88 protein-coding genes and 2 pseudogenes (2 of these 90 cut by a window edge) are annotated in these 115,343 nt (G+C 39.6%); 56 read left to right on the forward strand and 34 right to left on the reverse strand.

Features of this window, described 5'->3' with window-relative positions; genetic code table 11:
- Together merTP and P162_RS11065 are read left to right on the forward strand one after the other, a co-directional pair.
- Positions 1 to 300: the final stretch of a mercuric transport protein MerTP gene (gene merTP / locus P162_RS11060; protein ID WP_031427465.1), read on the forward strand. 303 nt of this gene lie to the left of the window's left edge; only the last 300 of its 603 coding nucleotides appear in the window; the start codon falls outside the window, past its left edge; its stop codon occupies positions 298 to 300.
- Positions 300 to 506: a GDCCVxC domain-containing (seleno)protein gene (locus P162_RS11065; protein ID WP_008610941.1), complete on the forward strand. Its 207-nt coding sequence runs from the start codon at positions 300 to 302 to the stop codon at positions 504 to 506. Before merTP ends, P162_RS11065 begins: the two co-directional genes overlap by 1 nt.
- 17 nt (positions 507 to 523) lie before the next feature.
- On the opposite strand, the gene P162_RS11070 is transcribed toward P162_RS11065, so the two are convergent.
- The 13 genes and pseudogenes from P162_RS11070 to P162_RS11125 form a co-directional block, all read right to left on the reverse strand.
- The gene (locus P162_RS11070; protein WP_031427466.1) at positions 524 to 1,186 is read right to left on the reverse strand and encodes an ATP-binding protein; all 663 of its coding nucleotides are present in this window, start codon (positions 1,184 to 1,186) and stop codon (positions 524 to 526) included.
- Entirely contained in the window at positions 1,170 to 1,922 is a 753-nt protein-coding gene (locus tag P162_RS11075) for a hypothetical protein (protein ID WP_031427467.1), read from the reverse strand. Before P162_RS11075 ends, P162_RS11070 begins: the two co-directional genes overlap by 17 nt.
- A 3-nt stretch (positions 1,923 to 1,925) precedes the next feature.
- Entirely contained in the window at positions 1,926 to 2,210 is a 285-nt protein-coding gene (locus tag P162_RS11080; protein WP_031427468.1) for a helix-turn-helix domain-containing protein, read from the reverse strand.
- A gap of 293 nt (positions 2,211 to 2,503) precedes the next feature.
- On the reverse strand, positions 2,504 to 3,355 hold the full coding sequence (locus P162_RS11085) for an RteC domain-containing protein (protein WP_031427469.1): 852 nt from the start codon (positions 3,353 to 3,355) through the stop codon (positions 2,504 to 2,506).
- Between the two features lie 56 nt (positions 3,356 to 3,411).
- The gene (locus P162_RS11090; protein WP_316931617.1) at positions 3,412 to 4,425 is read right to left on the reverse strand and encodes an MFS transporter; all 1,014 of its coding nucleotides are present in this window, start codon (positions 4,423 to 4,425) and stop codon (positions 3,412 to 3,414) included.
- Entirely contained in the window at positions 4,362 to 4,628 is a 267-nt protein-coding gene (locus tag P162_RS17880; RefSeq protein WP_241077816.1) for a hypothetical protein, read from the reverse strand. Before P162_RS17880 ends, P162_RS11090 begins: the two co-directional genes overlap by 64 nt.
- A complete protein-coding gene (locus P162_RS11095) occupies positions 4,629 to 6,746 on the reverse strand; it encodes a copper-translocating P-type ATPase (RefSeq protein WP_031427470.1) in 2,118 nt (705 codons plus the stop codon).
- Between the two features lie 18 nt (positions 6,747 to 6,764).
- On the reverse strand, positions 6,765 to 7,058 hold the full coding sequence (locus tag P162_RS11100) for a hypothetical protein (protein ID WP_031427471.1): 294 nt from the start codon (positions 7,056 to 7,058) through the stop codon (positions 6,765 to 6,767).
- A gap of 515 nt (positions 7,059 to 7,573) precedes the next feature.
- Positions 7,574 to 7,995 (reverse strand): annotated as a pseudogene (locus P162_RS11105) (HYC_CC_PP family protein).
- A gap of 165 nt (positions 7,996 to 8,160) precedes the next feature.
- On the reverse strand, positions 8,161 to 10,608 hold the full coding sequence (locus P162_RS11110) for a TonB-dependent receptor (protein WP_031427473.1): 2,448 nt from the start codon (positions 10,606 to 10,608) through the stop codon (positions 8,161 to 8,163).
- 8 nt (positions 10,609 to 10,616) lie between these two features.
- The gene (locus P162_RS11115; RefSeq protein WP_031427474.1) at positions 10,617 to 11,981 is read right to left on the reverse strand and encodes an HTTM domain-containing protein; all 1,365 of its coding nucleotides are present in this window, start codon (positions 11,979 to 11,981) and stop codon (positions 10,617 to 10,619) included.
- 3 nt (positions 11,982 to 11,984) lie between these two features.
- Positions 11,985 to 13,109: an imelysin family protein gene (locus P162_RS11120; RefSeq protein WP_031427475.1), complete on the reverse strand. Its 1,125-nt coding sequence runs from the start codon at positions 13,107 to 13,109 to the stop codon at positions 11,985 to 11,987.
- A 72-nt stretch (positions 13,110 to 13,181) separates the two neighbouring features.
- A complete protein-coding gene (locus P162_RS11125; RefSeq protein WP_031427476.1) occupies positions 13,182 to 14,402 on the reverse strand; it encodes a DUF4856 domain-containing protein in 1,221 nt (406 codons plus the stop codon).
- 248 nt (positions 14,403 to 14,650) lie between these two features.
- On the opposite strand from P162_RS11125, the gene P162_RS11130 reads away from it, so the two are divergent.
- From P162_RS11130 to P162_RS11270, 31 genes are all read left to right on the forward strand, one after another.
- Positions 14,651 to 15,067, forward strand: a complete 417-nt coding sequence (locus P162_RS11130; RefSeq protein WP_013073638.1) for an HYC_CC_PP family protein — start codon at positions 14,651 to 14,653, stop codon at positions 15,065 to 15,067.
- A gap of 103 nt (positions 15,068 to 15,170) precedes the next feature.
- The gene (locus P162_RS11135) at positions 15,171 to 18,923 is read left to right on the forward strand and encodes an efflux RND transporter permease subunit (RefSeq protein WP_031427477.1); all 3,753 of its coding nucleotides are present in this window, start codon (positions 15,171 to 15,173) and stop codon (positions 18,921 to 18,923) included.
- Positions 18,920 to 20,137 carry a TolC family protein gene (locus tag P162_RS11140; RefSeq protein WP_013073636.1) on the forward strand — a complete coding sequence of 406 codons (1,218 nt, stop codon included), beginning with the start codon at positions 18,920 to 18,922 and terminating at the stop codon, positions 20,135 to 20,137. Before P162_RS11135 ends, P162_RS11140 begins: the two co-directional genes overlap by 4 nt.
- Before the next feature lie 4 nt (positions 20,138 to 20,141).
- Entirely contained in the window at positions 20,142 to 20,708 is a 567-nt protein-coding gene (locus P162_RS11145; protein WP_008610774.1) for a helix-turn-helix domain-containing protein, read from the forward strand.
- A gap of 64 nt (positions 20,709 to 20,772) precedes the next feature.
- A complete protein-coding gene (locus P162_RS11150) occupies positions 20,773 to 23,160 on the forward strand; it encodes a multicopper oxidase domain-containing protein (protein ID WP_031427478.1) in 2,388 nt (795 codons plus the stop codon).
- A gap of 18 nt (positions 23,161 to 23,178) precedes the next feature.
- Positions 23,179 to 23,373, forward strand: coding sequence for an SHOCT domain-containing protein (locus P162_RS11155; RefSeq protein ID WP_013073634.1), 195 nt, complete (start codon positions 23,179 to 23,181; stop codon positions 23,371 to 23,373).
- Positions 23,374 to 23,492: 119 nt separating this feature from the next.
- Positions 23,493 to 24,080 (forward strand): DUF3347 domain-containing protein, encoded by a 588-nt coding sequence (locus P162_RS11160; RefSeq protein ID WP_013073633.1) that lies wholly within the window; start codon positions 23,493 to 23,495, stop codon positions 24,078 to 24,080.
- Entirely contained in the window at positions 24,081 to 24,533 is a 453-nt protein-coding gene (locus tag P162_RS11165) for a heme-binding domain-containing protein (protein ID WP_013073632.1), read from the forward strand. It abuts the gene before it with no gap.
- Between the two features lie 23 nt (positions 24,534 to 24,556).
- Positions 24,557 to 25,117: a DUF3347 domain-containing protein gene (locus P162_RS11170; protein ID WP_008610779.1), complete on the forward strand. Its 561-nt coding sequence runs from the start codon at positions 24,557 to 24,559 to the stop codon at positions 25,115 to 25,117.
- 56 nt (positions 25,118 to 25,173) lie between these two features.
- Complete coding sequence (locus tag P162_RS11175) at positions 25,174 to 25,605, forward strand: hypothetical protein (protein WP_008610780.1); 432 nt, start codon at positions 25,174 to 25,176, stop codon at positions 25,603 to 25,605.
- Between the two features lie 410 nt (positions 25,606 to 26,015).
- Positions 26,016 to 26,153, forward strand: a complete 138-nt coding sequence (locus tag P162_RS17715; RefSeq protein ID WP_008610782.1) for a hypothetical protein — start codon at positions 26,016 to 26,018, stop codon at positions 26,151 to 26,153.
- A gap of 16 nt (positions 26,154 to 26,169) precedes the next feature.
- Positions 26,170 to 26,844 carry a DUF2231 domain-containing protein gene (locus P162_RS11180; protein WP_013073630.1) on the forward strand — a complete coding sequence of 225 codons (675 nt, stop codon included), beginning with the start codon at positions 26,170 to 26,172 and terminating at the stop codon, positions 26,842 to 26,844.
- Between the two features lie 9 nt (positions 26,845 to 26,853).
- The gene (locus P162_RS11185) at positions 26,854 to 28,380 is read left to right on the forward strand and encodes an FMN-binding glutamate synthase family protein (RefSeq protein WP_028376592.1); all 1,527 of its coding nucleotides are present in this window, start codon (positions 26,854 to 26,856) and stop codon (positions 28,378 to 28,380) included.
- A gap of 13 nt (positions 28,381 to 28,393) precedes the next feature.
- Complete coding sequence (locus P162_RS11190; RefSeq protein WP_241077759.1) at positions 28,394 to 28,921, forward strand: YceI family protein; 528 nt, start codon at positions 28,394 to 28,396, stop codon at positions 28,919 to 28,921.
- Between the two features lie 29 nt (positions 28,922 to 28,950).
- Complete coding sequence (locus tag P162_RS11195; protein WP_013073627.1) at positions 28,951 to 29,547, forward strand: DUF4136 domain-containing protein; 597 nt, start codon at positions 28,951 to 28,953, stop codon at positions 29,545 to 29,547.
- Positions 29,548 to 29,804: 257 nt separating this feature from the next.
- Entirely contained in the window at positions 29,805 to 30,362 is a 558-nt protein-coding gene (locus P162_RS11200; protein WP_013073626.1) for a potassium channel family protein, read from the forward strand.
- 18 nt (positions 30,363 to 30,380) lie between these two features.
- Positions 30,381 to 30,863 carry a YybH family protein gene (locus P162_RS11205; RefSeq protein WP_013073625.1) on the forward strand — a complete coding sequence of 161 codons (483 nt, stop codon included), beginning with the start codon at positions 30,381 to 30,383 and terminating at the stop codon, positions 30,861 to 30,863.
- 8 nt (positions 30,864 to 30,871) lie between these two features.
- A complete protein-coding gene (locus tag P162_RS11210) occupies positions 30,872 to 32,116 on the forward strand; it encodes a hypothetical protein (protein ID WP_013073624.1) in 1,245 nt (414 codons plus the stop codon).
- Between the two features lie 71 nt (positions 32,117 to 32,187).
- A complete protein-coding gene (locus P162_RS11215; protein ID WP_013073623.1) occupies positions 32,188 to 32,730 on the forward strand; it encodes a hypothetical protein in 543 nt (180 codons plus the stop codon).
- 157 nt (positions 32,731 to 32,887) lie between these two features.
- A complete protein-coding gene (locus tag P162_RS11220) occupies positions 32,888 to 33,181 on the forward strand; it encodes a hypothetical protein (RefSeq protein WP_013073622.1) in 294 nt (97 codons plus the stop codon).
- A 74-nt stretch (positions 33,182 to 33,255) separates the two neighbouring features.
- Positions 33,256 to 34,611, forward strand: a complete 1,356-nt coding sequence (locus tag P162_RS11225) for an APC family permease (protein ID WP_013073621.1) — start codon at positions 33,256 to 33,258, stop codon at positions 34,609 to 34,611.
- Positions 34,612 to 34,625: 14 nt separating this feature from the next.
- Entirely contained in the window at positions 34,626 to 37,163 is a 2,538-nt protein-coding gene (locus tag P162_RS11230) for a heavy metal translocating P-type ATPase (protein WP_028376591.1), read from the forward strand.
- A 2-nt stretch (positions 37,164 to 37,165) separates the two neighbouring features.
- Positions 37,166 to 37,879 carry a PepSY domain-containing protein gene (locus P162_RS11235; protein ID WP_031427479.1) on the forward strand — a complete coding sequence of 238 codons (714 nt, stop codon included), beginning with the start codon at positions 37,166 to 37,168 and terminating at the stop codon, positions 37,877 to 37,879.
- Between the two features lie 17 nt (positions 37,880 to 37,896).
- On the forward strand, positions 37,897 to 38,376 hold the full coding sequence (locus P162_RS11240) for a DUF305 domain-containing protein (protein WP_013073618.1): 480 nt from the start codon (positions 37,897 to 37,899) through the stop codon (positions 38,374 to 38,376).
- Between the two features lie 68 nt (positions 38,377 to 38,444).
- Positions 38,445 to 40,229 carry an efflux RND transporter periplasmic adaptor subunit gene (locus tag P162_RS11245; RefSeq protein ID WP_013073617.1) on the forward strand — a complete coding sequence of 595 codons (1,785 nt, stop codon included), beginning with the start codon at positions 38,445 to 38,447 and terminating at the stop codon, positions 40,227 to 40,229.
- Between the two features lie 64 nt (positions 40,230 to 40,293).
- Positions 40,294 to 40,470, forward strand: a complete 177-nt coding sequence (locus tag P162_RS17720; protein ID WP_013073616.1) for a hypothetical protein — start codon at positions 40,294 to 40,296, stop codon at positions 40,468 to 40,470.
- 12 nt (positions 40,471 to 40,482) lie between these two features.
- Positions 40,483 to 41,049, forward strand: a complete 567-nt coding sequence (locus tag P162_RS11250; RefSeq protein WP_013073615.1) for a helix-turn-helix domain-containing protein — start codon at positions 40,483 to 40,485, stop codon at positions 41,047 to 41,049.
- A gap of 143 nt (positions 41,050 to 41,192) precedes the next feature.
- On the forward strand, positions 41,193 to 41,513 hold the full coding sequence (locus tag P162_RS11255) for a four-helix bundle copper-binding protein (RefSeq protein WP_028376588.1): 321 nt from the start codon (positions 41,193 to 41,195) through the stop codon (positions 41,511 to 41,513).
- Positions 41,514 to 41,759: 246 nt separating this feature from the next.
- Entirely contained in the window at positions 41,760 to 44,018 is a 2,259-nt protein-coding gene (locus P162_RS11260; RefSeq protein ID WP_031427480.1) for a heavy metal translocating P-type ATPase, read from the forward strand.
- 23 nt (positions 44,019 to 44,041) lie between these two features.
- Complete coding sequence (locus tag P162_RS11265; protein WP_028376586.1) at positions 44,042 to 44,254, forward strand: heavy-metal-associated domain-containing protein; 213 nt, start codon at positions 44,042 to 44,044, stop codon at positions 44,252 to 44,254.
- 14 nt (positions 44,255 to 44,268) lie between these two features.
- Entirely contained in the window at positions 44,269 to 45,054 is a 786-nt protein-coding gene (locus P162_RS11270; RefSeq protein ID WP_031427481.1) for a zinc-dependent peptidase, read from the forward strand.
- A 112-nt stretch (positions 45,055 to 45,166) separates the two neighbouring features.
- On the opposite strand, the gene P162_RS11275 is transcribed toward P162_RS11270, so the two are convergent.
- Together P162_RS11275 and P162_RS17725 are read right to left on the reverse strand one after the other, a co-directional pair.
- The gene (locus tag P162_RS11275; RefSeq protein ID WP_031427482.1) at positions 45,167 to 46,381 is read right to left on the reverse strand and encodes a site-specific integrase; all 1,215 of its coding nucleotides are present in this window, start codon (positions 46,379 to 46,381) and stop codon (positions 45,167 to 45,169) included.
- A gap of 252 nt (positions 46,382 to 46,633) precedes the next feature.
- Positions 46,634 to 46,996: a hypothetical protein gene (locus P162_RS17725; RefSeq protein ID WP_164076251.1), complete on the reverse strand. Its 363-nt coding sequence runs from the start codon at positions 46,994 to 46,996 to the stop codon at positions 46,634 to 46,636.
- A 661-nt stretch (positions 46,997 to 47,657) separates the two neighbouring features.
- On the opposite strand from P162_RS17725, the gene P162_RS11285 reads away from it, so the two are divergent.
- Positions 47,658 to 49,676: an LTA synthase family protein gene (locus P162_RS11285; protein WP_117434200.1), complete on the forward strand. Its 2,019-nt coding sequence runs from the start codon at positions 47,658 to 47,660 to the stop codon at positions 49,674 to 49,676.
- Between the two features lie 2 nt (positions 49,677 to 49,678).
- Here P162_RS11285 and P162_RS11290 read toward each other — a convergent pair whose 3' ends face one another.
- From P162_RS11290 to P162_RS11320, 7 genes are all read right to left on the reverse strand, one after another.
- Positions 49,679 to 50,836, reverse strand: coding sequence for a hypothetical protein (locus P162_RS11290; RefSeq protein WP_031427484.1), 1,158 nt, complete (start codon positions 50,834 to 50,836; stop codon positions 49,679 to 49,681).
- Positions 50,837 to 50,838: 2 nt separating this feature from the next.
- Positions 50,839 to 52,098: a YaiO family outer membrane beta-barrel protein gene (locus P162_RS11295; RefSeq protein WP_031427485.1), complete on the reverse strand. Its 1,260-nt coding sequence runs from the start codon at positions 52,096 to 52,098 to the stop codon at positions 50,839 to 50,841.
- Positions 52,099 to 52,131: 33 nt separating this feature from the next.
- Positions 52,132 to 53,556 carry a glycosyltransferase family 2 protein gene (locus tag P162_RS11300; protein WP_241077809.1) on the reverse strand — a complete coding sequence of 475 codons (1,425 nt, stop codon included), beginning with the start codon at positions 53,554 to 53,556 and terminating at the stop codon, positions 52,132 to 52,134.
- An 88-nt stretch (positions 53,557 to 53,644) separates the two neighbouring features.
- The gene (locus tag P162_RS11305) at positions 53,645 to 54,691 is read right to left on the reverse strand and encodes a HEAT repeat domain-containing protein (protein WP_031427487.1); all 1,047 of its coding nucleotides are present in this window, start codon (positions 54,689 to 54,691) and stop codon (positions 53,645 to 53,647) included.
- 43 nt (positions 54,692 to 54,734) lie between these two features.
- A complete protein-coding gene (locus tag P162_RS11310; protein WP_031427488.1) occupies positions 54,735 to 55,112 on the reverse strand; it encodes a response regulator transcription factor in 378 nt (125 codons plus the stop codon).
- Between the two features lie 19 nt (positions 55,113 to 55,131).
- Positions 55,132 to 55,842: an Hpt domain-containing protein gene (locus P162_RS11315; protein ID WP_031427489.1), complete on the reverse strand. Its 711-nt coding sequence runs from the start codon at positions 55,840 to 55,842 to the stop codon at positions 55,132 to 55,134.
- 39 nt (positions 55,843 to 55,881) lie between these two features.
- Entirely contained in the window at positions 55,882 to 59,517 is a 3,636-nt protein-coding gene (locus tag P162_RS11320) for a PAS domain S-box protein (protein WP_051907866.1), read from the reverse strand.
- A 346-nt stretch (positions 59,518 to 59,863) separates the two neighbouring features.
- On the opposite strand from P162_RS11320, the gene P162_RS11325 reads away from it, so the two are divergent.
- From P162_RS11325 to P162_RS11340, 4 genes are all read left to right on the forward strand, one after another.
- On the forward strand, positions 59,864 to 61,201 hold the full coding sequence (locus tag P162_RS11325) for a DEAD/DEAH box helicase (protein WP_031427491.1): 1,338 nt from the start codon (positions 59,864 to 59,866) through the stop codon (positions 61,199 to 61,201).
- 58 nt (positions 61,202 to 61,259) lie between these two features.
- Entirely contained in the window at positions 61,260 to 62,573 is a 1,314-nt protein-coding gene (locus P162_RS11330; RefSeq protein WP_031427492.1) for a DEAD/DEAH box helicase, read from the forward strand.
- Between the two features lie 446 nt (positions 62,574 to 63,019).
- The gene (locus P162_RS11335) at positions 63,020 to 63,469 is read left to right on the forward strand and encodes a KTSC domain-containing protein (RefSeq protein ID WP_031427493.1); all 450 of its coding nucleotides are present in this window, start codon (positions 63,020 to 63,022) and stop codon (positions 63,467 to 63,469) included.
- Between the two features lie 426 nt (positions 63,470 to 63,895).
- Positions 63,896 to 64,879, forward strand: a complete 984-nt coding sequence (locus tag P162_RS11340) for an aldo/keto reductase (RefSeq protein WP_031427494.1) — start codon at positions 63,896 to 63,898, stop codon at positions 64,877 to 64,879.
- A 21-nt stretch (positions 64,880 to 64,900) separates the two neighbouring features.
- On the opposite strand, the pseudogene P162_RS18065 reads toward P162_RS11340, so the two are convergent.
- A pseudogene (locus P162_RS18065) lies at positions 64,901 to 65,257 on the reverse strand (DUF3124 domain-containing protein).
- A gap of 359 nt (positions 65,258 to 65,616) precedes the next feature.
- Between P162_RS18065 and P162_RS11355 the strand changes: the two are divergent.
- From P162_RS11355 to P162_RS11365, 3 genes are all read left to right on the forward strand, one after another.
- The gene (locus P162_RS11355) at positions 65,617 to 66,495 is read left to right on the forward strand and encodes a phosphatidylserine decarboxylase (RefSeq protein ID WP_031427496.1); all 879 of its coding nucleotides are present in this window, start codon (positions 65,617 to 65,619) and stop codon (positions 66,493 to 66,495) included.
- A 284-nt stretch (positions 66,496 to 66,779) separates the two neighbouring features.
- Positions 66,780 to 67,625 (forward strand): ROK family protein, encoded by an 846-nt coding sequence (locus tag P162_RS11360; protein ID WP_031427497.1) that lies wholly within the window; start codon positions 66,780 to 66,782, stop codon positions 67,623 to 67,625.
- A gap of 33 nt (positions 67,626 to 67,658) precedes the next feature.
- Entirely contained in the window at positions 67,659 to 68,939 is a 1,281-nt protein-coding gene (locus P162_RS11365) for a sugar MFS transporter (RefSeq protein WP_031427498.1), read from the forward strand.
- A gap of 66 nt (positions 68,940 to 69,005) precedes the next feature.
- Here P162_RS11365 and P162_RS11370 read toward each other — a convergent pair whose 3' ends face one another.
- Both P162_RS11370 and P162_RS11375 read right to left on the reverse strand, forming a co-directional pair.
- A complete protein-coding gene (locus P162_RS11370) occupies positions 69,006 to 69,707 on the reverse strand; it encodes a LytR/AlgR family response regulator transcription factor (protein WP_031427499.1) in 702 nt (233 codons plus the stop codon).
- Positions 69,704 to 70,768 carry a sensor histidine kinase gene (locus P162_RS11375; protein ID WP_031427500.1) on the reverse strand — a complete coding sequence of 355 codons (1,065 nt, stop codon included), beginning with the start codon at positions 70,766 to 70,768 and terminating at the stop codon, positions 69,704 to 69,706. The genes P162_RS11370 and P162_RS11375 overlap by 4 nt, the downstream gene beginning before the upstream one ends.
- Before the next feature lie 205 nt (positions 70,769 to 70,973).
- Here P162_RS11375 and P162_RS11380 point away from each other — a divergent pair, with 205 nt between their 5' ends.
- The 12 genes from P162_RS11380 to P162_RS11435 all read left to right on the forward strand — a co-directional run bounded on the left by P162_RS11380 (position 70,974) and on the right by P162_RS11435 (position 94,312).
- Positions 70,974 to 73,220, forward strand: coding sequence for a GH92 family glycosyl hydrolase (locus P162_RS11380; RefSeq protein WP_031427501.1), 2,247 nt, complete (start codon positions 70,974 to 70,976; stop codon positions 73,218 to 73,220).
- Between the two features lie 253 nt (positions 73,221 to 73,473).
- A complete protein-coding gene (locus P162_RS11385; RefSeq protein ID WP_031427502.1) occupies positions 73,474 to 74,535 on the forward strand; it encodes a carbohydrate-binding family 9-like protein in 1,062 nt (353 codons plus the stop codon).
- Between the two features lie 5 nt (positions 74,536 to 74,540).
- Positions 74,541 to 75,659 carry a family 10 glycosylhydrolase gene (locus P162_RS11390; RefSeq protein WP_031427503.1) on the forward strand — a complete coding sequence of 373 codons (1,119 nt, stop codon included), beginning with the start codon at positions 74,541 to 74,543 and terminating at the stop codon, positions 75,657 to 75,659.
- Between the two features lie 137 nt (positions 75,660 to 75,796).
- A complete protein-coding gene (locus P162_RS11395) occupies positions 75,797 to 78,103 on the forward strand; it encodes a glycoside hydrolase family 20 protein (RefSeq protein WP_316931600.1) in 2,307 nt (768 codons plus the stop codon).
- Positions 78,104 to 78,714: 611 nt separating this feature from the next.
- Positions 78,715 to 80,973 (forward strand): GH92 family glycosyl hydrolase, encoded by a 2,259-nt coding sequence (locus P162_RS11400; protein ID WP_031427505.1) that lies wholly within the window; start codon positions 78,715 to 78,717, stop codon positions 80,971 to 80,973.
- Between the two features lie 194 nt (positions 80,974 to 81,167).
- On the forward strand, positions 81,168 to 84,281 hold the full coding sequence (locus tag P162_RS11405) for a SusC/RagA family TonB-linked outer membrane protein (protein WP_031427506.1): 3,114 nt from the start codon (positions 81,168 to 81,170) through the stop codon (positions 84,279 to 84,281).
- Between the two features lie 11 nt (positions 84,282 to 84,292).
- Entirely contained in the window at positions 84,293 to 85,837 is a 1,545-nt protein-coding gene (locus P162_RS11410) for a SusD/RagB family nutrient-binding outer membrane lipoprotein (protein WP_031427507.1), read from the forward strand.
- Positions 85,838 to 86,002: 165 nt separating this feature from the next.
- Positions 86,003 to 88,408, forward strand: coding sequence for a glycoside hydrolase family 3 N-terminal domain-containing protein (locus P162_RS11415; RefSeq protein ID WP_035917021.1), 2,406 nt, complete (start codon positions 86,003 to 86,005; stop codon positions 88,406 to 88,408).
- Entirely contained in the window at positions 88,398 to 89,861 is a 1,464-nt protein-coding gene (locus P162_RS11420) for an alpha-L-fucosidase (RefSeq protein WP_206340684.1), read from the forward strand. The genes P162_RS11415 and P162_RS11420 overlap by 11 nt, the downstream gene beginning before the upstream one ends.
- Positions 89,862 to 89,882: 21 nt before the next feature.
- On the forward strand, positions 89,883 to 91,340 hold the full coding sequence (locus P162_RS11425) for an alpha-L-fucosidase (RefSeq protein ID WP_031427510.1): 1,458 nt from the start codon (positions 89,883 to 89,885) through the stop codon (positions 91,338 to 91,340).
- 111 nt (positions 91,341 to 91,451) lie between these two features.
- A complete protein-coding gene (locus P162_RS11430; protein WP_031427511.1) occupies positions 91,452 to 92,426 on the forward strand; it encodes a N(4)-(beta-N-acetylglucosaminyl)-L-asparaginase in 975 nt (324 codons plus the stop codon).
- A gap of 461 nt (positions 92,427 to 92,887) precedes the next feature.
- Positions 92,888 to 94,312, forward strand: a complete 1,425-nt coding sequence (locus P162_RS11435) for a pyridoxal phosphate-dependent decarboxylase family protein (protein ID WP_031427512.1) — start codon at positions 92,888 to 92,890, stop codon at positions 94,310 to 94,312.
- Between the two features lie 359 nt (positions 94,313 to 94,671).
- On the opposite strand, the gene P162_RS11440 is transcribed toward P162_RS11435, so the two are convergent.
- From P162_RS11440 to P162_RS11450, 3 genes are read right to left on the reverse strand one after another with little or no spacing between them, the layout of a single operon-like run.
- Entirely contained in the window at positions 94,672 to 95,571 is a 900-nt protein-coding gene (locus P162_RS11440; protein WP_031427513.1) for a carbohydrate kinase family protein, read from the reverse strand.
- Positions 95,572 to 95,626: 55 nt separating this feature from the next.
- Positions 95,627 to 96,964 (reverse strand): sugar porter family MFS transporter, encoded by a 1,338-nt coding sequence (locus P162_RS11445; protein WP_031427514.1) that lies wholly within the window; start codon positions 96,962 to 96,964, stop codon positions 95,627 to 95,629.
- Positions 96,965 to 96,982: 18 nt separating this feature from the next.
- Positions 96,983 to 98,554, reverse strand: coding sequence for a glycoside hydrolase family 32 protein (locus tag P162_RS11450; RefSeq protein WP_035917023.1), 1,572 nt, complete (start codon positions 98,552 to 98,554; stop codon positions 96,983 to 96,985).
- A 140-nt stretch (positions 98,555 to 98,694) separates the two neighbouring features.
- Between P162_RS11450 and P162_RS11455 the strand changes: the two genes are divergently transcribed.
- The 3 genes from P162_RS11455 to P162_RS11465 are packed head-to-tail and all read left to right on the forward strand — an operon-like array spanning position 98,695 to position 102,714.
- A complete protein-coding gene (locus P162_RS11455; protein WP_031427516.1) occupies positions 98,695 to 99,738 on the forward strand; it encodes a LacI family DNA-binding transcriptional regulator in 1,044 nt (347 codons plus the stop codon).
- 9 nt (positions 99,739 to 99,747) lie between these two features.
- Positions 99,748 to 100,404, forward strand: coding sequence for a beta-phosphoglucomutase (gene pgmB / locus P162_RS11460; protein ID WP_031427517.1), 657 nt, complete (start codon positions 99,748 to 99,750; stop codon positions 100,402 to 100,404).
- 3 nt (positions 100,405 to 100,407) lie between these two features.
- A complete protein-coding gene (locus P162_RS11465; RefSeq protein WP_031427518.1) occupies positions 100,408 to 102,714 on the forward strand; it encodes a glycoside hydrolase family 65 protein in 2,307 nt (768 codons plus the stop codon).
- A 67-nt stretch (positions 102,715 to 102,781) separates the two neighbouring features.
- On the opposite strand, the gene P162_RS11470 is transcribed toward P162_RS11465, so the two are convergent.
- The 6 genes from P162_RS11470 to P162_RS11495 all read right to left on the reverse strand — a co-directional run.
- Entirely contained in the window at positions 102,782 to 103,702 is a 921-nt protein-coding gene (locus P162_RS11470) for a GyrI-like domain-containing protein (RefSeq protein WP_031427519.1), read from the reverse strand.
- Positions 103,703 to 103,706: 4 nt separating this feature from the next.
- Positions 103,707 to 105,053, reverse strand: coding sequence for a vanadium-dependent haloperoxidase (locus P162_RS11475; protein ID WP_410471167.1), 1,347 nt, complete (start codon positions 105,051 to 105,053; stop codon positions 103,707 to 103,709).
- A complete protein-coding gene (locus P162_RS11480; protein WP_031427521.1) occupies positions 105,050 to 108,325 on the reverse strand; it encodes a VCBS repeat-containing protein in 3,276 nt (1,091 codons plus the stop codon). The genes P162_RS11475 and P162_RS11480 overlap by 4 nt, the downstream gene beginning before the upstream one ends.
- Complete coding sequence (locus tag P162_RS11485) at positions 108,318 to 111,662, reverse strand: VCBS repeat-containing protein (protein WP_031427522.1); 3,345 nt, start codon at positions 111,660 to 111,662, stop codon at positions 108,318 to 108,320. The genes P162_RS11480 and P162_RS11485 overlap by 8 nt, the downstream gene beginning before the upstream one ends.
- The gene (locus P162_RS11490; protein ID WP_031427523.1) at positions 111,662 to 114,916 is read right to left on the reverse strand and encodes a VCBS repeat-containing protein; all 3,255 of its coding nucleotides are present in this window, start codon (positions 114,914 to 114,916) and stop codon (positions 111,662 to 111,664) included. Before P162_RS11490 ends, P162_RS11485 begins: the two co-directional genes overlap by 1 nt.
- Before the next feature lie 124 nt (positions 114,917 to 115,040).
- On the reverse strand, positions 115,041 to 115,343 hold the 3' end of the coding sequence (locus P162_RS11495; RefSeq protein ID WP_031427524.1) for a RagB/SusD family nutrient uptake outer membrane protein. Its footprint extends 1,323 nt past the window's final position; only the last 303 of its 1,626 coding nucleotides appear in the window; the start codon falls outside the window, past its right edge; it ends in the stop codon at positions 115,041 to 115,043.

Here is a 115,343-nt window from a genome sequence, read left to right on the forward strand (position 1 = left end):
TTCGCCGCATTGATGCTGGCCTTCCCGTACTATTCCAATCTATTTTATGCACAGCCCGCCAAGGATATCGTCTATGTCTCTCAATCCAATATCAAAAAACAGACTTTTGAAGTCGCTGGAATGACCTGTGCAGGTTGTGAGGCACACGTAGAAAGCGAAGTCAATAAATTGGACGGAATTATTTCTATCAAAGCCAGCTACGAAAATGCTAATACCATAGTGGAATTTGACAAGACCAAAACCGATTTGCCCACAATCCGAAAAGCTATAGAAAGCACGGGGTACAAAATAATAGAATAATGAAGATTCAATTAAAATCTACGATTACCTGTCCAGAATGCGGCCACAAAAAGGCTGAAGAAATGCCAACCACCGCCTGTCAATTCTTTTATGAATGTGAGAATTGCAAAACTGTTCTGAAACCAAAAGAAGGGGATTGTTGTGTATTCTGTTCTTATGGTACTGTGGCTTGTCCGCCGATTCAAGAAAATAAAAATTGTTGTTAAAAAGCCATACCTTAAATTCACTTCCGTTTATCCCCAGCTTTAGTATCAAAAGCAATCAAATTAAAAAGTTCTCGCATTCGGCTACGCACACGATTACCATAGCGTTCTTCCAGTTCTTCAGCATTGAGATTGGTGGTGGCGTGGGTCTTGATTTTGTGTTTGGTTTGTAAGTACAGCTCGTATCGAGATAAAAGCACTTCGCCCATCACATTAAGATCCTTTCCGTAGAATCTGCCAGACGGTTCCACGCCTAAATCATCAAAACAGTAAAATTTGGTGTTACCATATTCTTCAACGGTTTTAAAGCCTAAATGATTAAAACTGAAGGTTACGTTTCGGCAGGGAATCATTTCATATGGTCGTTGCATTGGCACAATGTATCGCAGTAGTTTCATCAAAGTGGTCTTTCCACACCCTACAGGCCCTGAAAGAAGTATGCCCTTGTCAGGATCGATATCATCTTTCAGACAATTTTCTTCATCATTGATGAAATAATGGCATAGTTTGCGGATGATAACCGTGTCCTCATCATAGATTCTAAATTGTTTGCCAAAGAGCAACTTTCCCTTTGCATCCAAGTAAATCAAGATTTTGTCAAAATCGTAGAGAACGCTTTTACCATCAAACTTTCCGAGCGAGTATTCCACGCCACCTTCGGTAATTTTAGAGGGGTTGTCCATAATCTTTGTTTTTAGTGGTTCGCAAGTTGTCCTTGATTTGGGACGGTTGTTTTTTGTTTGGTTTGTTTTCCTCGGTATATAGCTCTGTTCTGTCCATCCAGTTCGTGGCCAAAGCACGCCAATCTCTAATTTCATTTCCATCACTCGTTTTCCAGTTCCGAGTTTCGTAATGCTCGAAGAATTTTTTTCCTTCATCGGCAATAAAACCTTTTTCAATAAAAAAATCAATAACGACCTGCCAGCCCTTTGGTTGTTTTATATTGTTTATTTGTTTGGTATTGTTTATAGTAGATACCAATGCTTGTCCACTGGTGGGATGGTGCAAGTCCACAACTTGTCCATTTTTGGGATGGTGGTGTCCCTCAAGCGGTACAACTCTGGGATGGTACTGTTCCGCAAGTTGTTCTAATATGGGATTGTACTGTCCCGAAACAGGTTCATCACTAGTCCCAATTATGGACATCTTGATTTTACTGCCCTTGTATGGATTGTTGGATGGGAAATAGCATAGGTAAAGCCACGAGTCTAAATTTGTAACGCATCGATGATACGTAGATTTTGAGCCTATTTTGGCAGCTCGCATCAAATCCCTTCGATTCACATAAAATTCATCTGCAAACCGACTACTATTCCATTCCTGAAATAGCGCCATATAAAGGGTTATGTGCGTGGGATTTAGGCGGTCATCGAAATAGAATTTTTCAAATGCCGCATTAAGTAGCTTTATGTAGTTCATCGCTTAAGAATTTAAACCGTGCTGTACACGATTTGATGTCATCACGCCTTGAATTTCCTCGGCATCGTAGTAGATAATACCCCCAACTTTTGTGTATGGCAATGTTCCGTTTATGCGAAGATTCTGTAATGTCCCTGGACTGACTTGAAGCAAATCCATTACTTCGGAAGATTTTAGATATTTCTTAAGTTTTCCAGTTGCTTGTTTAGATAGAAGATTCTTAATGTCATCAAGCAATTCCATTTTGAATTCTCGAAGGTCGTCGGTGGTAATAATATTTGCTGGCATAATAGAACGATTTTAAAGAAAGGGACTATCGTTTCGATTTCAACTAATTTGATAGCCCCTGATCTGATTTGACTTTCGTTCTACAAATTTGGGATGGTTTATTGGATTTTAATCCCAAGTTGCACCCAAGTAGGGTGTTTTTATTTGTTCATTTTCAATGGTTTAGATTAGTTCTATTTGGGGTTTGTTCTTTAAATCATCTATACCAAATGACGATAAATAAAATTAATTTTACTTTTTCCCAAGTTCAACCCAACTTGGGAAAAATTTTAACGTTTTGAATTTTAAAAAAATTATCCGTCCGTTTCTTCCATTCGCCTTAAAAGTGTTGATTTTAGTCTATCGATAAACTTGGTTTGGTCAATTTTTCGTTCTCTAATTTCTAGAAAAGTTCTATATACATTTCCGAGTTTGAGTTCAAATATATCCTCACAAGCTGAAGCCATTTCTTTAATGCCAGCGGTACCACTTTTTATTGCCCCAGATGCCTGTAAGGCATAAATCAATTCAATGAGGTCTGTTTTTGAGGCTGTCCAACCAAGTCGCTCACCATTTGATAAAGTGTTCAATTTATTGGGTTTACTGTAGGAGAGGTCTCTTAAATAACTTAATTCCCCAACGTAGTGGCTAATTAGAAGGTCATATGCCATAATTTTTGCAATAGCGCTATCGTGGCTTGTAGAAAATTCTGCATCAGTATAAAAGTGTGATGTGTCAGAAACCAAGCTAATTTTGTCGTGTCCGCGTAAAAAATAAAATTCATCTAAAAGTTCAGAATCCTCTCTGTAATATTTGATAAAGTCTATATTTCGTCTATTGCTTTCTTGAAGCCTATTTATTTCTGAATCTATAAATTCTTCTTGGGATTTTATTGTTCCCGCAGGCCTATTTATTAAAAAATTATAGAGTTGGGCATAAAATTTTAATCTGCTGTAGATGTAAGGCTTATGTTTTTTAAAGAATATTATTTCGTTCTGTTGATCCACGAATTCATTTTCCCTAACACATATTCGTAACTTTTGTAAATATCGTCTTGAAATGGAAATACCTTTTTCAACATTATTGAAATCGCCAAGGTTAGATTCCTCAACTATTTTTATTTCCTCTTTATAATTGTCTAGTATTATATGAATTAGCTTGTGCATAGTATTATTGGGGCTTTGGATTTGGGTTAAACATCTATAAGTAATACGTATGTATTTTATGGCGGATTTTTAAGAAAAAATAGAGTGCTAATAGCAACCAAAACAATGATTCCGGAAATAATGAAAGGATAGTAAAAACCACCTGTAATCAGCCACGTTCCTAAAACGGGGCCTAGAATCTGACCAATGCTATTGGTCGAGCTCTGGATAGATATGTTCCTGCCAGTATCTTTGTTTGATATCAGTGATACGGCCGATAGCAAATTTGGTGTTACCATAGCACCTCCAGCAGCAAATACAATGATTAATGCATATACCAAAATTTCATTATTAAAAAATGGAAAGGCTATTAAGGATAATCCAGATATAAATAGCCCTAGAGCAATTTGTTTCTTTGTGGATAAAAACCTCTCTCCGTAAGTAGCGAACACGGGTTGTAAAACAGCCATTATTGAACCACATAGCATAAAACCAATACCGACTTGATTACTGTTAAACCCTAATTCATCTTTACCATAGATTGAAAAAGCAGTTTCAAACAAAGTCACTACAAATTGAATGACAAAGGATAATACCAGTAATACGATAAAATATTTAGTAAATGTGAAACGCAAGCTTACTTTTTTTGTAGTGAACTTATCTACACGAGCGGTGTTCTTTAGCCATTTCATCACAACGAAAAGGACAATTAATCCTAGTATGGCAACGAATAAAAAGGGGACTGAAAATCGGTCTAAATGCAGCAGACCTATAGAATATCTTATATGAATGTCAGTTTGGGATAAAAAGCCACCAATGACAGGGCCGAAAATAACCCCAGAGCTAATGGCAACGCCAGACCAAGCCATTATTTTTGTTCTCCGTTTTTCAGAAGTAATATCGCTTAAATATGCGTTGTTAACTGGAATAACTGAAGACGTGAAAATACCACCAAAGATTCGAGCGATATAGAGCATTGTCAAGGATGTGGCCAGACCAGTAAGTAATTGCATAATTACAAAACCGATTAGTCCACAAATAATAATGGGTTTACGACCGTATTTGTCTGAAAGCTTTCCCCAAACCACCACAAATAATAACTGAAAAAATGGATAAATGCTCGTAAGCAATCCAATATGGAAATTGATAAGGTCACAGTATCAAGATTGTCCTTTAACGCTAATCGTTCGGTATAATAGGGAAGGGTAGGTAATAAAATGCCATAGCCCAACATCACTACAAACAAACTCAATAGAATTAAAAATATCCTGTTGAGTTTTTCTTTTCTATCCATTTATTTTTTACCGATTTTTCGCTTCAATAATTGCGCATTAATAGCCACTATAATTGTACTCAAACTCATAAATACCGCTCCTACAGCTGGTCCCAAAACAAAGCCGGAAGAGTATAGAACACCTGCAGCTAATGGAATGGCCACCACATTATACCCAGTTGCCCATATTAGGTTCTGAATCATTTTATTGTATGTAGCCTTTCCGAACAAAATTAGGTTTGCAATATCTTGTGGATTGCTATTTACCAATATAATATCGGCTGTTTCGGCGGCTACATCAGTACCAGAACCAACAGCGATTCCTACATCAGCTTTGGCAAGTGCGGGCGCATCGTTTACGCCATCTCCAGTCATAGCCACAAACTCTCCTTTGTTTTGCAACTCTTCTACAATTTCTACTTTTTGGTGTGGTAGCACTTCGGCATAATAGCCATCCAACCCTAATTTTTCACTCACAGCTTTGGCTGTTTTTTCGTTATCCCCAGTTGCCATCAAAACTTTGATATTATTCTTTTTAAATATTTTTATAGCTTCCGCAGATTCAGGTCTTATTTCATCAGCAAGCGCAATGTATCCTGCTAGTTGTCCTTCAATTAATACAAATACAACAGTTTCAGCAGCGTCACTATAAGCATCTTCAGGAATAGTTATTTTTTCATCCCTTAAATAACCAGGACTAACCACTTTTACTTGCTTTCCTTCTACATTTGCCTCTACACCTTTACCAGTGATCGCATTAAAGTTTTCAGGCTTTGGGATTGTAATATTGTCTTCTTTAACTTTTTTAATAATCCCAACAGCAATTGGATGTTCTGAACTTTGTTCCAACGCACTTGACAGTCTTAAGATTTCATCGTTTGAATAGGACGCATTTACAGATTTGATTCGAGTAACGCCAAAGTCCCCTTTGGTCAAAGTCCCTGTTTTGTCAAATAGTAAGGCGGATATCTTACGTGATTCTTCAAAGGCAGTTCTATTACGGATTAATAATCCATTTTGTGCAGATACAGCAGTAGAAATGGCAACTACAAGAGGAATTGCAAGACCCAATGCGTGTGGACAAGCGATGACCATAACGGTAACCATTCTTTCTAATGCATACACAAACGGAAAGCCTAAAATCAGCCAAACTGCCAACGTACCAAAACCAATAGCCAAAGCTATATAAGTCAACCATTTTGCTGCCCTATCGGAAAGGTTTTGCATTTTAGATTTGGTCTTTTGTGCTTCCTCAACCATCGTAATAACCTTATTGAGATAGCTGTCTTTTCCTGTATGTTCCACCTTTACCTTCAAAGTGCTATTGCCATTTACTGAACCACCTATTACCTTATCCTTTTCTTCTTTTTTCACAGGCTTGGACTCCCCTGTAAGCATTGATTCGTTTAAATAACTTGAACCTTCTACTATGATACCATCAGCTGGAACTTTCTCTCCAGGCTTTACCAAAATCACGTCATTTTTTAACAAATCTTCAAGTGGTATATCTTCAATAGTGTCGCCTTTTACCCTGTGAGCTTCGGCAGGCATCATACTAACTAAAAGTTGTAATGCTTTTGAAGCGCCTAATACACTTTTCATTTCTATCCAATGACCAACAAGCATAATAGCAATTAGGGTTGACAGCTCCCAGAAAAAGTCAACTCCTCGTAAACCAAAGACAGTTGCAGAACTGTAGAAATAGGCGACACTTATTGCCATAGATATAAGTGTCATCATCCCAGGTGCACCATTCTTTATTTCGGAAACAAATCCTTTAAGAAAAGGCCATCCGCCATAGAAATATACAATGGTAGAAAGCGCAAAAAGAATATAAGAATTTCCGGGAAGTAAAAATTCATACCCAAAAAAATCTTGAATCATTGGCGAGAAGAACAATATTGGAATAGTAAGTACTAGCGTTACCCAAAACCGTTTTCTAAAGTCTGCAATCATCATTTTATGATGGTCGTGACCCATTTGTCCGTGACCCGGATTATGACCCGAATGGTCTCCATCTCCATTTTTCATTTTGGAATGATCCATTTTGGAATGATCTTCTTTTTCGTGGTTCATTTTAGAATGATCCATTTTCGAATGGTCCATTTCGTTGTTTTTGTGCTGCTCGTGATTTTCCATTATAGTATTGTTTAAGTGTTATCGTAATTTTTTTCTCATTGCTTCCGATATGTTTTCGGCATAGACGCCATAAGCATCAACTAAAAGACCTTTAAGCCCTTTTTTGGAAGATATTGCATATAAAATGCTGTTATCATCGGTACTGCTCATTCCTTCAAAGCGATATATTTTATCCACATTAAAATCTTCTGGTCGAATCTCAATTTTCAGGGAAGCACATTCCAGACATTCAGGTTTTAAGTTGAAATCATAAGGGTATTCGTTTGCCTGTAAATCGTTAATAGCTTCTGAAAGGGTGTCATAATTTTTCATTTATTTTTATTTATAAGTCATTGTAAAATAACTGTTGTCTTCTTCGGTAAATTTTTGAAAGGTCAATAGACCTTGTGCATTTAATTTCTCGTTAACAGTATAATTGAGTTGCTTAATGCGAATTCCCAAGGCATAGGCCTTAATGTTGATTTTTGCTACCGTAGGTCAGGTACTTTTTTCAAGATACCTACAATTTTATTCACGGGTTTTATAAGTGCTCAACCAATGATCTTCCTAATATTAAGGAAGAACAGTCACTTTGATGCTCCTGTGACTTCTGCTTAATTACTTTTAGGCAGCGATTACGTACCATACTCATAATCCAAAATGCTTTTTAATTGCTTATAGTAAATAAAATTATCATTGAGTTTTAAGTTAATGGTTTGAAAAGTCTATATCTTACAGGGTTAATAATATTTTGTGATGCTGAAAATAGAGTACAACAAATGTTAGCCAGAAGTGAAACTTTGGCTATAGAGGGAATGCAGATTAAAGTCAATCTGCGATGTAGAAAATCAAATTAAGAAGGTCTCGTTGAGAATTATAATATCTGTAGATAATAAAGGCGGCCTGTAGGTTTTAAAAGAAATGACGTTTTCTTCTAGCCCCTCGAACAGATTAATATAAGTATTAAAAAAAGTATTTATGAAAACTAAAGTATCAATCTCTAAAATTGTATTGGACTTCTTAAAGGTGTCATCTCCTTCTTTTACAATGGTTTGATTATCGCAACAACTTTTCTCTTGTATGGAAGTACATTGCTTGGAATTATTATCTTTTTTTTGTACAATCTCCATACAGGATTCTGCCTTACTAAAAAAAGCCATATCCACCAATTTATTACAGCAAAAGTGCATATCCACCGTGAAAGAAGAAGTAGAAAACAGTATAAAAACTGCTAAAAAAAAGATAGTATTTTGGTAAAAAAAGATTTCACAGTATTAATAAATTTTGTCTAACATTAAATGTTTTCGTAAATTAAATGCTGCTGTTTAACAAGCTTGTTATCAAATTTTTATGAATTAACAGCAAAATTAATTAATGCGAAGATAATTTTAAAGGTTCAACAGAAATATGATTTTTGTCATTAATGCAGATTAACTCAAAATTTAAGTTGTAAGAGCACATATATGGTTCGTGGTAAACTTGGTATGATCCCTGGGCCCGGATAGCCCGTCGCACGGCGTGTAAAATAACTTTCGTTCAAAACATTGTTGACCCCCGCTTCCAGTTTAAACCGATTATAGGTATAGGAAAAAGAAAGATCCATAATATTATAGGCAGGTATTTCACCTACAATACCACTCTGGCTTTGAAAATCCCTGGGCGAATTGGTGGCATCGGTAAACTGTTGGCCCAAATAAGTATATTGCAAACTACCCAAAAAGTCTTTATACCCAAAATTTAATCCTGTTTTTAGGTTAATACCGGGAATGAACTCCACTTTTTTGCCCTTCACATTGTTTTCTTGGGAAGAGGTGTATTTTGAATCTGTAAGGGCCAGGTTGACAAAAGTACCGAGTTTGATATCGTTTTTTTCTGTGGACAGGGTTTCCCATATATTCCAGTCCACAAAACTTTCAATGCCATAGGTAATGGCATCCCCTATGTTCCCTCTAAACCGCTCCTGTTGGATATCACTTACTTCCCGTAATATCACACCCAAACGATCTTTGTAATTTAAAAAAAATGCTCCCACATCATAGGAAAGGTATTTCTTTATTCGCCCGCGAGCCCCTATATCAAAAGTATATCCTTGCTCATCTTTGATGTTGGGATCTACGGTCAATGACGGATTGGTAATTCTAATATCATTAAAAGTAACCGAGCGGTAATTCTGGCTTATATTCCCATATAGTTCAACCGTTTTATGGGGTTTATAACTTAGCCCAACACCCAATAAAATAAAAGAACGTTCAAGATCACGGTTATCCGCCACATCTTCGTTTAAGATGGGGTTACCTGCAATATCAAAGTTGATCCGTTTAAATTCGCCCCTACTTCTAGTCTTTATATATTCAAACCGTAGCCCAGGAGTTACCGAAATTTTTTCGGAGAACTTAAAGACATTTTCGGAAAACAGGGCAAGGTTCAAGTTCGGAAACCTAAAATCGCTTTGCCTTGGGTAGTTGGGGTAGGTCTGTTCTTCAAAATTAAAATTGGCGTTGCTGCCGTTGCTGCCGGGCCCCTGCCGCTCTGTATTATTGGATTGATAGTACTTTCCACCAAAAAGCACCGTATTCTCTTTTCCGAAGAAATTATACCGCGTCAACAAACGGGCCTCTGCCCCCCAATTGTTAAAATTACCTACTATCAATTCCCTTGGAGCCTCCACATCATCCTCCTGTGAAACCCTGTTTTCGCGAAAACCAACCGATTTCCTATAGGCGTCCAAGGCAAAGAGGTTGAGGCTAAAATCGGTTTTATTGCTCAAAGCGTGTTCCAATCGCATAGCATATAATTTCCAATCCACATTAAACCAGTTTCGGGTTCGGTTGCTAAACGTGGGGTCTTCCTCAAACTGTTCATCGGTAAGACCGCCCGGTTGCTGTGCCAAATAGTTTAAATAGCTTACCTCAAAGGAAATTTTGGTCCTTTCTGTAGGCGAATAATCCAAATGTACGTAGCCATTGAAGGATTCAAACTGGGAGTTGGGACGAAAACTATTTCCTTTTTTATAGTTGAAAAAAGTATAATAACCTACCTTGCCCAAGGTCCCGCCTAAACTGTTAAAACTGGTGAACAAGTTGTAAGAACCCAAGGATTGCCGGGATATCCACTCTATTTTCTTGTTGGGATCGGGTTGTTTCAGTTTAAAATTGATAAGGCCTCCAAATTGTGTCCCATACTGCAAAGATGCCGCACCGCGTACCACTTCGATCTCTGAAATGGATTCAGCCGGCGGTGTATAGTAACTTTCGGGATATCCCAGTACATCTGCAGAGATGTCATAACCATTTTGTCTTGTATTGAAGTTTGCACTGCGGTTGGGATTGAGGCCACGCCCACCAATATTCAATTGCAGTCCCGCATCGTTGTTTTCGTAGATATTGAGCCCGACCACTTGGGAGTATATCTGCCTGGCATTACCGCCGGCAAGGTTAGCGGTAAGGTTGCTTACCAATACCACTTCGCTCTTCTTGCCCGCATAAATGGCAGTTCCCTCAACGTCCCTTAATCGTTTTAGGGCGAAAAGGCGTTCTTTTCTTTGGGTGACCACTACTTCAGAAAGTTCTATGCCCAAAGATTCAAGTTCTAAGTTCAGTGACGTATCATCGGAAATGCTAACCTCGTGATCCAGTATAGCATACTCGTAGGCAAATACGGTAAAATTATAGGTCCCTTTTGGAATGTCCTGAAATTTGAAATCCCCAAAATCATTCGTGATGGTTGATTTTCTTAGAGTAGTGAGAAACACTTCGGCATTTGGGACAGGTTCGTTGGAAGCTGCAGAAACTACTTTTCCCTGAACCACATATTGTGCAAACATTGCAGAACTTGTGAAGGCAAAAAATAGGGTTGCGATTATATGTTCTTTTTTTAAATACATTTTTTTGTTTAAAAACCTTTGATTTCATCCTTAAATTCCAATATCCAGTCCTTAGGCCCAAACGACTCTTCTTGCTCCAGTAAATTTACTTTTGGGTCAATATAAGGTTGGCTAAGCCTGCCATTCAGTGCTACATAGCTCTCTACATAGACCGCTACATTTTTATGGCCTTGTGCTGTAAAATGTTTTCCGAGGAACTGGGCGTACTGAAGGATAAAGTCGGGTTGGGTGCTCATCTGTTTTTCCTGAAATGTTGACAGAAAATCGGTATTGTCAACAAGGAAAGCTGTTCCCTTTTTTTTATCCACAATCTTAAATTGTGCATATCCAGCTTTTTCCATTAGCATTACCCGCCAAGAAAAACGGTATCCCTCCTCGGTCCAAAAAAGCTCGTTTTTGTAGAGCAGATAACGCCAAGGAAAAAGTAACTGAAAGGCAATAAACAAACCCACGATAAGCATTGGGGCCATGGTTTTATTGCGATAGGTTTTATTGCGTATCCCTGCATCTGCCTTTTCCTTTTTAATCCTAAAAATAGTCGAAAGCGTTTTCAATATTTTATGGTGGACTCCCGCATCGAAAAAAACGAGTGCGCTCACTATCATCACATAAGGGAACATACCTATGGGAAAGAGGATGCGGGTCATCAAATGAAAAATTACCACCAGACCGAAAGCTGCCCAACGGGTGGGTCTATAAAACAACAAAAACGGTATCGCCAGATCATAGGCGGCACCGCCCCAGCTAAAGGCATAGTGAAGCCATTGTTGCTGCATTAAATTTCCCAACAATGGCAGGTCATATTGGGCCGGCAACCATATCTTAAGCGGCATTGCCCCAACGAGCCAGTCGCTGTTCAGTTTTGCCAGACCGGCGTAGAAATAGACTAGTGCAATCAATAATTTTATGGCATCAACGGTCCATTTGGGAATCTGTTTATAGGCCTTATCCTTATTCCTTTGTGCATCCATTGAATAATAGGCATTTGCGGGAAGGAAGATCATTAAAAAACTAAGACAACTAATAAAATAGTAATGGTTAAGATAGGTCGTCTTATCCATCAACTCGATGTAGGTAAAGCTTAAAAAGAAAAGGATGATCGCCATTCTGTATCGATACCCCAACGCAATGCAGATTGCGGAGATACCGCAGATAAAGAACAATAAATAGGTGTAAACACCCAAAGGCCGTACCCATTCAAACCCATAATATGAAAAAAAGAATTTGGGTTGAATATAAAGTTTATCGATCCAGCCATAGCTCCAAAAACGGACGATGCCAAAAAACATCATCAGTCCAAAAAAAATACGAAAGACCGCCAACGGGGCAGCCTCTGTAGTTATATTTCGGTATGCATTTAAACGTGAGGCCATTGACTAATCGCCATCGGCATCTACATAATCCACATTTATGCTCAGTGCCTGCAACATATCCACTTTTAAGAGGATAACGTTGCGTTGTAGCTCATCATAAGTACTTAGCATTTTGGTATTGTCAGTTTCAATCTGTAGAGCAAAATTATTGTTCAGTTCATTTGCCTGGGTTTCTGCAGCATTGAACTGCGCATTGATAAGGCCACCTAGATCCTCCCCATTTTTAATACTGTTCAAAAAATCAAGATAGGTCTTGAAGCTTTCCCCGGTAGTATTGTTGTTAAAGTATTTTCCGTTGAAAAAATCCTGGCTTGCCTTAACTGCTGTTAGCATCAATTGTTTGGAAAAATCTTTTTTATAGCGCGCCTCTACATTTTCGGGTAATGGTTGTTGGGAGAAAACACCTGCGGGTATCCCTACTTTACCCGCCCGCAACGATTTTTCAAAATAGAATATATAGTCGTTCGTTAGTTTGTCAACAGATCCAGTAGCCGAAGAACTAGTATTTGCAACAAAAACATCCCTAAAGTTGGCATTCCAATCATCGAGTACTGTTGTGGTCAATTGCAGGATAGTTTCCGTAAGGGTGCCGAGATAATTTTTATATCCCAGGGCATTGCCGTTGGTAGTATAGAAACTTACAATTTCGGTATCTGTTGCTCCAAGACCGTTGATCAGATAATCTATAGCAGGGAAACCCTGTACATCCATTGTAGATGGCAAGGCCAGATCGTAAGAACCGGTGGCTACAAAATCTTCAATTTTTTGGGTGTTTGATGGATAAATATTCAGTCGGTTTCTGTACCGTAACTCTTCGGCCTTGCCTATTTCGAACATAGAGACCTTTTGAAAGGAAATGTAGGCCGCTGTCCACGAGGCGCGCAAACTCTGTAGGCTTGCCTCTGTAGGCTCATTTGAATAGACCGTTGCGGCATTGTTCAGGTTTTCGGCCTCTGTTTTAAAAGAAGTATATGCAGGGACAATGATATTATCTGCCCAATTTAAAAGCATTGCGCCACGATCAAAATTATTGTTAGCCGGTGGCAAGTTTTCGTTCCCATTATCTTTTGAACACGCTACAATCAGCAGTCCGATACTAATAAAACTCCAAAGTTTCCAGTGTTTCATAACTATTTTTTTTAAATCAACCGATTTTTCCATCGGCGGTAAATCGGTTGATGTGGCTAATTCAATTTTTATTTAATTTGCGCTGGCAGCTTGCTCGACCGTGAAGTCAAATTTAGCGGCAATAGCTTCAGTAATACTGTCCAGTGTTGAAGGTTCAAGGTCCCAAAAACCATTGAGTCCATCCGCCAAGAGAGCAGATGTAAAACCATCAACTTCGCTTGTGCTAAAGAAGGAAGTATCTGTACTCTGGTTTCTAGTAAAACGCAAGCTAAAAACAAACCCATAACCCTCAGAAAGGTTTTGGAATGCGGCGCCAAAATCACCGTTTGCAAGCAAATTTTTTCCTTGTTGTAAATAGTATACCGCACGTATGGCAATTACCTCGGATATTTTTTGACGTATAATGGCAGCCTGGGTATCCCGTACTGTATAATCTTTTGCCACTATCGCGGCACGACCCAATTTGAATGCATCAAAAATATCGGCAGCAATGGTAGAAAAATCCGGGTCTGCGTTTACTGTGCCCAAATAATCATTCAAAAAACTATCATCGCCCCCAATGGTTACATTCGGGTTGGCTGCATCAACGGATGTTCCGTAGAGGTATCCATAGGCCTCGTCCCAATTATGTTCCATCGTGGTAAAGGTCTCTCCATCCTCTGTAATCCCATTGTCGTTGTCCGCAACTTTATTATCAGCATCAAGAACAGCTATGCTGAGATAGTTGTTAAGCATCTGATCTGCCATCAGCGCCCCAATAAGGCTTTTTGCAAACATTTGGTTGTACACAAGTCCTTTAGCGTTAACATACCGGGTTTTTGTCCCATCGGCAAGTTGACCGGCACTGCCAGCGACTGCTAGGACATCCTTGTTAGGGAATACCTCATTGACCTGACCGGAAATATAGCTATCGAATAGGTTTCTTATAGCTGCCGCTTCTGTGGTGTTTGCGCTAAAATAATCTTGGGACGCAGCCGTTTTACTGCGTACGTTTTTATCTGACGCATTTAAGGCAGCGTCTGAAAAATCTAGGTCCCCTTCCTGATGTGCATACATTGCCTGCAAGGATATCACAGTCGTGTTTTCGAAATCTGTAAAGGAATTAAGGATTTCTTCAGCCATTAAAATTCGGGTGGTCTGGCCACTAAAATCCACTGTGGATTGTCCATCTCTTTCGAAGGTGTAGTTTGAAGGCACCTCAATGTTTGAGGTTTCAGTAATCGGCTCATCATCAGAAGAACACGAAGCAAAAATAAGGCTTCCTATAATTGCGGTAAAAAACATTTTTTTCATCATTAAATTTATTTAGACTTAATATAAGTAAGTGATTATTTCAGCGACAAAAATAGAAATGAAATTTAAAAAAACAAACTTATTTAGAACAATTCTTAATAATAAATTTAAAACAGGTTTGTATTCGGCATTTTTCTAGAAATTAGATAATCTTTCATATAGATTTAGGAGAATATGTTGCATATGAAATCAAAATTATTTGTTAAATAAAGAAAATTTACTTGAAATTTTGTATTTTTGTAAAATTAATGAAGAAAATCTTTTTTAAAATATCAACATTCTCTATGGCACTGTTAGTGTTGTTGTCAACCGTATCATTTACGGTAGATAGTCATTATTGTGGAGATATTTTTGTGGACTCTTCATTATTTGGTCACGCTCAAACTTGCGGTATGGATGTTCAACAGCAATCGCAGTCATCAGAGTGTGATATTTCTAAAAAAGATTGCTGTAGTGATGAACAAGTGATTGTTGAAGGGCAAGATACTTTAAAAACATCGTTCGACAAATTAGATAAAGACCAACAACTATTTGTTGCTGCTTTTATCCATACCTATATACACTTATTTTTCGAATCTCAAGAAGATTTAAATTCATACAGAGATTATACGCCTCCTCCCTTGGTCAGGGATATTCAAGTTTTAGACCAGACTTTCCTTATTTGATTTTTAAGTAATTAGAACTGTAGTCCTGCATTAATTTGTTTTGGACATTTCTGCTTGTTTGTCACTTTTAAACAAGATTTATAATTACTTAATAATCATTTCTATGCTGAATAAAAGCATCAAATTTCTAATAGAAAATAAATTAGTAGCTGTTTTACTATTAGCTTTGTTCGTCGGTTGGGGCGTTGTAAACGCACCTTTTAATTGGGAGACCGGTATTTTGCCTACTGACCCTGTAGCTGTGGATGCCATTCCCGATATTGGTGAAAACCAACAAATTGTTTTTACCAAATGGCAAGGGCGCTCGCCACAGGATATTGAAGACCAAATTACGTATCCACTTACAACTTCGCTTCTAGGTATTCCAGGCGTGAAAACTATTCGTAGTTCCTCTATGTTTGGGTTTTCCAGTATCTATATCATTTTTGAAGAAGATGTGGAGTTTTACTGGTCACGTAGTCGCATTCTCGAAAAACTCAATTCGCTTCCTTCCAACTTGCTGCCAGATGGCGTTAACCCAGCTTTGGGCCCTGATGCCACAGGTTTAGGACAAATATTCTGGTACACCCTAGAAGGTCGTGACAAGGATGGTAATGTAACCGGTGGTTGGGATTTACAGGAACTGCGTAGTATACAGGATTATTATGTGAAATACGGATTGTCATCGGCAAGTGGTGTTTCCGAAGTAGCGTCTATCGGCGGTTATGTTCAGGAATATCAAGTAGATGTGGACCCGGAGAAAATGCGCCAATACAATATTGGATTAAGTGCCATTGTCAAAGCCGTTAAGCAGAGCAACCAAGATATTGGTGCACAAACATTGGAAATCAATCAGGCCGAATATCTGGTTCGTGGTTTGGGCTATGTAAAATCCGTTGCAGATATTGAAAATGCCGTGGTCACTTCAGAGAATTTTACGTCTATCCGAATAAAAGACATCGCAACTGTTCATTTGGGACCGCAAACTCGTCGTGGTATTTTAGATAAAGAAGGTGCCGAAGTTGTTGGTGGTGTTGTGGTAGCGCGATATGGCGCCAACCCTATGGAAGTTATCAATAATGTAAAAGAGCAAATCGCTGAACTGTCATCTGGGCTTCCAACAAAAGTTCTGGCAGATGGCCGCACCTCACAAGTGACCATTGTCCCCTTTTACGACCGTACCCAGCTTATTCAAGAGACCCTACACACGCTTAATGAAGCACTCACGCTTGAAATCTTAATAACCATTCTGGTCATTATCGTAATGGTGTTCAACCTACGCGCATCCATCTTAATTTCAGGTTTGTTACCCGTTGCAGTATTAATGGTTTTCATTGCAATGAAACTTTTTGATGTAGATGCAAATATTGTAGCATTGTCAGGGATTGCCATTGCTATAGGTACAATGGTGGATGTGGGCGTTATACTGGCCGAAAATATGATTCGGCATTTGGAAGATGAAAAATTACGCTTTCGCGAAAGCGGAATCGAGTACACCACAAATGAAATCATCTACAATGCAACTGCTGAAGTTTCTGGTGCAATTTTAACGGCAGTATTAACAACCATTATCAGTTTTATTCCTGTATTCACTATGATAGGTGCTGAAGGAAAGTTGTTTCGTCCACTCGCATTTACAAAGACAATGGCGCTCACGGCGTCTTTGGTTATCGCCCTTTTCTTGATACCACCATTTGCCGCATTCCTTTTCAAAAAGAGTACTATTAGGGAGCACGCTAAATATATTATTAATGCTGTTCTCATCGTCCTTGGTATCACAGCCATCTTCTATGGTTATTGGTTGGGTATTATATTAATTGCCTATGGAATCGTTGCAATTTTGAGTGTACGCGATATTATCACGGCAAAAAGAGCCAATCTAATACATATCGTTATTTCTTGTATTGCTATTGTTTTCCTTCTAGCCGAATACTGGCGACCACTAGGTTTTGACCGCGGTATTATAATGAACTTGATTTTTGTTGCGATTATCTGTTTCGGATTACTGGGGGCGTTTTCAATTTTCCAAAAATATTACGACACTATATTACGTTGGGCACTTCAAAACCGATTACTGTTTTTAATAATTCCGACCACAGTGTTGATTTTAGGGGCCATAATAATGCGCAACACGGGTAAAGAATTTATGCCATCGCTCAACGAAGGCTCATTCCTGTTAATGCCAACATCCTTGCCACACGCAGGTGTTGAAGAAAACAAGCGTGTGTTACAGCAGCTTGATATGGCCGTAGCCAGTATTCCTGAAATCGAAACGGTAGTAGGTAAATCGGGTAGAACAGAATCTGCTCTTGACCCTGCGCCGCTCTCGATGTATGAAAATGTGATTCAGTATAAGTCTGAATATATGCGAAACAAGAATGGCGAGAGACAACGCTACCGCGTAAACGATGATGGTTTATTTGTTCTGAAAAATGATAAATTCATTATTAATCCAAATAATGAAATCGATGATGACGCTAATTATGAGGCCTCGCAACTAAAAACAAATGCAACCCATAACGATTTAATTGAAGACGGCAGCGGTGAATATTACCGAAACTGGCGGCCAGAAATCGACAGCCCAGACGATATCTGGAATGAGATTGTGAAAGTGACCAAATTTCCAGGGGTGACTTCTGCACCAAAACTACAACCTATCGAGACAAGGCTCGTAATGCTTCAAACAGGTATGCGTGCGCCTATGGGTATAAAAGTTAAAGGGCCAGACTTGAAAACAATAGAAGCTTTTGGTCTACAGCTCGAAGACATTTTAAAACAAGCTGAAGGTGTAAAAGAACAAGCTGTCTTTGCAGACCGTATTGTGGGCAAGCCCTATTTACTAATTGATATAAAACGAGACCAATTGGCACGCTATGGAATTTCCATAATGGATGTTCAGGAAGTACTTCAGGTAGCTGTGGGCGGTATGCCGCTTACTCAAACGGTAGAAGGTCGTGAGCGGTATGGAGTAAGAGTGCGCTATCCGCGTGAGTTGCGTGCAAACCCAGAAGATTTAAAAGATATTTATGTTCCGGTTGAGAAAGGAAGTCCGGTTCCACTGAGCGAATTGGTAGACATACGTTATGAACAAGGTCCACAGGTCATAAAAAGTGAGGACACCTTCTTGATAGGGTATGTACTGTTTGATAAACTCGATGGTTTTGCCGAAGTTGATGTGGTCGAAAATGCCCAAGCGCTCATTCAACAAAAAATAGACAATGGTGATTTGATTGTGCCACAAGGTATTAATTACCGTTTTACGGGTACGTATGAAAATCAGCTGCGCGCAGAAAAAACACTTTCCGTAGTTGTGCCTTTGGCATTGCTTATTATTTTCTTGATTCTGTATTTCCAGTTCCGTTCTGTTTCCACCTCGTTGATGGTATTTACAGGAATCGCAGTTGCCTTTGCAGGTGGCTTTATAATGATTTGGCTTTACGGTCAGGATTGGTTCTTCAATTTCAGCTTTTTTGGTGAGAATATGCGGGATTTGTTCAATATGAAAACCATCAATCTAAGTGTTGCTGTCTGGGTTGGCTTTATTGCGCTTTTTGGTATCGCAACAGATGATGGTGTAGTTATGGCTACCTACCTCACACAAACTTTTGACAGAGAGAATCCCAATGATAAAAAAGGAATCCGACTTGCCACATTAGAAGCTGCTGGAAAGCGAATTCGTCCGTGTTTGATGACTACTGTTACCACCGTGCTTGCACTCTTACCTGTACTTACTTCTACGGGAAAAGGAAGCGATATTATGATACCTATGGCAATCCCCATTTTCGGTGGGATGATTATAGATATTACATCCTACTTTTTAGTACCAGTATTATATAGCTGGAAAAAAGAGTACCAACTTAACCGAGCAAACAAATGAAAAATATAAAAATTATTACCTGTCTTTTGTTTGTTTCCGCTTTCGCGAAAGCGCAACAACTACAATCATACATTGAAGAGGCACAATCTAACAACCCCGAGATTCAAGCCTTTGAACTGCGCTATAACATCGCCGAAGAAAAAGTGAACGAAGCAAACTGGCTGCCTAATACTGAAGTGAGTGCTGGGTACTTTGTCAGTGAGCCCGAGACCCGTGTTGGGGCGCAGAGAGCACGTATTGGCTTTAAGCAAATGTTGCCTTGGTTCGGGACCATAACGGCAAGAGAAAATTATGCAGCCTCAATGGCTGAAGCTGAATATGTGGAAATCATAATTGCCAAAAGAAAACTGGCACTTTCTGTAGCTCAATCCTATTATCGTTTGTATGAAATACAAGCAAAGCAAAGGGTGCTCGATAAGAACATTAAATTATTAGAAACCTATGAGCGTCTTGCCCTTACATCGGTTGAAGTAGGCAAGGCATCTTCTGTTGACGTTTTGAGATTACAGATTCGTCAAAATGAATTGCAACAGCAAAAAGAGGTGCTCGAAGAGGAATTTGGGTCAGAACAAATCACCTTCAATAAGCTACTCAATCGTGATGGAACTATGATGGTTGATGTGGTCACATTAATGGAAATTCCAAGTGAAAACGCCGTATCTGGTAGAGATGCACTATCACTTAATCCTGAACTGCTTAAATATGATAAACTCTACGAATCTATAGCACAATCTGAATTGCTCAACCAGCGTGAGGCATTACCTATGTTTGGTTTTGGGGTTGATTATCTACCAGTGAGCGAGCGAGCGGATATGAATCCAATAGACAATGGAAAGGATATACTAATGCCTATGGTTTCAGTTTCCATTCCCATTTTTAATAATCGGTATAAATCTATTTCAAGGCAAAATGACTTGCGCCAACAAGAAATCGAGACTCAAAAAGCACAACGATTGAATGTTTTGGAATCCGCTTTCGCAAAAGCAATATCGCAACGCAACCAAGCACGAATAGCATATAATACACAAGAGAACAATCTGAAACAAGCAGAAGATGCTGAAGAAATTCTCATTAAAAACTATGAAACGGGCACCATTGATTTTAATGATGTGCTGGATATCCAAGAGTTACAGCTCAAATTTCAGTTAAATCAAGTGGAATCGATACAGAAGTATTACACACAATCTGCAATTGTTAATTACCTAATCAACTAACCGGATGGAAAAGAAATTATTTATAAAAAATATGGTGTGTAATCGCTGTATTAAAACAATCCAGAGTGATGTTGAAACATTAGGGATTCACTTAAAGCATATTGAATTGGGTTCTATTATTTACGAAGAGAAATCTATAGATGATTTTGAAAATATAAAAAATGTTTTAGAAAACAATGGTTTCGAAATTTTACTGGCGCAAGACCAGCAATTAGTAGAGCAAGTTAAAATTGAACTTATTAAATTATTACAAAAATTACCACTTCAATTAAATAAAACGCTGTCCAAGCATTTGGAAAGTAAATTAAACCTTGAGTACTCAAAAATCAGTAAAATATTTTCTGTTACGGAGCATATTACCATAGAAAAATACTTTATAAAACTCAAGATAGAAAGAGTGAAAGAGCTGATTCAATTACAAGAGGGTAATTTTACGGAGATAAGTCAGCTGCTTGATTACAGTAATGTAAATCATTTAAGTAGGCTGTTTAAAAGTGAAACTGGTATGAGTCTGACTAATTATAAGAATAATCAAAAAAGTATTAGAAACCCTTTAGATCAAATAAGGTAGATAACAACCATAATTATGACACAAACTTCTCATAATCAATATTAATTTTAAAAAAAGTAATCTTATGAAAAAAATAAGCTATGCATTTATTCTTTTGTTACTGTGTACCTATACAGCATCTGCACAGTCCGTGGAAGGTAATGTCGATAATCTACCCGTTCACGAATACACGTTGACCCTAAAGGAAGAAATGGTTAATAAAGCCGGTAAAGAAGTAAAAGGGATGACCGTCAACGGAGGTATTCCAGGGCCAACGCTCGAATTTACCGAAGGGGAGTACGCAGTAATCTATGTAAAAAATGAAATGAGCGTGGAGACATCCATCCATTGGCACGGCTTGTTGTTGCCCAATTTTTATGATGGGGTACCCTACCTTTCTACACCGCCCATAGAACCCGGTAAAACACTAAAATATGAATTCGCAATAAAGCAAAACGGCACCTATTGGTACCATTCCCATACAATGTTGCAGGAACAGAGCGGTGTTTACGGCTCAATTGTAATACAGCCCAAAGAAAAAACCTTGGAGTATGATAAAGAGCAGGTTTTGGTACTATCTGACTGGACCAACGAAAAACCGCGGGATGTACTTCGGTTTTTAAAGCGAGGTACAGAATGGTACAATATAAGAAAAGGAACAGCTACGCCGCTTAACCAAGTAATTGCAAGGGGCGCATTTGGGGCGCAATTAAATTTTTGGAGACAGCGTATGGAAAGTGCAGATGTGGCAGATGTGTATTACCCAGCGTTCTTAATTAATGGAGAAGAAAAAGTGGAGTACCCCGAGTTTAAACCTGGCGAAAAAGTGCGCCTTCGCATTATAGACGGCTCTGCTTCTACTTCGTTCTGGATGGCCTTTGGCGGCCCTGACCCTTTGCTTGTCTCGGCAGACGGTAAAGATGTAGTACCGGTTAAGCATAACAAGACATTTATAGGGGTCGCTGAAACCTATGATTTTATCGTAACCATACCGGAGAACGGCAAACTGGAATATAAAATTATGGCCCAAGACGGCTCTGGTACCGCAACGGCATACCTAGGCCAAGGACCTATTGTTGCTGCACCCGATGTATCCAAACCTGATAAAATAGGGATGATGCAACAAATGGCCAAAATGAAAATGAAAATGGGTGCACCCGCTTTAAAGTTCCGACCAGGCAAAGATGAGCGTTACGAGATGAAAGAAAAATGGGGAATGCAGATGGAAGGAATGAAAGATATGGATATGGGTACAATGAATATGGACAAGTCCAATATGAAGGGTATGGAAATGAAGAAGCATAAAATGGACGAAATGCAAATGGATATGAAAAAGGATTCAATGCAGATGGACCATTCCAAAATGGCAGGGATGGACACAAAAATGGATACCAAAATGAAAAAGGCCTCTCAAATGGATGATATGAAAATGGACGAAGCAGATGGAATGCAGGGAATGAATATGTTTTCAGAGTATAACTATGACTACTTGAAATCGCCGGAGAAGACCAATTATGACCCAGATGTTCCTGTAACGGATATCCTATTAAACCTTACCGGGAATATGCAGCGCTATATCTGGAGTTTGAATGGGGTTCCTCTATCTGAAGCAGATAAAATAAAAATCAAGGGAGACGAAGTAACTAGGATTACCTTCAATAACCTGACTATGATGCACCACCCAATGCACCTACACGGTCATTTTTTTAGGGTCATTAACGAAAATGGGGAATACTCACCCTTAAAACACACAGTCAATGTTCCACCAATGAAACAAGTTACCATTGAATTTTATGGTGATGAATATGGCGATTGGTTTTTCCATTGTCATATTCTATACCATATGATGGGAGGTATGGCGCGTATTGTAAGTTATGATACCCCTAGGGATCCAAGGTTGAAGGAATATCCCGTATCTAAACTTATTGACGAGACCGACCAGTTCTATTCCTACGGAATGATAGATGCCGCATCACATATGACCACTTTGAACCTTATATCTTCAAATATCCGAAACCAATTCAGTTTGAGGGGCGAATATGGTTGGAACAGGAATATGGAGGTTGAAGCTGCCTACGATAGATACCTCTATGATTATCTAACCGTTTTTGGCGGTGTAAATGTCGAGAACGAAATGGAGGATAGCCTTGAAGAAATAACAACAACAGCTATAGCAGGGATACGATACCTTACGCCCTACTTATTTACGTTGGATGTGAGGATGGATAGTAAGCTACGCCCGCAGATTAGCTTAAGCCGTGCTATTACCATTTTCCCTAGAACTATTGTTTTTGGGATGTACGAGTACCAAGCAGATTTTGGGTGGGTAGATGACCTGCCTCAAGGAGATAATTTCAAAAAAGAGATTACTTGGAGTACGGGTGTTGAATATCTTTTATCCAAAAATTTCTCATTGATGGGAAGTTATGATAACCGTTTTGGTGCAGGTGGAGGATTATCACTAAGATTTTAATGACTAAAAAATAAAACGATGGACTACAATTGGGATTTCTTAACCATTTTCGGTGTTATTATTCTAGGTGTTTTCATCTATGCAGGAGGAAAGAAAATAAAGCGGACTAAAAGTTCAAAGGCTATGGATGTCCTTGATGAAAGGTACGCTAAAGGAGAGATAACCAAAGAGGAGTATGAAGAAATTAAGCAGGCTATAGGCTCAAAGAAATAAAAAAAAGAAGCAATCCAAAAATCTGTTAGACATAGCACTATGTAAAAAAAAATTAAGCTGTGTAAACAGGTATAACAATAAATTAAAATCAAATATTAACTATTAAAATCGAAATTAAAATGAAAAAATTAAAAATGACCGTCGGTATTTTAGTAATGACCTTAACCCTTACGGCTATATCCTGTAAGGACGGAAAAAAAGATGAACCAGCTGCACCTATGAGCAATGAGATGTACCAAGAGTCTATGGATGACAAAGATGATATGGCAATGAGTGACAACCAAGACGCAAAAGCAGAAGCAATCCTGAAAGATTATTTCAACTTGAAAGATGCACTTGTAGGCGATGACAATGATAAGGCAAAAGAATTGGGAGCAACGCTTGCAAGTACTTTTGGAAATTTTGATGCATCCAGCTATTCAGATAGTGAGCAACAGGAACTCAAGGATATTATGGAAGATGCCACAGAACACGCAGAACATATTTCAGAAAGTGATATAGCACACCAGCGAGAACATTTTAAAATCATAAGTAAGGATGTAACAGATATGGTTGCTATAACCGGTACAGAAAACACCTTGTATCAACTATTCTGCCCAATGTATGATGGAGGTAGTAATTGGTTAAGTATGAGCAAGGACGTTAAGAATCCTTATTATGGAAGTAAAATGTTGACCTGTGGTGAAATGCAAAAGGAAATCAATTAAATGAAAATTTTAAAAATCATAGCAATAATAGCACTGGTAGGGTTTGTGGGGATTCAATTTATTCCCACGGAACGCAATCAAAGTTATACGGTTCCCGAAACTGATTTTATGTTGGTACATAATGTTCCTGAAACTATTCAGAAAAAATTACAGGTATCCTGCTATGATTGTCACAGTAACAATACGCAATATCCTTGGTATAATAAGATTCAACCCGCTGCTTGGTTTTTGGAAGACCACATTAAAGAAGGCAAGGCCGAACTTAATTTTAACGAATGGGATTCGCTTTCAAGCCGAAGAAAATCAAGTAAACTTCGATCAATTATCAAACAGATAGAAAGCGGAGAAATGCCTTTGGATTCTTACACTTTGATACATAAAGATGCTAAGTTTTCTGAAGCGGAGGCAGAAGAATTAATCAATTTTATCACACAATTAAAAGATAGTTTATAAACAATAATTTAAAAATAATAAAAATGAAAAATTTAAAAATGAGTATAGCAGTAATGCTATTGTTAGCAGTTTCTTTTACCAACGCCCAGGAAAAAGAAAAAATGAACCACAAGCACGGTGAAATGGAAATGGATCATAGTAAAATGAAAATGGACAAAATGAATCCAGCGGCAGAAACGGTTCTTGCCGATTATTTTATGTTGAAAGATGCTTTGGTAGGCGATGACACCAAGAAAGCGGCACAATCAGGTTCTAAATTGGTAGCCTCTCTTAAAAAATTCGATAAGAGTAGTTACTCAAAAGAACAACAAAAAGAGCTGGCCGATATCATAGAAGATGCTACCGAGCACGCAGAACATATTTCTGAAAGTGCGATAGACCACCAACGCGAGCACTTTAAAACGTTAAGTAAGGATATTACTGATATGGTAGCTATTACGGGTACAAAAAGCACGTTATATGAACAATTTTGCCCAATGTACGATAAAGGAAGTGCTTGGTTAAGTACAAGTAATGAAGTAAAAAACCCCTACTATGGCAGCAAAATGCTTAAATGTGGGAAAGTTCAAAAGACAATTCAGTAAAGTTGTAATCCTTTTGACCAAAATCAAGAGAATTAAGCAACCAACAATAATCAAAGATGAGGACTAAAATAATCAAACTCTTTTTGCGACTTGCAATATCAATCGGATTTTTATCGGCAGTAGCTGATAGATTTGGATTGTGGAACAAAGATGTTTCTGTGTGGGGGAATTGGGATAATTTTCTTAACTACACACAACAGATAAATCCTTGGATTCCGGACTCATTAATTTCAACAATCGGAATTATTGCAACCGCAGCTGAAATTATTTTTGCATTCTTCTTGATAATTGGATTTAAAACAGAATTGTTCGCAAAATGGAGTGGATTTTTACTGCTACTATTTGCGCTTTCAATGACATTTTCCACTGGAATAAAAGGAGCATTAGACTTTTCAGTCTTTACAGCTTCTGCTGGAGCTTTTGCGTTAAGCCTAATGAAAGAAAAGTATATGGAATTGGACAGCCTAATTGCAAAAGGAAATAATTGAGTGTAAATAAACAAAGTAAGAAACCGATAATATGGTAGTAGGAAGTTTAAATATGGCAAAATACAAAAGACTATTCAATAGGTAATCCCTTCCCTAAGCATCTTTTGTTGCTCTGGTTTATTAGTTAACAGAAGTAAATAAGATGTCTGGGATATCTTGGGTAGTCATTAAGTCCTGTCGTGGGAAGGAAAACAATGTTGATGGTTAGTGTTAATTCCTTCCCAGGTCAGGCAAAAATTTAAGTCCTAATAAGAGAGAGGGCACATACTTTTGGTTGGTTAGTGAAGCCCTTTCTCTTAATTAGGCACAAATAAAATAGTATGAAATGAGCCATACAAAAAAGTTGATAACAAGCGAAATGTTGATTGGCCAATTACATCTGATAATTAAAAATAAATAAATATCAACAGATGAAAGATTGTTGTAAAACCGGTAGCGAAACCAAACAAAAGAGAAGTGGCTTCAAAAAATGGTTCAATTATACCATTTATGCCATTATAGCCATTATTGTGATAGGTGTATTGATCTTGCAATTAACAGGTGATTAATTTAAAACTATATAAAATGAAATCTAAAAAAATAATTTTCACCGTATTGATGTTAGCCTTGTTTGGAGGTTTTTCGACGGTATTTGCTGATAGTAATTTTATTGTTTCTGAAACTAAAACCGACATCAAGGATGAGAAATCACTTTCTATTTTTGAAACAAGCAGTCCAATTTCTGTCTCACAAGACCATACTGAAGCCGGTTTGGACGATTTCCCTAATCTGCATCCATTAGTTGTACACTTCCCGATTGTACTGCTTTTATTGGCAGTTTTGTTACAGCTCATCCAGCTGTTCGTTTTAAATCGCACACTGGATTGGGTCATTTTACTAACAGTAGGATTCGGATTTATCGGAGCTTACGTAGCAGGTACACTGGTGCACCCACATACCGAAGGACTTACAGAAACCGCAAAAAAGGTCTTGGAACTGCACGACAAATATGCAGATTGGACTTTATGGGCAAGTGCTTTGGCAGCCCTATTAAAAATAGTAAGCCTCTTCTGGTACAAATTAAAGCGAGGTTTTGAAATTGGGGTATTTGTAGTTATGGCTTTTGCAGGATATTCAGTAGCACAGGCAGGACACTATGGTTCACAGCTCGTGCATATTGAAGGAGTTGGCCCACAGGGGAAATATCTTGGTAACGAAAACGAAGAAGGTCACGGAGAAAGTGATGAACATTCACATTAATACTGAAAAATGAGAAAAGGATTTATTATAACCGCTATATTTTTAGTTGCTGCATATATCGTTATGGTATTTTGGCATCCCCATTTGTGGTGGATTGGATTGATTATCCTTCCTTTACTCGTTCTCGGTCTTGTGGACTATTTTCAAGAATCAAATAATATTAGGAGAACCTACCCTTTGCTTGGTAGAATCACAAATCTTCTTGAGGAGCAACGCCACGTTATTCAGGAAACATTATTGCTCAACCGTACCGAAGGGCAACCCTTTACTTTAATTCAAAAGGAAATTGTCTATAAAAGAGCTGCCGATGCGCTTATAAATCAACCTTTTGGAACACAGATTCCGTATGACAAAGTGGGGCGCGAGTGGTTTACCCATTCCACATATCCTGCAAAACAAATCAATGACGACTTTAGAGTTCTTATAGGAAGTTCCCACTGCTTAAAACCTTACTCTGCCAGCATTCTCAACCTTGCGGGAATGAGTTTTGGTTCCATAAGCAAAAATGCTACCCTTGCTTTTAACGGTGGTGCGAAAATAGCAGGTTTTGCTCAAAACACCGGCGAAGGTGGCTTTACACCCTATCATCAAGAATACGGTGCAGATATTATCTTTCAGTTTGGAACAGGCTATTTTGGATGTCGTGATGCAGAAGGAAATTTTGACGCCAAAAAATTCGCCGATATCGCAACCAACGATGTAGTGAAAATGATTGAAATAAAAATATCGCAAGGTGCCAAACCTGGCTTTGGGGCAATTTTGCCGGCAAAGAAGAACACAAAGGAAATTGCCAAATTCAGGGATGTGGAGCAGGGAACGGAAATTCATTCCCCAGCCTTTCATTCGGCATTCGACAATGACGTTGAAATGCTACGCTTCATTAGAAAATTGAGAAAACTCTCTAAAGGAAAACCTGTGGGAATAAAGCTGTGCATTGGTCAACAAGATGAGTTTGAAAGAATGGTTCAAACCTTTGCCGAAAAGCAAAATTGCCCAGACTTTATAGCCATTGACGGTGCCGAAGGTGGCTCTGGTGCTGCCCATATGGAATCCTTACATTGGGCCGGTATGCCAATAATTGAAGCCATCCATTTCGCAAACGGCATTCTTAAAAAGTATGGGTTGCGAGATGAAATTAAAGTAATGGCAGCTGGTAAAATTATATCCGCTTTTGATATCTATAGAATGATGGCGCTCGGCGCAGATGCCTGTTATAGCGCAAGAGGGATGATGTTTGCCTTGGGCTGTGTGCAATCGCTAAAATGCAATTTGGATACCTGCCCTACGGGAATTACCACAATGGTGCCTTCCCGAGTTGCATCCATTGTTGTAAAAGATAAAAAAACCAAAGTTGCCAACTATCATAAAAATACCATCGAAGGTTTTAAGGAACTGCTAAAATCAATGGGTATTGAAAATAGAAAGGGTATCGACAAAAAGTATATTGTCCGCCGAATCAATGAGAATGAGACCAAGACATATCAAGAGTTATACTCAAATGGATTGAATGGTCGAAAAATAAAAAGTAATGGGTAAAAACTTAATTTATTTGTTAATAATACTGTTGTTTTCAAGCAATGTATCTATAAAGGCCCAAAATTATATAGTAAAGGAAGGAACCGCATCCTTTAAGGCAAAAATGCCACTTAATTCCTATATCGGCAAATCTGATGATTTACAGGGCACCATAGGTTTTAAGGACGGCACGTTGACCTTTTCGGTTCCTGTAAAATCCATAAAGACAGATAATGAAAAACGGGATGGACATATGTATGATCTGGTAAAAGCGGAAAAAAAACCCAATGTTGTTTTTGAAGGAAAATTTATGGACGATTTTAATTTTGAAGAAAAAGCGACACAAACGCTCAACGCAAAGGGAGATTTCACCCTTGCCGGAGTTACTCGGGAAATAACCATTCCTATTGAGTTGAAACTTGTTTCAGAAGATACAATTCAATTAACAGCTTCTTGGTCTTTATTGATTACCGATTATAATTTGGAACGCCCAAGTTTGGTATTTATAAAAGTTAATGACAAGCACGACTTGAGTGTGGATGCAATACTTACGAAGAAATAAAATAGATTGTTGAATTAAATAAATGGATTATGAGAACATTAATAAAATTGGCAGTCTGCCTTTTAATAAGCATTACCGCAGTAAGTTGTTCGGTCACTTCTTCGGCCATCGTTACCGATTATGACCAAGAAGCACAGTTTGGAACCTACAAAACCTTTTACTGGTCCGATGATTTTCAAATGGACAGCGACAAGGAAAACGAACCGTTATTTTTCAACACATTGATAAAGAAACGGTTAAAAGGCGCCATTCAGGAACAAATGGAAAATAAAGGCTACGTCTTGAATAAGAGCAATCCTGATTTATTGGTAGATTCCCGTATCGTTGTACAGACAAGAGATATAAACACAGGTGGTGGCTACCCTTATTTTCCTTCTTATGGTCACGGTTATGGTCATTTCGGGTCTTACGGTTATGGATATTATGGCGGTTACCAATCATCTCAAGAACACAAAGAAGGTGGCGTTGTCATAGAACTTATAGATATGAAACGCCGTCAATTAGTCTGGCAAGGATTTGCGCCAGATGTGCTGCACGCAAATACCACCGACAAGCAAAAGGAAATTAAGGAGGCGGTGGCAAAAATATTTGCAAAATATCAATATGGGAATACTGTAAAAAACTGAGCTTAAAATGATATAAAAAGATATCAAGAAAAAAAGCCCTAATTAGGGAAGGGTCAATGTTGATGGTTGGTTTTAGTCCCCCCTTGTTAGGCACTAGAAATTTTGTGAAAGAAAATCTTATTGTAAATACTGGATTTTCAGGATGTATATTTTTATGGAGTGGCCACTAGAGTTTCATCTATCCTTTCAAGGCATCAATACTTATTTATTGGTGTTGCAATGATATAACTAATATTAATGTATTAAAAAAATCAATAGTGAAAGAAACTATAAATGATATATCAAACGGCAATGGGTTTTATGGACAGCTCTTTAAAAAAGTATTGCTTACCGCAACGGCGGTTATCGCTATATCACTGAGTTATATATTTTGGGCACAAGCAGATGATAATGGCCTATGGCGACCTATTTTAATTGTGGCTTTGGCTCTAATCAAGACCATTTTTATCGTTCGGCTTACGTTCATACAATTGGCTAAAATAATAGGCGAAAGCCATCAGCTTGCGCACGTCCTAACTTTATTTGCGGTGTTGATTGTTTTGATTGTTTTTTCATTCACGACTGATTATCACGCGTTATATATTTTGAATTCTGAAAATTTCAAAGAGAGTACTTCGCTCAATGGTTCATTCTTCTTGCAATTTTTTGAATTTATCTATTTCAGCTTGATAACTTTTTCCTCGGTTGGATATGGCGATATTGTACCAATTTCAATTGCGGGAAAAACGCTGGTAATGATGGAAATTTTCTTGAGCTTTTTGGTACTTGTCTTTGGCATTGCAAATATTAATAGAATACACGTTGATAATAAATAACCTTTAAAAACTAAAATTATGAAAACAATTAAAACAATTGCACTCGTAACAATTCTCATTGCTACTTTCAGCTTATCCAACGCACAGGAAACAAAAGCAAAGACGGATACGGAAGCGGTTATTGCTGTGATGAAAACCTACAAGGATGCCATTCAAAATTTGACAACTGAAGGCACGTTCAATTTATTTGCAGAAGATTCTGAAGTATTTGAATCCGGTGGAGTCGAAGGCACGTATGCACATTACATTGAGCATCATCTTGGACCAGAATTAGGCGAATTTAAAAGTTTTACCTTTTCTGATTATGAAATCGATGCCAAAGTAGATGCGCCCTATGCTTTTACTACTGAAACCTACATTTATACCATAGTGCTTAACCCAAATGAAAAAGGTGAAACACGAACGATTCGCAAAAAAGGCGTGGCAACGTCTATCCTAAAAAAGATGGGTGGCGAATGGAAAATCATCAAAACACATACCTCTTCAAGAAACACGAAATAACAGCAACAATGAGCAATTTTCCTCAAATAATCCATCAATATAAAACCGACTCGGAAAGTGTTTACAATACTTGGTTTGTTGACAATGACCAGAGATTGAAGGCGTTTAGAACCATCCGTAGAGGCGTTTTGCAGGTGATTGAGGACATTAAAAACAAAACCTTCCCAAACGATTTTAAGGAAAGCAGTCTGGAATTTGTGTTGGGCAGCATTGCAGAGCAAAAGCAAGTTTTTGCGGGTGTGGCGCATCCTTTTTATTGGAAGCCGAAACTGCGCATTCCTGATATCTATGAAAATCAGGACAATAAAATAGCTTTTGGTCAATTTTTGGAAAACTGTATTAATGCCAAAACGGAAGAACAGGTCGTAAGGGAAATCGTAAAGTTGGATGCACTCAAAGTAAAAGGCCTCGGCCCAGCGGTAGCAAGTATTTTATATTTTTTGCATCCCACTTGGTTTCCACCATTTAATACGGCCATACTAAATGGGTTTAATTTTCTGTTCAAGGATAAAAAGAAATTGGGAAGTTGGACGGAGTATCTGAAAATCAGGGAAATCTTGATAGAAACCAATACTAAAAACAAAACGGAACTGTCAAACGATTTAGGCGCAATTGCAGGATTGTGTTTCGAGATTGGCACCCAAAAAATGCTCATAGGTAACGACGAATATTTAAGTGAGGCCGAACGGGTCAAATTTGAAAAAAACATCGTAAAACGGCAAAGGGAAATTCAGGAAGAAAAGCAGGAAGAGAAACTTCACGACGAAATGCAATACCATTTATTGAAAATCGGCATTTCACTTGGTTTTGACGTTACACCTGCCAGCAACGATAAAAGTAAATCTTTTGGCGGTCAAAGTTTTTCGTTCATTTCAATGAAAACATTTCCAGCGCTTCCTTGCGATAAGGAAACCCAAACCACCATTAAACTCATTGATGTGCTTTGGTTTGAAAAGGGAACCAATAATATAGTAGCCGCTTTTGAGGTTGAAAAAAGCACCAGTATCTATTCAGGAATTTTAAGACTGTCCGATTTATATTTCAGCATTTCCGATGGCGATGAGGTTTTTTATATCATCATTCCAAACCATCGTGAAAAAGACGTCATACATCAATTGAATCGACCTGTAATCAAAAATTCCAAGATGCATATAAAGTATATTTTGTTTTCTGAATTGAGGATGCATTGCGATGCGATTTGCAAATTTGGTACAGACCTTACAATTATGGAAAAAATAGCAAAATCAGTTTGATTTGAAATTGGCAATTGCGGATTATGGTTATACTTACTTTATATAGAAAACAATTAGCAACAATAAACATTATGAAAACTAAACTATTGATGTTCGCAGTTCTTTTAATAACATATTTCGAGGTTTCGGCTCAAAAAATATATAGAACCGATGATGGCCATATTGAGATGATGACTTTGGTGGACGGTAAGACTATCAAGGCAGAAAGCCATAGTCTGGCACTATATCTTGATTACAATTCTAAAGTAGTAAATGGTGTTCTAGACCTTAAAACTTTAGTAACAGACCTTCCTGAATTAAATGCCATTATACAAGAAGGGGAAGCACCTGCAATTCTTCGGTTTACAGGTACTATTCCATCCGTTGATTTTTTATCAAAACGGCACGACCCTATCAATTTTAATTGGCTGGTTGATGTTTTATATCAAGGGGAAACCTATAAATCACAGTTTAAAGCAACCATTACCCATATAGAACAGGGCATAAATATGTCTTGTCTGATAAGTGCAACGGGACAGGTTTTGGTTTCAGATACGGGGTTAGATTCTTTAATGCAAGGTTTGGATAAAACAATAAATGTGCAATTTGCACAATTGGTGCTGAAATTGGAATAACTATGTGTTTTCTATATTCAAAAAGAATGATAAGAGTATTTATGATATTTAAAACAGGCCAAGAGAACATAAAATAAGTCCTGATGTGGGAAGGGAATGGAAAATTTTTCATTGTTGATTAGTTAAAACTCCTTCCCAAGTCGGGCACTATTATAATATGAAAAGCTACGATACACTTTCTGAAACTATGGCTCATTTACAGGCTAAAGGCTACACTGTTGATTTCAATTTGAAAGAGAAACATCTGGAATGTAATGCTCTAAAGTTGAAATTCCATCCAGAAGATTTTGAGGTGGACGAGATGCATCGTTTTGAAGGAATGAGTAGCACAGATGACAATAGTGTACTATATGCCATTTCTTCCAAAAATGGAATAAAAGGCTTATTGGTGGATGCTTATGGGGTTTACTCTGAAAATATTTCTGAGGCAATCCGAAAAAAATTAAGGTAATTTGAAACATATATATAACATATAAAAAGTGACCCGCAACCAATATTGTAATCAGATTAAATAGAAATTTCGAGATGAAACCATTAAAAATAAATACCCAAAAGCTCTCATTATTAGGCTCTGTATCTTTAGGTACAGGCGTAATGATTGGTGCAGGTATTTTTGTTTTAATGGGGCAGATAGCCGAATTAGTCGGCGATTTATTTCCTATTGCTTTTATCGCAGGCGCAGTTGTAGTAGGCTTTAGCTCCTATTCGTATGTTAAATTTTCAAACGCCTATCCTTCTTCTGGAGGTGTTGCTAAATTTTTGACAAAGGCCTATTTACCAGGTACACTTGCTGGTTCATTTTCTTTGCTGATGTATGTATCAATGGTTGTCTCAGAAAGTTTAGTGGCAGGTACTTTTGGGGCGTATGCGTTACGACTGTTTCCGCAAGGATATGAAGGTTATGCATCTGCATTGGGTGTATTGCTTATTGTTGCTGCATATATCATCAATATTTCGGGTAACAAGATTATTGAGACTACCGCTACCATTACTGCAATTATTAAAGTAGTGGGTATTGCAGTTCTTGCTATATCAGGATTGGTTATTTCTGGTTTACCCACAATCACAGGTACTTATAGTGCTGCCAATGGCCAATCCCTGCCTGAAGGTTTTGGATTTATTGCCGCATTGGCCTTGTCTATCCTTGCATACAAAGGATTTACGACCATTACCAATCAAGGTGGCGATATAAAAAATCCTCATAAAAATGTAGGGCGTTCCATAATTATATCAATAATCGTTTGTACGGTTATCTATGTTGTTTTGGCATTATCGGTTGCTGGCGGATTGAGTATTGAAGAAATTATAATAGCAAAAGATTATGCTCTCGCAGCAGCAGCAAAACCTCTATTTGGCGAATGGGGTTCAACGCTAACTATTTTACTAGCCATTGTTGCAACAGTTTCCGGTGTAATTGCCAGCGTATATTCTGCCTCGCGAATGTTGGGTATGTTAAGCAATATGAAACAAGTTCCTGATATGAACAGAATGAAGCAACTTAAAAATCCTTCGCTGATTTTTACTGTTTCTTTAGCGATACTTTTGACTGTTTTGTTCGATTTAACTCGCATAGCTTCCATTGGTGCTATTTTCTATTTGATAATGGACATTGCTATTCATTGGGGACTTTTTAAATATTTGAAAAAGGAAGTAAAATTCAACCCGATTATTCCAATAATTGCCATACTGTTGGATGTTGTTATTTTGGCAGCATTTATCTATTTAAAATATGTAAACGACCCATTTGTACTAATAGTTGCTGCAATTGGTATTGCCCTCATTTTTCTTTCTCAATTTATTTTTATGAAATCGCATACAGATAAAGACGGAAATATGAATATGGGAATGGAAAACAGTGAAAAAGAACAAATGAAAATGTAAAAATAACAGATACTATGAAACACACCTATAAAATACACGGAATGACCTGCAATGGTTGTCGAAATCACGTAGAAGGAACACTTTCCAAAGTGAAAGGTGTCTCAAAGGCTACTGTGAATTTAGCAAAAGCTGAAGCTACCATTGAAATGGAATCACATATTCCTATTGAGAAATTCCAAGATGCCCTTAAAAAAGAAGGTGGTACTTATTCTATCCACAAATCTGGAGAGCGACATCATCAAAACGATACCGCCGGAGTTGATGCTGAGCGTAGTCGAAGTACGAAAGCAAAAAATGAAAAACCTAAAGGTAAAGGAACTGGCACTTTTTACTGTCCGATGCATTGTGAGGGAGACAAAACATATGAAAAAACTGGAGACTGTCCTGTCTGCGGAATGGATTTAGTTGAAGAGCAAAATTTATCTGCAAAAACTTCTGAACAATGGACTTGCCCAATGCACCCGGAAATTGTAAAAGATGAACCTGGAGCCTGCCCAATCTGTGGGATGGACTTAGTCCCAATGGAAGCAGATAGTTCAGCCGAAGAAAAGACCTATAACAAATTACTCAAGAAATTCTGGATTGCAGTCGCCTTTACCTTACCTATTTTCTTAATCGCAATGAGCGATATGATTCCGAATAATCCGTTATATACGGTAATGAAGCAAAAAAACTGGAACTGGATTCAGCTTGCACTTTCAATTCCTGTGGTGTTTTATGCTACGTGGATGTTCTTTGAACGTGCCTATAAAAGCATCAAAACCTGGAACCTCAATATGTTTACCCTAATCGGCATTGGTGCTGGCGCAGCGTGGTTATTCAGCGTATTCGGTATGCTTTTTCCCGATTTTTTCCCGGCACAGTTCAAAACAGAATCTGGTGCCGTTCACGTATATTATGAAGTATCCACTATTATTTTGACCTTGGTGCTCTTGGGTCAGGTTTTGGAAGCACGTGCCCACGGCAAAACCAATTCAGCAATAAAGGAATTGCTAAAGCTCGCGCCAAACAAGGCCATACTAGTCAAAGATGGCAAGGAAGAAGAGGTTACGATTGATAGCATTAAATTGGGCGATATCCTACGGGTGAAACCAGGCGAAAAAATTCCAGTTGATGGCGTGATTTCCGAAGGTAGTACAACGGTCGATGAATCTATGATTACAGGCGAACCTATTCCCGTAAACAAAGCGGCAAATGACAAAGTTACCAGTGGCACCATCAACGGCAACCAATCTTTTTTGATGAAAGCCGAAAAGGTGGGTGCAGATACCCTACTGTCCCAAATTATCCAAATGGTCAATAATGCCAGTCGCAGTCGTGCACCAATCCAAAAATTGGCGGATACCGTCTCGGGATATTTTGTACCCATAGTTGTCCTTATTTCCATTATCACATTTGTGGTTTGGGCTATTTTTGGTCCGGAACCCGTCTATGTTTATGCCTTTGTAAATGCAATTGCAGTATTGATTATCGCCTGTCCCTGTGCCTTGGGCTTGGCAACACCAATGTCCATTATGGTCGGTGTTGGTAAGGGCGCACAAAATGGTGTGCTCATAAAAAATGCCGAAGCTTTGGAAAAAATGGACAAGGTGGATACACTTATTATCGATAAAACAGGAACCATAACAGAAGGCAAACCAACGGTTGAAAAAGTCGGAGCCTTCGGAACTAATTTTTCAGAAAAAGAAGTGCTTCAATACATCGTTTCCCTAAACAGCAAAAGCGAGCATCCGCTTGCCGAAGCAACTGTAAAATATGGTAAAGAAAAGAATGTTGAGTTTTTGAGCGCTGAAAAGTTTAGCGCAGTTACCGGAAAAGGTGTTGAAGGAAACATCAACGGGAAAAAAGTGGATTTAGGGAATTCCAAAATGATGGCATACGCCAAGGCTGAATTAACTTCGGAAATGGAAACCGAAGCACAAAGTTTTCAAAAGCAAGGAAAAACAGTTTCATACCTATCCATCGATTCAAAAGTTGTGGGATATGTTGTCATTGGCGACAAAATAAAGGCGACCAGCGCCAAAGCGATCAAAGCACTTCAAGACAAAGGTATCGCAGTAATAATGCTTACTGGCGACAATCACGATACTGCCCAAGCGGTCGCAAAAGAATTAAATCTTGCTGATTTTAAAGCAGGAATGTTGCCCGAAAACAAACTTCAGGAAGTAGAAAAATTACAGAACAGCGGAAAAGTTGTAGCAATGGCAGGCGACGGCATCAATGATGCGCCAGCCTTGGCAAAAAGTGATGTTGGTATCGCAATGGGAACAGGAACAGATGTTGCCATTGAAAGTGCAATGATAACCTTGGTAAAAGGCGATTTGCACGGTATTGTCAAGGCACGGGAATTGAGCGACGGTGTAATGCGTAACATCAAGCAAAACCTATTTTGGGCTTTAGGATATAACATTTTAGGAATCCCAATCGCAGCAGGTGTTTTGTTCCCTATTTTCGGGTTGTTATTATCACCAATGATAGCGGCTTTGGCAATGAGCTTTAGTTCAGTTTCCGTTATTATGAACGCTTTGCGGTTACGTTCGTTAAAACTTTAAAGATGGTGAAAAGGAAAACCGCACTAAAAATACGAAAGACCCACAGATATTTGGGGCTCTTTTTGGGGGTACAGTTCCTGTTTTGGACCATTAGCGGAATGTATTTCAGTTGGACAAACATAGACGACATTCACGCTGACCAATTCTGTAATTTAGATTACGTGCCCAAAGCCTTTGATGATTTAATAAGTCCTTCACAAATAAACAATCCTGAAGGCATTGGAAGTATCGAAATTAGGGACATCAACAACGAGCCTTATTACTGGATAAACAATCAAAAATTGTACAGTGCAAAAACTGGGAAAGCAAAAAAAAATATTACGGAAGAAGAGGCCTTGTCTGTTGCCAAAAACTATATGAAAGATGGTTTGAAAGTCGCCAACATCGAAAAAATAACCGAAGTGGACGACTATCACGAATATCGGGAAAAGCTATTGCCAGCCTATGTTATTTCATATGATACCGATGAAGCTCTTAATGCTTATGTTTCGGTAACAGACGGAAAATTCCAGACTGTAAGGCATCGAGCGTGGCGTTGGTTCGACTTTTTATGGATGACCCACACAATGGATTATGACACGCGCGACAATTTCAATACCATTGTATTAAGGGCGTTTTCGCTCTTGGGATTGATTACGGTGTTAAGCGGATTCCTGCTGTGGTACACCTCCTCGCCAACCATTAGAAAATTAAAAAAGAAAATAATTAAATCATAACCAAAAACTCTAAAACAATGAAAAATTCAAATCAACACACAAACAAAGGCAATTACACAAAATTTATTTTGATGCTTGTCGCATCTTTTATTGCAATGTACATCACGATGTATCTAAATAGTTATGCGTTAGACCACGTATATTTTAGTTTAACCAGATTCTATATGAGTTGTTTGGGTATTGCAGCAATGGCAGTAATAATGTGGTTTTTTATGCGGAAAATGTATCAAAACAAGAAAAAGAACATCGCTATTTTATTAGGTAGCTTGGTGCTATTTTTAGGCGCACTTGGTTTGGTTAGGGCACAAAGCCCAATCATTGGCGATATTCTGTGGATGAAAGCAATGATTCCCCATCACTCAATTGCAATTTTAACAAGTGAAAGAGCCGATATCAAAGACCCTGAAGTGCGCAAACTGGCTGATGATATTATCAAAGCACAACGTAAAGAAATTGGAGAAATGAAAGCAATGATAAAGCGTTTGCAAGCAGAATAATAATAATTACCAAAACCTAACTGGTCTTAAAATCTGTTGGGTTTTATAAAGAAATAAAAAAATATACTATGAAAAAATACATCATTTATACCGCAATTTTAGCCATAGGATTGGTCTTGGGCTATGTCTTTTTTGGCCCTTCTGCGGAAGGTTCCGTAAACAGCAAGAAAGTAACAGATTTGAGCGAAGACGTTAACCACTCCGAAGAACATCAAATGTGGACCTGTTCAATGCACCCACAGATTATGCAACCAGAACCTGGCGACTGCCCAATATGCGGTATGGATTTAATTCCCGCCGAAACTGGTGCGGAAGGGCTTGCAATGAACGAAATAAAAATGAGCGACAATGCAATGGCACTGGCGAATATCCAAACTACAATTGTAGGAAATATTTCAGGAACCGACGATAACAAAATAACACTTTCCGGAAAAATAATGGCCAACGAAGAAGCCAATGCGGTACAGGCAAGCTATTTTGAAGGACGTATTGAAAAGTTGAATGTCAATTTCACGGGCGAAGAAGTACGAAAAGGACAGTTGTTGGCAACGATTTATGCACCAACGCTCGTTGCTGCCCAACAAGAACTTTTAACTGCTTCTGACCTGAAAGAATCACAACCAGGTTTATACAAAGCAGTTCGAAACAAATTAAAATTGTGGAAACTTTCTGAAAGCCAAATAGACCAAATAGAAAGTTCTGGCAAGGTGCGGGAAAATTTTCCGATTTATGCAACTGTTTCAGGCACCGTTTCCCAAAAAATGGCAGAAGAAGGCGACTATGTAAAACAAGGCCAGCCCATTGTTAAAGTAAGTGATTTGGGTACTGTTTGGGCAATGTTTGACGCCTACGAAAGACAAATCTCGCAACTAAAGGAAGGTCAAAAGGTAACAATCACTAGTAACGCTTATCCCAATAAAGAATTTGAAGCATCAGTTTCATTTATCGACCCTACTTTGAATACAAAGTCCAGAACTGTTTCAGTGCGCGCCACATTGAACAATAAGGAAAATCTATTAAAACCAGGAATGTTCGTAACCGCAAAAGTGGCAATGACAAAAGGCAATACTATGGAAATTGCGATAAGCATACCTGCAACGGCAGTAATGTGGACAGGCGAGCGCTCATTGGTGTACGTAAAGACCAATCCCAATGAACCCGTTTTTGAAATGCAAGAAGTGACTTTGGGAACGAAAAATGGTGAGAACTATACCATTATCGAAGGGCTTTCTAACGGCGATGAAGTGGTAACCAACGGAACATTTACCGTAGATGCCGCTGCACAGTTACAAGGAAAAAAATCTATGATGAATGCATCAGGTGGTAAAACAATGACAGGTCACGAAGGGCATTTGGGAATGGAAAATTTAAACAACACAGTTGATGCCGCCAAGCGTATGGATGTAGCTTCCAAATTCCAAGAGCAGCTCAAAACAGTTTTTGATGATTATATTATGCTTAAAACAGCATTGACAAACGACCAAAGTGAAAAAGCAAAAACGGCCGCACAGACCTTACAGAAAAGTTTAACACAAGTTGACCTTGCTTTGCTAAAGGATAAAAATGCGAATAACCACTGGGCGCAACTTGAAAAAGAATTGAAGGCTTCCTCAAATGAAATTGCCCAGACATCCGATATTAAAACCCAGAGAAATCATTTTATCAGTCTTTCAGCACACCTCATAAATGCAATGAAAGCGTTTGGCATCAACCAAGAAATTTACATAGATTTTTGTCCAATGGCAAATAATAATGAAGGCGCATATTGGTTGAGCACGGAAAAAGAAATACAAAATCCCTACTACGGACAAGCAATGCTAAACTGTGGTGAAGTAACAGAAACCGTACAATAGTTTAAAACTATACTTAATTGGGTAGTTTAAATTAGTCATCTTGATTTTTTGAAGGAGAACGAGGATGAGTGAGAGTAGAAGAAATAGAAGAAAAAATGACAGAAAGAAACATCAGCCTAAAAGTGATATTCCAAAAAAAGATAAAATTATAGCTTTAGTTGTGATAGTATTGATTTTTGTAGTTGCTGCAACAGCTGCCGTTTATTATTCTCTATACAAATCTGGATTAAAATTATTTTGAAACAAGTACTATATGAATGAGACTATCCATATTAAAAATATGGTCTGCCCAAGATGTATCTCAGCAGTTTCCAATATTTTGGAACAACTTAAAATACTGTATGTTTCTATAAAATTGGGGGAGGTTAAATTAGTTTCATCGTTAAGTCCCAACACAAAAAATAGTCTTTCCAAAGCGCTTCAAAATTCAGGTTTTAGTTTGATTGACGACCGTAAAAGTCAACTTATTGAACAAATGAAAACATTGGTTGTAGATAAAATCCATCATTCTTCCGAGGAGCTCGATTTCAAATGGGCAGATATTGTTACAGGCGAACTTCACTTGGACTACAAATATTTAAGTTCACTTTTTTCGTCGGTAGAAAATATTACGTTCGAGCAGTACATCATAAACCAGAAAATTGAACGTGTTAAAGAACTTATAGTTTACGATGAATTAACCTTGAGTGAAATAGCATTTAAACTTCATTATAGTAGTGTTGCATACTTAAGCAATCAATTTAAAAAGGTTACAGGAATGACACCTACACAGTTTAAAAAAAGCACAAATCAGAATCGTAAATATTTGGATAAAATATGATGTTAAATTCTGTTAATCCGAAAATTTTACAAATCATTCGGCATATTTTATAACAAAAAACGATATTACATACATTAAATTGTCTTTAGTAATATCCGCTATAGTAGTGGACTATTTTTAACAATTTAAATTCTAATATATTTATGAAAAATTCAAAATTAATCGAAGCTTTAAACAATTGTGTAGCACATTGTAATTACTGTGCAGATGCTTGTCTTGGCGAAGAAAACGTCAAGATGATGGTAGATTGTATAAGAACTGATAGGGCTTGTGCTGCAATCTGTAGTGCAACAGCAAATTTGCTTGCGTCAAATTATAAAGATGTTAGAGGTATGGTAGAACAATGCCGTGATATCTGTAAAAAATGCGCTGATGTATGTGCCAAGCACGACCACAAACACTGTCAAGAATGTGCAGATGCCTGTAGAAAATGTGAGGAAGCTTGTAACGAATATTTAAAATAATACAACTTATCTCAATTCATTATAGTGAGGTGCAACAACCTCAAATTCCGAAAGGCTACAACTCACATTGTAGTCTTTTGTTTTATAAAAAATCGGGTATAAGTTATCTTGTTTGTATCGGAAACTTGGGAAAATTACATATTGGTGACCCTTAACAAGCAAATTCTACAATTCATTCAGCATATAACGTAATATATTAAAAACTTTAAATCCTAAAATTTGTGATGTATTAAGATGAATACGATTATGGAGACAATCAACATATTTGAAACCAAAGAAAAGAAGCAAAAACAGGGAATAAAAGAATCATTTCCTGTTACGGGAATGACCTGCGCATCGTGTGCAGCGAGCGTTGAATCTGTTTTAAAACACACAGAAGGAGTGTTTGATGCCAGCGTCAATTTCGCTAATAGTTCTGTTCTTGTGGAATACGACAAAGCGTTGAGTCCTAATCAACTTCAAAATGCACTTCGCGAGGTAGGCTATGATATTATTATAGATACAGAAAATCCTTCGGAAGTACAACAAGAACTTCAGCAAAAACATTATCAGGACATAAAAAGCCGTACTATCTGGTCGGCTATACTTACGCTACCCATTTTTGTATTAGGAATGTTTTTTATGCAATGGGAACCAGGTAAGTGGATTTCTTTGGTGTTAACTTTTCCAATTCTTTTTTGGTTCGGTCGTAGCTTTTTCATCAATGCTTTCAAGCAAGCCAAACACGGTAAAGCAAATATGGATACCTTGGTAGCTTTGAGCACAGGAATCGCTTTTATCTTTAGTGTATTCAATACCTTTTTTCCAGAATCTTGGTTGAGTCGTGGTATTGAACCTCACGTTTATTATGAAGCGGCTACGGTAATTATAACCTTTATTTCCTTGGGGAAACTATTGGAAGAAAAGGCAAAATCCAATACGTCTTCAGCCATCAAAAAATTAATGGGTCTTCAGCCTAAAACCCTTAAAATCATTGAGAATGGAGAAGAAAAGGAAATTCCTATTTCATCCGTGCAAGTTGGCCAGACCATTTTGGTGCGTCCCGGAGAAAAGATTCCTGTGGATGGAGAAGTTTCCAAGGGAAGCTCGTATGTAGATGAAAGTATGATTACGGGAGAACCTGTTCCAGTAGAAAAATCAACTGATGAAAAAGTATTTGCAGGCACGGTAAATCAAAAAGGGAGCTTTCAATTTACTGCCGAAAAAGTAGGTGGAGAAACCTTACTATCACAAATCATTAAAATGGTTCAGGAAGCTCAAGGAAGCAAGGCGCCTGTTCAGAAACTGGTCGATAAAATTGCTGGAATATTTGTTCCCGTTGTGTTGGCTATTTCCATTATTACCTTTATTGTATGGATATCAATTGGAGGCGATAATGGTTTTTCACAAGCCTTATTAACTTCTGTAGCCGTGTTGGTTATCGCTTGTCCTTGCGCATTGGGATTGGCCACACCTACTGCCATTATGGTGGGTATCGGTAAAGGCGCTGAAAATAATATTTTGATAAAGGATGCCGAAAGTTTAGAGCTTGGCCATAAAGTGAATGCAGTAATCCTTGATAAAACGGGTACGATTACTGAAGGAAAACCTTTGGTAACCGACATACTTTGGAAGGACAAGCTTGAAAATCAGAACGATTACAAGGAAATTCTTTTGGCTATCGAAGCACAGTCAGAACATCCCTTGGCAGGGGCTGTAGTCAACCACTTAAAAGATGAAAATGTTGAACAAACTGAAATGGCTTCCTTCGAAAGTATCACAGGAAAGGGGGTAAAAGCTCAAACAGAAAATGGTTCAAAATACTATGTTGGAAACCATAAGCTAATGGTTGAAAAGAATATTCAAATCGACGCTTCCTTAATGCAAACGGCAGAAAGTCTCGAAGAGCAGGCTAAAACGGTCATTTTCTTTGGCAATGAAAAACAAGTGCTGGCGATACTCGCCATTGCTGACAAGATTAAAGAAACTTCAAAAAAAGCTATAGAAACACTTCAAGACAGAGGCATCGAAGTCTATATGCTTACTGGAGATAACAATAAAACCGCATCTGCTGTCGCAAAACAAGTAGGAATAACAAATTACCAAGGAGAAGTGATGCCTTCACAGAAAGCAGCTTTTGTTGAAAAATTGCAAGCTGATGGAAAGATAGTCGCAATGGTGGGCGATGGTATCAACGATTCGCACGCTTTGGCACAGGCCAATGTAAGTATAGCAATGGGTAAAGGGTCTGATATAGCAATGGACGTCGCGAAAATGACATTGATAACGTCAGATTTGCAATCTATTCCCAAAGCTTTGGAACTATCGAAAAGAACCGTGTTGGGCATACGTCAGAATCTATTTTGGGCATTCATTTATAATCTTATTGGTATTCCAATTGCAGCAGGCGTTTTGTATCCCGTAAATGGATTTTTATTGGACCCAATGATTGCGGGAATGGCAATGGCTTTCAGTAGCGTATCTGTAGTTCTAAATAGTTTAAGGCTTAAAGGAGTAAAACTTTAATATTAATTATAAATTCAAATACAATGAAAACTTTAAAATTTAAAACAAATATCAATTGTGGTGGTTGTGTATCAAAAGTGACCCCTTTTTTAAACAAGCAAGAAGGTGTCGAAAGTTGGGAAGTGGATACCGCTAATCCTGATAAAATTTTAACCATAGAAAGCGATGGTGCTTCAGAAGAAGATGTAAAGGCTACCTTGCAAAAGGTAGGCTTTAAAGCGGAACCTGTAGATTAATACCTCGCTATAATATGGTTTATATTTTAATTTTGGTTGTGATTCTTCTGTTTGCTATTCATTTTTATCGAAAAGAGAAACGGCATAGCGTAAAGCCATTTCCAGAGCATTGGCACAAATTATTAATGGAGAATGTTCTTTATTATAAAAATCTTTCAAAAGGCAGGCAACTTGTTTTTCAACAAAAAATGATGCAGTTTTTAAGTGAGGTTTATATAGATGGCGTGCAGTTTGAATTGGAAGAATTAGACAAAATTTTAATTGCAGCAAGTGCGGTAATTCCTGTTTTCGGCTTTAAAGAATGGCATTACACTAATTTAAGTGGAATCCTCTTATACCCAGATAATTTTAATGAAGATATGCAATTTAGCAGTAAGGATAACTCGCGCAATATTGGTGGGATAGTCGGGAACGGACGTTTTGAGAAACAAATGATTTTATCTAAAAAAGCATTGTATCACGGTTTTAGAAACACAACAGATAAAAGCAATACAGGCATACACGAATTTGTACACCTTATTGATAAGCTGGATGATAGAACAGATGGCGTTCCAGAGCGATTATTAGAACATCAATATGCAATACCTTGGCTGAATTTAATTCATAAGGAAATAGAAGCCATAAACGACAACCATTCTGATATCAGAAAATATGGTGGTACAAACCAAGCAGAATTCTTTGCAGTAGCTTCAGAATATTTCTTCGAGCGCCCAGATTTGCTCAAAAAGAAACATCCAGAACTTTATAAAATGTTAGTTAAATGCTTCAATCAAAAATTAGCAAATCCAATTAAAAATTAGTTTCTATTTAGGAGAGATTAAATCTGTAATTGAAAATCGTAAAGAGCGGATATTTTGAATATGCTAAACTACTTATAGCAATAAAATATCCGCTCTTCAATTATTTATTTCCTCAAAAGTTTATAACACTATCCAATGCATCATCTGCCTCTTTATGGATGAAATTGGCTTGATAGTTCAAGGTGGTTTTCAAATCACTATGGCGATATAATTTCTGTAGCATCAACGGATGAATGGCATCCCCAGCAATATTTCCAAAACTATGCCGTGCTATGTGCATCGTTATTTTCTTATTTATTTTAGCCTTTTTAGAGATTGATTTTAGATTGTCATTAAACCTCTTTGTAGCAGTTTTTCTCTTGTTATATAAATCTTTCGCATTTTCAGGGTCTGCCTTTTTCAATTCAGGGAAAACAAAATCATCATCACTTCTTTTATCATCTTTATATTGGTCTAAAATCTTTAGTACTTTTTCAGGAATTTTTAATGATAGAAGTTTTGCGTTTTTATGCATTCTATAATGCAGCCTGTTATCATAAATATCTGACCATTTGGTTCGTAGAACATCAGAAACCCTCATACCAGCAAAATTGAAACTAAAAAGCCAAACATTTCTAGTATGTATTTCAGAAGGTTTGAGATTTATCAAATTTTCAATTTGTTGAATCTCTAAAATATTTAGTCCGACTTTGGTAGTTTCAGGAAATTTGATTTTTATTTTATCGCCACCGAAGGGATATAATTCTCTGCTTACAATTTTGTATTTAATTGCTCTGTTAAATAATAGCCTTACAAATACCAAAATGTTCATTATTGAGGTTTCAGACAGGGAGTACTTAACTTTTAAAGTTAACATCAGTTTTTTAAGAAAACGTTCATCAATTTCTTGAAAAGACAATTGTTTCGAATTGTGATATTTTATAATAAAGCTCAACCACGCTTTATCAGTAGATAAACGATTTAGCTTTTCTGTACTTTCTAAATCGTCAAGATGTTCTTGTGCTAATTCAAAGAATGAAGCATTGATACCGGAGGAATATATTTCCTTCTTAATTTGATTGGCAGAAGCATCTTTTTGTTCGGATTGAAGCGTAATAAGAGCATTGTTTAATTCAGAAAGTTTCAAGGATAACAAATTGTTCAAGGTTTTGAAATTTATGTGTGATTTCTTAACCCGAATATTCTTTTCATCCCAATCTTCCAATTCAATGTAGTGACCTATATATTGGTATGTTGAGCGACGATTTTTTGTAATACGTATGGCAAGAGGATACAAGCCTTCTTTATTAGGCTTTTTGCGAAGAACTATTTTAGCGTTTGATGACATAATTGACCTAGTTTTGCGTACGAAAGCCAAATCAGGTACAACATAGGTACAACATTCAATTTTGAATGTTTAGTTTACCAAGAAGTTTCCCTAAAGATACAAATTTATTAGTTTCTCTGGGTACAACATAGGTACAACAAATGTTGAAATCAATTGATATTAGATGATATCAAAGAAAATGACATATTATATAATCAATTGAAAATGAGTGGCTTTGGTGCTGTTTGGGCAAATGTACGCTAGACTTAGGATCTAGTGCCGCAAGGTGTGGGAGTTCGAGTCTCCCCGCCTGTACAACGAGAAAAGCCCTTCGGAAACGTAGGGCTTTTTTATTTTCAGGGAATTACTAGCAGGGTGGCGAGATGAGAAGTTTATCCTGAGCCGAGCTACGAGAGTCTCCCGGACTCCCCTGAGCCTGTCGAAGGGCCTGTACAACGAGAAAAGCCCTTCGGAAACGTAGGGCTTTTTTATTTTCAGGGAATTACTAGCAGGGTGGCGAGATGAGAAGTTTAACCTGAGCCGAGCTACGAGAGTCTCCCGGACTCCCCTGAGCCTGTCGAAGGGCCTGTACAACGAGAAAAGCCCTTCGGAAACGTAGGGCTTTTTTATTTTCATCCATAACTGTTTTATCTTAAAAACGGCCTAAAAGCAGTGTAAAACAACACGTTTTTAGCTGTAAAAGGCAGTTTTATAGCGCTTTTTCATTCGTTTTACGGCCTCTAAATATGTTCGGAAAAAATTGCTTTAATTATTCGAGTTGAAAAAATTCGAGCAACCTTCGAAATATGTTTGAAAGAAGAATAACCAACTTTACGTTTAAAAGCCCCCATTTTTATCATTATCTGTCAAACCGTCCAGTTCTCTATTTTAGATTATGTATAGTTGAAGTTGGTCAATAGTCTGAATATTTTGAATTATCCACTGAAACAAAAGTAGAATTCCTTCCGCATTAGTTCCAAATCGAATCTCGTATGTCAAAGGATTGTTATATTCCAATATGGTTATTTCTGCTGTAAATACTAATTATTTCATAATTTTGCTTTATTTTAATTCGTTTGAATAAAGACAAAAGGCAAATTAATCTGTTGTAATTTATGATTGGGCAATTTCAACTTAAATTTTCATTGTTGGTGATTTTAAGTACATCTGCTGTTTTTTTAATGGAGACGCCTTAAAATTCAGTTATCACTCTATTGGTTTACTATACTTTAAAAAGTAACCTTAAAAATGCTTCGGTAAAATAGCTTACGATCAGATTAAAATAAATAGTATAACTATGAAAACCAGATTATTTGAATCACTGGAAAAGTATTTTGTCCTTGCCTTAATAGTTCTGGTTTTTCTGTTTTTGGCTCGGGCAGGTGAACTTATGCTGTACAATAGCAATCATGCGCTTCCCGCTGATTTCTTTTCTTTACTTGTTTCTGGCTGGGCGACTGATTTTGTTTTGTGGCTGCAATGGCTCTTGATACCCCTTTTGATTTTTGTCCCGTTCTTTATAATTACTCCCAGGATAACTGTTGTGGTCTTTGGTTTTTTAATCGTTGTATTTTTCGCGGTACATTTACTACTGATAAGTTATTTCAACACTTCATTGGTTTTGCTGGGTTCAGATCTACTGGGCTATTCGCTTGATGATATTAAACAAACGGTGGGAGCATCAGGGAGTTTATCATTCGGTTCTGTTCTTCTTTATATTAGCGTGCTCCTGCTGTTGAGTGCAAGTCTGTATTTCTGTTCAACAAAATATCGCGTTCACAAATACTTTTCGATTTCTTTTATCTTCTTATCGCTTCTACTTATTATACCCCAGGTTTCTAACAGCGTGACTTTCTCAGAGGGAGCATCAGATTTTGGTAATTCGATCGTGGTCAATAAGTCTGCTCATTTTTATGGCGAGGTCGAACATTATTTTTCTAAAACAGCATATGAAGTTGATATCTATGCTGCCAACTATTTAAGGAGTTACGGAGAAGATCATTTAACTAGAAGTATTGAGAAGGAATATACTTTTACAGATTTTCCTTTTTTGCATAAACGTAAAAAGGACGATGTGCTTACCCCTTTTTTCAAACCCAATGAAAAAGCTCCCCATCTTGTCTTTATTCTGGTTGAAGGGCTGGGAAGGGCTTTTACTAATGAGGGCGCTTATCTGGGCAATTTCACCCCTTTTCTGGATTCTTTATCACAAAAAAGCCTGTACTGGAAAAACTTTATAAGTAGCGGTGGTAGGACGTTTGCCGTACTTCCTTCTATAATGGGATCGCTACCCTTTGCAGAAAAAGGCTTTCTGGAACTAAAGCAAAGCATGCCAAAGGAACTTTCCCTGATTAATCTCCTAAGCAAAAACGCATACGAAACCTCGTTTTTTTATGGTGGTAATTCTGAATTTGATGGTATGGATACCTATCTCAAAAAAAATGGGATTGATGGAATTTATGATGAACCTACATTTCCGCCTACCTATAAAAAACTGCCTGGTAGTGCCAATTTTAGTTGGGGTTATGGGGATAGGGAACTGTTCGATTATTATCTAAAGAAGAAAAAGGATAAAACGCTTTCAAGACCGCGACTGGATATTTTATTGACTCTGACCACGCACAGTCCATTTAAAATAAATGACGCAGAAAAGTATGAGGATCTCTTTGAAAAAAGGATGAATTTGCTCAATTTTTCTACCGAGGAGAAAGAAAATCACAGGGTTTATAAAAATCAATTTGCAACCATTCTTTATACAGATGAGGCCATTAAAGAACTATTTGAAACTTATAAAAAACGAAGCGATTTTAATAACACCATTTTTATTATTACCGGGGATCACCGTATTCCGGAAATACCCATGAGCTCTAAAATAGATCGCTATCATGTACCCTTAATGATATATTCCCCTATGCTTACCAGAACCGCAAGTATTGCTTCGGTGTCAAGTCACTTTGATATCGCCCCAAGTCTTTTGAATTATCTGGCGTACAACCATCAATTCAAAATACCTGTGGAAACCAGCTTTTTAGGCAGTGGTCTGGATACGGTACGATCGTTTAGAAATATACACGAGATGCCTTTAAAACAGACTAAAACAGACCTTGTAGATTACGTTAAGGGCATTTATCACCTTAATAAAGACAATCTTTTTGAACTTAACAGGGATCTTGGTGAATTCAAGATTGAGAATGAAAACAAAAAAGCCGAACTGCAAGCAGCTTTCCGGGCCTTTAAAAGACGTAATTTGGAAATTACTAATGGTGCTCCCTTAATTCCTGATTCCATCTACAACAACTATATCCTCAAGCGGTAAATTCAATTGAGTCTATTTCTTTCTTCCTTTAGGATGTTAGTGAGCATAGGACGGTAAAACTTCCAGAAGAAACTGGAACGCTCAGAAGGTTTTCGATCATCATAGAAGAAACTTTTAAAAAAACCAATGCCTTTAAAATAGGAACTCGTTAGGCTAATACTATTATCGCTAAAATCCCCTGAAAAGTAATAAAAACGATAGTCTTTATCCAGATGGCTCAGAACTGCCGGGAAGGTATGGGGAATATTATTTTCAGTGAGCAGGGTAGCGCCGGCATTCATCAGTTCCATGGTAAATGAAGCCTCGATCTTATTAATTTTTAGGTCTGGTTGCATGATATCAAACCAAAAGGAATATTTGATTTTTTCGGGTAACCCCAATCTCTGTTGTGCTTGAACGGTGGAATGAATTTGCGGCAAAGCATTTTTTATTTGCTTACCTTCTTCTAAAATCATTACTTCATCCTTTATGTTTACAAAAACAAGACCTGCATTTTTGAAAGGCCATTGATCGTTATGCGTTCTTTTGTAATTCGTGATCAGCCATTTGGGTATTTCGGGGTTGGTGTCTATATCCAGATTTTGAAAATAACGCGCCGTCCAGCCTGTCCATTTTAGTCCGAACATCTTTTCGAATTCCGAACGGTTTCTCAGTTGGGTAGGCGAGCCTATGGTATTGAATTCCGTAAGGATAAGTTTATGGCGGCTTTTCATTTTATTGAGCAGTTCAATATCCTGATTGGTCAAACCGCCGTATAATATGCCGGAGCGCGCGCTGGCGTCCCCTTCCTTAAACCATTCATTATTATAAATTCCGTAGGTATCTGTAAAATATACCATGTCTGCATCGCTGCCCAACTGGCTCAGCTGCTGGGATGAAAATCGTTCCAGTCCCTTCAGTTCATATTGCTCATCCTGCAAAGGGAAAAACCCAAAGTAATCTTCACTTATTTTATAGGGTTTATCAGACGTTTTGGTGATTTTATTGTGATTGAGCACCCAGTTTAGGGAAATATGTTCCTGACCATCTTTGGTAAGCACTGTTTTGTCAACAATGGCCACGACCATTTTTTTGTTCGGCGCAAGCAACCAGGCTATCCACATTCCGCAAGGGATTAGTATAATCAGTATAATTACAGAAAAGATGATTTTTTTTGCCATACTTAAAAACGTTTGATGTATCCCAAACTAAGCGATACTTGATTGCCTCTGGTATCCCTTGCATATTCCTGATTTTCCAACGCGCCTGAAAAGGTAAGTATCGTAGTGTCCCATAATAATTTGCGGTAGCCCAGCGCGATGTTGCTTGATTTTAATTTGTAGATAGTATCAGGATCAAACAATACACTGTTTGCGCTATTGTCTGGAGAAAGTCCCGTACCTATTTTAAGGCTGATAAAATCATCTGCCCCACCCAGATAATAGCGTACCGTTAATGCGTAGGAATGAGATACCGAATTTCCTGAAGGTGTCAAATACGTACGCAGATTGAACCAATAGTTTTTATAATATTTCCCAACGCCAAGCGTATAGATCCAGGTGTTTTCACTAAAAGCCAAAAAGCGAAAACCTGCATCGGCCTCAAAAGCAGCAGGCAGATTTGCGTATAGGGAAAAACCAGCGCGATATCTGGGAAATATCCCGTCTTTGCTGGATATACCACCGCTTACATAGGTGTAAAAAAGATCAGAAATACGGGGATAGGCGTCTATTTCAAACTGAGTTCCATTGGTTCTGAATCTATTTGCATAATTGACACGTGCGGTCACCGAACCTAATTTTGTCTGCCTCGCATAATCTATACTTGCCAGATGCCAGGGATCATCAAAGCGTTTGTCAAAATAGATGAATTCATAGTTGGCACCTATCTCGTTTTTGACCGAAGCGGTGTTTATACCGCTTATGATACTCCTCGCTTCGGTGAGCTTTGGGTTCTTTTTGAGGAGAAGATCCAAAGTCTTGCGGGCTTCATCATAGCGTTCCAGGTCCTTAAGGATTTTAGCTTTGAGAAGGCCTAAAGATTGAGAATCTGTATGTTTTGATAGACCTGCGTCAACAATCACCAGGGCTCTTTCTGAATCTGAATTCCAATATTCTAAATTACCGTAGGCGAGCGATGCTTGTTCGTGACCTGCTTCTTTCATCAAGACCTCATTGAATGTAGTGCGTGCCTTGGGTAGGCTGTCTGTAAACGTGTAGAGCCTTCCTAAAAAAACACCGAGTTCCAGATAATCCGGACTTTTTTTGAGCGCTTCTTTCATCAGGGCGATAGCCGTTACATAATTGTCATTATCAAAAGCTTCAGCACGAGCTTCTGTGTAAAGCTGGTCTGAGGACTTATTATTTTGGGCCCAGGAAGACTGTATAAATCCAAACAGGATAAAGATGATGGTGATGTGACTGTTAGATTTTTTTGTGATCATTTCAAATAGTGTAAAACTGTAATACTTATTTTTTTACTTCTGGGCAGATGGTTTTCCAAAACCTGTACGGGTCATTTTTCCCCAGGAATCCTTGCCCATCAATAGGTCTATATTTCCCCTAACTGCAGACCACATCACAAAAGGGTGATAAATAAGTGGTTCTAACATTGCCGTTCCTAAAAGTTTTAGCATGTCTTGCGGCTTTTTATATTGCTGAAAAGTGAATTCTTCAAAAAATAAGGCGGTGATGGAAAAAAGTATGGAAAAGCTGTATACCACCCCAAAGAAAATGAAGAATACAGACCAGTTTATTTGCCCGAATATAAAGAGAAATAGGAAAAATAAGATTCCAAAAAACTCTATAATGGGCGCTAACCATTCAAAAAATACCCAATAAGGGGTACTTAATAGCCCTAAAATGCCATATTTAGGGTTAAAAATCATCTTTTTATGAATACTTAAGGTTTCTATCGTCCCCCTTGTCCAGCGGTTGCGCTGCCTATACAGGATTTTCCAGGTTTGGGGTACTTCTGTCCAGCAGAGGGGATCTGGCACAAAACCTACTTTATAGGGCACGTTTTTTTTGCGCATGAGGCGGCGCATGCGCACAAGCAGCTCCATATCTTCACCTACGGTCTCGTGATTATAGCCACCGGCCTCAATGACCGTAGCTTTATCAAACATGCCAAAGGCGCCAGAGATGAGCAATAAACCATCTACACGAGACCATGCCATCCTGCCCATTAAAAAAGCCCTGAAATACTCTAAAATCTGTGCGCGCGCAACAAAGCTTTTAGGTAGGCAGACTTCGGTGATCCTGCCGTCTTCTACAACGCATGAATTTGCTACCCGAATAATACCACCGGAAGCGATAACTTTTTTCGTGTTGTTTAAAAAAGGTTTGATAAGTTTAAGAAGGGCATCACGTTCTAATATGCAATCTACATCTATACAGCATATTATATCGTGTTTACTGCTATTAATGCCGCTATTTAGCGCATCAGATTTTCCCCCATTGAACTTATCTACGACTTTTAGATTTTTATAAGCTTTGTTTTTAGATACGTATAAGCCTTTAATGTTTTTTGAAGGAACGTGTTTAAACTGCAGGTCTTTGTCTAAATAAAGATCAAAGTGCTGCACGAGCTTTGCAAGCGTGTCATCACTGCTGCCATCATTGATTATTATGATCTCGTATGCAGGATAGTCAAGGGTAAGCAGGGATTTTACATTCTCTATTACATTTGCTTCTTCATTGTAGGCTGGTGCCAGTAAAGAAATCTTTGGCAAATGTGCCGATTGTAAAAGTCCTATCTCATCTTTAAAATTGTATCTGCGCTTATAATCCTTTAATTCTATCAAAGAAAATACAGAGGAAAAAATATAACCAAAAGACATGATCATGCCGTAGGCTAAGAATAGCCAACTTGCAATATCTATTAGCTGATGAAAATTTATATTCAAGCAAATTGGGTTTTGAAGTAGGTTAAGGCATTCAGAACGTGTGTTTTTAAAACACGTGCAAGGGTAGTGCGTCCTGTAACCCTTATGCTAATTTATTTTTGAACGTTATTCCTTTTACAAGAGGGGTTTTGGGTTTAAAGTGACGGGCAATCTTTAGATACTGAATTTTTAATGCCCGCTCGTTTACTTTTATATGAGGGGCGATTGCCTGCAAATGATTTTCGGTTCCCATCACCTTAATGGTTTTGAAAATTTCTGTTTTGATCTTAAGGCTTTCTTTGGGAAAATTCTCAATAAGTAAGGGTATTGCTTCTTCGATTTCCATCTTTCGAAGGGAAACAATTGCTTGGTACCGTATATCAGCATTGGGATGATTTACCAGTTTTTGTAAGGGTAAGATGTTCTCAAACTGATTGTGATCTACAATCATCTTAATACAAAAGATGGTAACGCTGGGTTGCCTGTGGTCCAGCCATCTGGAAAAATCAGGCATCTCCCCTTCATACGTGCGCAGCTCAGTTTCCATCCCTATTTGTTGCCACAGTGTCAGGGGCCTATCTATTTTATCCAGAAACGCAAGTGGATTGTTTTTTGATGCGTTTATAAGGTACATAATTGTTTGATGACGTGTCTCCTCGCGTTTAGCATTGAGTTGCGGTAAGACCATATCTTCTGGTACAATAACATTCAATTGACTTGATGCATGAATTGCCCTGGCCTTTTTATGCCAGCCTCTTCCCTTAAGGTCTTTTAATAGAAACTTGTAGAGATCAAGGCCATCAAATAGTTCTTTGATCAGCAATGAGGATTCTCCCTTTAAATTGTTAGTGTACATAAGCAATTGAGTTATTGCAACATGGTTATCGTAGGTGGTTTTTAAATGTTCGTTCCTAAACTTCTTTAAGCCATTTGCCTTATCAAATTCTTCATCAAACAAAAAATTATTTATAAAATCTATAATAAGAAGCTTTAGGTTTTTTTTCCTAATTTCCTTTTTATTTTTTCTAATGCGCAATACAAGAACAGTCCCCAGCAACACCACTGCCAGTATTGAAAAAAGTATGGTAAGCTTAAAATTGATTTCAAGTATTATAGGCCAGTCCTGAAATGATTTTGGGAAAAAGTTCATGGTATATATAATTTGTAATAAGGCTAAGGAGTCATTAGGGGCATCACGTATTGTAAATGGATTTACCAAGAGAACGTTTTACCCTTAGCGCAAGCTCATTAGGACTAAAGGGTTTTGTTATAAAATCGTCTACACCCATAGAAAATGCATCTGTGATAATATCCTCCTGAGTTGCTGTTGATAAAACAATTATAGGTAAGTCTGGATGGTTTTTTTTTATGTATTCTATCAGTTGGTTTCCAGTTATAAAGGGCAACATTAAATCAGTTAGCACAAGGTCAAAAGATTCTGATTCCAGTTTTTTCATAGCCTCCCGGCCATCTTCTGTAAGATGCACGTCATATCCTTCTTTTTTGAGCTTAAACTCCAGGGATTTTATAACCATAGGGTTGTCTTCTATTACTAATATTCTCTTCTTCATGATAAGTTGGTATTTATGGTCATTTGAGTAACGGGTTACTCAATTCATTTTTTAATTGAATAAATTCATTGTTTAGAGCATCAACCATTTGACATATTTCTTCGTTAGGTGTTTGATAAACAAGGTTATGGCAAAGCATACTGCCCACTTTATTGCTTAACATCTCAAAAGATGGTTTTATGTTGTGGGCCACTTTACGTATTTCTTCAAAATCCTGATTTAAAAGTAATCCTTCCATTTCCTGTATTTTGACGGAAACTGATTGTTCGAATATTGTTAGGGATTCTAATATTAATTCTTCATCACCATCATAAGTGTCTCTTAGGTACTGCAGGGAATACATAGGGGTTTCTGCCTTGTTTTCTGCTATCGCGATCGGTTTATTTAAAAATTCCTTTACGCTTTTAATAGTATGTTCAGTAAGGGAATTGGAAATAAATACAGCTGGATTTTTATTGCTTTCGCTATTTTTTTCCTCTGAAACAATTACTACCGGTAATTCCATTTTAAGTTCTTCCAGCACATAGTCAATAACTTTATACGCATTTAGAGGGGCAGCTTTTTCCTCTATGACAATGCCTGCTACGGCTTCGTTTTTTTTTATCCAGAGAATTGCGCTCATACTGTTGTTAAAATCAAATACTTTAAAATCTTCTTTTTCCAGTAATTCCCTTATCAATTGCCTTGAATTGTCGTTTGCATTAATGACCAAGATTATTCTACTACTCATGATTTTCCCAATTTTACATTAACATATTTATTTACGGTATTAACTAGCCGAAATTTTCTCTCCCCTGTCAAAGATCAACTCCTTGATTATCACTTTGTTTAAGGTTTGCATGATTACAGGTTTTGTCACATAGTCATTCATCCCGTAACTTAAGCATCGTTCCCGTTCACCCTTGATCGTACGAGCGGTCAGTGCGACGATAGGTGTACTTGATAAGTTGTTATCCTCTTCTAGAGCCCTGATCTGCTCTGAGGCTTCAAAACCACTGAGTATGGGCATTTGAATATCCATAAAAATCAAATCAATTTTTTGTTCTTTGAAAGCCAACACCGCTTCCTCACCATTATCAACCTCAATAAGCTGTACTTTTGGCATTAGTTTTTTAAGAATGGTACGTGTAAGATGTTTGTTTACGGGATTATCTTCGGCCACAAGTATGCTAAATTCATAGGTTGCAAGATCTACTTTGCCAATTTCACTAGTAATCTGAGGGCTGGTGGCGGTAGAAAGTTCAGGATAATTTATCTGATTTATCAGACTAAAAAGCTCATCCATGTGTATAGGTTTCGTTTTATTGAACTGAACCTTATATTCTTTACATTTTTTAGCGGTTATTTCATCATCTACAGAGCTGTGCAACAATATAATAGGAAGTTCTGCCATGTCTATCTTAAGTGCATTTCTTATATGCTCAATAAGCTCCAGACCATCCATATAAGGCATATGATAATCTATGATGGCCAGACTAAAAGACTGGTCTTTTTCAAGAATATCTATAGCTTCTATAGCATTTGGGGCAAGGACGGTATTAATATTTTGAGAGGTCAACATCTCATGTAAAATCTTGCGATTATTGTCATTATCATCAACAATAAGAACCTTATTGATATTGTGCATGGGTAGAACAGGCTTATCTATGACGGTATAGCTCTTTAATCCCACATCAAAATAGAATTTGCTTCCTATTCCCTGGGTGCTCTCTACTTTTAGGTTGCTACCCATAAGTTCAAGCAAACGGTTGCTTATGGTAAGACCTAATCCTGTACCGCCAAATTTTCTTGTTGTTGAGGCATCTTCCTGATCAAAAGCGAAGAATATTTTATCAAGGTTGTGCGGGGCAATACCTATACCTGTATCACGTACTGAAAAGGTAAAAATTTTAGTATCGCTTCCCCCTGTTCTATTTTTTGTGTCGATCTTAAGTTCAATTTCCCCTTGCTTTGTAAACTTGATCGCATTGCCTATAAGGTTCGTCAAAATCTGTTTTATACGAACGGAATCAATCCAGACAAAGCGCGTTACGGCAGGTGATATGTTGAGCAATATTTCAAGATTATTTTTATGTGCTTGATGCTTAAACATATCTATGATCTGCTCGCAAAGTGTAATGATATCCACTTTTTCTTCACTCAACTCGAGTTTACCCGCTTCTATTTTAGAAAAATCCAGGATATCGTTTATAAGGTCTAAAAGCGAATTGGCCGAATTGAACACCGTTTGCATATAATTGCTTTGGCTTTCATTAAGTTCGGTTTTCATCAAAAGGTCTGTAAAACCTATCACTCCATTGAGCGGTGTACGAATTTCATGACTCATATTTGCCAGGAATTCAGATTTTGACTTGCTGGCCATCTCTGCTCTCTCTTTGGCGATAACGAGTGATTCTTCCATTTCTTTGAGCTCAGAAATGTCTGTGGAAACCCCCAGATAACCGGTAATTTGATTGTCCTGATTGCGAATAGTGGTGACCACCAGCTGTACGGGAAGTTGGGTACCATCCTTTTTTCTATAGGTCCATTCTTGATATTTGGATTTTTCTAGATGCGCATCGTATGTGAAGACATCATTTGTATTTAGGGCGATACCTTTTTCCTCAGATAACTGTTGTCTTCTTGTTTCTACCTCTTCAGGTATATGAAACAAACTGGGGCTTTTTTTGTTTATGACCTCTTCAGCCTTATAACCTAGAATTCGTTCTGCACCTTTATTGAATTTTTTAATCACATGATTGAGGTCTGTCTCTACGATAACAATCTGGGTCGTCGCATCAAGAAGCGATTGTAAATCTTTAAGGGTACTTTTGAGATCATTCTGGGCCTTTACATGCTGTGTCATGTCCACGACCTGAAAAATCAATGACTTTACACCACCCAGCTCGTCGTAGATGGCCGAGACATAAAGGTGGCAGTTAACAATCCTCCCCTGCTTATGAATGTAGCGCTTTTCAACTGTATAATAGTCTATCTCATTGCTGAATATACTTTGTATATAATGCGCATCGTTATTATGATCATCGGGATGGGTAATATCCCAAAAATGAATCTGAAGTAATTCATTTTTTTCGTACCCCACCATGTGTGCAAGGTTTTTATTGACCATTATCCAATCTCCTTTTGTGGATACGACCCCCATACCGTTCGGGGAATTTTCAAACGCCTTGACAAATTTATTTGCATTCTCAGTAGCCTGACGTTGTAGTTCTTTTTTATAGGTTATGTCCTGCACCTGTGCTACCACGAGTTTTCCCGTATGCTCGTTTGCGGGCATTAATGAAGAAATCATACTGCACCAGATAGTTTTTCCCGATCTGTGCTTGCATTGAATCTCTAATTTTTTAGTAGTGTTTTCTGAAGTGGTCAGCTCCTTTTTATAGTCCTGAAAGGCATCTAAGAACTCAGGATTTACCAATTCTTTGAATGTCAGCTTTGAAATTTGCTCTTCAGTAAACTTTTCCATCCCAAAAATGCGCTTGCTCGCTGGGTTTATCGCTACGATGGTATCAGATGGATCAAAAAGAAGGATTCCCAGCGGGGAATTATCGTAGATACTTTCAAACCTGTTTTTTGCCGCTTTAAGCTCAATTTGTTGCTTTTTTTGCTCATTTATATCTTGAAAAGCCCCAAAAACCCGTATACACTTGCCATTTACAAATTCAGGTTTTCCAAAAGAACGTACCCAGATTTCATTGCCCTTCGCCGTGACAAGTTTAAACTCATCATCAAATGGCTTCCCAAGTTCAATAGCTTCATTAAAGAGTTTCATAATAAGATCCCTACTCCAGCCTTCTTTATAAAAAGAAATCCCGACATTCAAATCTGGAACAAAGTCAGGATCAACTTCATGAATATCGTAGGTGACGCTTGTCCAACTTATCGTCTGGGAAATAAGATCTACATCCCAGCCGCCTATTCTAGCTATGTGGTTGGTCTCTTTATAAATTGACTCAAATTTCTCTAAATGCAGTATTTGTTTTTCTAAATCTTCAATCTTATGGGGTACTGCTTCTTTTACTAATTTAAATTTAAATACTAAGCCTTTAGAGGCTAGTGCCAATATTTCAACGTTATATCCGGAAGGATCAGAGAATCTATTTTTAAATTCTAAGGTATCCTTATAAATTTCAGAAGGGTTTGCTTTAGCGCTAGCTATAAGCTCTTTTATTTGTTTTTTACAAGCAGAACCAGTAATCTTCGTATAGATTTGGAAATGATCGCTTGCTTGTTCGGTATCAAATTTTAAGCTGTTTAAGAAAGAATCATTCATCCAGAATTTTTGTGTATCATCCCAGTTGACATACCAGAAACCATCCAGGACATCACAGGTAAACCAGTCAAAAACGGAATCCGACTCTCGGATAAGTTGACGAAATTCTTCTTGAAGATTAGAGTAGGGCATAGCTGCTAATATCGTTTAGAAGATAAAAATAGGTATTTCAGCTGACATAAAAGCACTTCAACGCATTTAATAATAAACTTATGTTAAATATTAAGAAATAGGTATTTTGTTTTATGTTACCAGAAGTAAGAGAATGTAATCTGACCATTTAGTATAGAATCGCTTCAGATGTTTAAATAAAGGATAAAAGACTGGATTTTTATCAAAAAAGAATTCCTGAAGGGGTCTCACGTATTTATCTAAAGGCTTTTTGAGACCATTGTTCCATATAGAACTGGCAATCAAATTAAAGCTACATCATGGCCGTTCAATCAAAACCCTGGTTATCTTTACCAAAAATTATCATATGCCCGTAAGTTTCTCAGATTTAGGTGTCAATACCGCGCTACAACAGAGTTTAGCAGCTTTAAACATTATCCAGCCCACCGCAATACAGCAAAAAGCCATTCCGCTTATCTTAAACGAAAGTAAAGATCTTGTTGCACTGGCCCAGACAGGAAGTGGAAAGACACTTGCCTTTGGACTGCCCGTATTGCAACATATCGATCCTAAAAATGAGGCCGTACAGGCGGTGATCCTCGCGCCCACACGCGAACTGGGCCAACAAATCCACACCAATTTACTTTCTTTTGCCGCACATAGCCCAGAAATTAGCATTGCCTCCATTTGCGGTGGCATACCCATTAAACCACAGATTGAACGCTTAAAAACGACTACCCACCTTATTGTGGCCACGCCGGGAAGACTGGTAGATTTGATCAATCGAAAAGCCATTGATCTCAGTAAGGTTGTTACTTTGGTCTTAGATGAGGCCGATGAAATGGTAACTGCCCTAAAAACGGATCTGGATAGCATTCTTGCTGAAATTCCCAAAAACAGGAGGACACTTCTCTTTACCGCTACAATGCCTGGAACTATCAAACAACTGGTGCAAAACTATATGAGCAAACATATAGTGCACGTAGAAGCAGAAATGGAAACCGTGGGCCACCAGGGGATTGACCATCAATTCGTAGTGGTAGAACCTATTGAAAAACTAGAGGTACTGCTTTATTTCCTGTCTTCTAAAGAAGGGGAGCGGGGCATTATATTTTGCAAGACCAAAGCGGCCGTTAATAAACTGGCCAAAAATCTTGCTATTAATAAATTTTCTTCGGGAGCGCTGCATGGCAGTTTGTCGCAGCCTATACGCGATCGTATCATGGGCCAGTTTCGGGAAGGGCATATTGATATTTTAGTGGCGACAGATCTTGCCGCACGCGGGCTTGATGTCAAAGAAATCAGTTATGTTGTCAATTATCACCTGCCAGACACCTATGAAACCTATGTGCACCGTAGTGGCCGTACGGCAAGGGCAGGGGCAAAGGGGCTTGCGGTTACCGTCTTGCAACAGGAAGAGGTTTTTGAAATCCCGGAATTTGAGGAAGAACTGGGCATTAGTTTTAGCGAGATGAGAAAACCCGATGCGCAAAGTACCGAAGAAAACAATACGTTGCTATGGGCCAGGAAAATCTTTAAAACGAAACCGAACCGGACCATTCCGGCTGAATTCAAGGAGAAAATCAATACGGTTTTCCATCACTTAACGAAGGAAGAGCTGATTGATAAAATACTGGCGCATCACTTGGCACAGACCGCAATTGCACCTAAAGAGGAGGCAAAACCCACAAAGAAGAAACGTTAGGATTTAACCATTCAGGTTAACTTTTATACTTTTTGAACAATTACATACATACCAATTAATGGCAAACGACATAAAAAACCAAAAGGACATCCTGGAAAAACTGGGTATTGAGGCCTTAAACCCAATGCAGCAAGAAGCCCTTGCCGTAATTGAAAAAACGGCAAATACCATTCTTTTATCTCCTACGGGAACAGGAAAAACACTTGCTTTTCTACTGCCCTTAATTGAAAATCTGGATATTGATAACCCGGAAGTGCAAGCCCTGATCGTGGTTCCCACCCGGGAGCTGGCCATTCAGATAGAACAGGTGGTGCGCGATATGGGTTCGGGATTTAAAGTGAATGCAGTATATGGCGGCAGGTCAAAAAGTAAGGATAAAATCGAACTCAAACACACGCCGGCTATATTAATAGGTACCCCGGGGCGTATCCTGGATCACTTTGACGATGACCGGTTTTCTAAAGCGAGCATCAACGATCTCGTGCTTGATGAGTTTGACAAGTCCCTGGAGATAGGTTTTGAAAGCGAAATGCGCGAAATCCTAAACGACCTTCCCGCGGTGCGCAGGCGCATATTGACATCAGCGACGCAGGGTGTGGAAATCCCCGGGTTTGTAAACCTGAATAAACCGACGATTATTGAATATTTATCGGATAAAAAAGACCCTAAATTGGCCATTAATACGGTTATTTCACCAGATAAAGACAAGCTGGAAACTTTATTTGAACTGGTACAATTTCTTGGAAACCAACCGGGGATCATATTTTGCAATTTCAGGGAAAGTATAGAGCGCGTAAGCGATTTCCTGACCGAAAAAAAGATCAGTCATACGTGTTTTTCGGGGGGTATGGAGCAAAAGGACAGGGAACGCGCACTTATAAAATTTAGAAATGGTACGAGCCAGATTTTGGTAGCCACAGACCTTGCTGCGAGGGGGATTGATATTCCAGAACTCAAGTTTATCATTCATTATGAATTACCGCACGCGGCGGCAGAATTTACGCATAGAAACGGCAGGACCGCGCGGGTAAATGAAAAAGGCACGGCCTACGTACTGCAATGGAAAAACCAGCGATTACCAGATTTTATTGAAAAAACGGAGCCCATAACTATTCCGAAGGCAAAAACAAACGGGAACGAAGTATGGGAAACGCTCTTTATTTCTGGCGGGAGGAAAGATAAAATCTCTAAAGGCGATATCGCCGGCCTTTTTATAAAAGAAGGAAAAATAGCCCAGGATCAGTTGGGCGTTATAGAACTCAAACAAGACTGCGCATTTGTCGCCGTACCGCAAAAACTGGCAAATCAATTAGTCAACAAATTGAATAACAGCAAACTTAAAAAGAAGAAAGTTCGCATTCACATACTTTAATATCGAAATGGGAACAATTTATTAGAATCTTGAAGTGCTAAAAAGTCCTTTGATGTGTTGAAAATAGATATCGCGTTAGGGATTGCAGTAAAAATCCTTTTTGCGAGAAACGATCAAAAAGATTGTAGCGAAAAGCCCGACCCGTAGGGAAACGCCCAAAACATTGAAAAACTGACCTAAATATGGCTAAAAACAGCATTTTTTGAGCACAATATCTTAAAAACAATTCCTATAATGAACACATTAAAAATCAGGAATATGGGATATAATTTAGAATACATTCTTAAATGGGCGTAGTGAAATATACCGAACAGCATTAAATACAATTAATTTTAATACTGCTTTGATAGAAAACACCACAGGTTTCACAATTTAAAAGATAACGCTTCAATCTGCACGTTTTCAACTATTAAAACGTACTTTTGCGCCCGCAAAATATACACGCTATGAAACGCATTACAGAATACAAGAAACTCTTTGGGGTTGAAAAAGATATTGAACTTAAGGAACTTAAAAAAAGTTACAGGAACCTGGTTAAGGAATGGCATCCAGATAAGTTTCAGGAAGGTGATGAGAGACAGGCAGAAGCTGAGATCAACAGCCGCAAAATCATTGATGGCTACCATTTTCTCGTAAGTATCGCCCCAGAAACCAGGGCAGCCAATTTGGAAGAATTCAAAGAAACCACAAATGTGGCCGGTATTGAAGATTTTCAGCATAAAGGAATGCTTCTTGAAATTACCTATTTAGATGGGAATACGTATGAATTTTTTGGTGTGACCAGAAAAATATATATAAAAATGGTAAACAGTGATAAGTTGAACCGTTTTGCAAAGCGTAATATTTATCCTAATTACCTGTACCGAAAGTCTAAAAAGACTGCGGAACACGCATAATTGTAAATTGATATTCTCTGAAAACACAAAATTCAAGAGGTATTGATTTTAAGAATCCCCCATAAAAAAACCGACTTTTTTAAGTCGGTTTTTTTATGTTTTAATAAAATCAGTTGCAATAATGTGAAGATGTCTTGTGACTTCGTAATATCAATTTATAAAATCTAACGCTGGGACTATTTCTGTTTCTGGAAGGGGTTTGTTCGCTATTAAAATGTACCTGGTGAAAAAATGTGAACGGGTTTGTTCTGTTTTTGAGCACTTTATTTAAAACAATGGCCACTCAAGTTTATACATCACAGGTATTAAGGGAATTTTAAGCAAAAGTGGTCTAAAATTCCTTATATTCTTCACATAAGGAAGTGGTCAAAAACGCTATAAATCCTTATAAATTGGTAAAAAAACACCCAAAAAAATACAATATATATGAAAAATAGAACCTTAGGAAAAAACGGATTTGAAGTAAGTGAAGTTGGGCTGGGCTGCTGGCAGATAGGTGCGGACTGGGGCAGCGAAATTGCTAAAAATGATGCGGAACAAATTTTGGATACCGCTTTTGAAAACGGGATACGCTTTTACGATACCGCAGATGTGTATGGCGATGGTAGAAGCGAAAAGTTGGTAGGTGCTTTCCTAAAAAAACATAAAGACGAGGTCAAAGTCGCGACTAAATTTGGTCGAAACGGTGACATTTTCCCTGATAATTATACAGAAGAAGGTTTGCGTGATTGTGTTGAAAATTCCTTGAAAAGACTGGGCGTAGATCAGCTCGATCTTTTGCAGCTACACTGTATCCCAACCGAAGAACTGAAAAAAGGAGATATTTTTGACTGGTTGAGAACACTGCAAAAAGAAGGTAAAATTGCCCATTTTGGAGCAAGTGTGGAGAGTGTTGAAGAAGGTTTGATCTGTCTCAAACAAGACGGTCTGCAATCCCTGCAGGTCATCTTTAACATTTTCAGGCAAAAATTAGTGGATGAATTGCTTCCGCAGGCAAAAACAAAAGGCGTGGGGATCATCGTGAGATTACCGCTGGCAAGTGGTCTGCTTACCGGTAAATTTGATAAGGATACTAATTTTGATGAAAACGACCACCGTAATTTTAATCAAGATGGTGCCGTTTTTAACGTAGGAGAAACTTTCGCCGGTCTTCCCTTTAAAAAAGGAGTGGAACTCACAAATGAACTTAAAGAAAAGTGCCCAGAAGCTATGTCCCTAGCCGAAATGTCCCTGCGCTGGATCTTAGATCACGATGCGGTCACGACCATTATCCCCGGTGCAAGTTCTGCAAAGCATATTAAGGAAAACGCCAGGGCAAGTGAATTAAAGCCATTACCAGAAGCGTTGATGAAGGAACTATCTGAGTTTTATAGTAAGAATGTGAAGCAGTATGTTAGAGGGAAATACTAATTATCGGCATACATTGAAAACCTAATGGGTTATATAAGAAGGATTATTTAATCTGCATTCCGGTTGTGGTAAAAGAAAATGAATTGTTAGGCCACTTTTTATCACCGTTTGAAAAAGCGGTGTTAGATTAGGTTTTTTATAGTAGTTAATAATAAAATTTGCCACCGTGCCTCCGGTTTCATCGGCTTCGTTGATAACATAATCAATGGTCTCCAAAGGTTTAAGGTACATGGGCTGATCAAGAAATTATCTTAACAAAGCACCTGTGGTATTAAAATAATCTACCCGACCTAAAAACAAGGAGTCCGTTTTACTGGTATTTTTAATGCTCAGTGTTGCCGTAAGAAGTGTTTTTTCATCACGGGAACGTTGATATATTTAGAATAAATAGGGATATATACTTTTTGTAGATTTACCATTTCCCTTATGACAGGTGCCTTTTATGTTAGATTATGAACGCTAAAAGTTTCTGGAATTTCTTCAATATCATTGTTTTCTTTACAAGAAGTCAAGAGATCTAACAGCGATAGGTCAGATACTACTAAATAGTGACGCGTAGGTTAAAATTAGCGTAATAATGAGCGCTTTACATGAATGCGATAAAGAACTGGATCAGAATATAATTCCAACTTTAAATAATTGAAAGTCTCAGGGGGTAAAATGTAGTCCGTAGGGTTTCGTTTGATTATATAGAAAAAGGACTGTATTTTAGCTGCTTCAGTTTGATTTACAAAAATATGCAGATTAAATTTATAGATAGAAAGACAGGGCAAATCAAGCAGGAAACCCCTCCTGCGGAGGGGCTTTTGAAATTTCTGTACGATAATCCATTTGGTAAAACTGCTTTTTTGCCCCTGGCCAGACGCAAGTTTATTTCAGCCTGGTATGGTAGGAAAATGAATAAACCTTCTTCGGTTAAGAAAATTCAGGACTTTATTGATACGCATGGTATAAACATGGAGGAGTATGAAGGAGGCGTTCCTGAATTTACATCTTTCAACGATTTTTTCTACCGAAAGTTAAAACCTGGAGCACGTACCATAGAAAGTGGTTTTGTATCTCCTGGAGATGGCCGTTTGCTCGCTTTTGAAAGCGTTTCAGATCTAAAACATTTCTTCGTTAAAGGGCATGAATTTACGTTGCCAAAATTTCTAAATGATGCGCAACTGGCCAGGAAATATGCAAATGCTTCCCTCTTTATACTGCGGCTCGCTCCTAATGATTACCATAGGTTTCATTTTCCCTATACCGGTACGCCTTCGGAAGTAACCAAAATCAATGGGAAATACTATTCAGTCTCCCCACATGCCCTTGCCAATAATTTTGTAAAGGTGTTTTGTGAAAACAAAAGGGAATATTGTACGCTAAAATCTCAAGACAAAGGGGATATACTTCTCGTACCTGTAGGCGCTACAATGGTAGGTACCGTTATTGAAACGTATAGTCCAGGTCAGCAAGTCGCTAAAGGGGATGAAATGGGCTATTTTGCCTTTGGCGGTTCTACCGTTGCTGTACTCGTGGACAGGGAGAAAATCCAGATAGATGCAGATATTCTTCAAAATACCCGTAATAAACTGGAAACCTATGTGCAGCTTGGTGACAAAATAGGCGTTTGATAAACATGTACTGCAATCGCGTAGAGACTACAATTTTCGATTTAAAGCTTTTAAACTAAATTTTCAACAAAAAATAATAGATTAGAAAATACTTTTATAAAAAAATACACAAAGTATAGCCGTATTAAAAAAAAATTATATTTTTATAATCTACAGGCTTGTTATCGTAAAGTGATAGGTTATTATTAATGCGTTGTTGACGAGTGCATTAATAAATAATGTCGATGCTGTAGATAGAGCAGTATTGTGCTGTAGAGCGTTACCTAACATTTCAAAAGATATATATGGCTACTGTAAAAATGGGGATTGATATCGGTGCAACTAAAACGCACATTGGTATCATTAAAGATGCCCAGGTCATAGATGAAGTAAATTACCCTACACAAGCGCAGGCCTCTCAAGAAGCAATCATAGAAGAGCTCATTGCGCATATGAGCACCTTTGCAAACCATGGTTTTGAGAGTGTGGGCATAGGCGTCCCAGGACTGGTGGATGAAAATTCTGGTATTGTTTACGACCTTACCAATATACCATCCTGGCAGCACGTTCCTCTCAAAGAAAGGCTGGAGGGACACTTTAAGATCCCGGTTCGCATAACCAATGATGCTAATATGTTTGCCCTGGGCGAAAAGGCTTACGGTAGCGGAAAAAAATATCAAAACCTTGTGGGAATCACGTTGGGCAGCGGTTTTGGCGCTGGATTAGTCATTAATGGAAACTTATACTCCGGGATACTTTCCAGTGCGGGTGAAATGGCAGATATCCCTTATCTCAATGCAACAATTGAAGATTATTGCAGCGGTAAATTTTTCAGGGAGCACTACGGCGTTGAAGGTGTGGAGGTAAGTAAGAAAGCCGCTCAGGGAGATCCTGAATCTATAAGAATATTTCATGAATTTGGTACTCACGTAGGTGCTGCCGTACGTATGCTCATGAACATCTTATCGCCCGAAGCAATATTTTTTGGTGGTTCGGTGAGTAAATCCTTTTCCCTTTTTGAACAGGGCATATGGGATAAATTGAATGCATATCCTTTTGAACGCGTTAAGGGCAAACTTCACATTGCGGCTTCTCAAACACCTAATATTTCCATACTTGGCGCGGCAGCGCTCATAGATGGCAACGAGTGATTTTAAACAAACAACCTATAAATTAAGCCCACTATGGCACACGTAACTACTACAGACCAAACACCCTCGTCTAAGGGCAGTACCCAGCGTTCAATAATAATTATTGGTTCGCTTTTTTTTATTTTTGGATTTGTGACCTGGCTCAATTCGGTGTTGATCCCGTATTTAAAACTGGCTAACGAACTCAACAATTTTGAATCCTATCTGGTGGCTTTTGCTTCCTACATTTCTTATTTCGTCATGGCGATCCCCTCGGCCTGGGTGTTACAAAAAACAGGGTTTAAGAAAGGAATGACCCTGGGGCTGGTCGTTATGGCTCTGGGTGCACTTATATTTATACCTGCTGCGCTTTCGCGCACGTACGGTCTTTTTCTTTTTGGCCTTTTTGTACAGGGAACCGGGCTTGCATTGTTGCAGTCAGCCGCTAACCCTTATATCACAATTCTTGGTCCCATAGAAAGCGCGGCTCGACGTATAAGTATCATGGGGATCTGTAATAAAATTGCAGGTGCACTGGCGCCCATAATCTTTGGTGCCATTCTTTTAAAAAACATGGATGCGATCGAGGCGAAGCTCGCCGGATTAGGAGTTGTTGAAAAAGCTGCGGAACTTGACGCACTTTCCGAAAGGGTAATTACGCCTTATATCATCATGGCTGTGGTTCTTGTCGCCCTGGGTATTCTTATTTATTTTTCGGCGTTGCCGGAAATTGAAACCGACGCCGAAGATGAAACCGTAGCAGCGGCAAATAAGAACAAAAAAAGCATTTTTCAGTTTCCGAATTTATTACTGGGTACACTCGCTATGTTCTTTTATGTGGGTGTTGAAGTTATTGCGGGCGACACGGTAATTAGTTATGCGCGTAACGGCCAGGATATCCCAACCGATGTGGCCAAATTCTTTACGACCTATACCCTTGTTGCCATGATTGTGGGTTATCTGGTGGGAACGGTGGCTATCCCTAAATATATAACCCAGGAAAAAGCGTTGAAAATATCAGGTATTCTGGGTATTTTGTTAGGTTTATGTGCCATTTTTTCAGACGGCTACATTTCCGTATTGTGTATCTCACTATTAGGACTGGCAAACGCGTTGGTTTTTCCGGCCATCTGGCCGCTATCATTGGCCGGGTTGGGTAGGTTTACAAAAATAGGTTCCTCGTTTTTGATCATGGCACTTGCCGGTGGCGCGATCATGCCCCCGCTATACGGCTATCTTGCTGATGCCTGGGATGCGCAATTGGCGTATTGGATCATCATTCCTTGTTATTTGTATATTTGGTTTTTTGCCGTAAAAGGACATAAAATCAAGTAAAGAGCTTTAATAAATAGTTGAAAAATGGGCTAAAACAGGCTAAAAATGGTTGGTTTTAGCCCTTTTTTATTGTAAAAGACTCTCTTTTACTTCATTTATATAGCTGCGGCCTATGGTGTATTTGAGGCCTGCAATTTCCACACAGTTGCCTTCGATGGCATCCACTTTGTTTTTAGAGATCGTATATGAACGATGTATACGAAGAAAGCGTTCTGCCGGTAGGCTATCTGTAAAGCTGCTCAGTGTCTGGTGTACGATATATTTACTGGTAAAGGTTACGATCTTGATATAATCTTTGAGGCTTTCAACGATCAGGATTTCGTTGAGATAGATCTTGTTCATTCTCTTTTTATCAATTTTGACAAATAGATAATCGGTTTCGGCAGTTTTTTCAGGTAATGCGGGCATAGTGGATTTGCTATAAAGGGCTTTGTTGACCGCGCGTAAAAAACGGGGAAAGGGAATTGGTTTCAAGAGATAATCCAGAACCTCCAGCTCATAACTTTGCACTGCATATTCTTCATGTGCCGTGGTAATGATCACCAGTGGCTTGTACGGCAAGCTTTGTAAAAAACTAAAACCGTCAATCATGGGCATATTGATATCAAGAAATAATAAATCCACCGTATGGGTCTGTAAAAATTCAAGACTGTCTACCGCGTTGTTGAAGGTTTTTACAAGTTCCAGATCTTTTATCTTCCCCAGAAAGTTCTTGATTACATTTACCGCCAGGGGTTCATCATCTATAATAATGCATTTCAAACTCATCTCAGTTTCAGCTTTAGATCAACTACAAATTCATCTTTAAAGTTATGAATGTCCAGTTGGTATTCCTCTTTATTATATCCTAGTTCAAGTCTTTTTTTGACATTATCTATGCCTATTCCACCGGGGTTTTTATGTTTCGGTACGTAGCTTTTGCTGGTTGCGGTATTGCTGATCTTGAAATATAAAAACTCATCTTCCACGGTGAAATCTATCTTTATGGAAACAGATCCCACATTTTTGTTGGCACCGTGTTTAAACGCATTTTCAACAAAAGGAATCAGGAGCATGGGTGGGATTTTTTTATTCTCAAGACTACCCGAAAGGTTCAGGTCAATATTTAAGAGTTCGCCATAGCGTATGCGTTCCAGCTCCAGGTAATTTTGTATGCAGAGCAATTCTTTTTTTAAACTTTGCTTGTTGGGTTTGGTCTCATAGACCAGATAGCGCATAAGTTCAGAAAGCTTAAGGACAACATCTGGGGTCTTCGTAGATTGTTCCAGGCTAAGCGAGTAGATATTATTGAGGGTGTTAAAGAAAAAATGCGGCGAAATCTGGGAGCGCAAAAAGCGTAGTTCGGTCTCCATCTGTGCTTTCTCAAGTCGCGAGACCCTACTGCTTTCCCGGAGAAAATCTGCCGTTATTTTTATTGCTGTTACAAACGAGAGTACATAAAACTCGCCCAGCATCATCACAATCGCATAATTAAACGTAAAATCTGTGGTTTGCTGGGGCCCTTCAGGCCATACATTATGACTTATTAGCCAGTAAGTCAGTAGATACTTTAAAAGTGCCATTACAAAGATTGCCACTATAACGATGCTTGAAAACAGGATGAATTTTCGTGAATATATAAATTTAGGTATGAGATAGTAAATAGTAAAATAGCAGAGGCCTATGTGTAAGGGGAATTCTATCAGATTCCCCTTTAGGGAAAACAGCAGATCATCATAATAACTGCCCCACCTTAAGGTATTGAATGAAAAATACACAAGCCAGAATACCACGTGGTGCCTGGTGCTGATATCTCTCGTCCTGTTAATGAAATTTCCCAGTAAATTCATATCATTATCCCCTTAATAATTGAGAAAACAGCATAGATTCTGTTGTATGTCTTTTTACAACTGTTATTGGTCTAAAATTATTTTCTAACGTGGACAATTTATAAATATTTAAGATATTGACTGACCAATAATTCATCTTATAGTTATACTCAAATCAAAAAGCGATAAAAAGCAGTGGGTTGAGACTTTAAAAAGAAAATCTAGAATGATAAAAAAGTATATATTTTTCACGGGAATACTATTTCTGTTTACGGCCTGCGGCGAAAGTGAGCCCCAGACCAAGCATTCAGATAAAAAGATGGCACTCATTCAGTTTGTAGATCCTTTTATAGGTACCGGCGGTCATGGTCACACCTATCCCGGGGCGACCGTTCCTTTCGGTATGGTGCAGCCCAGCCCAGACAATGGTCAGAATGGTTGGGACTGGTGTTCAGGATATCATTATTCAGATTCCCTTGTGGCTGGTTTTGGACAGTTGCACCTTAGTGGGACCGGCATAGGCGATCTGGCCGATTTACTTTTTATGCCCGCCACAAAGAAAATCGATCTTACCGTCGCGGTAGAAAAACAGGCCGATATTCCCTATCTGTCCCGCTATTCTCACGATAATGAAGAAGCCCATCCCGGCTACTATCGAGTATTTCTTGAAGATCCTAAAATAGACGTAGAACTTACCGCAAGCCAGCGCAGTGCCTATCATAAATATACCTTTCAGAAAGACGATGACCAATCGGTTATTGTAGATCTTGGTTTTGCGATCAATTGGGACCGGCCCACCGAAACTTCCATAACCTTAAAAAACCCTACGACCATTACCGGAACCCGTCACAGTAAGGGGTGGGCAAAAAATCAAAAAGTGTTTTTTGTTGCACAATTTTCAAAACCTATCGTGTCGCACCAATTTACGGTAGACGGAAAGCAAGTGAAATCAGACAGTATCTCCGGTAGAAAAACGGCTGCACAATTCTTTTTTAATTCCGAAGAAAATGACTCTTTGGAGGTTAAAATCGCCCTTTCTTCAGTAAATATCGCTAACGCGGAGGAAAATCTGGATGCGGAAACTTCAAATTTCAGCAGAGTAAAAAAAGAAACCGAAAACACCTGGGAACAAATGCTTTCAACAATTGAAGTTGAAACGCCGGTGGATTCCTTAAAAACACTGTTTTATACGGCGCTATACCATTCGCACCTTACCCCGGTTACTTTTAGCGATAAAAACGGAGAATTCCGATTGCAAAATGACAGTATTGCCAAAGGTGATTTTACCGCCTACACCACCCTTTCGCTATGGGATACCTTCCGCGCGCAGCAGCCGTTGTTGACGCTTACAAATCCTGACAATGTGAGCGATATTATCAGCTCCATGTTAGCGTATTATGGCATAAACAAAAAACTTCCCGTATGGAACCTTTACGGAAACGAGACCAATACCATGACCGGCTATCATTCCATTCCTATCATTACCGAAGCTTATCTTAAGGGAATAAAAGGTTTTGATGCCGAATATGCTTTTGAAGCCATGAAAACCACCATGATGCAGGATGAGCGCTGGATGGATCTTTATAAGGAATACGGTTATATCCCTTTTGACCTGGGAAATGAATCCGTTACTGCTACGCTTGAATTTGCTTATGATGACTGGTGTGTGGCGCAAATGGCAAAAGCGCTGGGCAAGCAAAAAGAATATGAGTTTTCCCTGGATAGGTCAATGGCCTTTCAGGAATTATATGATCCAGAAACCGGATTTATGCGCGGAAAATCAAAAGATGGCAAATGGCACGAACCCTTTGATCCTAAATTTTCCAAACACGAGACCAATACAGATTATACCGAAGGAAATGCATGGCAGCACAGTTGGTTTGTACCGCACGCGCCAGACAGCCTCATAAAACTAATGGGCGGCAACGAAGCTTTTGTGGCTAAATTAGAACAGCTTTTTGCCGAAAGTTCCGAGATTTCAGGAGATGAGGCCTCGCCAGATATTTCAGGATTGATAGGACAATATGCGCACGGTAACGAGCCCAGTCACCACATTGCGTATTTGTTCAATAAAGCCGGTGCACCCTGGCGTACGCAATATTGGGTTCATGAAATTCTAAAGACCCAATACGATACCACGCCTAACGGACTGAGCGGTAATGAAGACGCCGGGCAAATGTCAGCCTGGTACGTTTTTAGTTCTATGGGTTTATACCCTATGAATCCTGCGAGTACCACTTACGAGATAGGTAGCCCTATTTTTGAAAAGACAACGCTTAATTTGCCTAACGGAAACACATTTACTATTGAAGCAAAAGACGTATCAGACACCAATTTCTATATTCAATCTGCCACACTGAACGGTAAGGAATTCAATCAGACCAAAATCCCACACAGCGAGATTTTAAATGGCGGGACCCTGACACTGGTAATGGGTTCTGAGCCAAATGAGGCTTGGGCGGTTGCTAATTAATAAATACGCAAAGTGACCTGCAAGGTATGAACGAGGCACGAGCGATCCTTGTAGGTCTAAATGGGATATTGTTTTAAAGAGCAAAAAGCAAAAAAACGAGCGAAGGATCTCGATACAAATTTTTCGGCTCACGCCTCAAATTCACTCGATTTGACAGTAGCGGTTACAGATACCGTCACTTCGAGTGTTTTTCGTCGAAGCGGCAGCGAAGACTAAAAATGTATCGAGAAGCGATATAACAAAATAATTTTTAATGAAAGCCATAAAATCACTCGTCTACTTCCTTTTTAGCACCACACTTTTCGCACAGGAAATACAGGAGCCTCGCCTTTATGTGGCCTACAAAACTACAAAAACCATCAAAATTGATGGAAAACCAGCTGAAAATGCCTGGGAAACAGCTTCCTGGAGCACCGATTTTATTGATATTGAAGGGGAGAAAACGCCCAAATACAAGACCAATGTAAAAATGATCTGGGATGAGACCAATGTTTATTTTTACGCAAAACTGGAAGAACCGCACATTTGGGCAACGCTTAAGCAGCGGGACACCGTTATTTTCTACAATAATGATTTTGAGATTTTTATGGATCCGGCGGGGGATACCCAGAATTATATGGAGTTTGAAATGAATGCCTTCAATACCGTATGGGACCTTCTAATGCCACAAGCGTACCGGGAAGGCGGTAACGCCGTTGACAGTTGGGATATCAAAAATATTCAAACCGCGGTCCACATGGAGGGAAGTATCAATGATGCCAGCGATACAGATAAATACTGGTCGGTTGAAATCGCGATGCCGTGGGAGGTGCTTACCGAAGTCGCTCCCGGTGCAAACATCCCAAGGAACGATTTCTGGCGCATCAATTTTTCCCGTGTCAACTGGGATTTTGAGCTAAAAAACGGTGATTATTACCGAAAAACAGACGAAAAAGGCCAATTTTTACCGGAATATAACTGGGTTTGGTCACCTCAGGGAGTCATCAATATGCACGAGCCAGAGCATTGGGGCTATGTATATTTTGCAGACGTTTCCCCAGAGGTAAAACTCAATGTAAGGATTCCGCAGGATGAAAAAATACGCTGGGAACTTTATGCCCTCTACCGGGCGCAAAAGAGCTACCTGGATAAGAATAAAAAATGGGCAAAAAGCATGAAAAACCTTCGGAAAACACCAATTTTGATTGATGGAAAGCCATTGAAAACAACCTTAGTAATGCATTCCGCAGGATGGAATATCACAGCTGAAAGTCCGTTTTCCAATAAAAAATACCTGATCGATCAGGAAGGCGATTACAAACAACTTAATAAGTAACCTCTATGCAAACCAAATACTTTGTCCTTTTACTGTGTTCCCTGCTGTTTTTCTCCTGCGAGGACCGCAAAAGTGAATCCATTGCCGCAGAACAACAGGAGAACGCGCAGCGAGATTCAATAGCTGACTTTAAATTTTGGACCTGGATCACCGCAGATCCTAAAAAAGCAGATTCAGCCTACACTTCTGAATTTAAAAAATACAGTGAAAACGGTATTGACGCCGTGCTGATCAATACAAATACAGATGCCGAATTGCTCGCGCATCTAACGCCGCTGGCAAAGGAGCAGGGTCTTGAGGTGCATGCCTGGCTTATGACCATGAACCGTCCCGGGGACACGGTGGCCTTAAAGCACCCAGACTGGTATCAGGTAAGCCGCAGCGGGAAGTCCAGCTTTGACGACCGGCCTTATGTGGACTATTATCAATGGTTGTCACCAAGCAATCCAGAGGCGGTTCAGCATATTTACAATCTTATTGAAGGCCTGGCCAAAGTTGAGGGCGTTGCCAGCGTTCATCTGGATTACATCCGTTATCCAGATGTGTATTTGCCCATTGGTCTGTTGCCCAAATATGATCTGAAACAGGAAGAAGAACTACCAGATTATGACTTTGATTATTCTGATGCGAGCGTCAATGCGTTCAAGGAAAAATACGGTAAAGATCCCCGCGAAATGGAAAATCCCGCGATAGATATTGAATGGAAACAATTCCGCCTCAATCAGGTGAAAAATGTGGTAGATCACGCGTATAAAATAGCCCATGACAATGGTAAATACCTTACCGCGGCCGTTTTCCCTTACCCGGAAATGGCAGACCACATGGTTCGCCAGCGCTGGGACAAATGGGATATAGATATGGTTTTGCCCATGATCTATAACAATTTTTATAATGAGGGCATAGACTGGATAGGTTTTGCGACACAGCAGGGCGTTAACGACCTTGCCGAAAAAAATGTTGAGTTGCACACGGGACTCTACATTCCAGAAATGACACCTCAGGAACTAAAAGAATCCATTCAGATTGCTAAAGACAACGGTGCAAAGGGTGTGGCCTTTTTTGACGGTAATGCACTTACTGATGAGAAGCTTCAGGTGATTAAAGAGTTTAAGGAAGCGAATTAATTTGATAACAATTTTTTAAAAGTTCCTCCCCTTTTTTCAAGGGGAGGTGCCGAAGGCGGAGGGGTCATACGCGTGATATCCTCCCAAACTTCACCCTGAAATAAGTTCAGGATGACGCGTTTTTAAAACCAATGTTTATGCTCAAACCAATCTATTCCCTTGTTCTTTTCCTTTTTCTGTCAAACTTCAGCTTTGCTCAAAATGCTTCGGAAGTAAATATCATCCCAAAACCAAAGCAGGTAACCTTAACCTCCGGAAATTTTCAATTCAATCCAGAAACTGTTTTTGTTGCTCAATCTGAAGAAGAGAAGCAGGCCGCCCAGGTCTTGATAGAACGTTTTAAAGAGGCTGTGGGGTGGGAGTTGCAAATGACAACCGAAACTAAAGCAGGCAATTCTGTTCAGTTTGAGAAATCCGGCGGACTGGAAAATGAGGCCTACGAACTAAAAATCAACGAAAATGGAGCAATAATAACCGCTTCTGGCGCTTCTGGATTTTTATATGGCATAGAAAGCCTGCGCCAGTTGCTGCCGTCCGAAATTGAAAATATTCAGCAGACAACAAGCGAAGTAGCATGGAAAGTTCCCGCGCTTACAATAAAGGATGCACCGCGTTTTCAATGGCGCGGACTCATGCTTGACGTTTCACGACATTTTTTTAAAAAGGAATATATCCTGGAAACCATAGATAGGCTGGCCTTCCTTAAAATGAATACGCTTCATTTGCACCTTGTTGATGATCAGGGTTGGCGTATCGAAATCAAAAAATACCCTAAACTGACCGAAATAGGCGCTTTTCGGGTGGATCAGGAAGATAAAGCATGGAATTCCCGCAGTGAAAATGATCCTGAAGAGAAAGGAACATACGGCGGTTTTTATACACAGGAAGATATTAAGGAAATCGTGGCTTATGCCCAGAAAAAGGGCGTCACCGTTGTGCCAGAGGTCGAGATGCCTGCGCACGTGATGAGCGCGATCGCTTCATATCCCTGGCTTGCCTGCGATGATACACCCATTGCGGTCCCTTCTGGCGGGATCTGGCCCATCACAGATATTTTTTGTCCTGGTAAGGAAACCACTTTTGAATTCCTGGAGGACGTCCTAACCGAAGTCATGGCGCTGTTCCCTTCAGAATATATTCATGTGGGCGATGATGAAGCCACAAAAACAGCATGGGAATCCTGCGCATCCTGCCAGGAATTGATGGTCAAAGAAGATCTGGAAAACGTGGAAGAGCTGCAAAGCTATTTCATGAAGCGCATAGAACGTTTTGTAAATGCCAAAGGCAGAAAAATCATTGGCTGGGATGAAATATTACAAGGCGGTTTGCCGCCCAGTGCCACGGTTATGAGTTGGCAGGGTGTTGAAGGTGGCTGGGAAGCTTCAAAACAAGGCCATGATGTAATAATGACCCCAACATTTCCCTTATATTTTGACCGATATCAGGGCAATCCAGATTATGAACCTCTTGCTTTTGATGGGGAAATCACATTGAAAGATGTTTACGATTTTGACCCCGTTCTTGATTCCATGAGCGTAGCACAGGCGCAGCATGTTCTTGGTGCGCAGGCTAATTTATGGTCTGAATATATCCCTACAGAAGCAATTTCTGAATTTAAGATCTACCCAAGACTCGCAGCGGTTGCAGAAATGGACTGGACTCCAAAAACAGCTACGGACTGGTCTGATTTTTCTAAGCGTGCGCAACATTTAATGAAGCGTTTCGAGTTGATGGGGATTCAATATTCTAAAAGTTCGTATGCGGTGACCGCAGCTGCAGATATGGATCTTGAAAACCGTAAAATTAAGATCAAATTGGAAAATGAGTTTCCTCGTGCAGAAATCCGTTATACGTTGAATGCTCCTTTAGATGCTTCCGCAAAGCGCTATAAGACACCTATTGAATTGAAAAAAACAACCCAATTGCAAGCGGCGGTTTTTAAGGATGGAAAGCAAATGGGTGATACCTTAACGCAGGATTTTAAATTCCACAAAGCGGCTGGAAAGCAGATTGACTATTTAACAAAACCGCATAAAAACTACCCTGGTAATAATTCGTCGCTCATAAATGTTCTGCGCGGAAGCAAAAATTTTCATGATGGCCAGTGGCAGGCGTGGATCAATGATGCGATGGAAGTGGTAATTGATCTCGGTCAAACCGAAGAAGTAAAAAGTATAAGCCTGGGCACTCTGGAAAATCAAGGTTCAGGGATTTATTTTCCGGTGGAGATTATGGTCCTGGTTTCTCAGGATGGTGAAAATTTTAAAAAAGCAAGTACATTTTCCAGAGCGTATAAAGCGAATTCCTCTTCCGAATTAAAAGATTTTAGAGTCGATTTTAAGGCGAAAAAAGCCCGTTTTATAAAAGTAATTGCCAAAAATGCAACCGACATTCCTAATCGTGGAAACGGATTTCTATTTGTGGATGAAATACTGGTGGAGTAGGATCTCGATACACGCTCCTAGTGTCGCGCACTCGATCTGACAAATTTATGTTGAACTGTCACTTCGAGTGGTTTTAAGCGTAGCGGTAGCGGAGATTAAAAGTGTATCGAGAAGGTTTTTTGATCTTGATTTATCGGGTGAAAACAAGATTCATATCAAGAATCTTAAGAAGTAGGCTTACGTTAATTTGAACCCGTTTCAGGTTTTCATCCATATTGAGGGTTGAAACAGGATCTCGATACACGCTCCTAGCGTCGCACACTCGATCTGAAAAATTTATGTTGAATTGGTCACTTCGAGTGGTTTTAAGCGTAGCGGTAGCGGAGATTAAAAGTGTATCGAGAAGGTTTTTTGATCTTGATTTATCGGGTGAAAACAAGAATCTTAAGAAGTAGGTTTACGTTAATTTGAACCCGTTTCAGGTTTTCATCCATATTGAGGGTTGAAACAGGATCTCGATACGCGCTCCTAGCGTCGCGCACTCGATCTGACAAATTTTTGGGGAGTGATACTCATGCGATTCGGAAGTAAATTCAGAATGACGGATTGTATATTTTTATTAGTTCGACAAAAAATAAAAGTTTAAAAATTATAAGAACAACTTCTTAAAAATGAACCAAATACCTTTAAAAATCACCCTAAAACAGGCAATTTTATTACTCTTTTTGCCATTTTTCGCTCTCGCGCAGCAAAGCAATCCAGTGGATTATGTAAATCCTTTTATAGGTACTTCAAATTATGGTGCTACTAATCCAGGTGCGATCGCGCCGCGGGGAATGGCCAGTGTATCTCCATTTAATGTCGCCGGAAGGATAGATTTGAATCCGCTGGAAAAAGACAGCCAGTGGTTGTCTAATCCCTATGTACATGAAAATAAATTCCTTACAGGTTTCAGTCAGGTAAATATGAGCGGCGTGGGCTGTCCAGATCTGGGGGTTATCCTTGCGATGCCAATCACCGGCGAACTGGAAACCGATTACCTAAAGTATGGTACGACTTACAGAAATGAAGAAGCGAAGGCCGGTTATTATTCCGTAGAACTGGAGAAATATAATATAAAGTCCGAAGCTACTGCGACCACGCGCACGGGTGTGAGCCGTTACTCTTTTCCCGCAGGGAAAGCTCATATTTTGCTGAACCTTGGGCTTGGTCTCACCAATGAACAGGGAGCAATGCTAAAAGTCGTTTCGCCTAGCGAGATCGAGGGAATGCGTATGGTGGGCGCCTTTTGTTACAACAATGCAGAAGCTGCCTATCCCATATATTTCGTCGCCCGGGTTTCCCGGCCGGCAGCAGATTTTGGGATTTGGAAAACGCCCGTAAAATATGAAGGAACCGAAGCAAAATGGATGACCTATAATGGTAAGACCCGCGTAAAGCAAGGGTTTATGAAGGAGGTTGTGGGCGATAGTATAGGGGCTTTCTTTTCCTATAATTTTGATAAGCCGCAACAACTAGAGATGAAAGTGGGCGTATCCTATGTAAGCATTGAAAATGCGAGGGAAAACCTGAATAAAGAGACTGAAAATAAGGATTTTGATGCTGTTTATGCGGAAACCGAAAAAGCCTGGAACGAAAAATTGAGTCGTATCGAGGTAGAAGGAGATTCTGAAGAGGACAAAACGATTTTCTATACGGCGCTTTATCATACCCAGATTCACCCCAATATTCTCAACGATGTCAACGGGGAATATCCCATTATTGGTAGTCGGGAAACTTCAAAAACCGAAGGAACCCGCTACACGACATTTTCCCTTTGGGACACCTACCGCAATTATCACCAACTCATGAGCCTCATTTATCCCGAAGAGCAGCTGGATATGGTAAAAAGTATGCTTGACATGTACGATGAGAATGGCTGGCTGCCCAAGTGGGAACTGAATTCTACCGAAACGTTTACTATGGTAGGCGATCCTGCCAGTGCGGTCATAGCCGATACCTATTTGCGTGGAATAACTGATTTTGACGTAGAAAAGGCTTATGAAGCGATGTTGAAAAGCGCTGATCAAACCGAGGGAAACCCATTGCGCCCGGGACTTGCGGAATATATAGAAAATGGATACGTAAGCCTTGATTCTGATATCCCAGGTCCGGTTTCCACTACGCAAGAATATAATATCGCTGATTATGCCATCGCAAAATTGGCACAAAAGCTAGGAAAAACAGCCGATTATAAGCGGTTTTCAGCCCGTTCTGGCTCTTATAAAAGGCTTTTCAATAAAGAATCTGGCTTTTTGCAGCCCAAACATGCTGATGGTAGTTGGATGAAATCTTTTGATCCTTTGGCGGGAGCAAATTTTACCGAAAACCCTGGATTTATAGAAGGTAATGCCTGGCAGTATTTATTCATGCAACCGCACGATATCAAGGGAATGGTCAAGTTAATGGGAGGTGACAAAAGTTTTGAGCAGAAACTGGACGATTTGTTTTCAAAAGACCAGTTTGATATGGCAAACGAGCCCGACTTTGCGTATCCATTCCTATATAATTTTATCCCAGGAAAGGCGCATAAGGCTTCTGAAAAAGTAAGTTCACTTATTGACACCTATTATAAAAACGCACCTGATGGCATCCCCGGCAATGATGATACCGGTACGATGAGCGCGTGGGTGGTATACGCAATGATGGGTATTTATCCCATGACCCCTGCCGAACCTTCCTTTACACTTGTTAAACCCAGATTTCCCAACATTAAAATTCATTTGAATCCTGACTTCTACGGGAATGATGTCATAGAAATTTCTTCTGGTGTGTCCCAGGATGAATTCAATGTTAAGGCGATTTTGGACGGTAAAAATATCAGTAAAAATAACCTCTCCCATGAAATGCTCATACACGGTAAAAATCTCTCCTTTAAAGCTTTAAAATAACATGGGATTAAGGCGTTTAATATTGCAGAATTTATAATTTTCCCATTTTAAAATATGTCTGAAAAATGTTATTCAGCTATTGGTGTTTGTCATCGGTCGAAATCATTTGGTTAAGATTAACATTAAGGCAACATTTAGACTCAATTGATTTAACCAACAGAAATTTTTCACGTAACAAATGAAAATCTAATCGTATGAACAAAAAATATTTATTTTTTATTTTACTATGCTGTCTGTGCACCACCATGGGCGCATTTGCGCAGGGTATTGTTGTTGAGGGGACGGTAACGGATGCCTCAAACATGCCACTCCCGGGAGCAACGGTGGTTGAAAAAGGAACCCAAAATGGGACTTCTACAGATTTCGATGGAAATTACAGCATAGAAGTCCCAGGGGATGCCGTTCTTATATTTTCAATGATTGGATCTGCAAGTAAGGAGATTCCGGTAAATAACCAAACCAATATAGATGCTGTCCTTGATGAAAGTACAGAAAGTCTTGATGAGGTTGTTGTAACCGCATTGGGTATCAAACGCCAGGAAAAAGCCTTGGGCTATTCCTTATCGCAGGTTGATGGTGATGAGTTCTCTAAAGTAAAAGTGGTAAACCCAATCAATTCTTTGCAGGGTAAAGTTGCCGGGGTTAATGTAACAGGATCTGCTACGGGATCTTCTGGAACCAGTAATGTGGTTATACGTGGTGGTAGCTCCCTGAGTGGTAGCAATCAACCGCTTTATGTTGTAGATGGAATACCTATTGACAATAGTAACTTAGGGTCTGCGACAAATTATGGGGGTGTAGACTTTGGTGATGGTATCTCAAGTATAAATCCAGATGACATCGCTTCTATGAGTGTTCTTAAAGGAGGTGCTGCTGCTGCACTTTATGGATCAAGGGCTTCAAACGGGGTTATATTGATAACTACAAAAACTGGTAAAGGTCAGCAAGGTCTTGGTGTAGAGTTGTCAAGTCAGGTACAGTTTGAAAGCCTAAATTCTAACATTTATGAATTTCAAAACGAATATGGTCAGGGAATATTAGGTGCCAAGCCGGTAAACGGTACTGAGGCCTTATCTGCGGGTCTGTTGTCGTGGGGAGGTAGACTTGATGGTTCGCTAGTGCCACAGTTTGACGGTGTTGATCGTCCATACTCATATTCAGGTAATAATGTAGATAAGTTCTATAGAACGGGGACTAATCTTATAAACACGGTAGCAATAAGTAAAGCAGGTGAGGGCTATAACATTAGATTTTCTGCAACTAATCTGGACAACGAAGATATTATACCGAATGCTGGCCTTAATAGAAAATCATTTTCGTTAAATGCAGGCGTACAGTTGGCAGATAAATTATCACTTGATGTGAGTGGTAAGTATGTGCTGGAAAACGTAAACAATCGACCCAGACTTTCAGATTCGCCTGGAAACACAAATTTCTCTGTGGTGCTTACACCACCTAACGTAGATGTACTTGACTATAAGCCGGGATTAAATGCAGAGGGAACAGAAAATAGAATATCTACCGGAAGTACGTATCATCAGAATCCTTACTTCTCTGCATATAATTTTAGTAATGAGAGTCTTAAAAACAGGTTTATTGGTTCAGCTACCCTACGGTACAATGTCACAGACTGGATGTATGTTCTGGGAAGGGCAGGTATTGATCAATATGTTGCACGTCAAACATCCGTAGAGCCATTCGGAACTGCTTATAAGCCGCTGGGAGGAATGACTGAAGTTGCTTACAATAACAGTGTGGTAGATGCAGATTTAATGTTGGGTTTTGAAAAAACCATTGCAGATAAGTACAGTTTCAATATAATAGTAGGAGGAAACAGTAACGATATTAAAAATGAACGTACAGAACTTAATGGACAGGAGTTTGTACTTCCTGGTCTTGAAGATATCGCAAATGTTAACAATAGGAACTATAGTTATGATTATGGACAAATAAAAAGAGGTTCCCTATATTACTCTGCCGAATTTTCTTATGATGATTACCTGTTTATTACTACTACAGGAAGACAAGATTGGTTCTCGACACTATCCTTAAATACTAAGTCAAGCCCAAACTCATATTTTTACCCTTCTGTGAGTGGTAGCTTTGTTTTCAGCGATGCTTTCAAAATGCCATCATGGGTCACTTTTGGTAAGATACGTGCTGGTTATAGTGATATTGGTGGTGGTGCAGACGATCCTTATGTTCTTGCATTGTCCTATGGTATATTTGATAATTATAAAGCAACAGGGGCCACTGGCGGTGTGCCATTAGGAAGGATTGTTGATAACCGTTTGCCTAATCAGGAATTACGTCCTTTTTCAAAGAAAGAATATGAGGTTGGGGTAAATGCCCGGTTCTTCAACAGCCGCCTGGGATTAGATCTTACCTATTACAGTAATAAAACCACAGACGATATTGTACCTATTTCTATATCCAATTCGTCTGGTTATGATGCAGCTTTCCTTAATGTAGGAGAACTGACAAATAATGGTATTGAGATGCTATTGGACGGTAGTCCTATTCGAAGTGAAAATTTTCGTTGGGATGTAACGTATAACCTTACATACAACAAGAATGAGGTTGTCAAAACGGATGAAGATAATAATCCATTTTTTGTGGGTACTGGTGCGGCTACAGGTGTTAACTCACAATCTGGTGCTATTGTAGGTAGACCGTTAGGTGCTATATATGGAACTACTTTTGTGAGAGATGATCAGGGTCGCTTACAGTATGATAGTGACGGTACGCCTACTCAAGGACCCAACGAATTTTTGGGTAATGGTGTTGCTCCATGGTATATGGGTCTTACTAACTCCTTTAATATATATGACTTCAATTTTTCGTTTTTGATTGACGCAAAATTTGGTGCAGATATTTTCTCAGGAACCAGTGCTTTTGCAAACTATTATGGTGCAGGTCAGAATACCCTGGAAGGAAGAGCGAATGGGCTGGATGTAAATGGTGTTGATACAGAAGGAAATGCTTTCTCAACAACGATAGCTCCAGAAAATGTACAGATCTACTACCAGAAACTGTATCAAATCGCCGAGGCAAACATGCAGGATGCAGATTTTATAAAAATGCGGGAAGTTAGTTTAGGTTATAGTATTCCTAGTAAAGCATTGGAGAATACATTCCTTACGAATGCAAACATATCCCTGGTAGGACGTAATCTCTTCTTTCTAATGAGAAATACTAAGGGTATTGATCCAGAATCATCATTCAATAGTAGTTTTGGTGCTGGTCTGGAACGTTTTGGTCTTCCAACAACTCAGACGTATGGTGTAAGCGTAAACGTTAAATTTTAATATAAATCAAGATGAAAAGAGCATTATATATACTAACATTAATAGCATCATTTTCAATCATATCCTGTGATAAGGACTTTGATGAAATTAACGTAGACCCCACTACTGCTTCCCAGATAGACCTGCGGTATAAATTTCCAACAGCCATTTTATATGTTGCTGGTCAACGCTATGAATCCTGGCGGGCAAACCTAATTTATCAATCTACCATGATTCAGCATTTGTCTAATACCCAGGGTTACTGGAATGGTGATAAATATACATACAGTGCAGGATATGCTGAAGCATTCTGGACGGCACAATATCCACAAGGTGTAAAAAGCATTGAAGATATGAAAAACCAACTGGAAACAGCAGGGGACACGACTTCTGCAGAATATGCCATGGTGCGTATCCTACGGGTTTTTCAATACCAGCGGTTGACAGACCTTTATGGAGATGTACCTTATAGTGAAGCGGGAGCCGCATTCATAGATGATGACCTTAGACCTTCTTATGATCTACAGGAAGATATTTATGCAGATATGCTGAATGAATTGAATGAATCTGCCCAACTTTTAGGCTCTGGGACGAGCGCACTTGGTACTGCAGATATTCTTTTTGCAGGAGATCAGTCAAAATGGAAGAAATGGGCATATTCCCTTATGTTGCGTTTAGGGTTAAGGATGACAAAAGTTGATCCAGCGGCAGCTCAGGATTGGGCAGAAATTGCTATAGCCGGTGGTGTAATGGAATCCAATGAAGATATCGCCTATGTGGTTCATGAAGAGGGCAACGGGATAGTTCAAAATGGAAACGGAGAAGTGTTTACCGCAGACGGAACTCCACGTATGAGCGAGACCTTTATTAACTTTCTACAGGGAGATCCTAGGTTAACTATTTTAGCTGCGTTACCTGAAGATACTGGAGAGGTAGATAGTGATGGCAATGCTATACTTAGAAGTGATGAAGAACGTCTAGATCCTGCTGCACAACGCGGTTTACCTAATGGACTTGATGCAACTTTATTGAGAGAGTCTACAGGTGAAACAAATACACAGGATTATTCTGAGCCAAATAGGCTGTATATAACAAGTGAAGCAGCACCTATGTTTTTCCAAACGTATGCTGAAGTTGAATTTATGCTTGCTGAAAGTGCCGTACGCTGGGGATCGGGTGATGGTGATGCGGCGGGGCATTATGCCGCCGGTGTTGAAGCAGCCATGAAATTTTTAGAACTATATACTCCTAGCGCTGTTATTAGTGACGATGCGATTGATCAGTATCTTCAGGAAAACCCACTTGACGCTAACAATGCGCTTGATCAAATCAACACGCAGTATTGGGCAGCAACGTTCCTGAATGAATATGAATCATATGCAAACTGGAGACGTACTGGTTTTCCAACATTGATTCCCGTTAATTATCAGGGAAATGTGACTAATGGTACTATCCCACGTAGATTGACATATTTAACTTCAGAACCATTGACCAATGGTGAGAATTATAGGGCTGCAGTTGACTCTCAGGGTCCAGATCTTTTGACCACACGTATGTGGTGGGACGTAGCTCAATAGAATTCTTGCCCTACCCAATTTCCTTTTTCGGCAGGAGTTAAAAACCCTGTCGTTAAAGATCAATACAAATTCTGGGCTTTGTTGATTTATTATTTTTTAAACTTTACTTCTTAATTTGGCTGGTATCTTATATCAGCCATTTTTATTACCAAAAGAACCGTTTTAATGACTTTTAGGCACTTTTTATATTTTACGATCTTTTTTATTCTTGGCGGATTTGCTTTCGGCCAAAATATAGAAGTTTATAAGGATAGTAAGGCGACTGCCGAGGCTCGTGCGAACGATCTGGTCGAAAAAATGACCCTTGAAGAAAAAGTGGGTCAGCTCAGTACGCTGCTGGGTTGGAAAATGTATGAAAAAACTGAAAATCGTGTAACCGAGAGCAAAGCATTACAACAAGCGATAACCGATAAACATATTGGTGCGCTCTGGGGAACGCTGCGCGCTGATCCATGGACGCAAAAAACCCTTAAAAATGGACTCGATCCCAGGCAGGCTGCACAGGAAACGAACGCCATTCAGAAGTATGCAATAGAGAACAGCCGTTTGGGAATTCCGCTTTTTCTGGCAGAAGAAGCGATGCACGGTCACATGGCAATTGGCACCACGGTTTTCCCCAGCGGAATAGGTCAGGGAAGCACCTGGGATCCCGAACTATTGACTGAAATGGGCAGCGCAATCGCTGAAGAACTTCGCGTGCAGGGCGCGCATATAGGCTACGGTCCCATTCTGGATCTCGCCCGCGAACCACGCTGGTCACGGGTGGAAGAAACCTTTGGTGAAGATCCTTATTTAACCGCCCAACTAGGATTAGGGGTCATCAAAGGCTTTCAAGGCGAAGGTTTTGACAGTAATAATAGCAATAGCAATAAAAAGGTGATCTCCACCTTGAAGCATTTTGCCGCCTATGGCGTTTCCGAAGGTGGTCATAATGGTAATGCGGTGCATATGGGTGTGCGCGAACTGTTTCAGGATTATCTGTACCCGTTCCGGGAGGCGATAGATTTTGGAGCGCTTTCTGTAATGACCGCGTACAGTTCTATAGATGGTATTCCCAGCACGGCGCACAGGGAACTTTTGCAGCAGGTTTTAAGGGATCAATGGAGATTTAAGGGATTCGTCGTTTCAGATCTTGCCAGCATAGAAGGCATTATGGGCAGCCACCATGTTGCCGCTACATCACAAGAAGCCGCTGCTCTCGCCATAAATGCGGGTGTTGATGCTGATCTGGGTGGCAACGGTTTTGGCAGCGCGCTTTTAAAAGCTGTAAAATCGGGCAAAGTGGATGAAAACCGACTCAATGAGGCGGTAAAAAGGGTGCTTTTGTTGAAATTTCAAATGGGCCTTTTTGAACATCCATATGTAGATGTGGAGAAAGTAGAAAAGAATGTACGCACCACAAAACACGTACAATTGGCCAGAAAAGTGGCTCAAAAGTCCATTATTTTACTTAAAAACGAAGAAAATCTACTTCCGTTAAAGAAGAGTCTGAAACATATTGCGGTCATTGGCCCTAATGCTGATGTGCAGTATAACCAATTGGGCGATTATACCGCGCCGCAGGCGGAAGAAAATATTGTAACCGTGCTGGAAGGAATTCAGGAAAAAATGCCGAACGCGGTGATAACCTACGCAAAGGGAACCGCGATACGGGATACCACGCAGACGGATATCGCAACCGCGGTAAACGCTGCAAAAAATGCTGATGTTGCCATTGTGGTGCTTGGTGGCTCCAGCGCGCGGGATTTTAAAACCGAATACCTGGAAACGGGAGCGGCAACGGTTTCTTCGGGAAAAGATGACGTTTTGAGCGATATGGAAAGCGGTGAGGGCTACGACCGTTCCACTTTAAACCTTATGGGGAAACAGCTGGAGCTTTTACAAGCGGTTTATGCCACTGCAACGCCCACGGTGCTGGTTCTCATAAAAGGCCGGCCACTTTTACTGAATTGGCCTTCTGAAAACATCCCAGCCATTCTGGACGCGTGGTATCCCGGTCAGGAAGGCGGCAACGCTATTGCTGATGTGCTTTTTGGGGATTATAATCCGGCGGGACGCTTGCCTATTTCCGTGCCCAAAAATGTGGGGCAGCTTCCGGTGTATTATGACTATCTGGGCCCAGAGCGTAGGGATTATGTGGAAGGGGACGGCAAACCGCTTTATCCTTTTGGCTACGGACTTAGTTTTTCTGATTTTGAATACAAAAATTTGAAAGTGAGCGAAACAGGTAGCGGAGAAGGAATCGAGATCAAGATAAATTTCAACTTAAAAAATACAAGTACTTTTGATGGGGAGGAAGTTGCCCAGTTGTATATCAGGGATGTCGCGAGCAGTGTGGTAACGCCTGTGAAACAACTAAAAGCTTTTAAACGCCTGTTGTTTAAAGCCGGTGAAGAAAAAACGGTTCAGTTCACCTTAACACCGAAAGATTTGTCGCTTTTCAATACGGAAATGAAACAGGTGGCAGAAGCCGGTGAATTCCAACTGATGCTGGGCGCTTCTTCCGAAGATATACGGCTCAAGGAAACTTTTAAACTTAGTGAAACTATACTCTTGAATGATGAAAAATAAATCAATAAAAACCGGTCAAAACAGCTCATTTTTAAACATAAACAGACTGATTTTAGTCCTTTTTGTCTGTTTTTCCAGTGCGCTTTCTGCGCAAAACGAAGTGCACGAGCGTTCTACCGAATATGAAGCGCCCACAGATCCCCAGGTGCGGGAAAAGCTTGCCGAGTGGGGCGATCAGAAATTCGGGATGCTCATTCACTGGGGATTGTACGCCGTTCCGGGAATTATTGAATCTTGGCAATTGTGCTCAGAAGACTGGATAGAACGGCCAGATGGTATGGCGTACAACGATTACAAAGAATGGTATTGGAATTTGAGTTCTGTATTCAATCCGGTGAATTTTGATCCTGATAGTTGGGCAGATGCCGCAGAAGATGCAGGGATGAAATATGTGGTTTTTACAACAAAACACCACGATGGTTTCAACATGTTTGACACCCAGCAAACCGATTTTAAAATCACGAACGGCCCCTTCAAAGACAATCCAAAAGCCAATGTGGCGAAATATGTTTTTGAAGCTTTTCGTAAAAAAGATTTTATGATTGGTGCTTATTTTTCAAAGCCAGACTGGCATTCCCAGGATTTCTGGTGGGATAAATACGCTACGCCAAACCGCAATGCAAACTATGACATTAAAAAATATGAGGACCGCTGGAAATCCTATCAGGATTTCACCTACAACCAGATTGACGAACTCATGCACGATTATGGGCAAATTGACATTTTATGGCTTGATGGTGGCTGGGTTCGCCCGCTGGAAACGGTAAATGACGAGGTACGTGCGTGGGGTGCGCCAATCCCAGAGTGGAGCCAGGACGTAAATATGCCAAAAATCGCCGAAATGGCGCGCGAAGCGCAGCCCGGGATCATTTTTGCAGACCGCACCGTACACGGCCCCTATGAAAATTACCAGACCCCGGAGCGAAAAATACCGGAAACCAAACTCGATAACCCCTGGGAAAGCTGCCTGCCGCTGGGCAACAATTGGGGATATGTTCCCAATGATTCTTTTAAATCTTCGGCGGAAGTGATTCATAATCTCGTGGAAGTCGTTGCCAAGGGCGGAAACATGCTTCTGGGCGTAGGGCCACAATCTGACGGTAGAATTCCACTTGAAGTGGTGAAAAAGCTCCGGGAAATTGGGAGTTGGCTGGATAAAAACGGCGAAGCCATTTATGGAACACACGCCATAGATTATTTTCAGGAAGAAGCTACTTTTTTTACCCAAAATGACAAGAAAACCTTTGCTATAGTTTGCTTGAAAGAAGATCAAAAAACACCAAAAAGCTTCTCCTGGAGCGGAAATATTCCTAAAAAAGGATCAAAAATAACCTGTCTGCAAACAGGAAAAACCGTAGACTGGCAACTTAAGGACGGGAAGGTTTCCGTTCAGGTTCCCGGTATATTGAAAGGTGAAAAACTGCCCGCACTTGCCTTTTCATTTTCAAATTAATCCCTTGCAAAAACAGATAAAATGACATATAAACTAGTGAATTTCAGTGCTTTTTTGAGCATATTCCTTCTTTTTTCCTGTGCCGAAAAGCAGGAAGTAGCAGCTCCAGAAGCTGTGGGTCCCGTACCTACAGAAGAGCAATTGGCCTGGTATGATATGGAAATGAACGCTTTCATCCATTTTACCACAAACACATTTACAGATAAAGAATGGGGCTACGGCGATGAATCGCCATCCATTTTTAATCCTACGGAGCTTGACGTAAACCAGTGGATGAATACCTTAGAGAAAGCTGGTTTTAAAGGCGTGATTCTTACCGCAAAACACCACGATGGTTTTGCTTTGTTCCCTTCAGAATTTACAGAGCATGATATTGCAAATTCGCCGTACAAAGAGGGCAAAGGCGATATTGTGAAAGAAGTAGCAGAATCTGCCCGGGCGCACGACTTAAAATTTGGTATCTATTTATCCCCCTGGGATCGCAACCGCGCAGATTACGGCCAGGATTCTTACGTAACCTATTACCGTAACCAACTTAAGGAGGTTTTTGAAAACTACGGTCCCGTATTTGAAATGTGGTTTGATGGCGCTAACGGTGGTGACGGCTTTTACGGCGGCGCAGATGAAGAGCGGAAAATTGATAAAACCGTTTATTATCACTGGCCAGAAACACTGGCGATGGTAGAGGAAATAGAACCAAACGTGCTGTTTTTTAGCGATGCGGGCCCAGATTTACGTTGGGTAGGGAATGAAGAAGGTATAGGTGGGGAAACCAACTGGAACACGATCACGCCCGATACGCTCTATGCCGGTCAGGCCGGAATTACAGAGCTGTTGAAAACCGGTAGCGAAGATGGTACAGAATGGATTCCGGCAGAGGTGAATACCTCTATCAGACCCGGCTGGTTTTATCATAAAGCCGAAGATTCGCTGGTACGTGATGCAGAAAATCTGTTTCAGTTGTACTTTACTTCGGTGGGGCGCGGTTCTACTTTATTGCTGAATATTCCGCCAGACCGCCGCGGATTGTTTCATGAAAATGATGTAGAGGCCTTATTGGGTTTCCGTAAGATTTTGGACAGCGTTTTTGCCGTTAATTTAGCCGAAAAAGCATCCATTTCAGCAGATTCTTTCCGTGGAAATAGTGCATCATATAATGCCGAAAATGCGATAGATGCAGACCCGGAAACCTATTTTGCAACTGACGATGCCACCACAACCGCTACGCTGGAAATCGAACTTAAAAAGGAAGAGGCACTGCATTATATCGTGCTTCAGGAGTATATCAAACTGGGTCAGCGTGTAGAGAAATTTAAGGTTTCCGCTTGGGAGAACAATGCGTGGAAGGAAATTGCACAGGGAACAACCATAGGCCACAAGCGTATTTTAGAACTCAAGGGTATCAATACCACAAAAATTAAAGTAAAAATCACGGCTGCAAAAGCGAGTCCGTTGCTTTCTAATATTGGTCTTTATTAATTTTTTTTGCAATTGGATATATAGCAAAAGGTCTAATTTTAATACTTTTAAAAGCAATTTTAATCACCGGAAATGGTCAAAAAATCGATCATTTTAGGGAAAAACCTATTTATGAAACGCAGACATTTTATCAAAAAAGCAGGAATCACAGGCATGGCAATCCCTATGATCCCAGGTACCTTATCAGCCGCTACTTTCTCTGAAGAGCAAAAATCATTTGCTGGCCCGGTGTGTATTGCTACCTGGAATTTTCATGAAGCAAGTAAAAAAGCTGGCGAACTTTTAAAAACGGGATCATCTGCCCTAGATGCTGTGCAGGAAGGTGTAATGGTAGAGGAATCAAATGTGGCAAACACAACCGTAGGCATAGGCGGTACTCCAGACCGGGAAGGCAATGTAACGCTAGATGCGTGCATCATGGCCCCTGATGGAAATGCGGGCAGTGTAGCTTATTTGCAAAATATAGAACATCCCGTGGCCGTAGCTCGTAAAGTGATGGAAGACACCCCACACGTTATGCTGGTAGGGGAGGGCGCGCTCAATTTTGCCCTTCAAAATGGTTTTGAAAAGCAGGACCTGCTTAATGACAAAACGCGCGCCGCTTATAAAGAATGGCTTGAAGAAAAGAAATACCAACCCATCATCAATATTGAAAACCATGACACGATAGGGATGGTGTGCATGGATAAAAACGGGGATATCGCGGGCGCTTGTACTACCTCTGGCCTGGCGTATAAAATGCAGGGCCGTGTGGGCGATTCGCCCATTATTGGCGCCGGACTTTTTATTGACAATAAGATAGGTGGCGCTGCGGCCACGGGTATGGGAGAAGAGATCATTAAAAATGTGTGCAGTTTTCTGGCAGTAGAGTTGATGCGACAGGGTAAAAGTCCGAAAGAGGCCTGTAAACAAGCGGTAGAACGTGTCATAGAACGTAATCCGGGTTATATGGATTTTCAGGTTGCTGTGATCGCCCTTAATAAAAATGGCGAGACCGGTGGTTACGCCATTCATGACGGTTTTAGTTATATGGTAAATGCCGAAGGCAAGAACGAGAATGTAAAGAGTGGGTTTTATAAGGGTTAAAAATTGATGTAAATAAATTCGAGATCAACATCCTAAGAGCCACAATTGTAAACTAAACGTTTTTAGTGTAGCGTGGATTGTTTGATTTTTTTGTGGGCGTTTCCCTGCGGGTAGGGCTTTGCGTTGCAATCTTTTTGATCGTGCCTTACAAAAAGGATTTCCACTGCAATCCCTAACGCAAAATCCGTTTCTTAGGTTCAAAACTTTGAAAAAGTTATCTTATAAATTGGTTCCATCAAATAATAGTATCACTGAATGAATTTTCTTCCAACGTAATCGCTTTATTATTAATCAAAATTAAAACGGCTCCAAAAAAAACTGAAAATAGGTCTTTTTGAATCTTTTTTTATTAATCCCGGTCCATTTTTTCGTAATAGATTTCAGCCCTTAAATCCCGAATAATTACCCATTTTCAGCCGTTTTTCGCCTATTAAATCCCTAATTTTGCCGAAAATTTTATTATGGAATCCAAACCGGAAGCGCGTTTAGAACTGTCTGAACAGGAAATGCTTGATTATGGGCATCGTATTGTAGATCTCATTGCGGGGCACCACGCCACGCAGCGCACTAAAAATCCGGTGGCGGTGGCTACGCGCAAGGAAATGGATACCCTATTTTCAGAAGAAGCGCCAGAAAATCCTACCGATGCGCATAAAGTTTTGGATTTTGTGATGGAGCAGGTCATTCCTGGTACCAATTTGCTTAGCCATCCCAAATTTTTCTCGTTTGTACCGGGACCCAGCAATTATATCAGTGCGATGGCAGATACGCTGGCGACTGGGTTTAACGTATTTTCAGGAGGATGGGCAGCGGCACCTTCAGCGGCTGAACTGGAGATCGTGACCATGAACTGGCTGCTTAAAATGTTTGGGTTTCCACAGAAAAAAGGAGGTGGGATTTTTACCAGCGGTGGCTCAATGGCCAATCTAACCGCGCTGGTCACAGCCCGAAACATTAAATGTGGTGAGGATTTTTCAAAAGCTACCATTTACTTGTCAGACCAGGCGCACAGCAGTAATATCAAAGCGATCCGCGTGATGGGTTTCCGTAAGGAACAGATTCGTATTATTCCTACGGATATGGAATTCAAATTCGGTATCAATAAACTGAAAAATGCGATCAATAGGGATCGTCTGGAAGGTCTGGAACCGTTTTGTATTTTGGCTTCTGCGGGAACGACAAATACCGGTACGGTAGATCCATTGGTTGAAATTGGTGAAATCTGCAAGAAGGAAAAGCTTTGGTTCCACGTGGACGGCGCTTACGGTGGTGCCGCGATTCTGGGCAAGGACGGTAAGAAATTACTCAAGGGGATCGATAAGGCAGATTCGATCACCGTAGATCCCCACAAATGGTTTTATCAACCCTACGAAATGGGCTGTCTTCTGGTACGCAACCATAGATGGCTTAGCGGTACTTTTACCGAAAAACCGGAATATTTGCGCGATGTGGAAGGGAATGAGAGCGAGATCAATTTTTTCGATCACGGCATCCAGTTGACCAGACGCTTTAGGGCGTTAAAATTCTATATGTCAATAAAAACATTCGGATTGAAAGCTTTCCGCGAAGCGGTACAGTACAACATAGATCTTGCCGAAGCCACAGACGCCTATTTACGTAAAAGCCGAACCTGGGAAGTGGTTTCGCCGGCCACGCTGGCGATAATCAATTTCAGGTACAATCCAATTGCAAAAAACCTTAGTGAAAAAGAGCTCGATCAGCTCAATGCAAAAATTTCTGAGCAGGTGGTAAACAGCAGGCAGGCGATGCTGGTAACTACCATTTTAAATGGAATGATCGTGTTACGTATGTGCCTTATCAATCCCAGAACGACACTAAAGGATGTCACAGATACGATTGAATTGTGCGAATCTTTTGCAGATTAAAAAGTAATTGAATATTCAGAAAGTGTCCTAATCTTAAAATAAACCGTTTTAGGAAGATACTCAATAAACTGAATTTTGAGCCGGTTTATAGCTTTTTCATTTCTTTTTGGGCGTTTCGCTGCGGGTCGGGCTTTACGTTTCAATCTTTTTGCTCGTACCTCACAAAAAGGATTTCAACTGCAATCCCTAACGCAAAATCCTTTTCTATAATAGGAAATCGTTTTAAAGACACCCAAAGGGGAGGCAATTTCATCAGACCAATTTTTTCTGTAAAAGCAAGAACACATTTAAAAGAGAATTCCACTTTTCAATGTTAAATCATCAAAAAATTGGAGTTTAGGCATTGAAAACAGGCAAAATCAGCCCTTATTTTGACTGATTTTCTGTTTTATTTCGTCATTTTCAATACGTGCATTGGCCCCTTTTTTCCCAGCGACCAGTGCGCCCAGTGCACAGCCAAATTCCAGCGCGTATTGCGGATTGTTTTCGGTGTAGAGTATGTAGAGCAATCCGGCTAAAAAAGAATCCCCAGCGCCTACGGTATCCACTACTTTTGCAGCATAGCCTTGGCTTTCATAAAAATTATCGTTGTGCAGCAGTAGGGCACCTTCGCCTCCTCGCGTAACGCACAGCGTTTGCGCATTTGTATATTCGTTTAAGAAAATAAGGCCATCCCGCAGGGAATTCATGTCAAAATCAAGAAATGCGCAGATTTGTTCCAGTTCGTCATCATTCATCTTAACAATATCTGCCATTTTGATAAGTTCCAGTACCTGTTCCAGTTCATAATGTGGCGCACGCAAATTAACATCAAAAACAGCTTTTTGGGCTTCGTCTAAAAGAGCAAAAAGTGTTTCCCTAGAGGTTTTGCTTCGGCAGGCAAGGGAGCCAAAAATGAACAAGTCACTACCCGCAACCTCTTTTTTATTGGTTTCGGTTAAAGCAATTTCATCCCATGCCACCGGTTTCTTAATCGTATAAGAGGCAGACCCAGAAGCGTCCAGTTCGACATCTACGATTCCCGTTTTTAGGGCGTCGTCTGTTTGAACAAGCTGTTGCGCTATGTCGTAAGACTCCAGTTGCTCCCGTGTTTCGGTTGCGAGTTCGTCAGTTCCCAGTCGGCTAATGATACTGCTATCTGCGCCCAGGGAAAGTAAACGCAATGCCACATTGAGCGGCGCTCCCCCCAGGGCTTTTCCGTCAGGGAATTTATCCCATAAAATCTCTCCAAAACAGATTGTTTTCAATGGTTTTTGCACAGTTAATTAGGTTTTACGTGAACTTTTTGACTAAAATTTAAAAGCCCTGGTTTCCTTATTTCAAAATCGTTTTTTCAAGCTCTTCAAGTGAAATTCCTTTAGTTTCAGGCATAAGGAATTTTACAAAGAGCAATTGCAGGAACATCATAAAGGCAAAAAAGGCGAATATGGGCCATGGGTTGTCTTTAAAGATACCTGATTCAGAATCCAGAAAAACAGGTGTGAGCAGTGTTATCAAAGCGGCAAAGACCCAGTGTGTCCCCGTACCCCAGGATTGACCGTACGAACGGACTTTATTAGGGAATATTTCAGAAATAAACACCCAGATAACCGCACCCTGGCCTATTGCGTGAGAAGCGATAAATATAAGGATGAAGGTCAAAAGTATACTGCTGCTTGCACCGGTATAAAATGCCCATGCCACGACGAGCAGACTAATAATATAGCCAAAAGATCCAATGTACATAAGCTGCCTACGTCCCAATCTATCAATAAGGCCAACGCCCACAAATGTAAAAATCAAATTGATCACGCCAATGGAAATAGAACTAAGAAGGGAGTCGCCTTCGGCAAGACCGGCACGTTCCAGAATTTCCGGAGCATAATAAAGTATAAAATTGATACCGGAAACCTGGTTGAAAAAAGCAATCAAAAAGGCCAATATAAGTGGATTTCTAAACCTTCTGGAAAAGAGTTTCACATCATTTGCGGTATTTGCAAGGTCTGCTTTGATATCAAGGACCTGCTGTTTTGCTTCCGCTGGGTCATAAATTTTACTGAGCACCTCAAGGGCTTGCTGTTCGGCATTTCTCTTGTAGAGCAACCATCGCGGACTCTTGGCAACCTGCATTACCATCAAGGTGTAAATAAGTGCAGGGATCGCTTCAACGCCCAGCATCCAGCGCCAGTCATTGTCCCCCTGAAAACCCTGTAGCGCATAATTGCTGAAAAATGCTATTAGAATACCTAGAACGAGGTTGAATTGGTATAAAGCAACCAGTTTGCCCCTGTTTTTAGCCGAAGAAATCTCAGAAATATACGTGGGTGCCGCAACAGATGAAGCGCCAACTCCCACGCCGCCTATAAACCTAAAGAAAGAAAATAGATAAGGATCTGGTGAAAGTGCAGAACCCAGTGCAGAGACAAAATAAAGTACCCCAATCCAGATCAGTGTTTTTTTACGACCCAACCGGTCACAGGGAATCCCTCCCGTAAGCGAACCTAAAACAGTTCCCCACAGGGCCATAGACATTATAAAAAGGCCATGAAAAAAAGGTGTGGTGTGCCAGAGTTCTTTAATGGGAAGGTTTGCGCCAGAAATCACAACGGTGTCAAATCCAAATAAGAAGCCTGAGAGCGCGACGGCAACAGACCATTTTTGTACTGCTTTCATGTATTGGTTGGTTTTTATTTAATCGGTTGATTGGTTTTTCCAAATACTGGGAACAGGTGCAAGTTTAAGGTTTTTAACGACATCTTCCGTTTGGATATTCAATATTGTATAGGGACTCTTCGGAAAAACCTGTGCAGTCATCGCGGTGGCACCACCATCCACAAAAAATTCAATGGAAGATTGATCTGTAAATAAGGAAATGGAAGTTGGGCCCTTTTTTATAAACTGAGCAGGCGCGGTCATGATGCGATCAGCGAATTTCTCTGAAAAATCGGTTTCCCCAGAAGCTATGCGGTCGATATAAAACTGATTTTGCGTTTTTGAATAGCCCACATAAACGGAATCTTTTGACGCATTTGATAAAGCAATCCTAAAATCTGATGGATTTTCTGGCAATTCAAATTCAATATGTGCCTGATTGAGGTCTTTATTTTCCAGCTGTACCGGTTTTTCAGCTGCAAAATTTTCGTAGCTGAGGTTTTGGGTGATGGCATCAACAGGATAATTGGTCAGGAAATAACCATCATCTTTTTTAAGTTCAAGCTTGCGTGGTAGTGTCATGGCACTGCGCCATTTTTCCGTAGGTGTTTGTTCCCCGTAATTCCAGTTGCTCATCCAGCCCAGAAAAACACGGTCATCCTGTGGCATGTTGTTAAATGTCACTCCTGCATAATTGTCGCGGCCCCAGTCAATCCATTTATCCTCTTTTTGTTGAGAGGTAAAAGTTTTCCCATCAAATTCACCTACAAAATACTGCGTACCCGAGCCACCATTAGGCGCGCCGGGATTTATACTGATGAGCAGCACCCATTTTTCTTCGCCACCATCTACTTTAAGGGGGAAAAGATCTGGACATTCCCATACGCCGCCATGCGCACCTCTTTTTTGCCCAAAATCGCTCAGGAAATCCCATTTTTTGAGATCTGTTGAATTATAGATCTGCGCGTGATCACCGGCAACAAGTAGAAGTATCCATTTCTGGGAAGCCTCATGCCAGAATATCTTTGGATCCCGAAAGTCAATACCCTGATCCACATTCGGCACTACGGGATTGCCTTCATATTTTTCCCAGGTGTCGCCATCATCCAGGCTATAGGCGATGCCCTGGGTCTGGTAGTCCTCTCTGCCAGCTTCGGCCATTTCTGCATTGTGATAGGTGAACATGGCCACCATAGGCGGATTTTCGGCAGAGCCAAAACCTGAAGAATTGTTTTGATCCACGACCGCGCTTCCAGAGAAAATATATCCCAGGGAATCTGGTGCGAGTGCGACTGGTTTGTGTTCCCAATCCCTTAAATTTTTACTTGTAGCGTGCCCCCAGTGCATAGGCCCCCACTTCGTATCGTCAGGATAATATTGATAAAATAAGTGATAAGTGTCCTTGTAAAAAACGAGTCCGTTAGGATCGTTCATCCAGTTTGCTTCTGGCGAAAAATGATACTGAGGCCTGTATTTTTCCTGATAATAAGCACTATCAGTGGTAGTTGTATTATTTTCGGTTTTTACAACTTCTGCATTGTTCTTTTCTTTGCAGCCAGAGGTCAAAAAGGTAGCGGTTACGAGGCCTAAAACAAATTTACGGAAGCGCATTATGTGAAGGTTTATTAATAAATGTTGAAAATATGACATTTTATTCACAATATAACGTTTTCGTTTGTAGATTTATACTATTCGAGACGCTTGATAGGCGCTAGGCTTTCAGAAACCAGTATATTTGCATTTTTAATATTATGAGAAGAAAACTTACCTTAAAATTAATAGCTCAAGAACTGGATGTTTCAATTTCCACCGTTTCCAAAGCATTACGCGACAGTCCCGAAATTAGCGAAGAGACACGTGAAAAAATCAAGGCTTATGCTAAAAAGTACAACTACAAGCCGAATAATATAGCCCTAAGCCTTAAGAACAGGAAAACCAATACGATTGGGGTCATAATCCCCCAGATCGTGCACCACTTTTTTACTACGGTAATACGCGGTATAGAAATGACTGCCAGGGAGCACAATTACAATGTGATCATTTGCCTTTCCAACAACGATTTCGATAAAGAAGTCCTGAATATGGAACTCCTGGCCAATGGTAGTACTGATGGTTTTATACTTTCGGTATCCAAGGAAACCATGCTCAAGGAAGATTATCACCATTTAAACGAGGTGATAGAACAGGGCATGCCCGTGGTCATGTTTGATCGCGTCGTAGAAGGTATTCCCTGTGATCGTGTACTAATAGATGATAAGGCCGGCGCTAAAAAAGGAGTCATGCATTTGCTCAAAACGGGATGTCGTAAAATAGGAATCCTAACCTCACATGATTATAACAGTGTGGCGCGTTTGCGTACGGAAGGTTATATGGAGGCGCTTTCAGATGCCGGTGTGGCAATCAATGAAGATTTAATCCTAAAGTTGGATAATATTGATGAGTGCGATGATGATTGTCATGAGAAAATTAAGCAGTTTATAAAGAAAAACGATCTGGATGCCATATTTACGGTAAATGAACTTTTTGCGGTTGCTGCCGCCAGATATATTCAGGAAGAGGGTAAGCGTATTCCTGACGATATTTCCATAATTTGTTTTACAGATGGTAACCTGTCACAACATTTTTTGCCAAGTTTAACCACTGTAAGTCAGCACGGTGAGGAGATGGGGCGCAAAGCAGCCGAAATTTTAATCGATAAATTGCAGCGGGATGAGGAGAATGAAGAATCTACTACCACTTACATTGACACAAGCTTGATACAGCGGGAATCCACACATACATTTAAGAACAGATAAATCATTTTGATGAGTAAAAAAGGAATTATTTTTGACCTTGATGGGGTAATTGTAAATACTGCGGGCTTTCATTATTTAGCCTGGAAACACCTGGCAAATGATCTCGGTTTTGATTTTACCGAAGAGCAAAATGAAGATTTTAAAGGGGTTAGTAGGGTACGATCCCTTGAACTTTTGCTTGAAATAGGCGGTAAAACGGCAACTCAGGAAGAAAAAGATAAATGGCTGGAGTCCAAAAATGAAGAGTACCTCAGCTACATTGACGGTATGAGCGAAGAAGATATTTTGCCAGGAGTCAAGAAAGTCCTGGATTATCTGAAGAAAAAAAATGTACCCATAGCCTTAGGATCTGCAAGCAAAAATGCGGTGCCCATTTTAAAACGGGTCAATTTGTACCCTGTTTTTGACGCTACGGTAGATGGTACAGATGTCTCTAAAGCAAAACCTGATCCCGAAGTTTTTCTTATAGGTGCCAAAGAACTAGGCATAGATGCAGCAGATACAATAGTTTTTGAAGACAGCATTGCTGGTGTACAGGCAGCAAATATTGCCGGTATGGTGAGCATAGGTATTGGCGATGCCGAAGTTTTACACGAAGCCGATTATGTTTTCAACGATTTTACGGAAATAGAAACCCAATTTTTAGACCAACTTTTGAAAAATTAAACCATGAACCAAGATTATATAATTCCCTCTGCCTGGTCAATCCTTGAAGAAGGATTTGAAAAAGACCGTATTACTTCATCAGAAAGCCTTATGAGCATAGGCAATGGCGCCATGGGTCAACGGGCAAATTTTGAAGAGGAATACAGCGGCAAAACATTTCAGGGAAGTTATATAGGTGGGATTTATTATCCTGACAAGACGCGTGTGGGCTGGTGGAAAAATGGATATCCTGAATATTTCGCAAAAGTCATCAATGCTCCCAGTTGGATAGGTATAAAAGTAGTTATTGATGGGGAGCAACTGGATCTCAATACCTGCTCCAGTGTTTCTAATTTCCGTAGGGAATTAAATATGAAAGAGGGATGGCTGAGCCGTAGCTTTAACGCTACCCTTCAAAATGGTGTGGAAATCAAGGTTTCTGCCCAGCGCTTTTTAAGTATGGAGCATGATGAAATAGGCGCCATCAAATATAAAGTTACACCGCTCAACCGCGATGTAACCATGAGTTATGAGCCTTATCTTGACAGTGGTATAACTAATGAGGATACAAATTGGGACGATAAGTTCTGGAATACGCTTTCTGTATCAGAAAACGGTAACCGCGCTTACATTATGGCGCATACCATGAAAACGATGTTTCATGTATGTACCGCGATGTACAATAGTTTTACAGTAGACGGTAGGCCCATATCGCTTTCGCTAAAAACAAATAAGACTGATACCTATATAGGTCATATATACGAAACCGAAATAAAAGAAGGTGAAGCTTTTACCATTCATAAAATTGCGGGTTATGTCACTTCTTTTAACCACGATAAAGACACTTTAAAAGACGAGGCCAATAAAGTTCTCGATACCGCAAGCGCATTGGGCTACAAAGCGCTTTTAGAAAAACAAAAAGAGGACTGGGCGGCGATCTGGGCCATGTCAGATATCGTGATTGACGGCGACGTTAAGGCACAACAGGGAATCCGTTTTAATATCATGCAGCTCAACCAAACGTATTCGGGTAAAGATTCCCGTTTGAACATTGGTCCGAAAGGATTTACAGGTGAAAAATATGGTGGTTCTACATATTGGGATACCGAAGCGTATTGTATTCCATTTTATATGGCGACCAAAGATCAACAAGTGGCCAGAAACTTATTGACCTACAGATATAATCACCTGGAAAAAGCGATAGAAAACGCCGAAAAACTCGGTTTTAAAAACGGTGCGGCTTTGTATCCAATGGTGACCATGAACGGTGAAGAATGCCACAATGAGTGGGAAATTACCTTTGAAGAAATACATCGTAATGGTGCTATGATATTCGCCATTTATAATTATGTGCGTTATACTGGCGATTACAGTTATATTCCAGAAAAAGGACTGGAAGTTCTTATTGCTGTTGCTCGTTTCTGGGAGCAAAGAGCTACCTTTTCAAAGAAAAAGGATAGTTATGTAATTCTGGGTGTTACCGGTCCCAATGAGTATGAAAATAATGTGAACAATAATTTCTATACAAATTATTTAGCCAAATGGTGTCTGGATTATGCGCTTGAACACGTTCAAAAAGTAAGTGCCGATTTTAGTTCAGATTACAAACGCATACTTGATAAAACCAATTTAAAAGAAGACGAACTCAAATCCTGGAAAGCCGTTGCTGACAGAATGTATTTCCCATATTCTGAAGAGAAGGGCGTGTATTTACAGCAGGATAATTTCCTTGACAAAGAATTGATTACCGTTGCTGATCTTGATAAAAATCAGCGCCCCATCAACCAGAAATGGTCCTGGGACCGTATTTTGCGTTCACCCTATATCAAGCAGGCAGATACCCTGCAATGTTTATACTTCTTTGAGGATCAATTTAGTGAAGAGGAACTCAAAAAGCATTTTGACTTTTATGAGCCGTTTACGGTACATGAATCTTCGTTAAGTCCCTGTGTACATTCTATCCAAGCGGCAAAATTAGACAGGATGGAACAGGCGTACACCTTTTATTTAAGGACATCACGCCTAGATCTTGATGATTACAATAAAGAAGTACACGAAGGTTTACACATAACCAGTATGGCTGGTACCTGGATGAGTGTTGTAGAAGGTTTTGGCGGTATGCGTATCAAAGAAGATAAACTTTCTTTTGAACCCAAAATGCCCGAAGCATGGGACGGATTTTCATTCAAAATCAATTTTAGGGGTCAAATCCTCAAGGTAAGCGTACAGAAGGAAAAAGTAGGTTTTAGCCTTGATAAAGGGGATAACCTTGATATAATCGTAAATGGTAAAAATGTTGAAGTAAAAGCAGAAGGCATTACAGAAGTATAACCGTAAATTTCTTATATCTGATAAAAAACGGCCATTTTCATATGAAAATGGCCGTTTTTTTTATGATTTATTGTTTCTTAAGGGGGATATAAATATCGGCCTGCCAGGTGAGCGGGTCACCACCGTTTCTGGGATTACTATGGTACACTTCTAGAGGTTCTGGGGTAATGGCTATATTTTCGTTTTTCGCCCTTTCGTACAAATCAAACCATGCCCGGTGCGATAATTTGTAATTTCCGTGAAAAGAGCCATAAATTGCTTTTTTAGGAGCTATTTTACGTATAAAAACCTCATTTCCAGAAACGGGTTTATGGTTACCGGCAATGGGAAAACAAAAATCAAAGGTTATTATATCTTCCGGTACGTACCAGTGCTTTACTTGAAGCATGGGGAAACCATCCTGTTTGAGTCCATTCTCGATCATATAATCCTCAATGGAGCCTATAGTGGCAATCATCGCGCCGGCTTTCCCCTTAAGACTTGTCGTAGAGGTAATACACGCACAGGTAGCTGCTGGTGAAGTTGTGGTTTGCTCCTTTAAATCGATCCTGTAACTTGACTGAAGATTATAAAGTTCTTTTCTAAATGCGATAAGATCTGTCTTCAGTTCCTGGATATAGTCATTTTCCTGAAACGGATTGATGATGGATAAACGCTGTGAAAATTTATTTGTGGTACTTCGTGTACGTACCGTAATGTTTGAAATACTATCATACATAGGTTCAAAATGCCATACCAGTTCGATTGAGTCGGCAGCCTTTAAATGTGCCATCTGCGTAATTTCATTGAAGGACTCCCAGTCTTTTAGCTTTACGGTTTTGACCGAGTCTGTACCGTTCAATGTTTGAAGATTATAAACTTCCTGATAAGCTGTCCCCGGTCCATACGGTGATTCAAATGAAATTTGATAGTCATACTTTTTGATAAAAAGAAACCAGCAAAGTGCAAGGACAAGGATGGTACAAAAAAGGGCAATTACTTTTTTCATAGTGTTAATGCGATACGATGGTATTATCTGTGGTCATTTGTAACTGGTCTATAACATAATTACCAAGATTAAGGCCTTGTTCTAAACCTTTTTCTATCGCGGCGCGATAATGTATACCGCCGTACAACCTGCTTTCAGCGGCTTCTGTAGATGCCGCTCTAAAAGATGTAAAACTTCTTATGGGAAGTCCATAAGGTGTTTCCGTATCGTCATTAAAGCTGAAGTTTTCACCAAAAACAGAAGTCAGGGCTATAGATGCAGCACCAGAGATTACAGAATGCCCACTAGTATATTCAGGAAATGGAGGGGTTTGCAAAACGGGAACCCAGTTCTCATCAATATATTTATTGATGACCGTTTCTGGTCTTATAAGATTGCTGCGGTACTTCTCGTCCCAACAACTTATAAAACCATCAGCAATGGCAATAGCCGTTTTTGTATAGGCTAAAACGGTTGTTTCATAGTCAGAATCTGTTTTTTCGCACGCTATTTTCGCAATACCCATCCAGTGTGCACCAGGGGTGATTTTTTTTGTGGCAAACATAAGATGGCCCTTGTGGGTAGATACGTAGGGATTACAGTCCCAAAATTGGGCAATAGCGGTTTCTTTGCTCGTTTCGTCAGCGCCGTTGGGATCGTTGTTCGTTTCATAGACTTCCATTACCTCTTTCCGAAAATCTGAATTTTCTTCCATTGAAAAAGCGGGTGGGGGCGTGGGCTTGAACTGGTCTGAAGATTTAATTACAAAGGGCCGTATTTTTGCCCAGTGCGGTTCAATACCATCCATATACGCCGGGGGAGTGGGCTGCCAGCGGGTCTCATCGTCAGAATATACGGAGAACTTGGGCATCGTGCGGGTCTGGGCATAATTGTCCTTACCCATCCATTCTTTAATGTGCGCTGCCACCTGCATTCCATAATCTTTTGAAGTCTTGAAACTGACCGGGTTTTGTTGCTCCCAGGTAGAATACAAGCTATCGCGGAACAAGATGATGCGCTCTTCTGAAAATATCAATTGCTTTGCTACATCATAATAGGCGACCAGTGAGGCAAGCTGGTAATTTAAACCTGTGGTGTCCAAAGGTGCGGGAACAGGTTTAAGATCCCTTAATTGACCGGCGAGGCTTTTGTATTTTTCAGTACCACCCAGCATGGCTTCGTAGGCCGCAATATTGCTATAGGCATAGATGCGACTGGCCACCGGTGGGGAGAAAATATCATGCACCTGTATGGCGGTAACACGATCCTGAGCCGTATGATAATCGCCTGGTGTAATATTTATGTCCTTATCCCGCGTCGTGCAGGAGAGGCTAGTGATAATCAATATAAGTCCAAAAAATCGCAACATCATCGTTCTCCTATTTTATACAGTTCAGCTTTTACGTTATTGTAGGTAACTAGTAAATGGTATACTTTGTCAACCTCTACTATTGATAGGTGCCTTACCGATTTCTGAAAGAAATTCAGACCCAAACCGGCAGTATTTATATCCTGTTGACCGCTTTTTAACAAAACTCCGCCCATGGCATCAAACTTACCATAATATGGTGTCAAACCAAAATAATTGCCACCCAGTAAAACTTCTTCACGGCCATCATTATCAAAGTCAAAATTCAACATGGCTTTTATGGGCGCTATCTGTAACGCATTGCTGAAGGTACGAAATTTAAAAGCTCCATTGGTATTCTCCAGATATCCTGACGCTAATGTATGTATTTCTAATTTTTCAGCGGTTTCCAAAGCCTTTTTTCCCATCACTTCCACAGCAGTTTTACCAGCAAAATCCTTATAGGTATTAAATTTTTTACGTATTATGCTCAATTGTGAAGACAACAGGTCCAGATCGTGTTCTAAATAGTAGTTTCCGTTCTTTTCCTGTGCAATAATACTCTCTTGAAGACCATTATTATCAAAGTCGGCGTGATACAACACAAGCGGGAATTTTGTGCTCGCATGTAGTTTTGAATTGAGTCCCCAGTTGCCCAGCAGATAATCCATATCCCCGTCCTCATCTAGGTCAAAGGGCAGCACAGTTTGCCATAGCCCATTGAGTTTTTCTTCAAGCAACTCATCTGTTACGTCTGTGAACCTACCATTATCATTTCTTATAAAAGTGGGGCGCATCCATTCACCTACCACAATTAAATCTTTATCGCCGTCCTGATCAAAATCCTCAAAAACCGCATCGGTTATCATGCCCAGTTTCTTGAAAACTTCTTGATTGGAATCCAAAAATTTTCCATCGGTATTGATTAGGAGGGAAGAAGCGGGTAGGGACCCATACTTTAAATTTTCGCCGTTAGCGCCCAGAAAAATATCCAGATCGCCATCACCATCAATATCAGATTTGCATATTACCGAATTATTTTGTCGTAATGGAGCCTCGTTTTTTAGTAAAGTGAAGTTACCTTCATCATCGCCAGAATAATAAGAATCTTCAAGATTTACACTGCGTATAGACTCACCATCACCAGTGGCAAAATAAAGATCTATCGTACCGTTATTGTCAAAATCACCTAATACTGCGGAAGTTTCCTCCTTGTTTTTGTTAAGCGCAAATGCCGGTTGCTTTTTTTCTTTAAAACCATTTTGATCCTGAAGAAAAACTTTCGCTTCCTGAAAACGAACACTGCCAAAGATTATATCATCCAGACCATCTTTATTGATATCCCCTACAGACACCCCGGGACCCTGATCTGACAGTTTATGAAGAAGAAGTTTTTGTGTTCCAAAGTCTGAATATTCGTTTTCAACGGGAGCGTAATCAATCCCCAAATTGTCTGCGACCTTGAAGAATATTTGGGTATTGACGTTCCCAAAATAATTCTTTAAATCTATGGGGAAACGCACTGCGGACGGATTTAAAGTTAATGTTTGATCTAACGCTATGTCATAGAGTATTTCCGCTTTTTGATCTGGCCAAACGATGAGCAGGGAATCTAATTTTTGACCCTCTTTAAAACCAAAGTGTATCGTGGGCTCTGACGAAGACTGCCAACTCTTAGTAGTATATAGTTGGCGGTATTGCAACTTTCCATTACTAAATGCGATCGCTTTTGTCCCTATAGCGAAAGTATTCCTAATTGTATCCTTAAACTTTAGTTTTAAAAAAGAACCTGTAGCTCCTTTATTCTCATAAATACTTGCCGGTGCGTTAATATTATTGGTCACGAGATCCAGATCACCATCATTGTCTAAATCTGCGTAGGCTGAACCGGTAGCTGGCAAACTGTCGTTTGCTATCCAATTTTTAGATTGATTCGTAAATAGGGCATCGGGAGCTCCTGAATATATATAGTTGGTTACTTTGCCCGATGGCATTTTATTGATCGCGCGTTCATCAATAAGGTTTGTGGTCTCAAGTTTTTGGCGAACCTGATCTGTAGAACTGTATTTTATATAATCCAGGTCATTAGGCCGGCGTGGGATACCGTTGCTTATAAATAAATCCTGATAACCATCCTGGTCATAGTCGGCGAAAAGTGCTCCCCAACTCCAGTCACTGGCAGCAACACCGCTCAGGAGTCCGGTTTCAGCAAAATACTTTCCATTTTGATTGATCTGTAGCATATTCCGGCTGTATTGCGGGTGATATCCAAGCCGCTCTATGCGCATTCTATCTGTATCAACATTATCATCCTTTGCAGAAGTTTTTAAAATACTTTCTTCTTCCGGAAGCATATCTAACGTGATCAGATCTATAAAACCATCATTGTTGATATCTGCCGCATCGCTGCCCATACTAAACCGTGAAATATGACCAAAATTGGTTTTCAGGCATTCCGTAAAAGTACCGTCATCATTGTTTAGATAATAGTAATCATCTTCATGAAAATCATTACTCACATAAATATCCGTAAAACCATCGTTGTTGAAATCAGAGGTAGCGATACCCAGGCCATAACTGTTTGCACCACCGTAAATACCAGCTTCTTCACTTCGGTCTATAAATTTACCGCTTTCGTTAATAAGCAATTTATCGCCACTTTCTGAAACACGTTTTTCACGGATATTTGCCATACCGAAAGAGTTTGCGGTGTGAATCGCGTGATTAAGTAAGTACATATCCAAGTCGCCATCATTATCTACATCAAAGAAAGCAGCCTGGGAAGAATAGTTTTCAAAATCGAGACCGTATTCTTTTGCGCGTTCCTTAAAGGTAAGATCGCCATTATTTATAAAAAGCTGGTTATACCCCATAAAACCATTTATACCTACAACGGCACAAACGTAGATATCCAGTAGTCCATCGCCGTTTACGTCTGCCATTGCGGTCCCCGTGTTCCAGTTTGCAGTACCGGCAACGCCCGCTTTTGCGGTAATGTCCTCAAATTTTAGGTCTCCTTTATTGAGATAAAGTTTGTTTTTGATCTGGTTGCCGGTAAAATAAATATCTGGAAGTCCGTCATTATTGATATCCCCAATACTTACCCCGCCACCGTTGTAATAATACAGGTAATCCAGAATGTTCTGATCCCTTGTTTCGGTCAATATATTAGCGAAATCGACGCCCGAGGAATCAGCGGAAATTTTCTGAAAAAAAAGTGCAGGATTTTCTTTCTGCTCCTTTGTACAGGAAAGAAGCATTGCTACCGAGATCCATAACAACAAGCATTTATTCATTAATTTCAAAAATTCTTGGCTTTTGGTCATTAATTGCGGCGATTACATAGGTTTTGCCATCTTTGTCCTTCACAGTTTGCAGAAATTTTACTTCATCACGAATAACAAACCCACTCTTATCATAGCCCTGCCATTCAAAATTTAAATTTCCGTCACCCAGTAGAACATTTCCAAAGCTTGCATCCAGTCGGGAAAACTGAGGTTTAAATTCAAAATTGTTACCCGCCATAACCAGATCCAGATTACCATCTTTGTTGATATCCTGGCAAACGATCCCACAAACACAGGAAAGTTGTACATGGCCAGGGAGATCTTTGAGCTCAAAATCACCATTGCCCTTATTTATCGCGATAACGGTACGGGAGTTGTTTACTTCTCGCACGAGCGCATGATCGAGTTGCTGAGCACTAAAAATTTCAGAAATAGGTCTTTGCGCATAGTCAGATGCTTTCAGGTTCTTTTTCTTCAAGCTAGGCAATTGGCTTGTAAGTTCTTTCTTCATGTGAATAGGATAGTCCTTTCCGTTTTCATGAATAGTCATGATTTGTTCAATAGTGCCATTGTCATCGAAATCATTGATCCAGATCTTAACTGGTGTTTCTTGTGAAACTTTATAGGGAATATTGCTTCCCCTATTTCCCAGGATAAGATCCTGATCGCCATCCTTATCAAGATCTGCCGTTACCACGGTATTCCACCATCCATTTTCGGTAGATAAAGAAGTCTTCATTTGCTGGAGGCCACGCCCTGTATTCCTGTAAATTTTTGGTGCCCCCCAGTCTACGGTAACTATTAAATCCTTTAATTCATCACCATCAGTGTCACTCCAGGTTGCTGAGGTGATCATACCAGCATGCTTTAGGTCAAAGGCTTTTTTTTCTGTGACATCTTTAAACGTGCCATCGCCTTGGTTTTCTAAAAGTAAATGTCTGGGATCTACACCAAAAAGACTCACCACGCTGCGTGATCCTACAAATAGGTCTATATCCCCATCCCCATCATAATCATAAGGTGCGATGGCAGCAACATTTTGATCTGCCGCAGGCAATTGATTTTCAGCTGCCACAAAGGATCCCTTGCCGTCATTTAAATAAAGCCTGGGTATATAGTACATATTCTCCCCCCGTTCATTTCCTCCAGATCCTATAATCAAGTCCAGGTCGCCATCTCCATCAATATCTGCAAATGCGGCCGCGGTATCTTCAAATAAATTATCAAGTTCGAGTTTGGGCTGTGATTTTTTTTCAAATTTTCCATTACCCATATTTAGGTAAATGCTTCCTGATTTTCCCTTTGCACCACCTATAAAAAAATCTTCTTTTCCATCACCATTGATATCGCCCGTTGCCATTGCCGGGCCTTCCTGAGAAAGTTTTTTATAGATTAAACCTTCATAATCAAAGTCTGAATATTGATTTTCCTGATGCGCCTCAAGGGGTTCATTGGAAACTTCGGTAAGCAGTTGGTTTTGTTGCTGGCGGACTTCAGGTTCGTACGTTGCATTCGCGTCATTAATGTCAAGGGATAAGGTCTGATTAACCGCGACATTCTTGAAGACCTGAAAGCGATCATCTGGCCAAATAACCAGGAGAGAATCCAGGCTTTCAATCGCCCCAAGTCCCATGGTCAAGGAATAATCCATAGAAGATTGAAAACCGCGGGTAGGGTTTTCTTCCTGCATGAAAATTTTATCCCCTGAGAAGAGTTTGATTTTAGCGCCTATGGCGAAACTATTATCAGGTGTTCCTTTGAGATTGATTTTTAGAAAGTTGGTATTTGTCTGTTTCTCGCTGTTGTTGCGGTATAAAAAACTTTCCATATTGACATTGTTTACCACAAGGTCCAGATCGCCATCGTTGTCCAGATCGCCATAAGCGCAGCCGTTTGAAAGACTTGGTATGCCCAGCCCCCAATCATTGGCTTCGTTTTCAAAGGTAAGGTCACCCTGATTTTTATAGGCATAGTTGGGCAGTTTCGTAACCGGCATCTTATTGATAATACTGTCAATAGCTTCTTTTTTGCCCGTCAACACCATTTTTTGCATAATATCATTTGCAAAAAAGTCGACGAAATCAATATCGGTAAGATCATGGTTTATGCCATTTGTGACAAAAATATCGCGTAGCCCATCATTATCCATATCAAATATCAATCCTGCCCAACTCCAGTCTGTAGCTTCGACACCGCTATAATGCGCAATTTCAGAAAAGCTGCCATTACCATTGTTCAGCTGAAGCGTATTATGGATATATTGCTGAAAGAAATCTTTGCTCTGTTTGAGTTTAAAAACGTTATAATTCTCAAATTCCATAACAGATTTGACCCTTTCATTAGTCTCCGGAAGCATATCTGTGATAAAAACATCACCGTGACCATCATTGTTGATATCTGCCATATCAACGCCCATTGCGGAAAGGCAAAGATGTGAGGTATAGTCTTTTATACTTTCGGTAAAAGTGCCATCCTGATTATTGATGTACAGATAGTCGCGCTCGTAAAAGTCATTGGAAACATAGATATCAGGGTAAAGATCCTCATTGAAGTCACTTATTACAATGCCCAGCCCAAATCCAATTAAGCTACCATAAATATTGGCCTCCTCGCTTACGTCAACAAATTTACCATTATCATTGCGCAGCAACATATCGCCCACGCCCCGAAAAATTTCCGGCACGCCTTCCCAATCCTGAGCACGCACATGGCGTTGCTCGGCGTAGCCGAGACTGCTTACGGGAATGTTGCTGTTATTGAGAATATAGGCATCCAGATCGCCATCTTTATCATAATCAAAAAAAGCGGCGTGCGTGCTAAACCCTGTTTTGGCCAAATTATATTCCTCTGCTTTTTCAGTAAAGGTGAGGTCCCCATTGTTGATATAGAGGTCATTATCATGATTGTTTCCCTCCATATTACCAGCGTTACTCACATAAATATCAAGTAAACCGTCCTGATTGATGTCAACCATATTAACCCCCGTAGACCAGGGCTTGTTCCCTGCAACACCGGCTTTATTTGTTATATCTTCAAACTTAAAATCGCCTTTATTGAGGTAAAGTTTGTTGGCACCCATATTTGCCGTTAAATAAATATCTGGCAGTCCGTCGTTATTTATATCCCCAATGGCAACGCCACCGCCGTTATAGAAATTACGGTATTTAAAAATATTGAAGTCCTTTTGATTTTCAACGGTATTGATAAAATCGATTCCTGTGGAATCTGACTTTAAAAGTGTAAAAAGTTTTTCACTTTCTCCCTGCGTTTTTTCCGCAGTACCTTCAGAACATTGGGTAGTGGTCAAAGCGATTAGTAGTATGAGTATATAATATGGATATCTCATTAATTTATCTTCTTTAAAATGATAGGAGCATCTCCATTTCTGGTGATGATATAGTTTGCATTATTTTTTGACTTAAAGTCGCCGATAGCCCTTCCTGCGCCAGGGATCGTTATTATGGGCTGCGATGAACTGAATGTGCCCTTTTTGTCATTGATGAATAGATTATCTCGTAAGGCATCCAGTCTACCCAGTTGTGTACTTATTTCATAGGTATTGCCCACAACCAGCAAATCTGGATACGTGTCATCGTTGAGGTCTGGCGTTATGAGATCAAAAATAGGGGCGAATTGTGCCTGTGCTGGCAGCAAGTGTTTTTTGAAATCACCATTGCCCATATTTTCAAAATAGCAGGAAGCAAGTTCATTTACTTCTTTTTTCACGGCCTGGTCTATTTTGTCTTCCGAAAATAAAGTACTGAAATCATTCTTCGCATAGGCACTGTAACTTAAATATTTTTTCTTTAAAAAAGGCATTTGTTTAGTGAGTTCATCAAAGGAGGCAAACGGTGTTTCAATCCCATTGAAAAAATAAGTGACCACGGGGTCTAAAGTCCCATTGTCATCAAAGTCGTTTGCATAAAGTTGTATGGGAAATTGAGCACTTGCTTCAAATCTGGAATTTAATCCCCAGTTTCCTGCAACAAAGTCCAGATCCCCGTCAGCGTCGAGATCTGTAATGCCAACGCAGTTCCACCATCCTTTAGTTTCCTGAAGCGTGATTTTTTCAAGTTTTTTTCCGTCGTTCATAAATAGGGTTATGGGCATCCAGTGGCCCACGGCGATAGCATCAGGATATCCATTATTATCTAAATCTTCCCAGGTAATTTCCTGAACATTTCCCATGTTGCTGAAATCATCCGAAAAACCCGCTGAAACTGGCTTAAAATGACCTTTTTCGTTCAAAAACAGATACTGTTTAGGCGTTCCCGAAAAATCTCGTGGAACACTGTTTGACGTGATACAAAGATCAGGCCATCCATCTGCGTTTAAGTCAGGAGTGGTAATGCTTGACGCATTGCAGTACAGGTCCTGAAAAGTAGTTGTATCCTTTACAAATCCGTTTTCTGTATTTAAATAAAGCCTTGGCCGAAGTGGTTCCCCACTGATGAATTCGTTACCTCCACTGGCTACGATAAGATCCTGATCTCCATCCTGATCAGTATCACAAAAATGAATGGCGGTATCTTCATTGATAGCGTCCAAATCAAAATTAGATTTCTGTACCTGTTCAAAAGTACCTCTGGGGTTTTGTTGCCAGAGCGCTAGGGCCTGAGATTTTCCGCCACCTAAAGCAATATCTTCTAAACCATCACCATTAAAATCTGCCACCGCAACCGGAGGACCCTGATTTGAATAACCAAAAGGGATCAGGATTTCCCGGTTGAACTCAACGGTTCCTTGCTCTTTGTGATTTGTATTTATCAAAGAATCCACTTTGACCAACAGAGGATCACTGTTTTTTTCTAAAATTAGATTTTGACCAGCGTCGTTATAGTTAAAATTAAGTGTTTGGTTTGTTGCCAGATTATAGCGAGTTTCGTTTTGACCACCAGGCCAGGTGACCTTTATGGAGTCGATTTCAGTAACGTTTTTCAAACCGAAATGAAGACCCGGCGCTACCGAAGACAAAAAACCCTGATTAAGATAGTGTTCTTTTGAGAGGAGGTTGTCTTCTGCATAAATAACTACTTTGCTCCCTATGCCCAGCACATTTTTCTTTGGACCAATGAATTCAACATCCAAATAATTATTTCCTTTCGAATTATTTTTTAGTACAAAAGCTTCCTCATCTGTGTTGTTGACCACAAGATCAAGATCGCCATCATTGTCAAGATCTGCGTACACCGCACCGTGACTGTAAGAGGAGACCGTATCCATCCAATGCTCGTTTTCATTGGTAAATAAAAGGTTACCATTGTTTTTAAAAATATAATTGGAAGTTTTTTTAGCAGGTAATTTATTGATCAGGGATGAATAGTCTGCAAAATTCCCTTCGCTAAGGCGTTTTTGAATAGCTTCATTAGCCGCATAGCTTATAAAATCCATGTCATTTGTGGCGCCTTTTATGCCGTTTGTAAAATATAGATCCTGATGCATATCATTATCAAAATCGGCAGAAAGTACACTCCAGGACCATTCTGTGGCTGCAATACCGCTATAATATCCTATTTCGGAAAAGTTCAAATCGCCCATATTTAACTGAAGACTGTTCTGCATAAACTGGGGCTGGTAGCCATTACGCAAATAATTCTGATAGTTTTGATAAGGATATTCAAGGCCCGAAGTTTTATAGGTCTTAAGTTCTTCCGGAAGCATATCCAAAGAAACAATATCCAGTAGACCATCATTGTTAAGATCGCTTATTGAATTTCCCATCGAAAAATGGCTTGTATGACCAATATTTTGATCATTTTCGGCAATTATTTCCTTAAAAAGCCCATTTTTCTGATTGATATAGAGGTAATCATTCTCAAAAAAATCATTACCCACATAAATATCAGGATAGCCGTCATTGTTGACATCACCCAAGGACAACCCTAAACCGTAACCTATTTTCCCCTGATAAATACCTGCTTGCTCACTGACATCCACAAATTTACCGTTGTCGTTTTTATAGAGTCGGTCACCAGCTTTGGGGTCAACAGTTTTTCGCAAACTTCCGCGGCCATAATTTCCGTTGGGGTGGAGGGAATGATTCAGTAAAAACATATCCAGATCACCATCCAGATCATAATCAAAAAAGGCTGCCTGAGTAGAAAAACCTTTAAAATCCAGTCCATATTTAGCCGATTCTTCTTTAAAAACGGGGAACTCTTTTATATCATTCCCCTGATTGATGAATAGCAGGTTATGGCCTTCTAGATTAAGTAATCCACTAACCACACAGATATAAAGGTCCAGTTTCCCATCATTATTAACATCTACATTGCTTATTCCGGTAACGAAATTGTTGCCGTTTTCGTTAGCAAGGAAATCAAAAGAATCACTTTTTTCAAAAACAAAGTCACCTTTGTTAAGATAGAGTTCACTCTGTCCCTGGTTTGAACAAAAAAGCACATCTATTTTCCCATCACCATTGTAATCTCCGGCCGATACGCCTGCGCCATTATAATAGTAGAGATAATTAAAAATGTTTATTCCCAGTTGTTCATTTAAACGGTTTGTAAAGTCGATCTTAGTATGAGATGACGCAATAGGGGTAAATAAAAAATCCTTTTTTTTCTTTGTACAACATAATAGAACAGCACATAGCATCGTGACTGTTAGTTTAATTAGAAAGGAAAGTTTTCTTTTATAAAGCATTCTTGTGCCAAAGGCCTATAAATATAGAAAGAGGACTTGATAAGAGTCCTCTTTCTTGATAATATAAAAATTAGTATTAATATCCAGGGTTCTGTACTAAATTTGGATTTAAGATAACCTGATTTGCAGGTATAGGGAATAAGTTTCTAATTTCATTACCCACTTGAGATTCAGCTTTTAACTCCCAGTTACGGGTATACTGACCGAATCTGATCATATCATTTCTTCTCCAAAGTTCGGCATACAATTCTCGACCCCTTTCGTCAAGTATATCAAGTTCTGTCAAGTTTGCAATAGGGGAAGCTTTTCTTATGGTACGCAATTCATTTATTAATGTAGTGGCAGTACCTACATCACCCATTCTAAATGCTGCCTCAGC

Source organism: Flavimarina sp. Hel_I_48 (assembly GCF_000733945.1).
Taxonomy (GTDB): Bacteria; Bacteroidota; Bacteroidia; order Flavobacteriales; family Flavobacteriaceae; genus Leeuwenhoekiella.

What these genes read in the sequence shown, in the direction of transcription:
- P162_RS11065 (WP_008610941.1), top strand. Translation starts at nt 300, where the DNA reads ATGAAGATTCAATTAAAATCTACGATTACCTGTCCAGAATGCGGCCAC.
- P162_RS11070 (WP_031427466.1), bottom strand. Translation starts at nt 1,186, where the DNA reads ATGGACAACCCCTCTAAAATTACCGAAGGTGGCGTGGAATACTCGCTC.
- P162_RS11075 (WP_031427467.1), bottom strand. Translation starts at nt 1,922, where the DNA reads ATGAACTACATAAAGCTACTTAATGCGGCATTTGAAAAATTCTATTTC.
- P162_RS11080 (WP_031427468.1), bottom strand. Translation starts at nt 2,210, where the DNA reads ATGCCAGCAAATATTATTACCACCGACGACCTTCGAGAATTCAAAATG.
- P162_RS11085 (WP_031427469.1), bottom strand. Translation starts at nt 3,355, where the DNA reads ATGCACAAGCTAATTCATATAATACTAGACAATTATAAAGAGGAAATA.
- P162_RS17880 (WP_241077816.1), bottom strand. Translation starts at nt 4,628, where the DNA reads ATGGATAGAAAAGAAAAACTCAACAGGATATTTTTAATTCTATTGAGT.
- P162_RS11095 (WP_031427470.1), bottom strand. Translation starts at nt 6,746, where the DNA reads ATGGAAAATCACGAGCAGCACAAAAACAACGAAATGGACCATTCGAAA.
- P162_RS11100 (WP_031427471.1), bottom strand. Translation starts at nt 7,058, where the DNA reads ATGAAAAATTATGACACCCTTTCAGAAGCTATTAACGATTTACAGGCA.
- P162_RS11110 (WP_031427473.1), bottom strand. Translation starts at nt 10,608, where the DNA reads ATGTATTTAAAAAAAGAACATATAATCGCAACCCTATTTTTTGCCTTC.
- P162_RS11115 (WP_031427474.1), bottom strand. Translation starts at nt 11,981, where the DNA reads ATGGCCTCACGTTTAAATGCATACCGAAATATAACTACAGAGGCTGCC.
- P162_RS11120 (WP_031427475.1), bottom strand. Translation starts at nt 13,109, where the DNA reads ATGAAACACTGGAAACTTTGGAGTTTTATTAGTATCGGACTGCTGATT.
- P162_RS11125 (WP_031427476.1), bottom strand. Translation starts at nt 14,402, where the DNA reads ATGAAAAAAATGTTTTTTACCGCAATTATAGGAAGCCTTATTTTTGCT.
- P162_RS11130 (WP_013073638.1), top strand. Translation starts at nt 14,651, where the DNA reads ATGAAGAAAATCTTTTTTAAAATATCAACATTCTCTATGGCACTGTTA.
- P162_RS11135 (WP_031427477.1), top strand. Translation starts at nt 15,171, where the DNA reads ATGCTGAATAAAAGCATCAAATTTCTAATAGAAAATAAATTAGTAGCT.
- P162_RS11140 (WP_013073636.1), top strand. Translation starts at nt 18,920, where the DNA reads ATGAAAAATATAAAAATTATTACCTGTCTTTTGTTTGTTTCCGCTTTC.
- P162_RS11145 (WP_008610774.1), top strand. Translation starts at nt 20,142, where the DNA reads ATGGAAAAGAAATTATTTATAAAAAATATGGTGTGTAATCGCTGTATT.
- P162_RS11150 (WP_031427478.1), top strand. Translation starts at nt 20,773, where the DNA reads ATGAAAAAAATAAGCTATGCATTTATTCTTTTGTTACTGTGTACCTAT.
- P162_RS11155 (WP_013073634.1), top strand. Translation starts at nt 23,179, where the DNA reads ATGGACTACAATTGGGATTTCTTAACCATTTTCGGTGTTATTATTCTA.
- P162_RS11160 (WP_013073633.1), top strand. Translation starts at nt 23,493, where the DNA reads ATGAAAAAATTAAAAATGACCGTCGGTATTTTAGTAATGACCTTAACC.
- P162_RS11165 (WP_013073632.1), top strand. Translation starts at nt 24,081, where the DNA reads ATGAAAATTTTAAAAATCATAGCAATAATAGCACTGGTAGGGTTTGTG.
- P162_RS11170 (WP_008610779.1), top strand. Translation starts at nt 24,557, where the DNA reads ATGAAAAATTTAAAAATGAGTATAGCAGTAATGCTATTGTTAGCAGTT.
- P162_RS11175 (WP_008610780.1), top strand. Translation starts at nt 25,174, where the DNA reads ATGAGGACTAAAATAATCAAACTCTTTTTGCGACTTGCAATATCAATC.
- P162_RS17715 (WP_008610782.1), top strand. Translation starts at nt 26,016, where the DNA reads ATGAAAGATTGTTGTAAAACCGGTAGCGAAACCAAACAAAAGAGAAGT.
- P162_RS11180 (WP_013073630.1), top strand. Translation starts at nt 26,170, where the DNA reads ATGAAATCTAAAAAAATAATTTTCACCGTATTGATGTTAGCCTTGTTT.
- P162_RS11185 (WP_028376592.1), top strand. Translation starts at nt 26,854, where the DNA reads ATGAGAAAAGGATTTATTATAACCGCTATATTTTTAGTTGCTGCATAT.
- P162_RS11195 (WP_013073627.1), top strand. Translation starts at nt 28,951, where the DNA reads ATGAGAACATTAATAAAATTGGCAGTCTGCCTTTTAATAAGCATTACC.
- P162_RS11205 (WP_013073625.1), top strand. Translation starts at nt 30,381, where the DNA reads ATGAAAACAATTAAAACAATTGCACTCGTAACAATTCTCATTGCTACT.
- P162_RS11210 (WP_013073624.1), top strand. Translation starts at nt 30,872, where the DNA reads ATGAGCAATTTTCCTCAAATAATCCATCAATATAAAACCGACTCGGAA.
- P162_RS11215 (WP_013073623.1), top strand. Translation starts at nt 32,188, where the DNA reads ATGAAAACTAAACTATTGATGTTCGCAGTTCTTTTAATAACATATTTC.
- P162_RS11220 (WP_013073622.1), top strand. Translation starts at nt 32,888, where the DNA reads ATGAAAAGCTACGATACACTTTCTGAAACTATGGCTCATTTACAGGCT.
- P162_RS11225 (WP_013073621.1), top strand. Translation starts at nt 33,256, where the DNA reads ATGAAACCATTAAAAATAAATACCCAAAAGCTCTCATTATTAGGCTCT.
- P162_RS11230 (WP_028376591.1), top strand. Translation starts at nt 34,626, where the DNA reads ATGAAACACACCTATAAAATACACGGAATGACCTGCAATGGTTGTCGA.
- P162_RS11235 (WP_031427479.1), top strand. Translation starts at nt 37,166, where the DNA reads ATGGTGAAAAGGAAAACCGCACTAAAAATACGAAAGACCCACAGATAT.
- P162_RS11240 (WP_013073618.1), top strand. Translation starts at nt 37,897, where the DNA reads ATGAAAAATTCAAATCAACACACAAACAAAGGCAATTACACAAAATTT.
- P162_RS11245 (WP_013073617.1), top strand. Translation starts at nt 38,445, where the DNA reads ATGAAAAAATACATCATTTATACCGCAATTTTAGCCATAGGATTGGTC.
- P162_RS17720 (WP_013073616.1), top strand. Translation starts at nt 40,294, where the DNA reads ATGAGTGAGAGTAGAAGAAATAGAAGAAAAAATGACAGAAAGAAACAT.
- P162_RS11250 (WP_013073615.1), top strand. Translation starts at nt 40,483, where the DNA reads ATGAATGAGACTATCCATATTAAAAATATGGTCTGCCCAAGATGTATC.
- P162_RS11255 (WP_028376588.1), top strand. Translation starts at nt 41,193, where the DNA reads ATGAAAAATTCAAAATTAATCGAAGCTTTAAACAATTGTGTAGCACAT.
- P162_RS11260 (WP_031427480.1), top strand. Translation starts at nt 41,760, where the DNA reads ATGGAGACAATCAACATATTTGAAACCAAAGAAAAGAAGCAAAAACAG.
- P162_RS11265 (WP_028376586.1), top strand. Translation starts at nt 44,042, where the DNA reads ATGAAAACTTTAAAATTTAAAACAAATATCAATTGTGGTGGTTGTGTA.
- P162_RS11270 (WP_031427481.1), top strand. Translation starts at nt 44,269, where the DNA reads ATGGTTTATATTTTAATTTTGGTTGTGATTCTTCTGTTTGCTATTCAT.
- P162_RS11275 (WP_031427482.1), bottom strand. Translation starts at nt 46,381, where the DNA reads ATGTCATCAAACGCTAAAATAGTTCTTCGCAAAAAGCCTAATAAAGAA.
- P162_RS17725 (WP_164076251.1), bottom strand. Translation starts at nt 46,996, where the DNA reads ATGAAAATAAAAAAGCCCTACGTTTCCGAAGGGCTTTTCTCGTTGTAC.
- P162_RS11285 (WP_117434200.1), top strand. Translation starts at nt 47,658, where the DNA reads ATGAAAACCAGATTATTTGAATCACTGGAAAAGTATTTTGTCCTTGCC.
- P162_RS11290 (WP_031427484.1), bottom strand. Translation starts at nt 50,836, where the DNA reads ATGGCAAAAAAAATCATCTTTTCTGTAATTATACTGATTATACTAATC.
- P162_RS11295 (WP_031427485.1), bottom strand. Translation starts at nt 52,098, where the DNA reads ATGATCACAAAAAAATCTAACAGTCACATCACCATCATCTTTATCCTG.
- P162_RS11305 (WP_031427487.1), bottom strand. Translation starts at nt 54,691, where the DNA reads ATGAACTTTTTCCCAAAATCATTTCAGGACTGGCCTATAATACTTGAA.
- P162_RS11310 (WP_031427488.1), bottom strand. Translation starts at nt 55,112, where the DNA reads ATGAAGAAGAGAATATTAGTAATAGAAGACAACCCTATGGTTATAAAA.
- P162_RS11315 (WP_031427489.1), bottom strand. Translation starts at nt 55,842, where the DNA reads ATGAGTAGTAGAATAATCTTGGTCATTAATGCAAACGACAATTCAAGG.
- P162_RS11320 (WP_051907866.1), bottom strand. Translation starts at nt 59,517, where the DNA reads ATGCCCTACTCTAATCTTCAAGAAGAATTTCGTCAACTTATCCGAGAG.
- P162_RS11325 (WP_031427491.1), top strand. Translation starts at nt 59,864, where the DNA reads ATGCCCGTAAGTTTCTCAGATTTAGGTGTCAATACCGCGCTACAACAG.
- P162_RS11330 (WP_031427492.1), top strand. Translation starts at nt 61,260, where the DNA reads ATGGCAAACGACATAAAAAACCAAAAGGACATCCTGGAAAAACTGGGT.
- P162_RS11335 (WP_031427493.1), top strand. Translation starts at nt 63,020, where the DNA reads ATGAAACGCATTACAGAATACAAGAAACTCTTTGGGGTTGAAAAAGAT.
- P162_RS11340 (WP_031427494.1), top strand. Translation starts at nt 63,896, where the DNA reads ATGAAAAATAGAACCTTAGGAAAAAACGGATTTGAAGTAAGTGAAGTT.
- P162_RS11355 (WP_031427496.1), top strand. Translation starts at nt 65,617, where the DNA reads ATGCAGATTAAATTTATAGATAGAAAGACAGGGCAAATCAAGCAGGAA.
- P162_RS11360 (WP_031427497.1), top strand. Translation starts at nt 66,780, where the DNA reads ATGGCTACTGTAAAAATGGGGATTGATATCGGTGCAACTAAAACGCAC.
- P162_RS11365 (WP_031427498.1), top strand. Translation starts at nt 67,659, where the DNA reads ATGGCACACGTAACTACTACAGACCAAACACCCTCGTCTAAGGGCAGT.
- P162_RS11370 (WP_031427499.1), bottom strand. Translation starts at nt 69,707, where the DNA reads ATGAGTTTGAAATGCATTATTATAGATGATGAACCCCTGGCGGTAAAT.
- P162_RS11375 (WP_031427500.1), bottom strand. Translation starts at nt 70,768, where the DNA reads ATGAATTTACTGGGAAATTTCATTAACAGGACGAGAGATATCAGCACC.
- P162_RS11380 (WP_031427501.1), top strand. Translation starts at nt 70,974, where the DNA reads ATGATAAAAAAGTATATATTTTTCACGGGAATACTATTTCTGTTTACG.
- P162_RS11385 (WP_031427502.1), top strand. Translation starts at nt 73,474, where the DNA reads ATGAAAGCCATAAAATCACTCGTCTACTTCCTTTTTAGCACCACACTT.
- P162_RS11390 (WP_031427503.1), top strand. Translation starts at nt 74,541, where the DNA reads ATGCAAACCAAATACTTTGTCCTTTTACTGTGTTCCCTGCTGTTTTTC.
- P162_RS11395 (WP_316931600.1), top strand. Translation starts at nt 75,797, where the DNA reads ATGCTCAAACCAATCTATTCCCTTGTTCTTTTCCTTTTTCTGTCAAAC.
- P162_RS11400 (WP_031427505.1), top strand. Translation starts at nt 78,715, where the DNA reads ATGAACCAAATACCTTTAAAAATCACCCTAAAACAGGCAATTTTATTA.
- P162_RS11405 (WP_031427506.1), top strand. Translation starts at nt 81,168, where the DNA reads ATGAACAAAAAATATTTATTTTTTATTTTACTATGCTGTCTGTGCACC.
- P162_RS11410 (WP_031427507.1), top strand. Translation starts at nt 84,293, where the DNA reads ATGAAAAGAGCATTATATATACTAACATTAATAGCATCATTTTCAATC.
- P162_RS11415 (WP_035917021.1), top strand. Translation starts at nt 86,003, where the DNA reads ATGACTTTTAGGCACTTTTTATATTTTACGATCTTTTTTATTCTTGGC.
- P162_RS11420 (WP_206340684.1), top strand. Translation starts at nt 88,398, where the DNA reads ATGAAAAATAAATCAATAAAAACCGGTCAAAACAGCTCATTTTTAAAC.
- P162_RS11425 (WP_031427510.1), top strand. Translation starts at nt 89,883, where the DNA reads ATGACATATAAACTAGTGAATTTCAGTGCTTTTTTGAGCATATTCCTT.
- P162_RS11430 (WP_031427511.1), top strand. Translation starts at nt 91,452, where the DNA reads ATGAAACGCAGACATTTTATCAAAAAAGCAGGAATCACAGGCATGGCA.
- P162_RS11435 (WP_031427512.1), top strand. Translation starts at nt 92,888, where the DNA reads ATGGAATCCAAACCGGAAGCGCGTTTAGAACTGTCTGAACAGGAAATG.
- P162_RS11445 (WP_031427514.1), bottom strand. Translation starts at nt 96,964, where the DNA reads ATGAAAGCAGTACAAAAATGGTCTGTTGCCGTCGCGCTCTCAGGCTTC.
- P162_RS11450 (WP_035917023.1), bottom strand. Translation starts at nt 98,554, where the DNA reads ATGCGCTTCCGTAAATTTGTTTTAGGCCTCGTAACCGCTACCTTTTTG.
- P162_RS11455 (WP_031427516.1), top strand. Translation starts at nt 98,695, where the DNA reads ATGAGAAGAAAACTTACCTTAAAATTAATAGCTCAAGAACTGGATGTT.
- pgmB (WP_031427517.1), top strand. Translation starts at nt 99,748, where the DNA reads ATGAGTAAAAAAGGAATTATTTTTGACCTTGATGGGGTAATTGTAAAT.
- P162_RS11465 (WP_031427518.1), top strand. Translation starts at nt 100,408, where the DNA reads ATGAACCAAGATTATATAATTCCCTCTGCCTGGTCAATCCTTGAAGAA.
- P162_RS11470 (WP_031427519.1), bottom strand. Translation starts at nt 103,702, where the DNA reads ATGAAAAAAGTAATTGCCCTTTTTTGTACCATCCTTGTCCTTGCACTT.
- P162_RS11475 (WP_410471167.1), bottom strand. Translation starts at nt 105,053, where the DNA reads ATGATGTTGCGATTTTTTGGACTTATATTGATTATCACTAGCCTCTCC.
- P162_RS11480 (WP_031427521.1), bottom strand. Translation starts at nt 108,325, where the DNA reads ATGAATAAATGCTTGTTGTTATGGATCTCGGTAGCAATGCTTCTTTCC.
- P162_RS11485 (WP_031427522.1), bottom strand. Translation starts at nt 111,662, where the DNA reads ATGAGATATCCATATTATATACTCATACTACTAATCGCTTTGACCACT.
- P162_RS11490 (WP_031427523.1), bottom strand. Translation starts at nt 114,916, where the DNA reads ATGCTATGTGCTGTTCTATTATGTTGTACAAAGAAAAAAAAGGATTTT.